A 115,343-nucleotide genomic window follows, 5' to 3' on the forward strand; every position below is an offset into this window, starting at 1 on the left:
CGGAGCCAGACGGGCATTACCGTGGGACATGAAGACCTCTTGGGTTCGGCTGTGTGTGGTAACCACCAAACCTAAGAGGTCTTCACCCTATTCACGTGTAACCAACGTGGTGTCTCAGTACAACTAGGTGCTGACCGGGCCATCCCCGACACAGAAAGGCCGCCGCCCCCGAAAGGGGCGGCGGCCTTTTACGATCTGCGCTGGGCTTACGCCAGCGTGACGAGCTCCAGGTAACCCTCGTTCCAGTGGTCTTCGTCGCCGTCGGGCAGCAGCACGACGCGCTCCGGATTCAGGGCCGCAACGGCACCTTCATCGTGGCTGACCATAACGACGGCGCCGGAGTAGTTGCTCAGGGCGCCCAGGATCTCCTCGCGCGAGGCCGGATCAAGGTTGTTGGTGGGCTCGTCCAGGAGCAGGACGTTGGCGGAGGACGCCACGATGGTGGCCAGCGCCAGGCGCGTCTTCTCGCCGCCGGAGAGCACGCCGGCAGGCTTGTCGACGTCGTCGCCGCTGAACATAAAGGAACCGAGCACGCTGCGGACCTCGGCGTCGTCCATGTCAGGTGCGGCGGAGCGCATGTTCTCCAGCACCGTGCGGTCGGTATCCAGGGTTTCGTGTTCCTGGGCGTAGTAACCGATCTTCAGTCCGTGCCCGGGAATGATGCGCCCGGTGTCCGGCTGGTCCACCCCGGCCAGCATCCGCAGCAGGGTGGTCTTGCCGGCACCGTTCAGGCCCAGGATGACCACCTTGGAACCGCGGTCGATGGCGAGGTCGACGTCCGTGAAGATCTCCAGCGAACCGTAGCTCTTGCTCAGCCCTTCGGCCATCATCGGGGTCTTGCCGCAGGGAGCGGGATCGGGGAAACGCAGTGCGGCCACCCGGTCCGTGGCGCGCACGGAGTCCAGGCCGCTCATCAGGCGGTCCACGCGCTTGAGCATGCTCTGTGCTGCGGAGGCGCCGGAGGCGCGGGCCTTCATCTTGTTGGCCTGCGCCAGCAGGGCTCCGGCCTTCTTTTCAGTGTTGGCGCGTTCGCGCTTGCGGGCCCGCTCATCCGTCTCTCGCTGGATCTTGTAGCGCTTCCAGTCCATGTTGTAGATGTCGATCGTGGCGCGGTTGGCGTCCAGGCTGAACACCTTGTTGACGGTCGCTTCGAGCAGCCCGGTGTCGTGGCTGATCACAATCAGGCCGCCGGTGTGGTTCTTCAGGAACTCACGCAGCCAGGCGATTGAGTCGGCGTCGAGGTGGTTGGTGGGCTCATCGAGCAGCATGGTCTCGGCATCCGAGTACAGGATCCGGGCCAGTTCCACGCGGCGGCGCTGGCCGCCGGAGAGAGTCTTCAGCGGCTGGTTCAGCAGCCGGTCCGGCAGGGCCAGGTTCGCGCAGATGGTCGCGGCCTCAGACTCGGCGGCGTATCCGCCGGCCGAGAGGAACTCAGCCTCCAGCCGGTCGTAGCGCTTCATTGCCTTCTCGGAGACCTTTGGATCACCGCTGGCCATTTCGTCCTGGCACTTCTTCAGCTCGGTGAGGACCTTGTCCAGGCCGCGGGCAGAGAGGATGCGGTCGCGTGCGAGCTGCTCCATGTCAGGGGTCCGGGGGTCCTGCGGCAGGTAGCCGATGTCACCGGTGCGCTTGATATGCCCGGCTGCCGGAAGGGTCTCTCCGGCGAGCACCTTGGTCAGCGTGGTCTTGCCGGCGCCGTTGCGGCCCACGAGCCCAATCTTGTCTCCCTTGTCCACACGGAATGAAACCGCTTCCATGAGCAGGCGTGCGCCGGCACGCAGCTCGAGTTCAGATACGGCAATCACTAAGGAGGGACCTTTCGAAGGAAATGGATTGGGTGTGCGTTGTACGCGTTTCGGTACGCGGATTCTGCGAAGGCAGCCTTTCAAGTCTACCGGCTTTGGGAGATTTGTAGGAACCCAACAAAGGAAAACGCCCCGAACCCGGTCTAGTCTCGGCAATACCGGGGTTCCTTCCCCGAATCACTTGCCCTCACCTTGTAGGACACCAACGAAATGAGCCTGAATGCCTGCCGCTCCCGACCCCGCTGCGCCTGCCCCTGCTTCCTCCCGCCCGGCCACCTCCCCCGGCGCGTCCTCCCCGCGAGATGGCAGAAACCGCACGAATAACGCCCCTGACGGGCAGTTTCTGTCATCCCGACGTGGATGGAGCGCCGCCGACCTTTCCTACATCGCGGTCTTCGCGGCACTTGTCGCTGCGTTTTCACTGCTGCCGGGTATTCCCTTGGCTGCCGGCGTTCCCATTACGCTGCAGACCCTTGCCGTCGCGCTGACCGGCATGGTCCTCGGCCCCGGCCGGGGGGCTGCGGCTGTGGGCCTCTATCTGGTGGCAGGATTGGCCGGTCTTCCCGTTTTCAGCGGATTCAGCTCGGGGCCGGGGGTCCTCGCGGGCCCCTCGGCGGGATACCTGCTCTCCTTCCCGCTGGCAGCCCTGGTGGCGGGGCTCCTGGTGCGCGCGCTTCTGCCGCGTATCCGCCGTGCCCGCTTTGCAGTCCTTTTTGCTGCAGGGCTGTGCACCAGTTTCCTGGTCATCCATCCGCTGGGCATCGCGGGCATGATGCTGAACGCCAAGCTGTCCTTTCCTGCCGCGCTTGCAGCCGACGCTGCCTTCTGGCCCGGAGACGTGCTGAAGAACCTGGCCGCGGCCGCCGTGGCAGTCAGCGTGTTCGCGGCCTTCCCCCGGATGGCGCCGGGATCCAGGCCGCGGCGGAAAGCCGCCCGCCGCTCATGACGGTGCACTTCAGCGGTGCCGAAGTCCGCGCGCCGGACGCGGAGCCGGAGGACCCGCCCATCCTGCATCCGGTTTCCCTGGAGCTGCGCGAGCCGCGCATCGCCGTCATTGGAGCCAACGGTTCGGGCAAGTCGACCCTGCTGCGGCTGATCAATGGACTCCTTCTGCCCTCCGCCGGCAGGGTCTGCGTGGACGGGGCGGACACCGCCCGGCAGGGGTCCCTGGTGCGCCGGCGCGTGGGTTTTGTCTTTACCGATCCGCTGTCTCAGCTGGTCATGCCCACGGGGCGCGACGACGTCGAGCTCTCCCTGCGCCGGAGCATACGCAGCGCAGCCGAACGCCGGGCGGCCGCTGAGCGGGTACTCGACCGTTTTGGCCTCCTGCATCTGGCTGACCGCAGCATTTACGACCTGTCCGGCGGTGAACGCCAGCTGATGGCGCTGGCAGCGGTGCTGGCAACGGGGCCGGACATCCTCGTGGCGGATGAACCCAGCACGCTGCTGGACCTGCGCAACACCGTCCGGCTGCGGAAGCTCCTGGCCGGGCTCCCCCAGCAGGTTATCTTCACGACCCATGACCTGGATTTCGCAGCTGACGCAGAGCGGGTGCTGGTGGTGGACGGCGGCCGCATTGTCAGTGACGGCCCGCCGGCGCAGAGTATTGCCGCGTACCGGATGCTCGCAGCCGCGGCAGACGGAGCGGGCCGGTGAAGAACGGCATGCACCTCGGCGCGTACCGTCCCGGCAGCACCCGGGTCCACCGGGCTCCGCTGTGGCTGAAGGCCGCCGTCGTCCTTCTGGGTTCCGCGGTGACGCTGGCTGCGGCCCATCCGGCAGCCACCGGGGCAGCGCTGCTGCTGACCGCGCTTGGCTATGCCGGAGCCGGGCTCCTGCATGAACTTCCCCGGCCGCTGAAACTGATGTGGCCGGTACTGCTGATCCTGGGTGCCTTCCAGCTCTGGCAGGCCGGTGTCTGGACGGCGGTGACGGTGACCGGCAACATCACGGTCTGTGCGCTGGCGGCGCGGCTGCTGGTGCTCACCGTTCCGGTACCCGTACTGCTCGACGGCGTTGTGGCATTGGTGCGCCCGCTTCGGGTCTTCGGTACAGATCCGGAGCGGTTTGGCCTGGCCCTGGCCCTGATGCTGCGCAGCGTGCCCTATCTGCTCGGGTCGGCCTCGGACGTCCGGGACTCCGCGAAGGCAAGGGGCCTGGAACGGAATCCGCGGGCGCTGGCCGTGCCTGTAGTGATCCGCGCGGTTGCCTACGCGCAGCAGACCGGCGATGCCCTTGCAGCGCGCGGGATCGGCGAGCCGGACCGGGGCGGACCTGCCGGCACACACCTGTAGGCACGCGAAAAGGGCGGGCACCCCGGTGGGTGCCCGCCCTTTACTAAATGCGGTGCCTAGATATTGAAGCCCAGGGCCCGCATCTGGTCACGGCCGTCGTCTGTGATCTTTTCCGGACCCCACGGCGGCATCCACACCCAGTTCAGCCGGAACTCGTCGACGATCCCTTCCAGGGCCTTGCCGGTCTGCTCCTCGATGACGTCAGTCAGCGGGCAGGCGGCAGTTGTCAGGGTCATGTCGATGAGCAGGGCTCCGTCCTCGGCGTACTTCAGCCCGTACAGCAGGCCCAGGTCAACGACGTTCACCCCCAGCTCCGGGTCGATGACGTCCTTGAGGGCCTCTTCGACGTCCTCCAGGGACGTCTGGGCCAGGTTGGCGTCGCTCATGTTCTGCTCCTCGTTTTCCGGCGTGCCTGGTGTGCTCAGGCGCTGACTGCGCCGGTCTTGGTGAACCGGTCGTAGCCTTCTTCTTCAAGGCGGTCGGCGAGCTCGGGGCCGCCCTGCTCGGCGATCCGGCCGTCAACGAACACGTGGACGAAGTCCGGCTTGATGTAGCGCAGGATCCGCGTGTAGTGCGTGATCAGCAGGGTACCCATGTTGCCGTTTGCGTGCTCACGGTTAACACCTTCGGAAACAACCTTCAGCGCGTCAACGTCCAGGCCGGAGTCGGTCTCGTCAAGGATGGCGAACTTCGGGTGGAAGAGCTCGAGCTGCAGGATCTCAACGCGCTTCTTCTCACCGCCGGAGAAGCCTTCGTTGACGTTGCGCTGGGCAAAGTCGGCGTCGATGCGCAGCTGGGACATGGCGTTCTTGACGTCCTTGGTCCAGTGGCGCAGGGACGGCGCTTCGCCGTCGATAGCCGTCTTGGCGGTGCGCAGGAAGTTGGTCATGGTGACACCCGGAACCTCGACCGGGTACTGCATGGCCAGGAAGAGGCCTGCGCGGGCGCGCTCGTCAACGCTCATCTCCAGGACGTCTTCGCCGTCAAGGGTGATGGAGCCGCTGTCAACGGTGTAGCGCGGGTGACCGGCGATGGTCGAAGCCAGGGTGGACTTGCCGGAGCCGTTGGGGCCCATGATGGCGTGCGTTTCGCCGGTGTTGATGGTCAGGCTGACGCCCTTCAGGATCTGCTTCTTGACACCCTGTTCGGTCTCAATGCTGACGTGAAGGTCCTTGATTTCAAGAGTGGACATGCGTAGTTTCGCTTTCTCTTTGCACGCGTGCGGTGCGGTCTGCAGGTTGGGAGGAAGTAAGGGCCTAGGCCGCGACGACGGCGAGCTCGCGCTCGACGGCGGCGGTCAGGCGCTCTTCCAGTTCCGGAACCTTGATCTGCTGGATGATTTCGTTCAGGAAGCCGCGCACCACAAGGCGGCGTGCAATGTCCTCGGGGATGCCCCGGGCCATCAGGTAGAACAGGTGCTCGTCGTCGAACCGGCCGGTGGCGCTGGCGTGGCCGGCACCTTCGATGAGACCGGTTTCGATTTCGAGGTTCGGGACGGAGTCAGCGCGGCCGCCGTCGGTCAGCAGCAGGTTCCGGTTCACCTCGTAGGTGTCGGTTCCTTCAGCTTCCTTGCGGATCAGCACGTCGCCCACCCAGACGGTGTGCGCGTCCTTGCCCTGCAGGGCACCCTTGTACATGACGCGGGACTTGCAGTTGGCCACGGCATGGTCAACGAACAGGCGCTGCTCCAGGTGCTGGCCGGCGTCAGCGTAGTACAGGCCGTACATCTCGACGTCACCGCCGGTGGCAGTGAACTTCGAGGAGGGCGTGATGCGTACCAGGTCGCCGCCGAGGCTCACGGCGACGTGCTTGAAGCGGGCGTCGCGGCCAATCCGGGCGTACTGGGCGGACGCGTGCACGGCGTCGTCGTCCCAGTCCTGGACGGTGATGACGGTGAGTTCAGCGCCGTCGCCGACGAGGATCTCAACGTTCTGGGACAGCGTGGCGGAACCCTTGTGGTCCAGCACGACGACGGCCTTGGAGAAGGCTCCGGCCTCAATGACAATGTGCTGGGCTGCAGGCTCCGTGCCGGCGCCTGTGATGGACAGCGTCACGGTGCCGTCGGCCTGGGTGTCCTTGGGGATGCTGACCAGGGTGGCCTCGGTGAAGGCTTCCCAGGCTGCGGCTGCAACCAGGTCCTCGGGGATGCCGGCAGTTCCGATCCGGGAGTCGTCGCGGCCGATTCCGGCCACGGTGACACCCTCGGGAGCCACGACGGCGACCTCGGGGGCCGTACCGGTCAGCTCCTGGGTGTGCAGGCCGCGCAGGCGCTTCAGCGGCGTGAACCGCCAGTCTTCTTCGCGCCCGGAGAGCTTGCCGAAATCCTCCCGCTTGTAGGAGGTGGGGCGGCCGGCACGGGAGCTGTCGGGAATGCCTGCCCCGGCGCCGTGGCTGTGCGACTTGCTGCTGTCACCGCCCAGAACAGGGGAAGCATCGTTCAGCGGGGAAAGGTTTTCGCCTTCTTCGGTGAACCCGTCAATGCGGACCCGGCGGTCCCCGGAGGGAGCCCCGATGCGCGCCTTGACGCCTTCCACTGCGTTGCTGACCTTCTCGGCCACGGTTTCAGCGACGTTCTCGGCTGCGTTTACTACGGTGTCGTTGAGCTTCGACATTAACCGACGGCTCCTTCCATCTGGAGTTCGATGAGGCGGTTGAGTTCAAGGGCGTATTCCATCGGCAGTTCACGGGCGATCGGCTCGATGAAGCCGCGCACGATCATGGCCATTGCCTCGTCCTCGGGAAGGCCGCGGGACATCAGGTAGAACAGCTGCTCCTCGCTGACCCGTGAGACCGTTGCTTCGTGGCCCATGGTCACGTCGTCCTCGCGGATGTCCACGTAGGGGTAGGTGTCCGACCGGGAGATTGTGTCCACCAGCAGCGCGTCACAGCGCACCGTGTTCGCGGAGTTCTTCGCGCCTTCACGGACCTGGACCAGGCCGCGGTAGGCAGCACGGCCGCCGCCGCGGGCCACGGACTTGGAAATGATCGAGCTCTTGGTGTTCGGCGCGATGTGGACCATCTTCGAGCCGGTGTCCTGGTGCTGGCCTTCGCCGGCGAAGGCGATGGACAGGGTCTCACCCTTGGCGTGCTCGCCAACCAGGTAGACAGCCGGGTACTTCATGGTGACCTTGGAACCGATGTTGCCGTCGATCCACTCCATGGTGGCGCCTTCGTGTGCGATGGCGCGCTTGGTCACCAGGTTGTACACGTTGTTGGACCAGTTCTGGATGGTCGTGTACCGCACGCGGGCGTTCTTCTTCACGATGATCTCGACGACGGCCGAGTGCAGCGAGTCCGACGTGTAGATCGGCGCGGTGCAGCCTTCGATGTAGTGGACGTAGGAGTCCTCGTCGGCGATGATCAGCGTGCGCTCGAACTGGCCCATGTTTTCCGTGTTGATACGGAAGTACGCCTGCAGCGGGATCTCGACGTGGACGCCCTTGGGCACGTAGACGAATGAGCCGCCGGACCAGACTGCGGTGTTCAGCGAACCGAACTTGTTGTCGCCCACGGGGATGACGGTGCCGAAGTACTCCTGGAAGATTTCCGGGTGTTCCTTCAGGGCGGTATCGGTGTCCAGGAAGATGACGCCCTGGGCTTCGAGGTCCTCGCGGATCTGGTGGTAGACAACCTCGGACTCGTACTGCGCGGCCACACCGGCAACCAGGCGGTTGCGCTCAGCTTCGGGGATGCCCAGCTTCTCGTAGGTCTCGCGGATGTCTTCGGGAAGCTCTTCCCAGGAACCGGCCTGCTTCTCGGTGGAGCGCACGAAGTACTTGATGTTGTCGAAGTCGATGCCGGAGAGGTCTGCGCCCCAGGTCGGCATCGGCTTGCGGTCGAAGTACTTGAGGCCCTTCAGACGCAGGTCCAGCATCCATTCCGGTTCGTTCTTCTTCGCCGAAATGTCACGGACAACCTCCTCGGAGAGGCCGCGGCGGGCGTTGGACCCGGCGACATCCGAGTCGGCCCAGCCGTACTCGTAGGTACCAATGCCCTCGAGTTCGGGGTTCTTTTCCAGAATGTCTGAAATCACGGAGTCGGGCACCTCAGGTGCCTCGGCCTTCCGGGTTACTTGATCCGTCATCACGGCCTTTCTTGCTGATGAGTGGATGTGGACTGGGTGGTTGCGGAGCCCACCGGCTGGTGAGGCGCAGACTTCGAACGGCCCACCGGGATGTGGGTCGTACAAACGTGCCCGCCGCGGGAGAGCGTGGACAGCCTGCGCACGTCCACCCCCAGCAGCCGGGAGAAAACTTCGGTCTCCTTGTCACAGAAGACGGGGTAGGCACTGGCAAGCGCCTGGATGGGGCAGTGCCCCTGGCACAGCTGGATGCTCAGCAGGGTGCTGGGTGTCCGGCTGGTGCCGATCATGGTTGTGGATGCCACGAAACCGTCCCTGGTCAGTTCCGCCGACAGCGCCTGGGCGCGGTCCTCCAGGGAGGGTCCAGCGGCGTCGAGCACCGGGCGGTACCGTTCTTCCATCTTCCTGAACCGTGCCGCCGCGAAAGCCTCGATGGCTTCGGGTCCCGCAGCTGCGCCGAGTGCCCGAAGGGCTTCGGTGGCGATGGTCAGGTAGTCGTTGCCCAGGTAGGACTGTCCCTGCTGGCTCACCACGTAGCGGCGTGCCGGCCGGCCGGCGCCGGCTCCGGGGCTGGAAACCCGCTTGACTTCGATCAGGCCCTGCCGCTCCAGCGCGTCAAGGTGCCTGCGCACGGCAGCCGGCGTGAAGCCGAGCCGTTCACCAAGTTCTGCGGCGCTGACCGGGCCGTGCTCCAGCACGGCACCGAGCACGCGGTCCCGGGTGCGCTCTTCCGATTCCCTTGCGGCGGCCTGAGGAGCGGTTTTCACCGCCCCGTTCTCCGCCGGAGGGGTCTCCGTCTCTGAACTCTTCACAGAATACACAACACAATCATGACCTAATCCATTCCTCAAGGCTACTAAGGCCATGCTTCCCACGGCCCAGGCATGGGGGCTGGCGGGGGCAGGAAGGGACTACTACCTAACGTAGAATATGGGGGTGCCTAAAGACGAACCCTGCCTGACTATCACCGGCCTGATCCGGGACCTTGGTCCCGTGCCGGGGCTGGACGGCAAAATGATCCGGGTGCTGGCCGGGGTTGACCTCACTGCGCGGCGGGGCCAGGTCACCGCCCTGCTCGGCGCGAACGGTGCCGGCAAGACCACGACGCTGGAGTGCGCGCAGGGCCTGCAGCCTATCGACGGCGGGGAAGTACGGCTGCTTGGCGAGGCGCCCTGGGGTGCCGGTGCCGGGCTGCGTGCGCGTGCCGGCGTGATGCTCCAGGACGGCGGGCTGCCCCCGGCGGCGCGGCCGGTTGCCCTTCTGCGGCACATTGCCAGCATGTACAAGGACCCGCGCGACGTCGATGAGCTGGTCCAGCGGCTGGGCATCAATTCGTTCGCCAAGACCGGTATCCGCCGCCTTTCCGGCGGACAGCGCCAGCGGGTGGCCCTCGCTGCCGCCCTGGTAGGCAATCCCGAAGTGCTCTTCCTCGATGAACCCAGCGCCGGCCTGGATCCGCAGTCCCGGCAGATTGTCTTCGAGCTGATCCAGGAACTCCGGGATGAAGGCCTGGGGATCATTCTCACCACCCATCTGCTCGACGACGCCCAGCGACTCGCGGACTACGTCTACATCATTGATGACGGGCGGACGGTGGCACAGGGAACAGTCCCCGAGCTGACCGCACGTACCGCAGCCCATGCATCCGGCCGGGAACTTGCCTTCGAGGCGGCCCCCGGGCTCAAGCCGGAGCCGGCGGGGCTGGAGCACCTGGCGTTTACCGAAGACTCCCCCGGGCGCTATGTGCTCCGAGGTGAATTCAGCCCGGCCGACCTGGCTGCGCTGGCAGGCTGGTGGAGCCGGGCAGGCATCCTGCCGGACAGTATCCATATGGCATCCCGCACGCTGGAGGACGTTTTCCTCGAACTCTCCGGAAAGGAGATCCGATGAGCGCCCCGGCTTCACTGTCGGTCCGGGTCTTTAACCAGGGCAGGTACGAGGCAGAGACCATGCTGCGCAACGGCGAACAGCTGATCCTCGCCGTCGTGCTTCCGCTCCTGGGTCTAATCGCACTAAGCGTGACCCCGGTACTGGACTCCTATGGCCCTTCCCGCATCGACACCGCTGCGCCCGGCATCCTGGCGCTGTGCGCGCTCTCCACGGCCTTCACCGGGCAGGGCATCGCAACCGGCTTCGACCGCCGCTACGGCGTACTGCGTTTCCTTTCCACCACTCCCCTGGGCCGCGCCGGCCTGATTGCGGGCAAAGTGATTGCGGTGCTGTCCGTCCTGGCTATCCAGGTGGTCCTTGTCAGCGCCGTCGCGCTCCTGATGGGCTGGCGTCCTTCCCTCCCTGGCCTCCCGCTGGCCCTTCTGCTGCTGGTGCTCGGGGCGGTTGCGTTCACTTCCCTGGGCCTGCTGGTGGCTGGAACTGTCCGGCCCGAGGCTACGCTGGCGATAACCAACCTGCTGTGGATCCTTCTGGCAGGCGTGGGCGGTATTATTCTTCCCGCGGCCAGCCTGCCGGCGGATGTGGAACCGTTCGTCCAGCTGCTCCCCTCGGCCGCGCTGGGTGACGTGATGAGATCAGCCCTTATTGATACGCAGTTCAACCTTTCCGCCACGCTCATCCTGCTGGCGTGGACAATCCTGGGCAGCCTCGCCGCTGTCCGCTGGTTCAAATGGAGTTAGTTCCCGTGTCCAACACCCCCGCCCCCGCCCCTGCGACCCGGACGGCTGCGCCTTCCGGAGCCCCTGCGACCAGCAGGCTCGTCCGATCCCTGGCGGTGGCCACGCTGGTGGCCAACATTGCCATTGTGGTCACCGGCGGCGCCGTGCGGCTGACGGCGTCGGGCCTCGGATGCCCTGAGTGGCCCCTCTGCACCCCGGATTCGCTGGTCACCACGCCGGAGATGGGCGTCCACGGCATCATCGAGTTCGGCAACCGGCTCCTCACGTTCGTCCTCGCAGCCATTGCTTTCGGAATGCTTGCCTCCGTGTGGAAGTCCCGCCGCTCCCGCCCCGACCTGCTGCGCCTTTCCATTGCGGCACTCGCCGGGATCCCGGCGCAGGCCTTCATTGGCGGCATCACCGTCTGGACCGGCCTGAACCCCTGGGTGGTTGGCCTGCACTTCATCGTCTCAATGGTGATCATCAGCGTGGCCGTGGTCCTGGTGAACCGGGCCTGGCTCAGCAGCGACGGCGTCGCAGGACGGCACGCTCAGCTGGCTGACCGCCCCCTGCGTCCGGTCATCTGGGCGATTGGAGCCCTTTCCGCAATCACCGTGGTTCTCGGTGTGATCGTCACCGGTTCGGGCCCCCACGCCGGAGACCACGGTGCCGCCCGCAACGGACTGAACCCGGATCTCGTGACCCGGCTGCACGTGGTGCCCGTTTACCTGCTGGTCTTCGCGACAGCCGTGGCGCTGTACCTCGTCTACCGCCGTACCGCAGACAAGCGCCTGCGTTCCTCGCTGGTGCTGTTCACCGCCGTCGTGCTGGCACAGGCCGTCATCGGGTACGTACAGCACTTCCTGCACCTGCCGATCGTCCTGGTTGCGATGCACATGCTCGGCGCTTCGCTGCTGACTGCGGCCGCTGCCCACGTTGTCTACACCGCACTGTCCCGGAAGGTTCCGGGGAAGGCGCCTGCCGAGGCGCAGGACTCCAGCCGGGTTCCGGCTGCCGGGTAGGCACAGCGGTCTACTGGCCCGGATACAGCAAGATCCCGTGGAACCCGGCGGTTCCACGGGATCTTGCCGTATCCGGGCTTGAGCTGTCCCTGGAGGGGGCGAGCCGCCTGAGGGCCCGGATGGTGCGCCCGGCGGTGGGCTCTGTTGGGGGATGCCTGGCAGCGACGGCGGTGGCGAAGTTCGACGGGGACGGGCACCGGAGGGAGCCAGGAATCCCACGTTCAGTTACGGGTGTTACCTGACGTGACCACAGCGGTCCCAGCCGTAACTTCGGCTGGGAAACCGTGCAGACACAGAGTCGGGAACCAGACACGGTGCCGGGAACTGCAGGCGCCCTAAGGCCCTGCGCCCATAGTGGCCGTGTCCGGCGGGAAGAAAATAGCGCTGCGTCTGGAGCTGAGACGTCCGGCGCAGGCACCAGGTGTCCGGGCGCCCTACAGCCCATGCAACCGCCGGGACGTGTCAAGCGCACAAGCTACGGACCCAGGGACCACTCGTCCGGTTCCCCGCAGGGCGGCAGGAACCTAGAAGACCGGACCGCCGACGAAGGGGTCGATCGCGAGGGCAACAAAGAGAATGGTGAGGTAGCTGATCGAACCATGGAAGACCTTCATGGCCGACTTGTCCGATACCTCTCCGCGCTGGGCCCGGGAGTGCAGGCGATGCGTCTCGGCGAGGAACCAGATACCGCTCAGCACGGCGCCGGCGGTGTAGACCCACCCGGCTCCGCCAACGGGGATCAGCAGAAGCGAGCACACCACGGTGGCGTAGGCGTACAGGACAACCTGCACCGAGACGAGCTTGGCACCGGCAACCGCACCCAGCATGGGTACGGAGGCGTTGCGGTAGTCCTCGCCGTACTTCATGGACAGCGGCCAGTAGTGCGGCGGCGTCCACAGGAAAATCACGGTGAAGAGGATGACCGCGGGCCACTCAACGGTGTTGGTGACGGCGGCCCAGGCGATCAGCACCGGCATGCAGCCGGCGATTCCGCCCCAGACAATGTTCTGGGTGGTGCGGCGCTTGAGGATCAGCGTGTAGAAAACGACGTACAGGAGGATTGCGCCCAGCCCGAGCAGGCCGGTGAGCGGGTTCGCACCGAACCAGAGCAGGGCAATGGAGACGATGCCGAGTACCCAGCCGAACACGAGGGCCTCCCGCGGGCTGACCTCGCCGGTTACCAGCGGGCGCTTTTCGGTCCGGCGCATCAGCCGGTCCATGTCCCGGTCGATGTAGCAGTTGAAGACGCCGGCGCTGGCAGCTGCCAGCGCCCCGCCAACCATGGTGGCGACCATCAGCCAGACGGAGGGCACGCCGCCGTGCGCAAAGAACATGGTGGGCAGTGTGGTGACCAGCAGGAGTTCAATGACGCGCGGCTTCGTGAGGGCCACGTAGGCCCGGAGCTTACGTCCCACGCTCATTTTCCCGGTGTATACCGGAACCTCGGCGGGGGCATGCTGCGTACTCACGAAACGATCACTCAGTCCTGTCTGGAATCCTGTCTGGGCCCTAAAAGTCCACGCTCATCATAACCTCTATCCCCTGTAGAAAACGAAGCACGGATCCGGGATCCGGGCATTTGGGGCCGGTACTTGGATGCCGCGTCCGTCCGGAGCGCAGAATGCGGCACCCGATACGCCCATTGACGTGGGCTTCGGGATAAGGTTGAAAGGACATTTCCTGCAGGGCCGGCAGGTCATCCGTACGGCTCTGGCAGGAAATTTGTGCATGTCGGGTATCGATTGCGCACAAAACCCGGTTGTAGTGGTGAGAACACCGCATCCGGCGCCGGAAAGCGCCGGTAATCCGTACAGAGAGGGGCCCGGTAAACGTGCCACATTTGGAAGAGCAGAACCTTACCTGGAGCGAAACGGACAGCAAGGCAGTGGACACGGTCCGCATCCTGGCAGCCGACGCCGTTGAGAAGGTTGGCAATGGACACCCCGGAACCGCCATGAGCCTGGCTCCGGCGGCCTATCTGCTGTTCCAGAAGGTGATGCGCCACGATCCCGCAGACCCGCACTGGCTCGGCCGCGACCGCTTCATCCTCTCCCCCGGCCACACATCGCTGACCCTTTACATCCAGCTGTTCCTCTCCGGCTACGGCCTGGAACTGGATGACCTGAAGGCGCTGCGCACCTGGGGCTCGAAGACCCCGGGCCACCCCGAGTACCGCCACACCGACGGCGTGGAAATCACCACCGGCCCGCTGGGCCAGGGCCTGGCCTCCGCTGTCGGCTTTGCTTACGCACAGCGCCGCCTGCGCGGAATGTTCGACGCCGATGCCCCCGCCGGCACCAGCCCGTTCGACCACACCATCTGGGTCATCGCCTCTGACGGCGACCTGCAGGAAGGCGTCACTTCCGAGGCGTCCTCGCTCGCCGGCCACCAGGAACTGGGCAATCTTGTGGTCATCTACGACGAGAACCACATCTCGATCGAAGACGACACCGACATCGCCTTCACTGAAGACGTGCTCAAGCGCTACGAGGCGTACGGCTGGCACACCCAGCGGGTGGACTGGACCGAAAGCGGCGAGTACCGCGAAGACGTCAACGGCCTCTACGGCGCCCTGGCAGCTGCGAAGGCCGAGACGAACCGCCCGTCCATCATCTCGCTGCGCACCATCATCGGCTGGCCCGCACCGAACAAGCAGAACACCGGCAAGATCCACGGCTCGGCCCTTGGCCGCGACGAGGTGGCTGCGCTGAAGGAAACCCTGGGCTTCGACCCGGAGAAGTCCTTCGACGTGGACCCCGACGTCCTTGCCTACACCCGTGAAGTCCGGTCCCGCGGCGCAAAGGAACACGCGCTGTGGAACGATTCCTTCTCCGCGTGGCAGGAAGCCAACCCGGAAGGCGCAGAGCTGCTCGAGCGCATCCAGGCGGGCAAGCTGCCCCAGGGCTGGGAAGAATCGCTGCCCGAATTCGAAGCAGGCAAGGACGTTTCCACGCGGGCTGCCTCCGGCAAGGTCCTCAGTGCCATCGGCCCGGTCCTCCCGGAGCTTTGGGGCGGTTCAGCCGACCTCGCCGAATCCAACAACACCACCATTGAAGGCGCACCGTCCTTCGTTCCTGCCGGACGCCAGACCTCGGCATGGTCCGGCGGACCGTACGGCCGCGTCCTGCACTTCGGCATCCGCGAACACGCAGCCGCTGCGATCGTCAACGGCATCACGATGTCCAGCAACACCCGCGCCTTCTCCGGCACGTTCCTGATCTTCAGCGACTACCAGCGCCCGGCCATCCGGCTCGGCGCGCTCATGGGCGTCCCCTCGATCTACGTCTGGACACACGATTCGATTGGACTCGGCGAAGACGGCCCGACGCACCAGCCGGTGGAGCAGCTGGCCTCCCTCCGTGCCATCCCGGGACTCGACGTCGTCCGTCCTGCGGACGCCAACGAGGTAGCCGTGGCCTGGCGCACCATTCTTGAAAACACCGAGAACCCGGCCGGCATCGTCCTCACCCGCCAGAACGTTCCCACCTGGGAGCGCGGCAGCGGTGCGGCAGGCGCCTCATCCTTCGCGGCCGCCGACGGCGCTGCACGCGGCGGCTACGTGCTGGCTGAGGCAGTGCGCGGCGGCGAAACCGTTACGCCGGACGTCATCCTGATCGGCACCGGTTCCGAAGTCCAGCTCGCTGTGCAGGCCCGTGAGGCACTCGCCGCTGAAGGCGTGGCAGCCCGCGTGGTTTCGATGCCCAGCGTGGAGTGGTTCAACCGCCAGGACGAGGACTACCGCGAGTCCGTCCTGCCCCGTTCGATCAAGGCCCGTGTGTCGGTGGAAGCCGGCATCGCCCAGGGCTGGCGGGAATTCGTCGGTGACGACGGCCGCATGGTCTCCCTGGAGCACTTCGGTGCCTCCGCCGACTACAAGACCCTGTTCAGCGAATTCGGCATTACCGCCGACGCCGTGGCCCAGGCTGCGCGGGATTCCCTCGCCGCAGTGAACGGCCGGGACGCAGCCCCCGCGGGCACCCCTGCAGCACCTTCCGGCGCTGACTCCACCGAGACCGGCGACCTGAAGTAAACGGATAAAGGAGCACTACCCATGACTTCAACACCCACCGCAGAGCTTTCCGAAGCCGGCGTATCCATCTGGCTTGACGACCTGTCCCGGGAACGGATCACCTCCGGTTCCCTGAAGGACCTGATCACCTCCCGCAACGTGGTCGGCGTGACCACCAACCCGAGTATCTTCGCTGCAGCGCTGGCCAACGGCGAGTCCTACGCCGCGCAGGTTTCGCAGCTGGCCGCCAGCGGTGCCGGCGTCGACAAGGCGGTCTTCGAGATCACCACCGACGACGTCATCCAGGCCTGCGACATCTTCGCCCCCGTTGCCGAGGCCACCAACGGCGTCGACGGCCGGGTCTCAATCGAAGTGGATCCCCGCCTCTCCCGTGACACCCAGGGCACCATCAACGAGGCGAAGGAACTCTTCGACAAGGTTGGCCGCAGCAACGTCCTGATCAAGATCCCCGCCACCGCCGAGGGCCTGCCGGCCATCACGGCCGTACTGGCAGAAGGCATCAGCGTCAACGTGACGCTGATCTTCTCGCTCCAGCGCTACCGCGAGGTCATCAACGCGTTCATGGCCGGAATCGAGCAGGCCCGGGAGAACGGCCACGACCTTTCCAAGATCCACTCCGTCGCCTCCTTCTTTGTCTCCCGCGTGGACGCTGAAATCGACAAGCGGCTGGACGCCGTTGGCTCCGACGAAGCCAAGGCGCTGAAGGGCAAGGCCGGCCTGGCCAACGCCCGCCTGGCCTACCAGGTCTACGAGGAGTCCTTCGCATCCGAGCGCTGGCAGGTCCTGGCAGCGGCCGGGGCCAACGCCCAGCGCCCGCTGTGGGCCTCCACCGGCGTGAAGGATCCGGCGCTGCCGGACACCCTCTACGTCACCGGCCTGGTTGCGCCGCATACCGTCAACACCATGCCGGAGAAGACCCTGGAAGCCACCGCGGACCATGGCGTGGTTACCGGCGACACGATCACCGGGACCTACGCTGAATCCGCAGCCCTGCTCGATGCGCTGGACGCAGCCGGCGTTGACTACAACGACGTCGTGGAGGTCCTGGAGACGGAAGGCCTGGACAAGTTCGTGGTCTCCTGGGGCGAACTGCTGGAAACCGTAACCGCCGCACTGGAAACCGCACGGAAGGCATAGCACCCATGACGACCCTGTCCTTTGAAGCTGCCGGAGCCGCGCGCGAAGCCGTGGAGGCACATGTCCCTGCGCTGGTCCGGGACGAGGTAGCCACGCGGCTGCTCGCCCAGGACCCGACGCTGTGGGGCCCGGATGCCGAAGCGGAGGCCTCCATCCGGCTCGGCTGGCTGAACCCCGCGCCAAGTTCCAGGCCGCTTTTGGGACAGATCGGGGCGCTGCGCGAAGAACTCGCTGCCGAGGGCGTGGACCGGGTGGTCCTCGCCGGCATGGGCGGTTCCTCGCTCGCCCCGGAAGTCATTACCCGCACTGCCGGCGTGAACCTGAAGGTGCTTGATTCCACCGACCCCGACTCGGTTGCCGCCGCGCTGGCGGAGGACCTGGCGTCCACCGTCCTGGTGGTCTCCTCCAAGTCCGGGTCCACGGTGGAAACGGATTCGCAGCGCCGTGCCTTCGAAGACGCCTTCAACAAGGCGGGAATCGATGCCGCCTCGCGGATCGTCGTCGTCACCGATCCCGGGTCGCCGCTTGACGCAGCGGCCCGGGAAGCGGGGTACCGCGCTGTGTTCAACGCCGACCCCAACGTGGGCGGACGCTACTCCGCTCTGACCGCCTTCGGCCTCGTCCCTTCCGGTCTGGCCGGGGCGGACATCGAAGGGCTGCTTGACGCTGCAGAGGACACGGCCGAGATCCTCAGCGACAACGCCGAAGACAACATCGGACTGGCGCTGGGAGCAGCGCTGGGCGGAACCAATCCGCTGCGGAACAAGATCGTCATTGTGGACGAAGAATCCGGCCTGGCCGGATTCCCGGACTGGGCCGAACAGCTCATCGCCGAGTCCACAGGCAAGCTCCAGACCGGCGTCCTGCCGGTCGTGGCGGAACCGGGGGCCCCTGAGGTGCTCAGCGGCGCCCCGGACGTCCTGGTGGTCCGGATTGCCGCCGCGGATTCAGATGCGGTGCCCGAAGGCGACCAGGTAGTCGTTTCCGGCAGCCTCGGCGCCCAGATGATGCTCTGGGAGTATGCCACGGCCGTCGCCGGTCGCCTGCTGGGCATCAACCCCTTCGACCAGCCGGACGTTGAGGCCGCCAAGAAGGCTGCCCGCGGCCTGCTGGACGCGCAGCCGGAGCCGGCCGCGCCGTCGTTCGTTGACGGATCAGTTGAGGTCCGCGGCGATGCCGCACTGCTGGGCGACGCATCGACCCTGGGCGAAGCGCTGAAGGCGCTGCTGGCCCAGCTCGGCGAAGACGGCTACCTGAGCGTCCAGGCCTACCTGGACCGCGCAGCCCAGTCCGAACTCGAGCAGCTGCGTCCGGAGCTGGCAAACGCAACCGGCCGGCCGGTCACTTTTGGCTGGGGGCCGCGGTTCCTGCATTCCACCGGACAGTTCCACAAGGGCGGACCGGCCCAGGGCGTGTACCTGCAGATCACCGGAAACGCCTCCCAGGACATTGCGATCCCCGGAAGGCCCTTCACCTTTGGCGAGCTGATTGCCGCGCAGGCAGCCGGCGATGCCCAGGTCCTCGCGGACCACGGCCGTCCCGTGCTGCGGCTGAACCTGCTGGACAGAAAGGCCGGGGCGGAACAGCTCGCTTCGGCCGTTGCGGACCTGGGTGGTAAATAACTGATGTTCCAAGAGCAAGACAACGCATCGGGGTCCCCGCTGCGCGACCCGCGCGACCGGCGCCTGAGCCGGATCGCAGGGCCGTCCTCGCTGGTGATCTTCGGAGTCACGGGTGACCTGGCCCGCAAGAAGCTCATCCCTGCCGTGTACGACCTGGCGAACCGGGGGCTCCTGCCCCCGAGCTTCTCACTGGTGGGATTCGGCCGGCGGGAATGGAGTGACGCCGACTTTGCCGGCTACGTGAAGGACGCGGTGCAGGCCGGTTCGCGGACCAAGTTCAGCGAAAGTGTCTGGGACCAGCTGGTGGAAGGCATCCGCTTCGTGCAGGGCGGCTTTGACGACCACGATGCGTTCGACACCCTGCACAACACACTCCGGGACCTCGACGAAAAACGGGGCACCCGCGGGAACGTGGCGTTCTACCTTTCGGTTCCGCCCAAGAGTTTCGAGCAGGTCTGCCAGCAGCTGTCCAGCCACGGCCTGGCCGGTTCGGGTGACGGCCGCTGGCGCCGGGTCGTGATTGAGAAGCCGTTCGGCCATGACCTGCAGTCTGCACGGGACCTGAACGCCGTCGTCGAATCCGTGTTCCCTGCTGACGCGGTCTTTCGCATTGACCACTACCTGGGCAAGGAAACAGTCCAGAACATCCTGGCCCTGCGCTTTGCGAACCAGCTCTTCGAACCGATCTGGAACGCCAACTACGTTGACCATGTGCAGATCACCATGGCCGAGGACATCGGCATCGGCGGACGGGCGGGCTATTACGACGGCGTCGGCGCAGCGCGCGACGTCATCCAGAACCACCTGCTCCAGCTGCTGGCGCTCACCGCGATGGAGGAGCCGATCTCCTTCGACGCTGCGCACCTGCGGGCGGAGAAGGAAAAGGTGCTGGCCGCTGTCCGGCTGCCCAAGGACCTCTCCCGGCATTCCGCCCGCGGACAGTACACGGGCGGCTGGCAGGGCGGCGAGAAGGTGACGGGTTTCCTGGAGGAAGAAGGGTTCAACCCGGAGTCCCGGACCGAAACCTTCGCTGCCGTCCGCCTGGACATCAATACCCGGCGCTGGGCAGGCGTGCCGTTCTACCTGCGCGCCGGAAAGCGGCTGGGTCGCCGGGTCACCGAAATCGCCGTCGTTTTCAAGCGCGCGCCCAACCTGCTCTTCCGCGACCATGCCGAGGACGATTTCGGCCAGAACGCCGTGGTCATCCGGGTGCAGCCGGACGAAGGAGCCACCATCCGCTTCGGCTCGAAGGTGCCGGGAACGCAGATGGAGGTGCGCGACGTGTCCATGGACTTTGGGTACGGCCATTCCTTCACCGAATCCAGCCCCGAGGCCTACGAGCGGCTGATCCTGGACGTGCTCCTCGGCGAACCGCCGCTGTTCCCGCGGCACCAGGAAGTTGAGCTCTCCTGGAAGATCGTGGATCCCTTCGAGGAGTACTGGGCCTCCCTGGACGAACAGCCCGAGCCCTACGCGCCCGGAAGCTGGGGACCCTCCTCCGCCGATGAACTGCTTGCCCGCGACGGAAGGACCTGGAGAAGGCCGTGATAGTTGACCTGCCGGACACCACCACCTCGAAGGTGTCCAAGAAGATCGTTGCCATGCGGGACAAGGGCGGAGTCATCGCCCTGGGCCGGGTCCTGACCCTGGTGATCGTCACAGAGCCGGACTACGTCGAAGAGGCCATCGAGGCCGCGAACGACGCCAGCCGGGAACACCCCTGCCGCGTAATCGTGCTGGCCGCCGGTTCCGCCGACGAACCGTCCCGCCTCGATGCGCAGATCCGCGTGGGCGGCGACGCCGGTGCCTCCGACGTCATCCTGCTCTATGGGTACGGCGAGCTGGCCGCTGAGAGTGAGTCACTGGTCTCGGCGCTGCTGCTGCCGGACGCTCCCATTGTGGTCTGGTGGCCGCACGGCCTGCCGCGCTCGGCAGCATCCACCCCGCTGGGACGGATAGCGCACCGCCGGATAACGGACGCGGCCAACGAGCCCAACCCCAAGCAGGCGCTGCTGGACCTGAGCACCAGCTACGTGGACGGGGACACTGACCTGAGCTGGACGCGGCTGACCCACTGGCGGATCCAGCTCGCAGCAGTCCTGGAACAGAACGGCGGGGACGGCATCAGGTCCGTCACGGTGGAAGGTGCGTCCGATTCGGCTAGCACCTTCCTGCTGGCCGCCTGGCTGAAGCACGCACTGCGGGTCCCCGTGGAGATCATCGAGGACCCGGCCGGGGCAGGAATCCGGCGGGTCCGCATTGAGCGGGACGGCGGAGCACTGGAGCTGCGCCGCCCGGAAGGCAGCACTGCCTACCTGACCCAGCCCGGACAGCCCGAACAGCGGATCGCCCTTCCGCTGCGGACACTGCATGAATGCCTCGCGGAAGAACTGCGGCGGCTTGACCCGGACGAAGTATTCGGAGAAGTACTGACCCAGGGGCTGGCCGCGTGCCTGGCCCCGGAAGGGAACGCCGCATGAGGCACTCCCCCAAAGGCGTGACCATCCACCCTGACTTTGATGCCCTGGTGAAGGCCACCGCAGCCCGGCTTGTGACCAAGCTGGTAGACGTCCAGAGCAGGCGCGGGGAAGCCACCGTGGTCCTTACCGGAGGCAGCGCCGGCACCGCCGTCCTGGCCGCGGTGGCCGCAGGACCGGCCCGGACCGCGGTGGACTGGTCCCGGGTGAACTTCTGGTGGGGTGATGAGCGTTTTGTGACACCCGATTCACCGGACCGCAACGCTCTTCCCGCCCAGGAAGCGCTGCTCAGGCCACTTGGCGCCGATCAGGCCCGGGTGCATGAGATGCCCTCCACCGCCGACTTCGACACGGTTGAAGAAGCTGCGGATGCTTACGCTGCCGAGCTGGCCGGAGCTGCTGAAGCCGAGGTACTGGCGGAGGAGTTTGCTGCTCCGGATTCCCGGCTGCCGCGTTTCGACGTGCTGCTGCTGGGCGTCGGACCGGACGCCCACGTAGCTTCGCTGTTCCCGGAGATGGCGGGAATCCGTACAACGGGCCAGACAACCATTGCCGTGCGGAACTCCCCCAAGCCGCCGCCGGAACGGGTCTCGCTGACCCTGGAGGCCATCAATACGGCCGAGGAAGTCTGGCTGACAGTAGCCGGCGAAGACAAGGCAGGTGCGGTGGGGCTGGCCCTTGCCGGTGCCGGTCCGGTCCAGGTGCCGGCCGCAGGCCCGCGCGGACAGCTCAAGACCCGGTGGCTGATTGACCAGGCTGCTGCTTCACAGTTGCCCGAGCAGCTGTTTGAAGGCGAGGATCAGGAAGCCGAAGAACTGGAAGCCGGCAGCTAGCGCCTCCGGCTCAGGAAACATGCACAAAAGGAAGGCCCCGGTCCAAGTGACCGGGGCCTTCCTTTTACAGTCTTGGTTTATGCGGCTGCTGATCCTACGATTCGCCGGAGAACCGCTGGATCAGGCCCAGGGCGATGATGATCAGGCCCCAGGAGATACCGAGGATCACGGTAAAGCGGTTGAGGTTCTTCTCTGCAACACCTGAGGAACCCATGCTGGTGCTCATGCCGCCGCCGAACATATCCGACATGCCGCCGCCACGTCCCTTGTGCAGGAGAATCAGGAGGGTCAGCAGCAGGCTGCTCAGCCCCAGCAGGACAAGCAGGATGATCTTCAGAATTTCCACTTACGGCCTTTCACGGGTGACGCATGAGATTGGAGACCTTGCTGCTGTGCAGGTCAGTCGGTCACCAGATGTTCTTCAAACCTGACAATATTAGCAAATTCGGATACATCCAAACTCGCCCCGCCCACCAGCACGCCGTCTACATCGCGCTCCTTGAGGATGCTGGCGGCATTGGCCGCCTTGACCGAACCGCCGTAGAGCAGGCGCACCTTGGCAGCGACGGCGTCGTCGTAGAGGTCAGCCAGTTCCATGCGGATGGTGGAGCACATTTCCTGGGCATCCTCCGGCCCGGCCACTTCGCCCGTGCCAATGGCCCAGACCGGCTCATAGGCGATCACGAGCTTGGAGACCTCCTCGGCGGAAAGTCCTGCAAGGTCGTTTCGGACCTGCTCGAGCGTGTGCAGCAGGTGCTCCCCTGCCTGGCGTTCGGCCAGGCCTTCGCCCACGCACAGGACCGGCGTGAGGTTGTTGCGGAAGGCTGCCTTGAGCTTGGCATTGAGCAGTTCGTCCGACTCGCCGTGCACGCTGCGGCGTTCGCTGTGGCCGACGAGCACGTAGCTGCAGCCCAGTTTGGAAAGGAACTGCCCGGAGATGTCGCCGGTGAAGGCGCCGGAGTCCTCAGGGGAAAGGTCCTGGCCCCCGTAGCCGATCTTCAGCTTGTCACCCTGCACCAGGGTCTGGGTGCTGCGCAGGTCGGTGAACGGAGGAAAGACAACTACCTCAACGCGGGAATAGTCGTGCCGGGCGTCGCTCAGGGTCCAGGCCAGCTTCTGCAGCAGCGTGATGCCCTGGACGTGGTCCATGTTCATTTTCCAGTTGCCCGCGATCAGCGGTGTGCGGTCGTACGTGCCGTTGGTGGAGGTGGTCATCTCTGCTCCGGTTTCGTTGTGGATGGAAATAAGTACCGTGGACACGCAGAACGGGCCCTCCGGAGGCAGCTCCGGGGGCCCGTCCGCGGCCTACTTGTCGAGGACAGCGATCCCCGGGAGTTCCTTGCCTTCAAGGTACTCCAGGCTCGCTCCGCCGCCCGTTGAGATATGTGAGAAGTCGCTGTCGGAGAAACCGAGCTTGCGCACGGCCGCGGCTGAATCGCCGCCGCCGACCACGGTCAGGCCGGAGCAGTCCCTGAGTCCTTCGGCGACCGCCCGTGTTCCGCCGGAGAACGCGTCGAACTCGAAGACGCCCATCGGGCCGTTCCAGAACACGGTCTCCGCCGAGCGGATCCGGTCGGCGAAGGCCGCACCGGACGCGGGGCCGATGTCCAGCCCGATGCCCGAGGAGCCAAACCGGCTGTCTTCCATTGAATCTGCCGGGACCACCTCGTGTTCGGCGTCGGCGGCGAACTTGTCCGCCACTACGATGTCCGTCGGCAGGACGAACTCGCAGCCGGCCTCCCTGGCACGGGAGAGGTAGTTCCTGACCGTGTCGATCTGGTCTTCCTCAAGGAGTGAAGCACCCACCTTGTGGCCCTGAGCCGCGAGGAACGTGAAGACCATGCCACCGCCCACGAGGAGGTAGTCCGCCCTGGTCATCAGGTTTTCGATCACTGCCAGCTTGTCTGAAACCTTCGACCCTCCCAGGACCACCACATAGGGCTTGGCAGGTTCCTGGGTGAGGCGGGACAGGACTTCGAGCTCGCTGCGGACAAGGTTGCCCTCGTAGGCCGGCAGCACCTCGGCGATGTCGTAGACGCTGGCGTGCCTGCGGTGCACCGCGCCGAAAGCGTCGTCGACAAACGCACCGTTGCCGCCGGTCAGGGAGGCCAGGTCACGTGCCAGCTCCTGGCGCTCTGCGTCGTCCTTGGACGTCTCGCGCGGATCGAAGCGGATGTTCTGCAGCACCAGCACGCTGCCGGATGCGAGGGAACCTGCCAGCTCCCTGGCGCTGGAACCGACTACGTCCTCGGCGAACTCAACCGAAAAGGGCGCGAGCTCATCCAGCCGGTCAGCAGCGGGACGGAGGTTGTACTTCTCGTCCGGCTTGCCCTTGGGCCTGCCCAGGTGTGCCATGACGATAACCTTGGCGCCGTGCTCAACCAGCAGCTGCAGCGTGGGGATTGAGGCGCGGATCCGGCCATCGTCGGTAACGCGCCCGTCATCCAGCGGTACGTTGAGGTCGGAGCGGACCAGAACGTACCTGTTGTCAACGCCGTCGCTGATCAGTTCGTCAAGTGTCTTGATTGTCATGTCAACCTTTGTTTCTTAGCCGTTCGGGCGGGGACCTAGAGCTTTGAGGCTACGAGCGCGGTGAGGTCCACCATCCGGCACGAGTAGCCCCATTCGTTGTCGTACCAGCCGACCACCTTGATCTCATTGCCCATCACCCGGGTCAGCGGGGCATCGAAGATGCAGGACGAAGGATCGGTCACGATGTCGGAGGAGACGATTGGTTCATCGGAGTAGCGCAGGTAGCCGTTGAGGTTCCCTTCGCTTGCGGCCTTGTAGGCGTCGTTGATTTCCTCGACGCTGGCCTCGCGCGCCAGGTTCACGGTCAGGTCCGTGACGGAACCGGTCGGAACCGGAACTCGGAGGGCAAAGCCGTCCAGCTTTCCGTCCAGCTCGGGAATGACCAGGCCGATTGCCTTGGCTGCGCCGGTGGTGGTGGGAACGATGTTCAGTGCGGCTGCGCGGGCCCGGCGAAGGTCGCGGTGCGGGCCGTCCTGCAGGTTCTGGTCCGCGGTGTAGGCGTGCACGGTGGTCATCAGGCCCCGCTCAATGCCGAACGCATCGTTGATGACCTTTGCAAGCGGTGCCAGGCAGTTGGTGGTGCAGGATGCGTTGGAGACGATGCTGTCGGTCGCCGGATCGTACTCGGAGTCGTTCACGCCCATCACGATGGTGCGGTCTGCGCCCTTGCCGGGTGCGGAGATCAGGACCTTCTTGGCGCCGGCATCAAGGTGCTTGCGTGCGTCGTCGGCCTTGGTGAAGAAGCCGGTGGATTCGATGACGATGTCCACGCCCATGTCTTTCCACGGCAGGTTGGACGGGTCCCGCTCGGCGAGGACCCGGATGGTCTTGCCACCGACTACCAGGTTGCCGTCCTGGACCTCGACGCTTTCGCCGATGCGCCCGGTGATGGAGTCGTACTTGAGCAGATGGGCCAGGGCCTCGGGGCTGGTCAGGTCATTGACGGCGACAATATCCAGATCCGCGTTCTGCTCGAGCGCTGCCCGAAAGTAGTTGCGTCCGATACGCCCGAATCCGTTGATTCCAACACGAGTAGTCACTTTTGTTCTCTCCTTGATAGCGGTCGTTCGAGAATCAGTGACCTCAGTGGGAAAAGGCCACTTCAGTTGACTTCACAGGAGCGGCGCATTCCGGACCTGCATCAGCGCACGGATTGCCGGTCAGGCACTGCATGAGCCGTTGCTTCATCTTACGCGCAGGTGCCGCCGGTGTGTGACCGGCGGCACCTGATAATCGGCGCTGCAGACGCAATTAAGGCGTGTTAGGCGGGCAGGACCAGCTGGCTGGCGCCGGAGCGTGCAGCCTCGAAGCGCGCAGCGACGTCGGCCCAGTTGACGATGTTCCAGAAGGCCTTGACGTAGTCAGCCTTCACGTTGACGTAGTCCAGGTAGAAGGCGTGCTCCCACATGTCCAGCATCAGCAGCGGAATGGTGCCAACGGGGATGTTGCCCTGCTGGTCGTAAAGCTGCTCGATGACCAGGTTTCCGCCGAGGGGCTCGTAGGCCAAGATGGCCCAGCCGGATCCCTGCAGGGAGTTGGCTGCAGCGGTGAACTGGCCGCGGAAGGCATCGAAGGATCCGAAGAAGTCGTCGATGGCTGCTGCGAGCTCGCCTACGGGCTTGTCGCCGCCTTCCGGAGACAGGTTGTTCCAAAAGATGGAGTGGTTGGTGTGTCCGCCGAGGTGGAAGGCGAGGTCCTTAGAGAGCTTCGGGATGTTGCCGAACTCGCCCTTTTCCCGGGCTTCAGCCATCTGGGCCAGTGCGGTGTTGGCGCCGGCTACGTAGGTGGCGTGGTGCTTGTCATGGTGGAGCTCCATGATGCGTGCCGAGATGTGGGGCTCAAGGGCTGCGTAGTCGTACGGCAGTTCCGGCAGTGTGTATTCGTTCACGAAAATCCTCCGTTGATTGTCGGATCCATAACTCCGGATGGCGTGTCCATCCGGACGTTTGATAGTGCTGCATAAATCAGCACGCTTAGTCCATCCTATGCAAGACGTTACTGGTCTAGCATTTCAGGGGTCACATTGGCTTCAGTGCCGGGGATGCCAAGTTCAGCTGCACGCTTATCCGCCATCGCCAGCAGGCGTCGGATCCGGCCCGCGATGGCGTCCTTGGTCATGGGCGGGTCGGCCAGCCGGCCCAGTTCGTCAAGGCTGGCCTGCTTGTGCGCGACACGCAGCTCACCCGCGTAGCGCAGGTGCTCCGGGACGTCTTCGCCCAGGATTTCAAGGGCCCGCTCCACGCGTGCTCCGGCAGCTACGGCTGCCTGCGCGCTGCGCCGCAGGTTGGCGTCGTCGAAGTTGGCGAGGCGGTTGGCGGTGGCCCGGACTTCCTTGCGCATCCGGCGCTCTTCCCAGACCATCAGCGCGTCATGGGCCCCCATGCGGGTCAGGAGGGCGGCAATGGTGTCCCCGTCGCGGATGACCACGCGGTCGACGCCGCGCACCTCCCGCGCTTTGGCCTGGATTCCGATGCGCCGGGCAGCGCCGACCAGCGCGAGGGCAGCCTCCGGACCGGGGCAGGTGACTTCAAGCGAGGATGAACGCCCGGGTTCGGTCAGGGACCCGTGGACCAGGAAGGCACCGCGCCAGACCGCCTCGGCGTCCGCGGCGGAACCGTTGACGACGACGGAAGGCAGCCCGCGGACCGGACGGCCGCGGGCGTCCAGCAGGCCGGTCTGCCGCGCCAGCGATTCGCCGTCCTTGACCACGCGCACTATGTAGCGGTTACCGCGGCGGAGCCCGGATCCTGAGACCACCACGATGTCGCTGGCGTGGCCGTAGACTTCCGCAATGGCCGCCCGCAGCCGGCGTGCGGTGGAAGCCAGGTCAACTTCCGCTTCAATCACGATGCGGCCCGAGATGATGTGCAGGCCTCCTGCAAAACGCAGCATTGCCGAGACTTCGGCTTTACGAACCGAGGACTTCTTTACGCTCAGGCGCGAAAGTTCCTCTTTGACTGCAGCAGTCAGCGCCACAAACACACTCCTAGTTCTCCCCAAAAATATCGTGATAAGCAGCGGCCAGCCGCAGCGGATCATGGATCGGCCGCCCGGCCGCTGCCCCTACCTTACCGAAGACGGCCCGTGCGCCCATTTCCGCGGCGGCTGCTGCGAAGGAGTCCCGGTCCTCGACGACGGCCGGGTCCGCGAGGACAGCGTCCACCTTGAAGCCGGGGGCATAGCGCCGGATTGCGTGCAGGTGGTCCACCGCGCTCATGCCCGCGGTTTCCTTGGTTTCGTTGCGCAGGTTCATCGTCAGGCAGCGGCGGGCACTTGTGGCACACAGGGCGTCACGCATCTGGGGCAGCAGCAGGTGCGGCAGCACCGAGGTGTACCAGGATCCGGGGCCAAGGATGACCCAGTCCGCTTTCTCAATGGCGGTGAGGGCATCGGGGCACGCAGGTGCGTCCGAAGGCAGCAGGCGGACGTTGACCACGTTGGACCGGGTGCCGGCCACGGCCAGTTCAGCCTGGCCGGTCACCGTCTCATGGCGCAGCCCGGAGTCAGTCTGCCGCAGCACGTCCCCCTGGATCGTCAGCGGATGGGTGGACATCGGCAGGACCTGCCCCCGGGCGCCGAGCAGGGCGCCTGCCCACTGCAGCCCCGCCACAGGATCCCCCAGCAGCTCCCAGAGCGTCACAATGAGCAGGTTGCCCAGTGCATGGTTGTCCAGTGAACCGTCCACCCCAGGCCGGGACTTGAAGCGGTGCTGCATGACGTCCCGCCACGTGCGTCCCCAGTCAGTGTCGTCGCACAGGGCAGCCAGTGCCATTCGCAGGTCCCCTGGGGGAAGCACATCGAGTTCTTCGCGCAGGCGGCCGGAAGAGCCGCCGTTATCTGCCACGGTGACAACGGCCGTGAGGTCGGTGGTCAGCAGGCGAAGCGCGGAAAGCGTAGCCGACAGTCCGTGCCCTCCCCCAAGCGCGACGACGGCGGACGGCCTGGATCCGCTGGTGGCCGGCAGGGTGGAACCCTCCGGAAGCACCGGGATGGGGCCGGTCAGGAAGCCCACCTACTCCCGCCCCAGATCGCGGTGGTGGGCGCTGACCGTGACATGGGGAAGCTTGGCAAGGCGCTTGGCCAGTTCCTCCGTGACCGCGACGGACCGGTGCTTTCCGCCGGTGCAGCCCACGGCGATGGTCGCATAGTGCTTGTTCTCGCGGCGGTAGCCGTCAATTACCGGTACCAGGGCATCCACGTAACGGTCCAGGAATTCCTCGGTGCCCAGCGCAGCCAGGACGTAGTCCCGCACATCGGCATCCTGGCCGGTGTGCGGACGAAGCTGGGGAACCCAGTGCGGGTTGGGGATGAAGCGCACGTCCGCAACGAAGTTCGCGTCCACCGGCAGCCCGTACTTGAAGCCGAAGCTCATGACGTTCAGGCGCAGGACGATGGGACCCTGTTCGGTGAAGAGTTCGGTCACGGCCGTCGCGAGGGCGTGCACGTTCAGCTTGGACGTGTCAATGATGATGTCGGAAGCGTCCCGCAGTTCCTTCACCACGTCGCGCTCCGCGGCAATGCCGTCCAGGATGCGGCCGTCCTCCTGCAGCGGGTGCGGCCGCCGTCCGGATTCGAAGCGCTGCACCAGGGTCTGGTCCGAGGCATCAAGGAACAGGACCCGGTAGGTGACGCCGGCGGCGCGCAGGTTGTTCAGCGCTTCGCGGATGTCCTGGAAGAGCTCCTTGCTGCGCACGTCGATCACGACGGCGAGCTTGGGGATCGAATGCGGCATCCGGGAGACGAGCTCGGTGAGGGTGCCCAGCATGAGCGGTGGAAGGTTTTCCACCACGTACCAGCCGTGGTCCTCCAGCGCGTTGGCAGCCGTGCTGCGGCCGGCACCGGACATACCGGTGACAACGAGCAGTTCGGACTCAGCGGGTTTGACGCTCTGCAGCCCGTCCACTTCACTCATGTCTATTTTCCCGTCACTCACCGGGCTCCCAATGCCGGGCAGCCGCTGCTTTGCCGCTGCCTGTCCCCGTGGAGGGAACCGGGCAGTCCGGCCATCCCAGCCTAGCTAAGATTCAACTATTTCGCCGGTGGCCATGTTTACGGCCGGTGCCGCGTCCGCGCCCGACGCGGCGAGGGCTGCCTGCAGGGCCGCGGCCATGGACGGTCCAATACCGGGAACCTCCTGCAGCTGCGCGGCGTCGGCCTGCTTGAGGCGCCGTACAGAACCGAAGTGCTTCAGCAGGGCCTTCTGCTTGGCGGGTCCCAGTCCGGGCACTGAATCCAGTACTGAGGCGGTCATTGACTTGCCGCGCTTCTGCCGGTGGAACGTGATGGCGAACCGGTGGGCTTCATCGCGGATCCGCTGCAGCAGGAACAGGGCCTGGGAGGAACGCGGGAGGATCACCGGGAAGTCGCTCTCCGGAACCCAGACTTCTTCGAGGCGCTTGGCCAGCCCCACGACGTACACGTCGGTGATGCCGAGGTCTTCCAGGGCCCGGGACGCGGCAGTGACCTGGGGCTTGCCGCCGTCGACCACCACCAGGTTGGGCGGGTAGGCGAACTTGGCCTTCGGCGCCGCCGTCAGCGTGTCAGCTACCGGACCGCTGGGCTCCTCTGCCGCCGGAACTGACCCGGGCTCGGCGTCGGGCACCGGCGCGGCGGGATCGAAGTTTTCTGCAAGATAGTGCTTGAAGCGCCGGGAAATCACGTCGTACATGGAGGCGGTGTCGTCGCGGGCCGCGTCACCGGTGATCGAGAAGCGGCGGTAGTCCGACTTCTTCATCAGCCCGTCTTCGGCCACCACCATGGAGGCGACAACGTTCGTTCCCTGGACGTGGGAGATGTCGTAGCACTCGATGCGCAGCAGCGGAACCGGAAGATCCAGTGCCTCCTGCAGTTCGGACAGTGCAGCCGAGCGCGTCGTCAGGTCGCCGGCGCGGCGGCTCTTGTGCAGCCGCATGGCGTCCTCGGCGTTGCGGGTGACGGTTTCCATGAGGGACTTCTTGTCGCCGCGCCGGGGAACTGAAATTTTCACCTTGGATCCGCGCAGCCCGGCGAGCCAGACCTGCAGCTCTTCGGCGTTGTCCGGCAGCACCGGGACCAGGACCCGGCGCGGAATGCTGTCCGCCATGGACGCTTCGCCGTAGACCTGCTGCAGCAGGTGCTCCACGATCTCGCCGGTATCCATGTCTTCGACCTTCTCCACCACCCAGCCGCGCTGGCCGCGGATCCGTCCGCCGCGGACGTGGAATACCTGGACCGAGGCTTCGAGCTCGTCCTGGACCATTCCAAAGATGTCGGCATCAGTGTCTTCGGACAGGACGACGGTGTTCCGCTCGAAGACCTTCTTCAGGGCTGCGATGTCGTCGCGGATCCGGGCAGCTGACTCGTAGTCGAGATCCGCCACCGCTGCCTGCATCCGCTTCTCCAGGTCCTGGATGAAGCGCTTGCCCTCACCTGACATAAAGGAGCACAGTTCCGCTGCCAGCGCCCGGTGGTCTTCCGGGCTGATCCGCCCGACGCAGGGTGCCGAGCACTTGTCGATGTACCCCAAGAGGCAGGGCCGTCCGGTGCGTTCGGCCCGCTTGAAGACCCCGGCACTGCAGGTGCGGACCGGGAAGACACGCAGCAGGGTGTCCAGGGTTTCGCGGATGGCTTTTGCCGGATAGAACGGGCCAAAGTAGCGCGTGTCCTTCCGGCGCTCCCCGCGCATGACCTGCGCACGGGGATACTTCTCCCCCATGGTCACGGCGAGGTAGGGGTAGGACTTGTCATCCCGGAACATGATGTTGAACCGGGGATTGAATTCCTTGATCCAGGTGTACTCGAGCTGCAGTGCTTCAAGCTCGGTGCCCACCACCGTCCATTCAACGCTGGTGGCCGTAAAGACCATGGCCCGGGTCTTTGGCATCAGCTGCCGCGGACTGGCGAAGTACGAATTAAGCCGTGACCGGAGGTTCTTTGCCTTGCCTACGTAGATAACCCGCCGGTGTTCGTCGCGGAAACGGTACACCCCGGGTTCGGTCGGGATCTCCCCCGTCCGGGGCCGGTAAGTTGCTGGATCTGCCACTTTTCCATCCTACGGCCCGCGCCCGGCCGGCAGAGCCGGGTTCGCCGCCCGCGCAAAGCGCACCCGGCAGTGCTGCCTAGGCGCCGTCGGGCTTGTTCTGGTTGTAGCTGCCGGCGCGTTCCTGGCCGGAGAGCTCGGCAATCGCGTCCATGACCTGGTCTGTGACGCGCCGCCGTTCGGGCAGTGCATGCTGCGGGCCGGTCTTCGAGAAGTAAAGCGGCCGTCCCACGCTCATGGTGAAGGAGTGCGGCTTGACCCATTTCTTGCCGGCCGGCTGCAGCCGTTCCGTGCCGATCAGGCCTACCGGTACCACCGGAGCGCCGGAGGTCAGGGCAAGCCAGCCGACCCCGGTGCGGCCGCGGTAGAGCAGCCCGTCCCGAGAACGCGTGCCTTCGGGATAGATGCCGATGCCGCCGCCGGTTTCAAGTACGTCCAGCAGGGACTTCAGTGCCGCTACGCTGGCGGCCTGCTGGCCGCGTTCAACCGGAATGGAACCCACGCTCTCGAAGAAGTTCCGCATGGCGGCGCCCTTGAGGCCGGGCGTGGTGAAGTATTCAGCCTTGGCGAAGAAGCCGACGCGGCGGGGCATCAGCGCCTGGATGAGCACACTGTCCAGGAAGGACAGGTGGTTGGCGGCAACGATGAACGGGCCGGTGGTGGGAACGTTCTCCAGCCCGGTGATGCTGGGCCGGCACATTGAAATCAGTCCCCGCGTGCTGGACCGCGTGAGGTTATACAGTCCCATTGGCACCTGCCGGTTGCGTGCAGGCGCGGACAGCGGGAGCCAGGTCCGCTGCGGAGCGCACGACGGCGGCGGCTCCGGCCGCCTCGAGCTCGCCGTCCGGGGCAAATCCCCAGGCCACGCCGATGCAGGGAATGCCGTTGGCGGAAGCGCCGTGGACGTCGTGGGAACGGTCGCCGATCATCACGGCGGAGGAATACCTGCCGTGATGCTCTGCCAGGGCAGCGCGGATGATGGAGACTTTTCCGTCGGCTGCGGCGAGCCGCTCGTCTGCCGGGGAGCCGTGGATCGAGTCGAAGAGGGTGTCGAGTCCCTGGACGGCCAGGAGCTCACGCGCGATGGGTTCCGGCTTCTGCGTCGCGACGGCGACGAGCGCGCCGTCCGCGCGCAGGTTCCGGACGGCGTCGGCAATGCCCGGGTACGGCCTGCTCGCAGCCATGCCGGTTTCCCGGTAGCCCCTGCGGTAGCGTGCGATCACGCTCTCCAGCTGCTCTGCCGGCACGGAAGCGATGGTTGTGAGGGACTCCTTCAGTGCCGGTCCCACCATGCGGTCGAGCTCGGCTGCGGGCGGCACCGGCAGACCGGCTTCGGCGAGTGCTGCTGAGATGCCCCCGGTGATGCTGCCGGCAGGGTCCACGAGGGTGCCGTCCAGGTCGAACAGCACCAAAAGCCTTGAATTCGTCACCGGGCAAGTTTCGCACAGACAGGGGCGCCGGCGTAAAAACGTATAACCTGGCGGGAATATGTCAGCAGGATTTGCCGGACCGGCAGGCGGCCCTAGCTGAGGATCTCGGCCAGGAACCTTCCGGTGTGGCTGTCCGGAGACTTCGCCACCTTCTCAGGTGTGCCGGAGGCAACAACCATGCCGCCGCCGGTACCGCCGTCGGGCCCCAGGTCAATGATCCAGTCCGCGCTCTTGATGACGTCCAGGTTGTGCTCAATGGTAATGACCGTGTTGCCCTTCTCCACCAGGCCCTGCAGCACGAGGAGCAGCTTGCGGACGTCTTCGAAGTGCAGACCCGTGGTCGGCTCATCCAGGACGTACACGCTGCGGCCGTTGGACCGCTTCTGCAGCTCGGCTGCGAGCTTTACGCGCTGCGCCTCGCCGCCGGAGAGTGTGGTGGCCGGCTGGCCCAGGCGCACGTAGCCGAGACCAACGTCCACCAGGGTGTTCAGGTGCCGGGCAATCGGCGCGAAGGCAGCGAAGAATTCCGCTGCTTCTGCGATTGGCATGTCCAGGATTTCGGCAATGTTCTTGCCCTTGTAATGGACCTCGAGGGTTTCCCGGTTAAAGCGGGCACCGTGGCAGACCTCGCAGGGTACATACACGTCCGGCAGGAAGTTCATCTCGATTTTCAGGGTGCCGTCACCGTGGCAGGCTTCGCAGCGGCCGCCCTTGACGTTGAACGAGAACCTGCCGGGCAGGTAGCCGCGCACCTTTGCCTCGGTGGTCTCGGCAAAGAGCTTGCGGATGTGGTCGAACACGCCGGTGTAGGTGGCCGCGTTGGACCGCGGAGTGCGTCCGATGGGGCTCTGGTCCACGTGGATGACCTTGTCCAGGTGTTCCAGGCCGTCCACCCGGGTGTGCCGGCCGGCAACGTGCTTTGCTCCGTTGAGCTTGCTGGCCAGGACCCGGTAGAGGATGTCGTTGATGAGGGTTGACTTGCCGGAACCGGAGACGCCGGTCACCGCGGTGAAGACGCCCAGGGGCACGCTGACGTCGATGTTGCGCAGGTTGTTTTCCCGCGCCCCAACGATCTTGAGCTGACGGGACTTGTCCACCTTGCGCCGCTTGGCGGGGATTTCGATTTTCCGCCGGCCGGAAAGGTAGTCGCCGGTGATCGAACGCGTGTTGGTGAGCAGTTCGGACAACGGACCGGAGTGGACGATCTCGCCGCCCTTCTCCCCCGCACCAGGTCCTACGTCGACGACCCAGTCAGCTTCGTGGATGGTGTCTTCGTCATGCTCCACCACAATCAGCGTGTTGCCGAGGTTCCGCAGCCGCGCAAGGGTTTCGATCAGGCGGCGGTTGTCCCGCTGGTGCAGGCCGATCGAGGGTTCGTCCAGGACGTACAGCACGCCCACGAGGCCGGAGCCGATCTGGGTGGCCAGGCGGATGCGCTGGGCTTCACCGCCGGAGAGTGTTGCTGCCGGGCGGTCCAGGGAAAGGTACTCAAGTCCGACGTCGAGCAGGAAGGTCAGGCGGGCCTTGATCTCCTTGAGGACCTGCTCGCCGATCTTGGCTTCGCGGTCGGTCAGCTCGAGGTTTTCGAAGAACTCTGCCGCTTCGCGCAGCGGCATGGCGCTGGCTTCGGCAATGTTGCGCTTGTTGATCAGCACTGACAGGGACGCGGGGTTCAGGCGCGCGCCGCCGCACTCGGGGCATGCGATCTCCCGCATGTACTCCTCGTACCGGTCGCGGGAGCTCTCGGACTCGGTTTCCTGGTGCTTGCGCTTGATGTAGCCAATCACGCCTTCGAAGCCGGTCGTGTACTTGCGTTCCCGGCCGAACCGGTTCTTGTACTGCACCACAACCTTGTGGTCCTTGCCGTGCAGCACTGCCTCACGGGCCTTGGCCGGCAGCTTCTTCCACGGAACGTCCATGGAGAAGCCCATGTCCTTGGCGAGTCCGGACAGCAGCCGGTTCCAGTACTCAGTGGTGGCGGTTCCCATGGACCATGGCGCAATGGCGCCGGCGGCGAGGCTGAGGTTCGGGTTGGGAACCACCAGTTCCTCGTCCACCTCCAGCCGGGAGCCGATGCCGGTGCAGACGGGGCAGGCACCGAACGGATTGTTGAAGGAGAAGGACCGCGGCTCGATCTCATCGATTGCCAGGGGATGTTCGTTGGGGCAGGCCAGGTGCTCGGAGAAGCTCCTGGTCCGTTCCGGGCTGTCTTCGGGCAGGTCAACGAAGTCTGCCAGGACGCGGCCGTCGGCAAGCCCCAGGGCGGTTTCAACCGAGTCGGTCAGGCGCTGGCGGATGCCGTCCTTGGCTACCAGGCGGTCGATGACCACCTCAATGGTGTGCTTGTACTGCTTGCCCAGCTTGGGCGGATCGGAGAGCTGGACGGTCTTTCCGTCAACCTTGGCGCGGGAGTAGCCCTTGGCTGCGAGGTCCTTGAACAGGTCGACGAACTCACCCTTGCGTCCGCGGACCACCGGAGCCAGGATCTGGTAGCGCGTGCCCTCTTCGAGCTCGAGGAGCTGGTCGGTGATCTGCTGCGGCGTCTGGCGGCTGACCGGCTCACCGCAGACGGGGCAGAAGGGCGTACCCACGCGCGCCCAGAGCAGGCGCATGTAGTCGTGGATCTCGGTAATGGTGCCCACCGTGGAGCGCGGATTGCGGCTGGTGGACTTCTGGTCGATGGAGACCGCGGGCGAGAGACCCTCGATGAAGTCGACGTCCGGCTTGTCCACCTGTCCCAGGAACATGCGGGCGTAGGAGGAAAGGGACTCGACGTAGCGCCGCTGTCCTTCGGCGAAGATGGTGTCGAACGCCAGGGAGGACTTGCCCGAACCGGAAAGACCGGTAAAGACGATCATGGCGTCGCGGGGAAGATCAAGGTCCACGTTCTGCAGGTTGTGTTCCCTTGCCCCCTTCACGACCAGGCGCGAAAGATCGCCGGAGGGGTGGGGATTGTGGCCAGAAGTCAGTGAAGTCGCGGTAGACACGCTTTCCACTCTAGATCAAAGGCGATTCGAAAACGTATTCGAGGGCGGGCGTGTTCACCGCTGGCGTAGGGCAGCCTGGATGTAGGAGAGGGCGTCCTTGTGATCCACGCCGTTGGCGCTGACGGTCTCGGCGAAAATCCGCGCCGCCTCGGCCACGCGGCGGCGTCCGTTATCCCCCGCAGCGGCAACGACCGTTCCGGCACGGGACCGTGTGGTGACTACCTCGGCGTGCTCGAGTTCCCGGTAGGCCCGCGCCACGGTGTTGACTGCGAGGCCCAGCTGGGCTGCGAGGGTGCGTACGGGAGGCAGCCGGGTACCAACGGGGAGGCTGCCGTCGTTGGCGGCGTCGAGAATCTGCAGCCGGAGCTGTTCGAACGGGGGCACTGAACTTGCCGCATCGATTCGTACCCAGGAGAGCACGCCGTCGTTCATGCCACCGCTTTCTTCATTGCCTGCCCCGGCCGCGGGCGCGGTCCGGTTCCTGGTCCATCTTGCCACGGCGCGCCCGAAGCGGAGCGGAGGCAGGGACTAATCCGGTGCGTCAGCGCTGGCAGCCGGTTCGCTGAACTGGGACTGGTAGAGCTGCGCGTAGAACCCCCCTGCTTCCAGCAGGGCTTCATGGGTGCCCTGCTCCACGATCTGCCCGTCCCGAACCGCCAGGATGACGTCAGCGTCGCGGATGGTGGACAGGCGGTGGGCGATGACAAAACTGGTGCGGGCTTCGCGCAGTGCTCCCATAGCCAGCCGGATCGCGACTTCGGTGCGCGTGTCCACCGAGCTGGTCGCTTCGTCCAGCACCAGGATAGCCGGGTTGGCCAGCCATGCCCGGGCTATGGTGATGAGCTGGCGCTGCCCCTGGCTCAGCGATCCGCCGTCCGCGCTTAGGACCGTGTCATAGCCCTCCGGGAGGGAGCGGACAAAGTGGTCCACGTGCGTAGCCTTCGCGGCCTCAACGATTTGCTCATCGGTGGCGTCCGGCGCACCGTAGGCGAGGTTCTCCCGGACGGTGCCCTCGAAAAGCCAGGCGTCCTGGAGCACCATCCCGATGCTGCGCCGGACGTCGTCCCTCGTCATGGACATGGTGTTGACGCCGTCCAGCAGGATTTCTCCGGAGTCCACGTCATAGAAGCGCATCAGCAGGTTCACCAGGGTGGTCTTGCCGGCCCCGGTCGGTCCGACGATCGCCACAGTCTGTCCGGGCCTGGCCTCGAAGGAGAGGTCATGGATCAGCGGAGCCTCGGGCGAGTAGGAGAAGCTGACGTGCCGGAAGGCAACGTCCCCGCGCACCCGCCCCAGCCGAACAGGGTCTTTGGGGTCCGGCTCGATTTCCTTTGCGTCGAGCAGGGCAAACACACGTTCCGCGGAGGCCAGGCCGGACTGCAGCATGTTGATCAGTCCGCCCAGCTGGCCCAGCGGCTGGCTGAACTGGCGGCTGTACTGCACGAACGCCTGGACGCCTCCGATGGACAGTGCCCCGCCGGCCACCTGGATGCCGCCGACGACGGCAACGGCAACGTAGTTCAGGTTCGATATGAAGGTCATGGTCGGCATGATGATGCCGGAGACGAACTGCGCCCGGAACGACGATTCGTAGAGCCGTTCGTTGCCGGGGAGGAATCCTTCCACCACGCGCTCCTGCTGCCCGAAGGCCTTCACCACGTCCTGGCCGGTGAACATTTCCTCGATGTAGCCGTTGACTTCCCCGGTGGTCTTCCACTGGGCCTTGAACTGCACCTGCGAGCGCCGGGCGATCAGGACGGTCACCAAAGCCGAGACCGGCACCGTGAGCACAGCGATCAGGGCAAGTAGCGGGGAAATCCAGAGCATCATCCCCAGCACCCCCACGATCGTGAGCACGGAGGTGATGACCTGGGTAATGCTCTGCGACAGGGTCTGCGCCAGGTTGTCGATGTCGTTGGTCACCCGGCTCAGGACGTCTCCGCGGGACTGCTGCTGGAAATGGGACATGGGCAGGCGGAAGAGCTTGGCATCCACGTCCCGGCGCAGCCGGTACATGGCGTTCTGCACTATCCGCGCCGTTACGCGTGCCTGCGCCCAGCCGAAAAAGAAAGACGCCAGGTAAATGGCGAGCACAGCCATCAGCAGCATGCCCAGGGAAGTGAAGTTGATGCCCTCCCCCGGAACGGCGTCCATGGCGGCGAGCATGTCCGCCAGCTGCGTCTCCCCTGCAGCCCGCAGCGCCTCCACCTGGTCAGCCTTGGACACACCCGGCGGCAGCGAAGCGCCAATCACGCCGTCGAAAATCACGTTGGTGGCATCACCGAGGACCTTGGGGGCGGTGACCGCGAGCGCCACGGAGACGACGCCGAAGAACAGCACCGCTGCTGCCCGCCAGGTATCCGGGGACAGCAGGCGAAGCAGCCGTGCCGTGGAAGCCTTGAAGCTGGCCGGCCTGGCTGCCGGGCCGCCGCGGCCGTGCATGCTCACAGCGCCTCCTCGGGTGTGTACTGCGAGGAGACGATCTCACGGTACGCCGGGTTCGCTTCCAGCAGTTCCGCATGGGTGCCCATGCCGGCGATCCGCCCTTCCTCCAGGACGATGATCCGTGCGGCGTCGGTAATGGTGTTCACCCGCTGGGCAACCACAACCACCGTGGCGTGGGCAGTCCGCTGTTTCAGGGCTGCGCGCAGCCGGGCGTCCGTGGTGAAGTCCAGTGCGGAGAAGCTGTCATCGAACAGGTAGATGGCCGGCTGGACCACCAGTGCCCTCGCGATGGCGAGCCGCTGGCGCTGTCCGCCGGAGAAGTTGCCGCCGCCCTGCTCCACTTCGTGGTCGAGCCCGCCTTCGGCCGCCCGGACAAAATCGGCGGCCTGGGCAATCTCCAGCGCTTCCCACAGTTCCTCGTCCGTGGCGCCGGGCTTCCCGAAGCGCAGATTGGAGGCGATGGTGCCGGAGAAAAGATGTGCACGCTGCGGCACCAGGCCAATCCCCTGGCGCAGTGAATGCAGGGTCACGGCTGCCGTGTCCTGTCCGTCGATGCTGATGCTCCCTTCCGTGGGATCCAGCAGCCGCGGCACCAGGTTCAGCAGCGTGGACTTTCCCGCTCCGGTTGAACCGATGATGGCGGTCGTCTGTCCCGGCTCGGCCTCAAAGGTGATGTCCTGCAGGACGGGGTCCTCTGCGCCGGGGTAGGTGAACCCCACGCCGGAGAAGGCCAGCCGGCCGCCGTCGTACACCAGCGCGCCGGCATCCTCGGCGTCCCGGACGCTGGTCCTGGTATCCAGCACCTCATAGATCCGCTCGGCACAGACCGCCGCCCGGGGCAGCATCATGATCATGAACATGGACATCATCACTGCCATCAGGATCTGCATGATGTAGGCGATGAACGCCGTGAGCGCACCGATCTGCATCTGCCCGGCGTCGATCCGGAAAGCACCTAGCCACACCACGGCGACCGTGGCGAGGTTTGCGACCAGCATGGTGGCAGGAAACAGCAGGGCCAGGTGCTGGCTCACCCGCAGCTGGGTACCGGTGAGGTCCTGGTTGGCGCCGTCGAACCGCTGCTTCTCCGTACGCTCGCGCACGAAGGCGCGGATGACCGCGATTCCCATAATCTGTTCGCGGAGCACTCCGTTGACCCGGTCGATCTGTTTCTGCGCCCGCCGGAACAGCGGCACCAGCCGGCGCAGCACGAGCCCGATGATGATCACCAGGACCGGGAGGATCAGCAGCAGGATCCCGGAGAGCGGGATGTCCTGGTCAAGGGCAAGCAGTACCCCGCCCACGCCCATGATCGGGGCGGAAACCATCATGGTCATGGTCATCAGCAGGGACATCTGCACCTGCTGCACGTCATTGGTGGTCCGGGTGATGAGCGACGGAGCCCCGAACAGTCCCACTTCACGCGCAGAGAAGGTCTCCACGTTGGTGAAAAGGGAACGGCGGACGTTCCGTCCCACGCGCATGGCGGTGCGGGCCGCGTAGAAGGTGGCCGCGACGGAGCAGACCACCTGGCCGGCCGTGACCGCGAGCATCCAGCCGCCGATGTTCATGATCGTGGCGGTGTCGCCCTTCACCACGCCCTGGTCGATAATGTCCGCGTTGAGCGTGGGCAGGAACAAAGTGGCGGCGGTCTGCAGGAACTGCAGGATAACGACGGCGGCTACCGCACCTTTGTACGGGGCCAGGTTTTCGCGAACGAGCCTAAGAAGCACGTATCCTCCCGGAACTGCCGGGGCGTTCCGGCACCATCTGAACGTACGCCCGGCGCGGCCCGGCGGCAAGGTATCACCGGACACGCAGCCCGCCTGTCCTGCGGCGGGCCGCCGGAGACGTTTAGACTGGCGCCATGCTGGATACCAGGAACGTTTCGATTCGCCGCGCCTCGGTTGGCTCCATGGACAACAACGTCTATGTGCTCACCGCCAAGAACTCGGGCGCCCAGGTGCTCATTGATGCCGCAGATGATTTCCCGCGCATTCAGGAACTGCTCGACGCCGGAGCAGCCGACAGCGCTGCGGGCCGGGCCGCGGTGCAGATGATCATCACGACGCACAGCCACTGGGACCATGTGCGGGCCCTCGCGGAAGCCAAAGCCGTTACCGGCGCCCGTACCGCTGCCGGCGGAGCGGACACGGCAGACATTGAGGTGCCAACGGACGTACCGCTTTCCCACGGAGACGTGCTGGACTTTGACGGGTTCGATTTGGAAGTCATCGCCCTGCGCGGCCACACCCCCGGCTCGGTAGCCCTGGTCTACCGGGACCCGGAGGGCCCGGCGCACCTGTTCACCGGCGACTCCCTGTTCCCCGGCGGAGTGGGAAACACCCAGAAGGATCCCGAACGCTTCACGGCGCTCTACAACGACGTAGTCGAACGTATATTCGAACAGTTCCCGGATGACACCCTGGTGCACCCGGGCCACGGGGCCGGAACCACCCTTGGCGAGGAACGTCCGCACCTGGCCGAATGGAAGGAACGCGGCTGGTAGGCCCGCCGGCCCCCCCTGGCCGTTGGCCGGGCCGGAATTCTGCTCAGCTTTTCCGGCCCACCATGAAGATCCGGCGGAACGGCAGAACGGTTCCCCACGGCTTTGCTGGATATGCCTGCCGCAGCAGCGCACCGTATTCCGCTTCGAAGGCCTGGTAGTCCTGCGGATCCAGGGCAGCGATGACGGGGCGGAGAGCCGTGCCGCGGACCCAGTCCAGCACGGGATCCGGTCCGGTGAGGACCTGGACGTACGTGGTCTCCCAGACATCCGCGTCGAAACCCGCGTCCAGGAACAGCTCCAGGTATTCCCCGGGCTCGGCCACTGAATCGGTGCCGCGCAGCACCCCTGCGAGCGCGGGCGCAAAACGCGGGCTGGCCGCCAGTTCCCGCATCAGGGCGTGGGACGGCGCTCCGAAGTTCCCCGGAACCTGGACGGCGATCCAGGATCCCGGATCCATGGCCTTGGCCCAGCGCGTGAGCAGCTCCTGATGTCCCGGTACCCATTGCAGCGCAGCATTGGAGAGCAGGACACCGGCTCCCGGTCCCGGCTCCCAGTCCTGGATTTGCCCCTGGGCAAAGCTGAGGTTGTTTTTCGAGCGGGCCTTCGCATTCCGGATCATGTCCGCAGAGGAATCGATGCCGGTTACCGGGCTTCCCGGCCACCGTTCGGCCAGCACCGCGGTGAGCGCCCCGGTCCCGCAGCCCAGGTCCGCGGCCCAGGCCGGCTCCGTGTCCGGCTCCCCGGCACCGATCCGGGCCGCGAGGTCGAAAAACGGCCGGTCGCGGTGGTCTGCGAACTGTGTGTAGCGTTCCGGGTCCCATTTCATGCCTGCGAGCCTAACAGCGCCGTCGTACGCCCTCCGGGAACGGCGGCGGGTGATTTTTGCCGCCGGGCTAGGCTGGTAGGTGAGATGAAACTACTTGATTCGCTTCCCGCGGCAGCCAGCGGAACCACGACCATCGATCCGGACGAGGTTTACACGTCCTTCCTCGAGTGGGTGGAAGGACGCGGCATGTCCCTCTACCCGGCACAGGACGAAGCCGTGATGGAGCTGGTTACCGGGAACAACGTCATCCTTGCTACCCCAACAGGTTCGGGCAAGTCGATGGTGGCCATCGCGGCGCACTACTACGCGATGGCACTGGATGAGCGCAGCTACTACACCGCTCCGATCAAGGCACTCGTCTCGGAGAAGTTCTTCGCGCTCTGCGACATTTTCGGAGCAGAGAACGTCGGCATGGTGACCGGCGACTCATCCGTCAACAAGGACGCCCCCATCATCTGCTGCACCGCGGAGATCCTGGCCAACATTGCCCTGCGCGAAGGCGCCGACGCGGACATCGGCACCGTCATCATGGACGAGTTCCACTTCTACTCCGATCCGCAGCGCGGCTGGGCCTGGCAGGTGCCGCTGCTGGAACTGCCGCAGGCTCAGTTCCTGCTGATGTCCGCCACCCTCGGCGACATGACCCGGATCAGCACGGACCTCTCCAAGTCCACTAACCGCGACACTGTCACGGTGTCCTCCGTTCAGCGGCCCATTCCCCTGCACTACTACTACGTTGAGACCCCCGTGCAGGAATCGCTTGAGGAACTGCTCGCGACCAAACAGGTTCCGGTTTACGTAGTGCACTTCTCCCAGATCGAAGCGATCGACCGTGCCCAGGCACTGATGAGCATCAACGTCTGCACACGCGAGGAGAAGGACCGGATTGCCGAGCTGATTGCCGGTTTCAGGTTCGCCCCCGGGTTCGGCAAGACCCTGAACCGGCTGGTGCGCCACGGCATTGGCGTGCACCATGCAGGCATGCTGCCCAAGTACCGCCGGCTGGTTGAGCAGCTGGCCCAGGCCGGGCTGCTGAAGGTCATCTGCGGCACTGACACGCTGGGCGTCGGCATCAACGTGCCGATCCGCACCGTGCTGATCACGGCACTGTCCAAGTACGACGGCGTGCGCACCCGTCCGCTGAACGTGCGGGAGTTCCACCAGATCGCCGGGCGCGCCGGCCGCGCCGGATACGACACGGCCGGCACCGTTGTGGTCCAGGCACCGGAGCACGTGATCGAGAACGCCAAGGCGATGGCCAAGGCCAAAGCCAAGTTCGGCGATGACCAGAAGAAGCTCCGCCAGGTGGTGAAGAAGAAGCCTCAGGCCGGGTTCGTGTCCTGGGGAGAGCCGACGTACAAGAAACTGGTCGAAGGTACCCCTGAGCCCCTGACCTCCAGCTTCAACGTCACCCATGCCATGCTGCTGAACATCCTGGAGCGTCCCGGGGATCCCTTCGCTGCAGCCAAGCGGCTGCTGACGCACAACCACGAGACCCGGGCCTCCCAGCTGCGCCTGATGCGCAAGGCACTTGGCATCTACCGTGAACTGAAGACCGCCGGGATTGTTGAAAAGCTGCCTGAGCCGGATCCGGACGGCCGCACCGTGCGGCTGAAGGTGCACCTGCAGCCGAACTTCGCACTGAACCAGCCGCTCTCCCCGTTCGCCATGGCAGCCCTGGAGATCCTGGACCCGGAGAGCCCGTCCTACGCGCTCGACGTCGTCTCGGTCATCGAAGCGACACTCGAGAAGCCTCGCCAGATCCTCTCCGCCCAAGAGAAAAAGGCACGCGGCGAAGCCGTGGCAGCCATGAAGTCCGAAGGCATCGAGTACGAGCAGCGGATGGCCCTGCTGGAAGAGATCACCTATCCGCAGCCGCTGGCAGACCTCCTGTTCCAGTCCTTCGAGGTCTACCGTTCCGGCGCCCCGTGGCTGGGCGACTTCGAACTGACACCCAAGTCGGTGGTAAGGGACATGTATGAACGTGCCATGAGTTTCAGCGAGTACGTGGCGTTCTACTCCCTGGCCCGTTCCGAGGGCGTCGTGCTGCGCTACCTCGCGGACTGCTACAAGGCCCTGCTGCAGACCGTTCCGCCGGAAGCGCTCCGCGAAGACCTCTCGGACATCATCGAATGGCTGGGTGAACTGGTCCGGCAGACCGACTCCTCGCTGCTTGACGAGTGGGAGGAACTCGCCGCCGGCATTGACTCCTCCGCCGGCAGCGAACCGGTCCTGCCGCCGGCGCCGGAAAAGCTCACCGGCAACACCCGGGCCTTCCGGGTTATGGTGCGCAACGAGATGTTCCAGCGCGTGAAGCTCTTTGCGGACGAGGACGACGCCGCGCTCGGTGCCCTGGACGGCGGTTCCGGCTGGGACGCCGGCCGGTGGGCCGACGTGCTGGACGCGTACTTCGATGAACACGACGACATTGACGACGGCCCCGACGCGCGCGGGCCGTCCCTGCTGATCATCAAGGAACAGCCCGGAAAGTGGGAGGTACGGCAGATCTTCAAGGATCCGGCCGGCCACCTGGACTGGGGCATCAACGCGGAGGTGGACCTCGCCGCCTCCGATGAAGCCGGCACACCCGTCATCCGCGTGATTCACGCCGGCCGGCTGGACTAGGCTGGAAACCATGCAAATTCGAGCTGCGCGCAGAGACGATGTTCCGGTAATCCTTGAGCTCATTCATGAGCTGGCCGTCTATGAAAAGGAACCGGACGCGGTCAAGAACACTCCGCAGGCACTGGAACAGCACCTCTTCGGCGACCACCCCGCTGTCTTCGCCCACGTGCTGGAGGACGAAGGCACCGTTCAGGGTTTCGCCCTCTGGTTCCTGAACTACTCCACCTGGGAAGGCGTCCACGGCATCTGGCTGGAAGACCTCTACGTCAGGCCCGAGACGCGCGGCCGCGGCTACGGGAAGGCCTTGCTGCGTGCCCTGGCACAGACCGCCGTCGAGCGCGGCTACGCCCGGGTTGAATGGACCGTCCTGAACTGGAACGAACCCTCCATCCTGTTCTACAAGTCCCTGGGCGCCCAGCCGATGGATGAGTGGACCACCTACCGCCTGACCGGTGAAGCGCTGGAGGACTTCGGCACCCGCGGGGAAGCATGAGCGTTCCGCACACTGCTTCGGAACCGGTTTCCGTCCGCGGCATGCGGGTAGTGGAGCACCGGTTCACAGTGCCGCTGGACCACTCCGCCCCTGACGGCGAGCAGATCACCGTCTTTGCCCGCGAGTACTCAGACCCCGCGGTGGCGGCCGCCGGCGAGCTGCCCTGGCTGCTGTACCTGCAGGGCGGTCCCGGCGGAAAGGGCAACCGGCTGCTGCAGCTTGGCGGCTGGACGAAAGCCGCATCCCGCCGCTTCCGCATCCTGATGCTTGACCAGCGCGGCACCGGGCTCTCCACTCCCGCCAATCGGCAGACCCTCGCTCAGCGCGGGAGCGCGGAAGCGCAGGCGGAGTACCTGGCCCATTTCCGGGCCGACTCCATCGTCGCCGACGCCGAGCTCATCCGGTCTGCCCTCGGCTCCGGACCGTGGAGCATTTATGGCCAGTCCTACGGGGGATTCTGCGCGCTGACATACCTTTCCTTTGCTCCTGAAGGCCTGAAGGAAGCGCTGATAACCGGTGGTCTGGCACCCCTGTGGGGACCCGCAGACCGGGTGTATCAGGCGACGTTCAACCGGGTGGCTGCCCGTAATGCGGAGTACTTTGCGAAGTATCCCGGGGACCGGGCACTCACCACGCGGATCGCCCGGCATCTGGAGTCGGTTTCCGAATATCTCCCCGACGGCACCCGGCTCACGCCCCGTCGCTTCCAGATGGCCGGCTCCTACCTTGGCGGCAACACCCGCATGGACGGGCTGCACCATCTGCTGGAAGAAGCCTTTCTGCAGACCGCTGACGGCCTGCGCCTTTCCGACACGTTCCTCGCCGGCCTCCGGCAGCTCGCTGAACGTTCCACCAACCCCCTGTATGCGCTGATGCATGAGTCGATCTACGGCCAGGGCCAGGCCACGAACTGGGCCGCCTGGCGGGTGCTGCAGTCCCGTCCCGACTTCCAGCCCGATGCCGCAGAGCCGCTGTACACCGGCGAAATGGTCTACCCCTGGTACTTCGAGGAGGATCCGGCCCTGCGTCCCCTGCAACAGACCGCGGACCTCCTGGCAGCCAAGTCCGACTGGCCGGACCTGTACGACCGCCGGCAGCTCGCTGCCAACACCGTGCCCGTTGCCGCTGCCGTATACACGGATGACATCTACGTGGACCGTGATCTGTCCATGGAGACCGCGGCAGCAGTGCAGGGCCTGCAGGTGTGGGAAACGGATGAGTTCCACCACGACGGGATCGCCGACGACGGCGAGGGCATCTTCAACCGGCTGCTGGGCATGGTGCGCGGGGACAAGGGCTGAACGCCACACTCCGGGCGGATTTGGGCGTGCCGTAGCTGGCGCCCTGAAGAGGGAATATCCTGACGGGAAGAAGCTAACAGCGGCGGAAGGCCTTCCCATGGCACCGAGTACGCGTTACGGCACTGCCCCCAAACCCGGCGTTCCCAGGCCGGATGCACCACCCTGGCGGCGGGTCACCTCCACTGTCCTTGGCATCCTTGCCGCGCTGCTGCTCGTCGCTTCGGTGGCCGCCGGCTACGCCGGAAGCCTCGTGGCGAACACTGACCGCTATGTAGCCGTCGTAGGCCCGGTGATCCAGGACCCGGCGGTACAGGCGGATCTCTCAGAACAAATAGGCGACCAGGTCACCAGCCGGCTCGATGTGAACACCGCTGTCAGTGATGCCTTGTCCAACCTGGATGACTCGCGGGCGTCGCAGGCCCTCTCCGCAGCACTGGCACCGGTTATCGCCGACCGTACGAATTCGCTCATCGACAGTACTGTTTCCCGGGCCGTCTCCAGCCAGGCTTTTGCAACCCTCTGGGTGGACGCGAACCGCAGGGCACATGAACTGCTGGTCCGCGCAGTCGAGGATGATCCGGGCGGCATGGCATCGATCGCCTCCAACGGGGATATCACTGTTTCCACCACCGCCATGATCGGGGAGGTCAAGTCCCGGCTCCTGGCGCAGGGTGTGTCAGCGGCTTCGGTAATTCCGGACGACACCGGCGGGAACTACACGGTGTTCAACGCCCCCGGTTTGGCTTCGGCACTGTCCGCCCTGGATACGCTCGGAAGGATTGCTGCGGTTCTCCCCTGGCTTACTGCTGCCGCGGCCGCGGCAGCAGTACTGATTGCCCCGCGGGGCCGGCGGCTTCGGTCCGGCCTGGTGATCAGCATTTCCAGCGCCGCAGCAGCCCTGGCAACCGTGCTTCTCCTGCGGTTCGTCCAGCAGGCCGGCGTGGACTCGCTCGGCACTAGTGCCGCAGTCTCACCCGATGCTGCGCTTGTCCTCAGCAACGCGTTCCTTGACCCCCTCGCCGCAGCGCTGCGAACGGTCTTCGTTCTTGCCCTGCTGGCCGTCCTGGTGCTCTCTGCTGCTGCCAGCCCGTCGCGGTGGCAGCCCTGGGCCATGCGGCACCAGCGGGTGTACCAGGCGGTTGCCGCCGGGATCACCGTGCTCGTGCTCTTCCTGCCGGGCCTCAGCGCCGGGATAACGGCGGGCATCGCCCTGGTGCTGGTGGGATTCATCGTGGTCCTGGAGGTGCTGGGCAGAAGAACGCGGACACCGCTTGATGCGGTGCCCGCGTAATGCCGGCTTGCGGAACGTGTCCGCATTCGGATGCGCCGTCCGTCAGGCCAGGGCTTTCTCCTTGAGCCGGCCGAACTCGTCGTTGGTGATGAGCCCTTCATCGAGAAGGGATTTAGCCGAGCTGATTTGCTCAGCAGCGTTCTGGGTTCCCGCTGTGCGCCGAATGTATGCCGCGGCCTGTTCCTCCGATTCACTGGCGCGGCGTGCGCTCCGGGCGGCCATGCCGCTGCCACGGGCAATGACGTACACCAGGGCGGTCAGGTAGGGAACGAAGAGCAGGAAGAAGATCCAGACTGCCTTCGCCCAGCCGTTGAGGCTGTCATCGCGGAACAGGTCCACGAAGATCTGGAAAAGCAGGATCAAATACGCGAAAACAAAGAAGACCGCAACGATCGACCATAGTACTTCGAAGAAGTTCATGGCTGCTCCTTTAGAGCGTCAACGAAAACGAAATAACCCGCTGGGGCCGTGGATTTCCCCTCCGGGGAGGGACAGTGATTCCACTGGCAGGCTAGCACCGGGTCGAGAACGTGGAGCCGGTGCACACAAACTGTGTGCGGAAACAACGGCGGCGGTTCCCCTGCCTGAATGGCCGGGGAACCGCCGCTGGATGCGTGCCGGGAACCTATTCCTTGTCGGTGCCGGGCCTGCGCGGATCGGAGGCGAGGAACCTCGCGCGGGCCTCATCACTGATCTCGGGCAGGTCGACGTCGGACCGGGTCTCCGCAGCCTTCTCGGCGGCACGGTAGGTCTTGGTGACGTCGTCGTAGGCCTGGGCGCGCTCGGCATGCGGAGCGTCCTCACCCAGGCTTCGGTAAACCTTCAGCGCGGATTCAAGGGAAGCTACGGCCTGCACTGCCTTGGCCTTGGGGCTCAGCAGGCTGGCGACAGTGGCAATCACGATCGTACCCAGGATCACGGCCAGGGAAACGAAGGTCGGGATCTCCGGTGCCCAGGCAACGGACTCACCGCCGTTGATGAACGGCAGTTCGTTCACGTGCAGCGCGTGCAGGATCAGCTTCACGCCAATGAAAGCGAGGATGACCGAGAGGCCGTGCTTGAGGTATATGAGCCGGTCCATCAGCCCGCCAAGCAGGAAGTACAACTGGCGCAGCCCCATCAGGGCGAAGATGTTGGCAGTGAAGACAATAAACGCACTCTGCGTCAGGCCGAAGATCGCGGGAATGGAGTCCACGGCGAACATCAGGTCGGTGACGCCGATGGTGATGAACACGATGATCATCGGGGTGAACACCTTCTTGCCGTCCACCACGGTACGGATCTTGCCGCCGTCGAAGTTCTCAGTCATCGGCAGGAAGCCGGTGAGTTTGCGAACCAGCTTGTTGTCGCTGCCGCCTTCCTCGTCTTCGCCGTTGTCCGTCGCCTGCTTCCAGGCGGTCCAGAGCAGGAACGCACCGAAGAGGAAGAAGACCCAGGAGAAGTTCTCGATCACTGCAGCGCCCACAATAATGAAGATGCCGCGCAGAATCAGGGCGATGATGATGCCGAACATCAGCACTTCCTGCTGGTACTTACGGGGTACCGAGAAGCGGGCCATGATGATGATAAAGACGAACAGGTTGTCGATGCTGAGGCTGTATTCAGTTACCCAGCCGGCCACGAACTGGCTGCCGTATTCCGGACCGGTGAAGATGAACATCATCACGGCGAACAGCAGCGCCAGCCCAACGTAGAAACCAACCCACAGGCCGGCCTCCTTCATGGACGGCTCGTGCGGCCTTTTGACGACCAGGAGCAGGTCGAAGAGCAGTACAAGCCCCAGGACAATGAACGTACCGACCTCGAAAGCGAGGGGTAATGCGGGCATGGGGAACAGACCTTTCAGAGCACGGAAAAAGGCGGGGAGTTCCCGTATCCGCTACGGAACTGCCCCACCGCCGCCAAGCAGTCTACCCCAGGGTCCGCTTAAGCGTGCCCCGCGTTCTGCATTTGGCGCAGTTCCTTTTTCAGGTCGCCGACCTCGTCGCGCAGCCGGGCAGCCAGTTCGAACTGGAGCTCGGCTGCCGCAGCATGCATCTGTTCCGTCATCGACTCGATCAGCCCGGTCAGGTCCTCTGCGGGAGCAGCGGCAAGTCCGTCCTTCCGGATGGTCTTGGCGCCCTTCCCCTTGCCCTTCGTCTTCTTCTTCGCCGCTTCCTCAAGCAGGGCCTTGGTATCGGCGTCTTCCCGGGCCAGTGAATCGGTGATGTCCGCGATCCGCTTGCGCAGCGGCTGCGGGTCGACCCCGCGTTCCTTGTTGTAGGCCACCTGGATTGCGCGGCGGCGGTTGGTCTCGTCAATGGCATGGGCCATCGAATCCGTGATCCGGTCCGCGTACATGTGAACCTGCCCGGACACGTTACGTGCGGCACGTCCGATGGTCTGGATCAGCGAGGTGGAGCTGCGCAGGAAGCCTTCCTTGTCGGCGTCGAGAATCGAAACGAGGGAGACCTCCGGCAGGTCAAGGCCCTCACGCAGCAGGTTGATGCCCACCAGCACGTCGAAGGTGCCCAGCCGCAGTTCGCGGAGCAGTTCCACACGGCGGAGGGTGTCGACGTCGGAGTGCAGGTACTCGACCTTCACTCCGTTCTCCAGCAGGTAGCCCGTGAGGTCTTCGGCCATCCGCTTGGTCAGCGTGGTGACCAGCACCCGCTCATCCTTTTCGGTGCGGGTGCGGATCTCCGCCAGCAGGTCGTCAATCTGGCCCTTGCTGGGCTTGACCACCACTTCAGGATCCACCAGGCCGGTGGGCCGGATGATCTGCTCCACCACGCCGTCTGCCTTGCCGAGTTCGTACTTGCCCGGGGTAGCGGAGAGGTAGACCGTCTGCCCGATCCGCTCGAGGAACTCATCCCATTTCAGCGGACGGTTGTCCATGGCCGACGGGAGCCGGAAACCGTGCTCAACGAGGGTCCGCTTGCGGGACATGTCACCTTCGTACATGGCGCCGATCTGCGGGATCGTCACGTGGGACTCATCCACCACCAGCAGGAAGTCGTCCGGGAAGTAGTCCAGGAGGCAGTGCGGTGCAGTGCCCGGTCCGCGGCCGTCGATCCAGCGCGAGTAGTTCTCGATGCCGTTGCAGAAGCCCATCTGCTGCATCATTTCCAGGTCATAGGTGGTGCGCATGCGCAGCCGCTGCGCTTCCAGCAGCTTGTTCTGGCCCTCCAGCTCGGCCAGCCGCTCGCGCAGTTCGTCCTCGATGCCCTTGATGGCACGGTTCATCCGCTCCGGACCGGCGACATAGTGCGATGCCGGGAAGACGTACATTTCCTGTTCGTCGCGGATCAGGTCGCCCGTGAGCGGGTGCAGGGTCTGGATACTCTCGATCTCATCGCCGAAGAACTCGATCCGGATGGCCTGTTCCTCGTACATCGGGATAATTTCCACGGTGTCCCCGCGTACCCGGAAGGTGCCGCGGTGGAAGTCCATGTCATTGCGGACGTACTGCATGGAAACGAACTTGCGCAGGAGGTCGTCCCGGTTCATCTCCATGCCGCGGCGCAGTGTGACCATGCCCTGGATGTACTCCTCAGGGGTGCCCAGGCCGTAGATGCAGGACACGGTGGCGACGACGATGACGTCCCGGCGGGTCAGCAGGGCGTTCGTGGCCGAGTGCCGCAGCCGCTCCACCTCCTCGTTGATGGAGGAGTCCTTCTCGATGAAGGTGTCCGTCTGCGGAACGTAGGCTTCGGGCTGGTAGTAGTCGTAATACGAAACGAAGTACTCCACCGCGTTGTTCGGCAGCAGTTCACGGAACTCGTTGGCGAGCTGGGCAGCCAGCGTCTTGTTCTGCACCATCACCAGCGTTGGGCGCTGCACCTGCTCCACCAGCCAGGCCGTGGTGGCGCTCTTACCGGTACCGGTGGCGCCCATCAGGACAACGTCCTTCTCACCGGCCTGGATACGCTCGGCAAGCTCCTTGATGGCAGTGGGCTGGTCGCCCGCCGGGGAGTACTCGCTGACTACTTCAAAGGGGGCTACGACTCGTTTGATGTCCTGCGCAAGACTCATGGTTCAACGCTACTCCGCGACGCGGTCAGGTGCTGTCCGTATTGCTGACGGCATAACGGCTGTCCCTATCCGCCGGCGGCCCGCCGCCGCTCGTGGTTCAGCGGTACGAGCCGGGAACGCCACAACTCCTGCACCGCTTCGACCAGCTCTTCGGGCGTACCCGTGTTTTCGAGCACAGCGTGGGCCACAGCGGCGCGGTCCTCTGCCGTCGCCTGCGCGTCGATCCGTGCCCGGGCATCTTCGGGCTTCATCCCCCGGTCCCGGACCATACGTGCCAGCCGCTCCTCGACCGGTGCCTCCACTACCAGCACAAAATCAAAGTTGCCGGCCTGCCCTGTCTCCACAAGCAGCGGTATGTCCTGCACCAGGATGCCGTCTTCAGGGACCTGCGCCGCCAGTTCCGCAGCCCGGGCGCGGACCAGTGGATGGACGATCGAATTGAGCGCCGCGCGCTTCTCCTCATTCCCGAACACAATCGCAGCGAGTGCGGGGCGGTCCAGGGTTCCGTCAGCGGCAAGCACCTGCGGGCCGAAAGCATCGACGACGGCGGCGAGTCCTGCAGTGCCCGGTTCCACCACCTCCCGGGCCAGGGCATCAGCATCGATTAGCACGGCTCCGCAGTCCACCAGGGTCCGTGCCACAAGTGATTTGCCGGCAGCGATTCCGCCGGTGAGACCTACCTTCAGCATGGCCACCACCCTACCCCCGGGCTCGGGCTGCGCGTTGTTTTACGCGCGCTTGCCGTTGGTCCGCCGTCGGGCGCGGCATACCGGGCCAACTAGACTGGCAGGGTGAGTGAAATCCAGGCAGCGGCAGGACGCTACACGACCATTGCCCGGGACCACCGCACCGAACTCGACATCAAGCGCTCGCGGTTCATTACCGTGCTGCGGCGGACCGAAACCGAGGATGAGGCCCGCGAGCTCATCGCCGAACTGCGCCGTGAGTTCCATGACGCACGGCACCATTGCAGTGCCTTTGTCCTTGGTCCGGGCCGGGAGGTCCAGCGTTCAAGCGACGACGGCGAGCCCTCCGGCACCGCCGGGATTCCGATGCTCGAAGCACTGACCAAGCGGGAGACGTTCGACGGCGCTGCTGACCTCAGCGACATCACCGCCGTCACGGTCCGCTACTTCGGCGGGATACTGCTCGGCGCCGGCGGTCTGGTGCGGGCATATTCCGAATCCGTCTCCTCAGCACTGTCCACCGCTCCCCTGGTGCGTCGGCGCCGGATGCAGCTCTACACGGTTCCGGCCAGCCACGCCGGTGCCGGACGGCTTGAAAATGACCTGCGCAGCGCAGGCTACACCGTGCGCGGCACCGAGTACGGTGCCGGCGGTGCCGTAATTACCGTCGCTCTGCCGGACGTCCCCGGCAGCACCCTGAACTTCCAGGAGCATCTCGCCTCCCTCACCGCCGGAGACACCTCGGCGGAACTCCTTGCCACTGAATGGATTGACCTGTGAGCACCGACTCCGCCTCCTTCGACTTTGACCTGCTCAGCCGCGCCCCTGATGTGGAAGCGGAGAACCTTCAGGCATTCGACGCTGCGGACAGACTCCTGCTCGATACAGCGGCCGGGGACCTTGCGGACGCCGCCCGGCAAGGGGACGGCGCCGTCGTCGTCGTCGGTGATTCCTACGGCGCCCTCACGCTGGGAGCCGCCGCACTGCATTCCCTCCCCGGAATTCGAGTGCAGCAGGATCCGCTCTCCGGTGAGCTGGCGCTTAAGCGCAACGCGGAGCGCCTGGGCTTGACCGGAACCTACTCCCACAGCAGCCTGGAGCCGGCGCTGGCCAGCGGTGCCCGGCTCGTCCTGCTGCGTCTGCCGCGTTCGCTGGATGCCCTTGAAGAGATTGCGCGGCTCCTTGCCGTCCACGCCGCCCCGGATGTCCGGATCTATGCCGGCGGCCGGATCAAGCACATGACCACGGCCATGAACGATGTCCTCGGGCGTTACTTCGGCTCGGTCACGGCGAGCCTTGCCCGGCAGAAGTCCCGTGTGCTGACGGTCAGCGGTCCGCTTCCGGAGGACAAGCTGCCGCCGGATCGTTTTCCGCTGGAGGCGGCGTATGACGTCGGCCTGCCCGCCCCGCTTCAGCTGCGGGCCCGCGGGGCAGCCTTTGGCGGTGCATCGCTGGACCCCGGCACCCGTTTCCTGCTGCCGTTCCTGGCCCGGGCGCGCGCTGCCGGGGAAGCTGTCGACCTGGGCTGCGGCAACGGGGCGATAGCGGCCTACCTCGCCCTGGCCCGGCCGGGCATCAGGGTGCTGGCGTCTGACCAGTCCGAGGCGGCGGCAGCCTCGACAAAGCTGACGCTGGCAGCCAACGGTATTGCAGGCCGTGCCGTCGTGGAACGCGCGGATGCCCTGAGCTGGCTTCCGGACCGGTCCCAGGACCTGGTGGTGCTGAACCCGCCTTTCCATATCGGTGCGAGCGTGCACACCGGAATCGCCTTCAAGCTATTCTCCGACGCGGCCCGGGTGCTGCGTCCCGGAGGCGAACTCTGGACGGTCTGGAATTCGCATCTGGCCTACAAGCCGGCTTTGAACCGCCTTGTGGGGCCCACGGAACAGGTGGCCCGCAACCCGCGGTTCACGGTCACGGTGACCTCCCGGCGCTAGTTACGACGTTTTCGTCAGAGGAAACACGAGAGAGCGCTCTCTTGACAGTGAACCGCGTCACATCTAGGCTCTCTGCAAGATCAGAGAGCGCTCTCTGGAGCGGTTCGGAATTTTATCGGGCCGCAACGGGCTCTTTGGAACAGATCCACAGATAGCGTCCCGTTCCAGGACAAGCCCAGTTTCCATTCGGCACGGTCCTCCCCCGGGATATCAACCGGCAAAACACACACAAAGGAGTGACCGTGAAAAAGTTCCGACATTCAGCAGCTGTCGTGGCAGGAGCCGCGGCAGTTGCCCTGCTGGCCGCAGGCTGCGGCGGAGGCGGCAGCAACAACAGCGGGCCCGCTTCGGAGGACAATCCGATTGAACTCTCCGTGACCACGTTCGGCACTTTCGGTTACGACGATCTCTACGCTGAGTACGAAGAGGCCAACCCCGGCATCACCATCAAGGCCAACAACATTGACACCGGCGGCAATGCACGGACCGATCTCTTCACGAAACTTGCCGCAGGCTCAGGCGTCAGCGACGTAGTTGCAATCGAAGAGGGCTGGCTCGGCGCCATCATGGAGGTCTCGGACAAGTTCGTCGACCTGAACGAATACGGTGCCGAGGATATCAAGGACAACTGGGTCGACTGGAAGTACAAGCAGGGCACAGACCCCAGCGGCCGCGTCATTGGCTACGGCACCGATATTGGACCGCAGGGAATCTGCTACAACGGGGATCTCTTCGAGGCAGCAGGCCTGCCGAGCGACCGCGAGGCCGTGGCAGATCTGCTGGGTGGAGAGAACGCCACCTGGGAGAAGTACTTCGAGGTCGGAAACCAGTACAAGGACGCGAGTGGAAAAGCCTGGTTCGACCAGGCCGGCTTCGTGTGGAACTCCATGGTGAACCAGATGCCAGAGGGCTACTACACGAAGGACGGCGAGCTGAACATCGAGGGCAACGATGCGATGATCGCCAACTTCAAGATGCTTTCCGGTTCGATTGACGACGGGCTGTCCGCGAACCAGGAAGAGTGGAAGTGGAACAACGGTCAGTCGTTCCTCGACGGCACTTTCGCCACCATGGTTTGCCCCGGATGGATGCTGGGGAACATCCAAGGCGGCATCGAAACCGCAGGCGGTTCCACGGATAGCGGCTGGGACTTCGCAGACGTGTTCCCCGGGGGTGCGTCCAACTGGGGCGGCGCTTTCCTCTCGGTTCCGGAAACTTCGGACCACAAGGAAGAAGCTGCCAAGCTCGCTGCCTGGCTGACGGACCCCGAACAGCAGATCAAGCAGTCCGCAGCGGCCGGCAACTTCCCGAGCACTCTTGAGGCCCAGGAACAGCTTGCCGAGGAAGCCACCCCCAACGAGTGGTTCAACAACGCTCCTACCGGAGCAATTCTGGCCTCGCGCGCCGAAGGCGTAGAGGCACAGTTCAAGGGACCGGACGATTCAGTTATCCAGGAGAAGGTCTTCGGACCGGCCATCGATGACATGGAGACAGGTACCGCGAATGCGGACCAGGCCTGGGAAAAGGCCCTGAAGCTCCTCAACGACCTGGTCATCAACAACTAACAGCACCGCACGCGGGGCCTCCTTCGGGGGGCCCCGCCCGGAGCACGGGAGTCTGCCATGACCGCCACACTGAACCGGCCCGTCCAGAAGCAACCGGTTAAGCCTCGGACCACGTTCCGCCAGCGCCTCTCCAAATGGGATATGAAGGCGTCCCCATACCTGTACATCTCTCCGTTCTTTATTCTCTTTGGCATTACCGGTCTGTTCCCCCTGGTTTATACCTTCTGGGTCTCACTGCACGACTGGCACCTGCTCAAGGGCCAGGGCGACTTTATCGGTCTGCAGAATTTCGGCAGTGTGCTGGGCGATGACCGGTTCTGGGGGTCGCTCTTCAACACCTTCTCGATTTTCCTGCTTTCTGCGATTCCCCAGCTCATAGTGGCCGTGTTCCTGGCGGCCATCCTGGACCAGCATCTGCGGGCCAAGACGTTCTGGCGCATGTCGGTCCTGCTGCCCTACGTCGTAACCCCTGTGGCAGTGGCACTGATCTTCTCCAAGATGTTTTCCGAGGAAAACGGGCTGCTGAACAACCTGCTGGGCAACTTCGGTGTTGATCCGATCATGTGGCAGAACGGCACACTGCCCAGCCACATCGCGATCGCCACCATGGTCAACTGGCGGTGGACGGGCTACAACGCCCTGATCCTGCTGGCCGCCATGCAGGCTGTCCCCCGCGACCTTTACGAATCGGCAGCGATCGACGGCGCCGGTGCCTTCCGGCGGTTCTTCAGCATCACGCTGCCGAGCATCCGCCCCACCATGATCTTTGTGGTCATCACGGCCACCATCGGCGGTCTGCAGATCTTTGCCGAACCCAAGCTGTTCGACCCGGTAAATGCCGGCGGCATCCAGGGCCAGTTCCAAACCACCGTGCTGTTCCTCTGGGACATGGGCTTCCAGCGACAGAACTTCGGCAAAGCTTCAGCCGTCGCCTGGCTGCTGTTCCTGATTATCGTCCTGGTGGGCCTGGTCAACTTCCTTATTTCCAAGCGGATCGCCACCGGGGATTCCCAGCGGCCGCGTGTTTCAAGGAGCAAGTCATGAGCGTCCTGCAGCGAGCCCGGGCTGTCCCGGGTACGGGCACCGAGTCAGGGGCCGGCAAACCCCTGCGCAAGCGGCGCGCTGGACGGTCCTTCGGCGCCGGCCGGCGTCCCGGCTTCCTGACCTACGGCATCCTTCTGGTTTTCCTGTTCTGCTCCGCCTATCCGCTTTGGTGGTCCGTCCTGATCGGCAGCAACGGAAATCCGGCGCTGGGCCAGGAATGGCCTCCTCTGCTTCCCGGCGGGCGGTTCTGGAGCAACGTCTCGGAGGTCGTGAACACGGTGCCGTTCTGGCAGGCACTTGCGAACAGCGTGATTATCTCCGGCACCATCACCATCTCCGTGGTGATCTTCTCGACGCTGGCCGGCTACGCATTTGCCAAGCTCAGGTTCAAGGGCCGCGGGGTCCTCATGGTGGCGGTCATCGCCACCATGGCCATTCCCACGCAGCTTGGCATCATCCCGCTGTTCATGGTGATGCAGAAACTCGGGTGGACCGGTGAGCTCGGTGCGGTGATCGTGCCCGGACTGGTAACCGCCTTCGGCGTCTTCTTTATGCGCCAGTACCTGGTGGACGTCATCCCCGATGAACTGATCGAATCCGCCAGGATGGACGGTGCCAGCATGCTCGGAACCTTCCGGCATGTGGCACTACCGGCAGCCCGTCCGGCCATGGCCATCCTGGGGCTGTTCACCTTCATGACCGCCTGGACCGACTTTATGTGGCCAATGCTCGTGCTGGCAGACAACCCCACCCTGCAGGTGGCACTCAGCCAGCTGCAGTCGGCCCGTTATGTCGATTACTCAATCGTGCTCACAGGCGCCGTGCTGGCAACCGTTCCGCTGCTGGTTCTCTTCGTCGCAGCGGGCAAACAACTTATTTCCGGAATTATGCAGGGAGCAGTGAAGGGCTAATGACGAACAACACCTCTACGTGGAACCACAGCGAGTTTCCGCCCAACTTCATCTGGGGATCGGCAACCGCTGCCGCACAGGTTGAGGGCGCAGCCAGGGAAGACGGCAAGGAGGACTCCATATGGGATGCCTTCTCCGCTGTTCCCGGGAACGTCCTGAATGGCGACACCCCCGCCACCGCCGTGGACCACTACCACCGCATGCCGCAGGACGTGGTGCTGATGAAGGAACTGGGGCTGGATTCCTACCGGTTCTCCACCAGCTGGGCACGGGTCCGGCCGGGCGGCGGGTCCGTGAATCCGAAGGGCCTCGACTTCTACTCCCGGCTGGTGGATGAGCTCCTGGAAGCAGGGATTCTTCCCTGGCTGACGCTCTACCACTGGGACCTCCCGCAGGGCCTTGAGGAGAAGGGCGGGTGGACCAACCGGGATACCGCCTGCAGGTACGTGGAGTATGCACAGGATGTCTACGCCGCGCTGGGCGACCGTGTCCGGCACTGGACCACCTTCAACGAGCCCTTCTGCTCCTCGCTGCTCGGCTACGGGTCCGGGGTCCATGCCCCGGGCAGGCAGGAACCCCGGGCCGCCATCGCCGCTGTGCACCATCAGCACCTGGCACACGGCATGGCCGTCACCGAACTGCGGAACCTGGGCGCCGAACACATTGGGATCACGCTCAACCTCAGCAACTCGATCCCCAAGGACCCGTCCGATCCCGTAGACCTCGAGGCCGCACGGTTGTTCGACTCACTGCAGAACCGGATCTTCCTGGACCCGATCCTCCGCGGCGCCTATCCGGAGGACTCGCTGCGGGACCTGGAGCCGTACGGACTGCACGACGTAATCCTGCCCGGCGACATGGAGCTGATCGCGGCGCCCATCGATTTCCTCGGCGTGAACCACTACCACGATGACCAGATCAGCGGCCACCCTGACACTTCGGGCGAAGACGGGCACGGAGGCGGAACCTCGACGCCCAAGGCTTCGCCCTGGATCGGGGCTGAACACATCACCTTCCCCACCCGTGGACTGCCGCGCACGGCGATGAACTGGGAAGTCAACCCGGACGGTCTCCGCAGGCTTCTGGTGCGCCTCGGTCAGGAATACCTGAACCTGCCGCCGCTCTACATCACTGAAAATGGGGCGGCATACGACGACGCCGTCACCAGTGAAGGAACCGTACCGGACGTCGAGCGCACCAAGTACATCCTTGACCACGTCCAGGCCGTCGGCGAGGCCATCGCTGAAGGCGCCGACGTACGGGGATACTTTGTCTGGTCACTGCTGGACAACTTCGAATGGTCCTGGGGATACGACAAGCGGTTCGGCATCATCCACGTGGACTACCAGACCCAGGAACGGATCATCAAGGACAGCGGGCTGGCCTACAGCAGGTTCGCTGCCGAAGCCCGGCAGGCTGCAGGTGCAGGGGCTGTTGGCGGCCCCGCAGCAACGGCCGGCGTGGGGTAAAGGTAACTAGGATTGAAAGCTGGACTCGGCAATCGGCAAAGGACACCAGGAAATGGAGACCCCATTGGGTACTGAGACGGGTCAGGTGCGGCCGGCTCCCACCTTGGAAATGGTGGCCGCCCTGGCCGGAGTCTCCCGCGCCACTGTGTCGCGGGTCGTGAACGGATCCACGTCGGTGGCACCGGACCTAGTCCACAGTGTGGAGCAGGCCGTCCGGACACTGAACTATGTTCCGAACCGGGCGGCCCGGACCCTTGCCAGCCGGCGTACCTACACAATTACCCTGCTGGTCCCCGAGTCGACCTCCAAGGTCTTCGCGGACCCCTTCTTCGCCACGGTGGTTGAGGGGGTCGCGAAGTACCTGAACTCCACCGACTACATGCTGAACATGGTCACCTCGTCAGAAGCCAATCCGGGAAAGACCCAGCGCTATCTGATGGGCGGGAACGTGGACGGCGTACTGGTCGTCTCGCACCACAGCGGCGACCATTCCTGGGAGCATCTCAGTGACGCGCTGCCGATTGTTTTCGCTGGCCGCCCGCTGCTCAACGCCGCGGACAGCTATTACGTCGAGGTGGACAACGAAGAAGGAGCGCTGGCCGCTGTACAGCGGCTCATCGAGACCGGACGAAAGAACATTGCCACGATCGCCGGCCCGCAGGACATGCCGCCCGGCGTGGACCGCCTCGCGGGCTGGCGGGGCGGCCTGCACCGAGCCGGTCTCAGCGACGCCCTCGTAGAGTACGGGGACTTCACTGTTGCCTCAGGAGCTGCCGCAATGCAGCGGCTGCTGGCCCGGGGCAAGCCCATGGACGGAGTCTTCGCCGCCAACGACCAGATGGCCGCGGGCGCCCATGCCGTGATCCGCGAGCACGGGCTGCGAATTCCGGAAGACATCGCGGTTGTCGGTTTTGACGATGACCAGTTCGCCACCAGGGTCTCCCCCGCGCTCACCACTATCCACCATCCCATCGCCGAGCTGGGCGAGAAGATGGCCCGGATGCTGGTGGAGCTGATCGAGGGACGCGCCGCTGAACGGGTCTGCCGGCTGCCCACTTCCCTTGTGGTGCGGGAATCCGCCTAACTCTTACCGCCCGCGCCTTACCCGGTTAGACGGTGGTGTACCGGATGCCGCTGTAGTCCTCCTCCGCCCAGAGCGTACTGCGGCGGTTCCGCCGGTCCCAGCGCGACTCAAGAATCTGCAGGGCGTCTTCCCACTGTGCTGCTTCGGGCTCCCGGGACCGGATCAGCGCGGCTGCGCCCGCATTGGACGCACAGTGCCAGACGGAAGCCGCCGCGAACTTGGGATCAGTGAAAACACCCTTCCACAATGGGCTGCGGCGTTTCTTGAGCAGTTGGGTGCCGAGCACGATGGCGGCAACGGCCATTACTGCCGCCACGTAGAAGACCTCGGCCGAGATGAGTCCGAAAGGCTTCGACAGGACTGCCGCGGCCAGCAGAATTCCACCAGCGGCCCTGATGCGGCCCGCATTGGCTGCCGCAAAACCGTCCGCCTCGCGGGCCAGCCGCCGCTGCTCCCCGCGCCATACGCGGAACCGTTCCCGATCGGCTTCTGCCTCCGCGCCTGCCACAGCTGCTGCTGCCGCAAAGTAGTCCGGGAAGGTTTCGCGAAGGCCCTCTTCCAGTGCATCGGCTGCCTTGAGCTCTTCCCAGGATTCAGCTTCCTGCTCTTCCTCCGCAGCCCCGTTGATGAGGTTGGCCGCCTGGCTGGGAGGCAGGTGCCGGGCGGACGCCTGCGCCCGCTGGCGGATCTGGCTTTCAAGTTCATCGCGGCTGGCGTAAGGCGGCTTGTTGCCCTGCATCTTTGTTTCCCCCGGAGCTGTTTTGTTTGATTGACGGCGGACCCAGCCTACCAAGCAGTGAAACCTGCTCCTGACAAGGCAAAAGGCGGGCCCCCACCGAAGTGGGAACCCGCCTTTTAGGCAGTTAGTGCCTTAGCAACGGAACTTAGTTGCCGGTCAGCTTCTCGCGCAGTGCAGCAAGGGCCTCGTCGGATGCCAGGGTACCGGCAGCAGACTCGGATGCAGCCGGCTCGGAGGAGTAGCTGGTGGAAGCGGACTCAGCGGAGTCCGATGCAGCGGCAACATCCTCGGAGTTGTGCTGGGCAACCTGCTTCTTGTGAGCTTCCCAGCGAGCCTGGGCGTCAGCGTACTGCTGCTCCCAAGCGGCGCGCTGGGTCTCGTAGCCCTCGAGCCATTCGTTCGACTCGGGGTCGAAGCCTTCGGGGTACTTGTAGTTGCCGGCTTCGTCGTACTCTGCGGCCATGCCGTACAGGGCAGGATCGAATTCGGTGCCCTCGGGGTCGACGCCCTCGTTCGCCTGCTTCAGCGACAGGGAGATGCGGCGGCGCTCGAGGTCGATGTCGATGACCTTGACGAACAGTTCGTCACCAACGGAGACAACCTGCTCTGCCAGCTCTACGTGGCGGACAGCCAGCTCGGAGATGTGGACCAGGCCTTCGATGCCGTCTTCGACGCGAACGAACGCACCGAACGGAACCAGCTTGGTGACCTTGCCCGGCACAACCTGGCCCAGGGCGTGGGTGCGGGCGAAGGTCTGCCACGGATCTTCCTGCGTAGCCTTCAGCGACAGGGAGACACGCTCGCGGTCGAGGTCAACTTCCAGAACCTCAACGGTGACTTCCTGGCCAACTTCAACGACCTCGGAGGGGTGGTCGATGTGCTTCCAGGACAGCTCGGAAACGTGGACGAGGCCGTCTACGCCGCCAAGGTCCACGAATGCACCGAAGTTGACGATGGAGGAAACGACGCCCGGACGAACCTGGCCCTTTTCCAGCTTGTTGAGGAAGGTGGAACGGACCTCGGACTGGGTCTGCTCGAGCCATGCACGGCGGGACAGGACCACGTTGTTGCGGTTCTTGTCCAGCTCGATGATCTTGGCTTCGATCTGCTGGCCGATGTACGGAGCCAGGTCGCGGACGCGACGCATCTCCACGAGGGAAGCCGGCAGGAAGCCGCGCAGCCCGATGTCGAGGATAAGACCACCCTTGACAACCTCGATGACGGTACCGGTAACGACGCCGTCTTCTTCCTTGACCTTCTCGATGTCGCCCCAGGCACGCTCGTACTGTGCGCGCTTCTTGGAGAGGATCAGACGGCCTTCTTTGTCTTCCTTGGTGAGGACCAGAGCTTCGACCTGGTCGCCCACGGAGACAACGTCCCCGGGATCGACGTCGTGCTTGATGGAAAGCTCACGGGAAGGAATGACACCCTCGGTCTTGTAACCGATGTCGAGCAGAACCTCGTCGCGGTCAACCTTGACGACGGTACCTTCGACGAGATCGCCGTCGTTGAAGTACTTGATCGTTGCGTCAATGGCGGCGAGGAAGTCCTCGGCAGATCCGATGTCGTTGATGGCGACCTGCGGGGTACCGGACTTCTCGGTGGTGGTGATGGTCATGTAGTTGGGACTCCGATGTGGAAGTTGTTGTAATTCCGGATGCACTCCCACCGGCTCGCGTGCAACCTAAAAACTCAGGCTCAAGACGGTGCTTGGTTGTCCGGAGATGGACAGAATGTTAATAATGTTGGTGCCCGTCCTGCGCTTGGTATCCAACTCCCGGTATTGGGAACCGAACCAGCACGCGTGACGCGCCTGTTCAGTCTAGCCGGAGGCTCCAAGTCAGGTCAAAGCAGTTCGGGGAATCCAGTAGTCTTTCTTCCCCTCCTCCTACAACCCGCGAAGGGGACCGGCAATTCCCGGGGGCGGCACCGCTCTAGAAGTGGGTGCTGCAGTACGGAGCGCGGGCAACGTCAAAGAGCCCTCCAAGGGCGCGGACCGCCTCTGCGCTCCCCCGGATCCCACCGGCAGAGGCCAGCACGGTGGCCGGCACCCCGCCCAGATAGAGGGATGCAAAGGCGGCAGCATCCACCTCCACTGCCGGCACACCAGAGGGAAGCTCGTTCGCAAGTTCGGTCACCACCGGCGCAGAACCGCTGACCTGGAGCAGCCACCGACCCTGCGCGAGGCCCAGCGGGTCGACGATGTCCAGGACCAGCTCTCCGTCAGCCTCGAATCCGCGCGCACGGAGCATCGCAGCCGGATCCAGTGCCCGGAGCCAGAGCGAGTCTTCGACCATGGTGATGCGGTAGCGCCTTCTGTCGACCAGCGCCCACGGCAGCGGATCATCAATCAGCGCGGCCGCGGTGATCTTCTCCACCAGGTCGATCGATCCCAGATAGCGCCAAAGCTCCAGCCGGGCCGTGTCGTCCACGGCTACCAGGTCAAGCACCTTGAGTGTGTGGGGTTCGGTTTCCCACGGCAGGAACCGGTAGGTGACATACCCGTCCGCGTTGCCGGCGGCGTCGTAATGGACCGCGGCGCGCACTTCCTTCTGCTTCTCCGGGACTTCTCCCCACAGCCCGGCTGCGCGCTTGGCGTACCCGGCCTGCCTGCCGAGCGCTCCGCGGGTCACCCGCAGGTGACGCGCGAAAACCTCCGGCGCCAGGGTCTCCATCTTGGCCAGGTCAGCCTGGACAGTGGTTCCCGACGGCGGCGTCCGCAGTTCAAGGCGGCCCCGGACGTCAACTTCCACCATGGGCTCATCCGTGGCGGCACCGAAGCCGAACCGTCCGTAGATGACTGCTTCGGAGGCATAGAGGGATGCCACGGCAAAGCCGGCGTCCTTGGCGCGCCGGAGGTCCCCGGTGATCATGTCCGTGAGGATGCCGCGGCGCCGGTGGGTGGGACGCACGGTAACCGAAGTGATCTGGTGCGCCGGCAACAGCTCCGAGCCCGCGTTCAGGTCGTGGGACATCGTCGCGTAGGTCGCAACCGGGGCCTTCGGATTCCAGGCATGTTCGGGTGCAGCGTCGTCGTAGACACCGGTGAGCGTCCGCTCGTCCGCGACGTAGGCCTGGACAATGGCCGCCAGATGCGCCGGATCCCAGCTCGGATCGTGGAACCCCAGGTTGACGGCTTCGAGCCAGGCCGTGGTCTGCTCATCGGGCTGCTTGGGATCGTCCGCAGCGAATCCGGCAGAAAAATGCTCCGTGCGCAGAGCGGTGTGAGTGGTCTCCGCCGTCATGGCTCCCCCTGGTTAGTGGTGTTCCCTAGTGCCCGGCCTCGTGCCAGCTGGCCCCCCAGCCCACTGAGACATCCAGCGGAACGGAAAGGTCCGCAGCGCCTGCCATTTGCTCGCGGACCAGCTTCTCCGCTGCTTCGCGTTCGCCGGGTGCGACTTCCAGGACGAGTTCGTCATGGACCTGCAGAAGCATACGCGTTTTCAGGCCCTGCTTCTTCAGTTCAGCATCCACGCCGAGCATGGCCTTCTTGATGATGTCTGCCGCCGAGCCCTGGATCGGGGCGTTCAGTGCGGCGCGTTCGGACATTTCGCGCAGCTGGCGGTTGGTGCTGGCGAGGTCCGGCAGGTAGCGGCGGCGGCCCTCGATGGTAGAGGTGTAGCCGTCCTTGCGGGCCTGTTCGACGACGCCGCGCAGGTAGTCCCGGACAGCCCCGAAGCGGGTGAAATAGTCGCGCATCAGCGTCCGTGCTTCGTCCACCGGGATGGAGAGCTGCTTGGACAGGCCGAAGGAGCTCAGCCCGTACACCAGGCCGTAGGACATTGCCTTGACCTTTGAACGCATGGCGCTGGTGACTTCCTCGGGCGGAACGCCGAAGATGTGCGAACCGACAAACCGGTGCAGGTCTTCGCCGTCCCGGAAGGCCTGGATGAGGCTTTCATCCCCCGACAGGTGCGCCATGATGCGCATTTCAACCTGGGAGTAATCAGCGGTCAGCAGGGTTTCGTAGCCCTCGCCCACCACGAAAACCTCACGGATCCGGCGGCCTTCCTCGGAGCGGATCGGGATGTTCTGCAGGTTCGGGTTGATGGAGGACAGCCGGCCGGTGGCTGCCACGGTCTGCGCATAGGTGGTGTGGATCCGGCCGTCCTCGGAAACCGACTTCCGCAGCCCTTCCACCGTCTGGCGCAGTTTGGAGGCATCCCGGTAGGCCAGCAGATGCGCCAGGAACGGGTGGCCGTTCGTCTTGACGATCAGGTCCGAGAGCGCATCGGCGTCGGTTGAGTAACCGGTCTTGATCTTTTTGGTCTTGGGCAGGCCCAGTTCGTCGAAGAGCACCACCTGGAGCTGCTTCGGGGAGCCAAGGTTGATTTCCTTGCCGATGACCTCGAACGCTTCGGTTTTGGCCTGTTCGATGGTGCGGCCGAACTCGTCCAGCAGCCGGTCCAGCTTGTCGGTGGAGACGGCAATGCCGGCCAGCTCCATCTCGGCCAGTACCTCTGCCAGCGGCAGTTCCAGCCCGCCGAGGAGCTGGTTGGCTCCGCGTTCGACCAGCAGTCCGGAGAAATGCTCACTCAGGCGCAGCGCGGCAAAAGCTTCCATCACGGCCGGAGCCGCGGTGTCTTCGCCGTCGAGTGAAAGCTCCAGCTGGTTGCCTGAGGCGGCAGTGGATTCCAGTGAGAGTTTCAGGTGCTGCAGGCTCAGGTCCGGCAGGTCATAGCTGCGCCGGTCGGGCTGGATCAGGTACCCGGAGATCGCGGGGTCGTCGACCTCGCCGTCGAGGTGGAGCCCGCGCCGGGAGAGCAGCTTGTAGGAGTCCTTAAAGTCGTGGACCACCTTCGGCGCGTTGGTGTCCGCCAGCCAGTCCGCCAGGACCTTCTCTGCCTCGGCATCGAGTTCGGTCAGCGGTACGAAGACCGCGGAATCATCCGTAACAACGGCAAGGCCAGTCGCCTCGCGCGATTCACCGGCTCCTTCGGTAACCAGCCGGAGGCCTGCCGGTTTCTGGTTGGTCTCCTTGAACCACGCACCGAGCGCATCTGCGGCAGTAATGGTGGTGTGGGCAGGCGGGAGCATCTCCGGGTGGTCCCCGGGTGCTTCCTCTTCCCCGTACACGTCGAACAGGCGCTTGCGCAGGGCGTTGAACTGCAGGGCGTCGAAAAGTTCCTCAATGGCCTCACGGTTCGGACGGCGGGCAGCCATGGCATCCAGGTCCACCGGCAGCTCAAGGTCACGCAGCAGCCGGTTCAGCCGCCGGTTGCGCTTGACGTCCTCGATGTTCGCGCGGAGGGAATCGCCCACCTTGCCCTTGATCTCATCCAGGTGTTCCAGGATGCCTTCGAGGCCGCCGTAGGCCTTGATCCACTTCGCAGCAGTCTTGGGGCCCACCCCCGGCACGCCGGGGAGGTTGTCTGCGGACTCCCCTACCAGGGCAGCGAGGTCGGAGTACTTGTCCGGCGGCACCAGATACTTCTCCTCCACCGCGGCAGCGTCCATGCGCGGCAGGTCGGAGACACCCTTCTTGGGGTAGAAGACGGTAACGCGGTCGTTGACCAGCTGGAAGGCGTCCCGGTCGCCGGAGACCACCATGACGTCCCAGTTTCGGCCCGCAGCCTGCTCCGCGAGCGTGGCCAGGATGTCGTCGGCCTCGTAGCCGTCCAGCGTGATGGTCGGGATGTTCATGGCTTCCATGACCTTGATGATCAGGTCTACCTGGCCATGGAACTCTTCGGGCGTCTTGTTGCGGCCGCCCTTGTATTCGGAGTACTCCTCCGTGCGGAAGGTGGGCGTGTCCAGGTCGAAGGCCACGGCGATGTGAGTGGGCTCTTCGTTCTTGATCAGGTTGATCAGCATGGACGTGAAGCCGTACACAGCGTTGGTGTGCTGGCCGGTGTCCGTGGAGAAGTTCTCTGCCGGGAGGGCGTAGAAGGCCCGGAAAGCCATTGAATGGCCGTCAATCACCAGCAGCCTGCTGTGGCCGGAGGCATTCGGTGTCCCGAGGGCTGCTTCAGCCGGTGCCGCCTCAATCAGGCCGGCGGGCGCGGGTGCGGCGTGGCTGCCTGTCGGGGCGGCTTCCGCCGGCTCGGTGTCCGCCTCCGTTTCCGCGGTTTCCAGCACGGAATCCGCGGGCTCGGGAAGGGGGTCAGAGACAGGTACAGAGGCCAGTTTGGCAGTTTCACTCACAGATGTAAGCCTAGTGGGCATGAGCGACATTTTCACGCCGGGCCAGGCCGGCCCCGCGCAGGGCGAACTCCCCCGGCTGCAGGAACTGATCGACGCCGGCGTGCCGGCAGAACTCCACCCCTGGCTGGGTGAATCCGGAGTCGGCCCCCTGGTCGTGAAACTCGGCATCCGGTTCCTGGAAATGTCCCCCTCCCGGATCGTGGCCACCATGCCCGTAGAAGGCAACCAGCAGGTAGCGGGCATCCTGCACGGCGGCGCGCATGTTGTGCTGGCCGAGACCCTGGGTTCCTTTGCTGCATCGCTGCACGCCGGGCCGGGCCGCTACGCCGTCGGCATTGAAGTGGGTGCCACGCACCACCGCTCTGTTTCCAAAGGCCTGGTCACCGGCACCGCCACGGCAGTGCACCTCGGAGGAACCGTCACCACGCATGAAGTGGTTATGACCGACGAAGAGGGGCGCCGGCTCTCCACAGCCCGCATCACCAACCTCATCCGCGAGGTCCGCTAGCCCAGCCGCCGGGAAAGGCACGGCCAGCCGCACGGGAATAGGCGCGGAATCGCCGGAGTTGTCCGCAGGTAACCCCAATGTGCTGGTGCCTTTGCCGCGCCTGCCGAAAGGAAGTACGTGCAGACAGACCTGTTTTCACCCCTGACCGTTGGCTCCCTCGAGTTGCCGAACCGCCTGGTCATGGCGCCCCTGACCCGTGTCCGCAGCGGCGCTGACGGCGTCCCAGGCGCGCTCGTGGCTGAGCATTACCGGCAGCGCGCGTCCCTGGGCCTGATCGTTTCCGAGGGAACCTATCCCTGCCGGGAAGGCCAGGGTTTCTCCGGGCAGCCGGGACTCGTCACCGCCGAGCAGCTGGCCGGGTGGCGCCGGGTAACCACCGCCGTCCATGAGGCCGGCGGCCGGATCTTCGCCCAGGTGATGCACGCCGGACGCGTCTCCCACCCGGAAATCAACGGCGGTTTCCAGACCGTCGCCCCGAGTGCGGCAGCCATCGACGGCGTCATCCGCACCCCGGCGGGCAAACTCCCCCACGCTGAGCCCCGGGAACTGAGCGAACCTGAACTCGACGAGGTACGGGACATTTTTGTCCGCGGCGCGCTCAACGCCGTAGAGGCAGGTTTCGACGGCGTTGAGCTCCACGGCGCCAACGGGTACCTGCTGCACGAATTCCTCAGCCCGGCCTCCAACCGCCGCACGGACGGCTACGGCGGCTCCCCGCGGGCCCGCGCGCGCTTCGTCGTCGAAGTCGTAACGGCCGTGGCTGCTGCCATCGGAGCGGACCGGGTTGGACTGCGCATTTCACCCGAGCACAACATCCAGGACGCCTGGGAGCGGGACGCTGAGGAAACCCTCGCGACCTATGGTGCCCTGGTGGACGAGATCGCACCGCTGGGCCTGGCGTACCTGAGCATCCTGCACGACGACCCGGCAGGCGCCCTGGTGCAGGAGCTGCGCCGCCGGTTCGGTTCCCCGCTCATGCTGAACACCGGCTTCGCCGTCGTCACCACGCGTGAGGAAGCCGCCGGACTCCTGGAGCAGGACCTGTGCGACGCGGTCGCCGTCGGACGCCCCGCCATCGCCAACCCGGACCTGCCACTGCGCTGGCAGAAGGACCTGCCGCTCAATGAACCGGACCCGTCCACCTTCTACTCCGACGGCGCCGAAGGCTACACGGACTATCCGGAATACGCGGGCGCTCCGGCCTAGGCGCTAGACCCTAAGTACCGTTGACGGCGGGTCCCCGCCCAGTTCGACGTCGACCACGGTGTCCGGGGTGGGCAGCAGCACCAGCCGGGTATGGGCGGCACCGGAGCGCTCGGCCACACTGAGCACGTAACGGCCTGGAGACGGCAGCGGCAGTTCAAAGCTGCCGTCTCCAGCTGAAACTGTGGAGACGGCCTGGGCCTCACCGGTTTGCGGGACCAGGAGGATCAGCGCCCCACCCACCGGCCGCCCGTGGTGGCGCACCCTGCCGGTGAGCATCAGCCGGTGGGCGAAGTGGATCTCATGCGGAACCTCCGTGCCTGGGAATTCAACGACATCCGACACCGGGAGCCACCGCTGGTGGGAAGCCACGAACAGGAAACGTCCGGGCCCCGGCAGCACTACCGTGTATTCGCCGTTGCCGTCCGCACGGTCCCAGTCGACCGGAGCACCGGAAAGGTCGGCCACGCTGAGGGTCCCGCGCTCCACCGTTCCGCGGTCCCCGGGGGCACGCAGCACACCGGTGACCTGGAAGGCCTGGTCCGGGCGCGGTTCAGGCCGTGGCGGAGCGCCGTCAGGTGCGGTTGTCCGGGCCGCGTGCAGGTCCGGGTGCGTCGCTTCGTGCCTTACGGCCCTGGGCAGCAGGAAGCACAGGACAGTGGCGGCAGCCGCCGCCAGCCCTGCCAGGATGAAGATCAGCCGGAAGGCTTCCAGCGCCGGGAAAATCCGGCCTCCGACGCCGATGGTGAGCGAAGCCAGGATGGTCGCCACGGCGGCACTGCAGGTGGAGGTGCCAACGGAGCGCAGCAGCGTGTTCAGCCCGTTGGCGGCTGCGGTGTCTGTGCGCGGCGAATTGCTCATGACGATAGTCGGCATTGCCGCCATAGCCATTGCGGTTCCTACGGAAATCACCACGGCGCCGAAGATGATCCCCGGGATGGTGCTGACCAGGAACGTGCGGCTCAGGTATCCCGCGGCCATCACTGCACAACCGCTGATCATGGTGGTCTTGGCCCCGAAGCTGTTGGTGATGCGGGCAGACACCGGAGCGATGGCCACCATGGCTATGCCGGACGGGATCATGGTGAGACCGGCAACCAGGACGCTGAGGCCGAAGCCAAATCCGGTGACCCGCGAAAGCTGCAGCTGCTGCGTGGTGACCAGCATGTTGGCGTACATCGAGAACCCCACCAGCACGGCCGCGATGTTCACCACCAGGATTGGCCGGCGTGCGGACGTCCGGAGGTCGACGAGCGGCTGCCCGCTGCGCAGTTCCACCGGGAACCACAGCGCGATCAGGATGGCAAAGCCCGCGAAGAGGCCCAGGATGATGTCGCTCGTCCAGCCCCAGATCCCGCCCTTGGTGATGGCCAGCAGGAGCGTGGTCATGGCACCGGAGAGCAGCAGCGCTCCGGCGTAGTCGAAGCGTCCCCTGGTCCGCAGTGAAGATTCCGGGACGAAGAAGAACACTGCTGCAAGGATCAGCAGGGCTATCAGCGCCACAACCCAGAAGGTGGCTTCCCAGCCGAGCTGCTGGTAGATAAATCCGGCCATCGGCAGCCCGAGCGCGCTTCCGATGCCAAAGCTCGCGCTCATCAGGGAGACCGCGCCTGCGATGCGGCGCTGCGGCAGGACGTCCCGCAGGATGCTGATGCCCACGGGAATCACGGCTCCGGCGAAACCCTGCAGGGCCCTGCCGGTCACGGCCGCAGCGAAGGTGCCGCCCAGGGCTGCAATGAACCCGCCGGCCACCATCACGGCCAGTGAGATCATCAGCATTCGCTTTTTGCCGAACATGTCCGCCAGCCGGGAGACGATCGGCGTTGCCACTGCCGCGCTGAGCAGCGTTACCGTGACCAGCCAGGACACGTCGTCGGAACTCACGGCGAAGATCCGGGGATATTCCGGCAGCAGCGGCACTACCGCGGTCTTTTCCAGCGAGACGGTGATCCCGCCCAGCCCCATGACGGTGGTGACGAGCCAGGGCGGCGACCTGCGTGCCCCGGACACCGGTTCCCTGGTCTGGCTTTGCTGGGACACGGAACCTCCTCCAGTACCCGGTGCAATGAACCTGCGGGCGGAACCACACATCCGGTCCGCCCGGGGCGGGAACGGATGCTGCGGGCTGTCAGCTCCGGCTGATCGGCACCTTCCGTCCGGTGCCCGCGTCCTGGAGCGGTACCCGAACCTCCAGCACTCCATCCCGGTAGGACGCAGTCACCTCATCGGTGCTGCTGCCTGCGGGCAGCGGAATATCGCGGCTGAAGGACCCGTACTTGAACTCGGAACGGTAGCCGTTCTTTGAACGGTTGGAGGTTTCTTCCCGCCGCTCGCCGCGGATCCGCAGGGTGCCGTCCGTCACGGTGACATCAAGGTCCTTCTCCGGATCAATGCTGGGAAGCTCGGCCCGGACCACCATCGCGTTGGCGTCCCGAAATTCCTCCACCCGGAAGGCCGGTACCTCCCAGTCTCCTTCGAACAGGCGGCGCATCGGTTCGGGCAGTTCAAAACGGTCTCGTCGGCTCAGTCCAGCCATGGTTTCTCCTTCGGTACACCGCTCCCCCGGTTCAGCGGCGGCTCCCGGCTCAACCTCAGGCACCGGCCCTGCTGCGGGAAACGAATAGGTCATCAGAGCGTACGCGCGGCAGTACCGCCGCTCAACGGAGGCCGGCTGGGAACGCCGGCGGCGCCCCGTTATCCGAGTACCCGCAAGGGGAACCGGAACTACGTAGCCGAATGCCCGGTGATACCTAGAATGGCCGATCAGCCGCGCGTATAGTCGAACGCACGCACCTGTGGGGCTTTTAGTGCCGCCGCCCACTGCGGCCGGCATTCACGTTGGACACTCCTTACGAGAGGTCGAAGCCATGCCGCAGAACGATCCCCAGGATTTCCTCAGCGTCAATCCGATATTCTCCCGCGAGGGCGAAGCCACGCAGATCCCGAAGTACGAGTTCCCCGAGGGCGGGATGCTGCCGAGGACGGCGTACCAGATCGTCCACGACGAAACCATGCTGGACGGCAACGCGCGGCTGAATCTCGCAACGTTCGTGAGCACCTATATGGACGACAACGCGAACCGGCTGTACGCGGAGACGTACGACAAGAACATGATCGACAAGGATGAGTACCCGCAGACGGCCGCGATCGAGCAGTACTGCTGGAGGATGCTGGCCGGGCTCTGGCATTCGCCGGATCCGCAGGGAACCCTGGGCACCTCCACCATCGGTTCGTCCGAGGCCTGCATGCTCGGCGGCCTGGCGTTCAAGCGGCTGTGGCAGCACAAACGGCGTTCCGAGGGAAAGTCCACGGAGAAACCCAACCTGGTCATGAGTTCCGCGGTGCAGGTCTGCTGGGAGAAGTTCTGCAACTACTTCGACATTGAGCCGCGCCTGGTGCCCATCAGCGAGGAACACAAATGCCTTGACGGCTATGAGCTGGAGAAGTACGTCGACGAGAACACCATCGGCGTTGTCGCGATCATGGGAGTCACGTATACCGGCATGTATGAGCCGGTGAAGCAGATCGCCGCGAAACTCGATGAGATCCAGGCCTCGACGGGGCTGGACATCCCCATCCATGTGGACGGGGCTTCCGGTGCCATGATTGCACCGTTCATCCAGCCGGACCTGGAGTGGGATTTCCAGCTCGAGCGGGTCCATTCCATCAGCACGTCGGGCCACAAGTACGGACTGGTCTACCCGGGCCTGGGCTGGGTCGTCTGGCGGGACCGGCAGTGGCTGCCGGAAGACCTCATCTTCTATGTCAGCTACCTCGGCGGCGACATGCCCACCTTTGCCCTGAACTTCTCCCGCCCCGGAGCCCAGGTGGTGCTGCAGTTCTACATGTTCCTCCGCCTCGGATTCGAGGGATACAAGAAGGTGCAGCAGGCATGCCAGGACGTGGCCCTGTACCTTTCGCACGGAATCAGCGAGATCGGCCCCTTCGAACTGTGGAATGACGGTTCCGACATCCCGGTCTTCGCGTGGCGGCTGAAGGAGGGGCATACGGACCGGTGGACGCTGTACAACCTGGCGGACCGCCTCCGCACGAAGGGCTGGCTGGTACCCGCCTATCCGATGCCGGACAACCTGGGCAACCTCACGGTCGAGCGGATTGTTGTCCGCAACGGTCTGAGCATGGACCTGGCCGGGCGGCTGCTCAAGGACATCCAGGATGAGACGACCTACTTGGAAAACCTGAGCGCTCCCATGCCCGTCGAGCAGGAACACCCGGGATTCCACCACTAAACCGAGGAGGTGAGTGCAGTGAGCGATTCAACTGCATCGACTGCATCGGCGGGATCCGCATCGACTGGATCCGCGCCGGGCCGCATGAGCCGGGCGAAGCAAAACGCAACCATCACCGTCGGCGCGCTCGCCGTCATGAACATCGTTGCCGTGGTCAGTCTCCGCGGCTTGCCGGCCGAAGCTGAGTACGGACTGAGCTCGATCTTCTATTACGTGTTCGCCGCGGTCGTATTCCTGATCCCGGTGTCCATCGTCGCAGCAGAACTGGCCACGGGCTGGCCGGAAACCGGCGGCGTGTTCCGCTGGGTGGGTGAGGCCTTCGGCCCGCGCTGGGCGTTCCTGGCGATGTTCATGCTGTTCATCGAAGTCACCATCTGGTTCCCAACGGTCCTGACCTTCGGAGCGGTGTCCCTTGCCTACACGGGAACCGACCAGAATATCGATGCGCAGCTGTCAGGAAACAAGGCGTTTGTCCTGGCCGTGGTGCTGGTCGTCTACTGGCTGGCAACCTTCATTGCCTTCCGCGGCGCGGCCGCGTTCTCGAAAGTTGCCCAGTGGGGCGGGATTGTCGGCACCCTGATCCCTGCCGGAATCCTGATTGTCCTGGGGTTCTCCTACTACTTTGCGGGGAACACCCCGCAGATCCAGATGGGCTGGGGCGAGGTCATACCGGACTTCTCCAACTTCTCCAACGTTGTGCTGGCGGCGAGCATCTTCCTCTTCTACGCCGGCATGGAAATGAACGCCATTCACGTCAAGGACGTCAAGAACCCGACCCGGAACTACCCGCTCGCAGTGCTCATCGCAGCAGCGGGAACGGTCGTGATCTTCGTCCTCGGCACACTGGCCATCGCCTTTGTGGTCCCGCAGGCGGACATCAACCTGACGCAGAGCCTGCTGACCTCCTACAACGACATGTTCGACTGGGCCGGCATCAGCTGGGCTTCGCCGATCGTTGCAGCCATGCTGCTGATCGGTGTCCTGGCAGGGGTGGTTACCTGGGTGGCAGGCCCGTCCAGCGGTCTGCTTGCCGTAGGCAAGGCCGGGTACCTGCCCCGTTTCTGGCAGCACACGAACAAGCACGGCATGGGAACCCACATCCTGCTCTTCCAGGCGTTCATGGTCACGGCCCTGGGCGTTGTGTACGTGGTCCTGCCGTCGGTTCAGGCGGCCTACCAGATCCTGAGCCAGCTGACCGTGATCCTCTACCTGGTGATGTACCTGCTGATGTTCGCGGCCGCCATCTACCTGCGCTACAGCCAGCCGAACCGGCCACGGCCGTACCGGGTACCGGGCGGTGACCTTGGCATGTGGATCTTCGGCGGCGTCGGATTCCTGGGTTCGCTGATGGCGTTCGTGTTCAGCTTCATCCCGCCGGACCAGATTTCCGTAGGGTCCCCGGAAACCTACGTGGGGATCCTGGTGGGCGGCGCCGTGCTGCTGATCATCCTGCCGATGGTCATCTACGCGTTCCGCAAGCCGCACTGGAAGGATCCCCGGACTGAATTCGTGCCCTTCACCTGGCAGCTCGAACACAAGCACCCGGGAACGGTCAACGAATCCTCTGCCGCAACGGCCGACCTTTCGCAGAAATGGGAGGAGTCCTTCGACGAAACCGCTGCGGCCGGAACCACGGCCGGAACCTCGTCCGGGACAGCGGCCGGGACAGCGGCCGGAACCACCAATACCACGGCCGGCAAGCACTCCGGAAAGCCGTCGCCCACGGGCGCGGGGTCAAGGGGGTCGGGGCAGGGCGGACGCACACGGGTGCATCGGCCGCGGACCGGCCCGGCAGCAGGCGGGAGCACAGCGGTATGAAAATCGATAAATCAGCTATCCAGGCTGCCGTGAATACAGCCCACAGTGACTTCAAGTCCGACCAGGGCGGTAACAACGCCAGCTACATTCCGTTTCTCGCCTCGGTGGACCCGGCGCTGTTTGGCATCAGCGTGGTGACGGCCGACGGCGAGGTGATCGAAACCGGCGACTCGAACTTCGAGTTTGCGCTTGAATCGATCTCCAAGGTGTTCTCCATGGCGCGGGCCATGGACGAGGTCGGGCTGCCCCAGTTCCACGACAAGGTGGGAGCGGACCCTACCGGCGAGCCGTTCAACTCGGTCATAGCCGTGGCGCTGCACGATGACAAACCGCTTTCGCCGCTGGTCAACGCCGGTGCCATGTCCACTGTCTCGCTTATCCCGGCCGGCAGCGCGGAAGAGCGCTGGCAGAAAATCCTTGCCACCCAGTCTGCGTTCGCCGGACGGGAGATCAGGATGAGCGACGCCGTCAACGACTCGGAGCAGTCTACGAACTTCCATAACCGTGCCATCGCCTGGCTGCTGTACTCGGGCGGGACGATGTACTCGGATCCGATGGAGGCCTGCGACGTGTACACGCGGCAGTGTTCCACCCTGGTGACCGCCGTTGACCTGGCCACGATGGGAGCGACCATCGCAGCCCGGGGTACGAACCCGGTCACGAAGCAGGCCGCAATTACCCACACGGACATTGTGCCGCCCATGCTGGCCGAAATGACCATGGAAGGTCTCTACACCGCCTCCGGTGACTGGGCCTACCGGGTGGGCCTGCCGGGCAAGTCGGGAGTGGGCGGCGGTGTCCTGGCCGTCATGCCCGGGGTTTTGGCCATCGCTGCCTTCTCCCCGCCCCTGGACGCCGCAGGAAACAGCGTGCGCGCACGGAAGGCGGTGGCACAGATTGCTTCCGCGCTGAACCTGAACCTCTATAACGCCTCGGACTACGCCACCTGAGGGGCGGGCGGAAAGACGGACTGCGGCGGGGATATGCGAACGGGTCTCCGCCGCAGTTCCATGCCCGGGCAGGCAGCACGGCCGTTCCAGGGCGCTCGTGCTAGCCGGTCAGCCGGATGCCATAGTCAGCCGAGATCGCCTCTGCCGCCGTCCTCAGGCGCGGCAGCAGCACCTCCTCCAGTCCGGCGGCACGGCCGAAGGGCTGGTGCAGGGATACGTTCGCCGCAGCGACGACCCGCCCGGCGCGGTGGACCGGGACGGCGACGCCGCTGAGTCCCTCCTCGTATTCCTCCCGTACAACGGACCAGCCGCGCTCCCGCACACCGCGGATCTCGGCCAGCAGGGCATCGCGGTCAGGGACGGTATTAGCCGTGAAGCGGCGGATGTCGGAGCGCTTGACGCGGTCCTTCAGGTCTGGCTCGTCCAGCGAAGCCAGCAGGACCCGGCCCATCGAGGTGGCCCATGCCGGGAAGCGCGTCCCCACGTGGACGGCAACACTCACGAGGCGCGGAGAGGTGATCCGGGCAACGTACACAACGTGCACATCATCCAGGATGCACAGGGATGCCGTCTCCTGCAGGTCTGCGGAGAGGGACTTCAGGTGCGGTTCCGCGATAGCGGGCAGCGTCAGGTTGGAAAGGAAGGCCGAACCGATGTTCAGCACGCGGGGAGCCAGCTGGAACCGGGTTCCGTCCGTAGAGAGGTATCCCAGCTCGGTGAGCGTGAGCAGGAAACGGCGCGCCGCAGCCCGGCTCAGGTCTGCCGCAGCTGCCACTTCACTCACGCTCTGCAGGGGGCGCTCCTCCGTGAACGCGCCAAGGACGGTGAAGGCCTTCTCCACGGACTTTACGTACCAGTCTGCGTGTGCCGCTTCCATGCCGTCCCCTGCTCCGCCCTGCACTGTGCCCTCGACCTGACTGCGTGTCCACCCGGGGCTCCGGGCCCGGCCCGAAACGCCTTGGAAGTGATCCTAGCCCACACAGGCGTCCTGCCGGCCGGGACCCGCTGGCGGCAAATGCTCAGGTCAAACAGGGTTTCAGGCTGTGGCCAGGTACTGCGCGGCCAGGCGGACGGGTGCATTGGGCGCGCCGTATCCCTCGTAGGCCGGCCGGCGTTCAACCACTTCAAAGAAGACGTTGCCCACGGTGGAGGTGTAGAAGTGCAGGAACTCTCCGTCCGCGTCCCGGTCGTAGAGCAGGTTCAGCTCCCTGAGGGTGGCGAGGAACTCCGGCTCCAGCCCAAACCGGGCGTCGAGGTCCTCATAGTAGTTCCCCGGCACCGGCAGGAACTGCAGTCCGCGCCCGACGGCGGTGCGCGCCAGGGCTACCAGGTCGCTGCACGCGAAGGCGACGTGCTGCGGGTAACCCGAGCCATCGCCGTCGAACACCATCGGCGCTATGTTGAGTGCCATGCGCACGGCACCGTCGCTGCTGCGCATCACCTGGCTGCGGACCAGGCCCATGGGGCTGGGCACCTCGACGCTGGGACGCGGGGTGAGTCCGAGGGTGGATTCGTAGAAGAGTACCGCTTCATCGAAGTACTGCCACGGCTGGGACAGGTTGACGTGGTCCACGGCGGTGATGGGACCCTCAGCCGGAACGGGGGTGCCGCTGCCGAATTCCCTGATCCAGCGGGGACCGCCGGTGACAGCCTCACACAGGAAGATCTCCGTCCCGTCGGGAGCGGCTACAGCCTGCAGGACTTCCTCGTTTGCCTGGCTGCGCCGGGGCACGGCAGTAGCTTTGAGCTGCAGCGCGCGTGAGGCAGCGGCGAGGGCGTCCGGCACGTCCAGCCCGATCGCCGAAATACCGGGTTCCAGTCCGCCCGCGTTCTGGCTGTTGATGATGACCCGGGCCCCGTTTTGGGTCCACAGCTCAACGGCCTTGCTGCGGTGGGTTCCCTGGCAGGTGAAGCCAAGCTGGTAGAGCAGGGTCCGGACGGCCCCGGGGTCGCCCGCTTTGACCTCGGCGAAGTTGAAGCCGAGCGGTTCCCCGACTCCGGGCAGCGTGGAGAGTTCCATGGCGGTTTCACCGGCGCCGGTTTCGTGCAGGTGAATGGAGGTCTGTTCAGCCAGGCGGATCAGTGAGCGCATGGCGTCGACAGCGGTACGCTCCTCGGCAGCCTGGCGGAAGACGTCGTTGAAGATTTCCAGCGAGACCGGGCCGTTGTAGCCGCTGCGGACCAGATGCCCCATGAACGTGACCAGGTCGAAGGCACCTTCGCCCGGGAAAACCCGGTAGTGCCGGCTCCAGGACAGCACATCCATGGACAGTTCCGGCGCGTCGGCCAGCTGGACGAAGAAAATCTTCTCCGCAGGTATCTTCTCGATCGCTGCCGGGTCCCAGCGCCGCGAGAGGATGTGGAAACTGTCCAGGCACGTTCCCACGCTGGGATGGTCTGCCAGCTCGACGATGCGCCAGGCATGCTCGAAATCGCTGACGTATTTGCCCCAGGCCAGCGCCTCATAGGCGAGCCGGACACCATAGCGCGCCGCAGTCTCGCCCATGAGCCTTAGCTGGGAAGCGGCTACCTCGTCGTCATCGACGGTTGCCGTCGCCACGTTGCTGCATACGAGCATGGTGTCGATGCCAAGGCGGTTCATCAGGCGGAACTTCGCTTCGGCCCGGCGCAGGTTGTCCGCCAGGACCTCCTCGGAAACGCCCTCGAAATCACGGAACGGCTGGTAGAGGTCCAGCGTCAGGCCAAGCGACTGCGCCAGCTCCCGGATCTGCTCCGGCGTGGAAGGAGAGACCACAAGGTCCTGCTCAAAGATTTCGACGCCGTCGAAACCGGCTGCCGCACAGGCACGGAGCTTGTCCTCCAGTGTTCCTGACAGGCAGACCGTAGCAATCGACGTACGCATGGAGAACCCTTTCCGGCTCAGAGGCCGTTGCTGACCATTTCAAGGAAGTGTGCCCGCATGCGGGCCGGGTCCGGGCGGATGCCGGTGATGAGCTCAAAGGCATCTACTGCCTGGCCCACTGCCATGTGGCCGCCGTCCAGGACACGGCAGCCAAGTGCTTCGGCCGTTTCGATGAGCTGGGTACGGACCGGACGGTAGATGACGTCCGCGACCCACAGCTCCGGGCGGAGCAGGGCGGCATCCACCGGCATGCCCGGGTGGGAGTGCATGCCTACGGGGGTGGCCTGGACAAAGCCGTCGGCCGCGGCCATGGCGGCCGGAAGGTCTGCTCCGGTTCCGGCCGACACCCGTGCGGCCGGGAAAAGCGCGGACAGTGCCTGGACGCGTTCCTGGACCCGCTCCGGGTCAAGGTCAACCAGTACCAGTTCGCTGGCCCCGGCTTTCAGCAGGGCATAGGCCACGGCGGCACCCGCTCCGCCGGCGCCGAGCTGCACGACCCTCTCGAGGGACGCACCGGGCAGCCCGGCGGAAAGAGCCCGCCCAAACCCCGAATGGTCCGTGTTGTGGCCGGTGAAGCCCGAGTCCGTAACCAGGACGGTGTTGACGGCGCCGAGCCGCGCGGCGTCGTCGGACACCTCATCCAGGTGGGCCATAACCAGCTGCTTGCAGGGATGGGTGATGTTGAAGGCGTTGAAGCCCAGGTCGCGGCCGTAGCGCAGCAGGTCGCCGACTTCGTTGCCGCTGCGGCCGTTCACCGAAAGATCCACCGGACGGTACAGGTACTGGAGACCGTTTTCCCGCGCTTCCCGCTCGTGCATGGGCGGAGTCAGGGACGCAGTAATCCCTTCGCCAATCAGCCCGACAAGCCAGGATTCGGTGGTGGTGCTCAAGTGGATCTCCCTTCGGTGCCCGCGACGGGCTAGGCCCACGGTACCGGCCTGTTCATAAAATGCACAACTGTGCGCAATACGCACAGATGTATTGCATCTGACTATGGCGCGGGTTACATTGTGGTGTTCGCATGAAGCACTGCTGTGCGTTTTCCGCACACCATCCCTTGGAGGCCCCTTATGAGCGCTGCACCGACGCAGTCCGCCCAAGCCACCGCCAAGACCCCGAAGAAGGCCGCCGCGGCGAGCTTCATGGGCAGCGCGGTCGAGTACTACGACTTCTTCATATTCGGCACGGCCGCATCGCTGATCTTTCCCTACGTCTTCTTCCCGGACGCAGACGCCCAGGCGAGCATCATGTCCCTGGCAACATTCGGCTTCGCCTACATTGCCCGTCCCGTAGGGGCCGTCATCCTTGGCCACTTCGGTGACCGCGTGGGCCGCCAGAAGATCCTTATGTTCACCCTGATCCTGATGGGCGCTTCAACCTTCCTGATCGGCTGCCTGCCCGACTTCAACACGATTGGCTGGTGGGCTCCCACCCTCCTCGTGCTGTGCCGCCTGGCGCAGGGCCTCTCCGCCGCCGGCGAGCAGGCCGGCGCCAGCTCCATGACACTGGAGCACGCCCCGGACGGACGCCGCGCCTTCTTCACTTCCTGGACCCTGACAGGCACCCAGGGCGGCCAGATCCTGGCCGCAATGGTGTTCATCCCCGTCATGGCCCTGCCGGATGACATCAAGTACAGCTTCGGCTGGCGCATCCCGTTCTGGCTCAGCGCCGTCGTTGTTGTTGTCACCTTCTTCATCCGCCGCACCCTGCACGAGACCCCCACCTTCCAGGAAGCCAAGGCGAACAACCAGATTGCCAAGCTCCCCGTGGGTGACCTGCTCCGGCACCACTGGCGCGACGTGCTGCGTGTTATCTGCTGTGCGTTCATCGCCGCCGTCTCCACCGTGTACGGGACCCTGGCCATCAAGTACGGCACCGAAGTCGGCAACGTCGACGCCGCCATCACGCTCTGGCTGGTGGTTGCCGGCAACATCGCCGCGCTCTTCACGCAGCCGCTGTTCGGCATGGCCGCAGACCGCTTCGGCCGCAAGCCCGTATTCATTTACGGAGCCCTCTCCAGCGCCGTCGTGATGCCCTTCTACCTGCTGTGCATGGAATCCGGGAATCCGCTGCTGCAGTTTGCGCTCTCCGTAGTGGTTTTCGGCTGTGGCTACGCTGCCGCGAACGCAGTATGGCCGTCCTTCTACGCTGAGATGTTCAGTGCCCGGGTACGCTTCTCCGGCCTGGCTATCGGCACCCAGCTGGGCTTCCTGATGGCGGGCTTCGCGCCGTCCATCGTTGCCGCCCTCGGCGGACTGGAGCCCGGCGGCTGGGTAGTCATCAGCTGGTTTACCGCGGCCATTGCAGGCATCGCATCGATCTCCGCCCTCACCGCCAGGGAATCGTTCCGCACACCGACGGCCGAACTTGGCCTGAAGAAGTAACAGCTTCTGCACCGATACGGCCGGTACCGCGCATCAGCGGTGCCGGCCGTTGGCGTTTCGGGCCGCTATCCGGCGTCCAGCCTGCGCTGTCTGCGGGCCGACCAGGCCAGGTAACCGCCCAGCACACCGGTAGACGCCAGCCCGGCTCCCATCAGCGGCGCCTGCCAGCCGCGCCACCGGTCGGCGTCGCCCAGCGTCAGCTCCCCGACGCCGCGGATGAAGGCTGCGGCGAAGATCGCCGCGACCATCCGGTTGCCTACCCGCTCCAGCCGCTCCACCAGGGGAACCAGGTCCCCGGCCCGCAGATGGACCTCCATTCCTTCGAAATCCAGGGTGTTGATAAGCCGCTGCAGCTGTCCGGGCAGTTCGGTGCCGAGTTCCAGCAGCTCTCCCCCGGCTTTGCCCAGCCGCTTGGCGTAGGCGGCCGGGTTCAGGTGCTGCACGGTCATCCGCCGGGCGTAGGGTGCCAGGGTCTTGCCCATGCTGAAGTCCGGGTCCAGGACCTCCCCCATGCCTTCGGTCATGATCAGCATCCGCAGCAGCAGGGCAATCTCCCCGGGCAGCTGCAGATGGTGGTTCCGGATGATTCCCAGGCCGTACGTGATGATCCGCCCCACCGGGGCATCCCCAAGCGTGCGGTTTGAGTAGAGCTTGATCAGGCCGGCAAGGTCCATTCGGAGCTTGATGCGGTCCGGACGGGTCCGGGAGACCGTCATCCGCATCAGTGCAGTGGCCATCCGCTCCGGGTCCTTGCGGATGACGGCGACGAACAGGGCCGAAAGCTGGCCGCGCAGCTTGTCGTCGAGTTCTCCAACCATGCCAAAGTCAATGAGCCCGATCTGGGAGTTGGGCTGCACGAAGATGTTCCCGGGATGGGGGTCCGCGTGGAAGAAACCGTCCTCGAATACCATCTTCATTTCAGCATCCGCAGCCGTGACGGCCAGCGCCTTGCGGTCCAGTCCCGCGGCCTCCAGCGCCTTGGTGTCGGTAACCTTCATGCCGTAGAGCCGCTCCATGGTCAGCACCTTCGAGGTGGTGTGCTCCCAGTAGACGTGCGGGATCACCACGGCGGAGTCGTCTTCGAAGTTCAGGGCGAAACGGTCTGCATTATGACCCTCCTGCACGTAGTCCATTTCCTTGCGGAGGGTGTCCGCGAACTCATCCATAAAGCCCTTGACGTCGTAGTCCCTGGCCGCCTCCCAATGCCTGCTGGCGTAACCGGCCAGGGACTGCAGGATGGACAGGTCCGCCTCCACCTCCGGGACAATGCCGGGACGCCGGACCTTGACCACCACGTTCGTCCCGTCCGCGAGCGTGGCAGCGTACGCCTGGCCAATGGAAGCGCTGGCAATTGGGGTGCTGTTGAAGTCACGAAACACGTCCAGGGGATCCGCCCCGAGTTCCCGGCGGAGTGAGACACGCACATCGTCCCAGGCGGCAGGGGTCGCCGAGTCCTGCAGCTTTGCCAGCTCATCCATGTAGGCCGGAGGCAAAAGGTCAGGACGGGTGGAGAGCAGCTGGCCCAGTTTTACGTAGGTGGGACCGAGTTCCTCCAGCGCACGGCGCAGGTACTCCGGGCTCGCCATCCGAGCGGCGCCGGCACTGTTGGCCTCCCCGCGGCGGAACGGCAGCCAGGACTCAAGTCCGGCAACTGACACCAGGTATCCCAGTCCGTTGCGGTACAGGATTTCGGCCATTTGGCGATAGCGGTCAAAACGGGTCTTCATAGCCTTCTTTCCGTTGGCCCTGTGCAGGCCCGGCTGATCCCGGCAGGGCCAATCCCCGGCCCGGGAACCCGGGGCGTGGCCGCTACCGGGCGGATCTCTGTTAGGGGAACGATAGTCCCAAACACACAGCACCGAACAGGGACCGCGGCAGGGGCACAGGCCCCGGAGCTGCTTCCGTGCCGCGGTCTTCCGTGCAGCCGCTGCTGCGGCCTAGACTCAAGCACCCCGCCCGGAACGGCACAGACCCAGGAGCAGCCATGCCAGCATCCGAACCCGCCCTGGACCCGGCTGCGAAGGCCGCACTGCTGACCGGCGCCGGCATGTGGGAAACCCCGGGATCTGACGAGGCGGGTATCCGTGCCCTGACCCTGACGGACGGACCGCACGGCGTCCGGCTCGCGGCCGGAGACGACACAGGGCCCGCGCTGGGCCAGTCGCGGCCGGCCACCTGTTTTCCAGCTGAATGTGCCACGGCCAGTTCGTGGGATCCGGCACTCCTGGAAGAGCTGGGACGCGCGGCCGGGCGTGAAGCCGCCGCCTACGGCGTCGACGTGCTCCTGGGACCGGGCCTGAACATTAAGCGCTCCCCGCTGGGCGGCCGAAACTTTGAGTACTTCTCCGAGGATCCGCTGCTGACCGGTGCCTTGGGTGCAGCGTGGACGGCCGGCGTTCAGTCCTGCCGCGCGGCGGCCTCCCCCAAGCACTTTGCCGCCAACAACCAGGAAACCGGCCGCATGACGATCGACGTGGTCGTGGACGAACGGACCCTTCGGGAAATATATCTCCGTGCCTTCGAAACGGTGGTGAAGCAGGCCGCCCCCTGGACCGTCATGGCCGCCTACAACCGCATCAACGGCTTCCATGCCGCCCAGGACCCGTGGCTGCTCAACCGGGTCCTCCGCGGCGAATGGGGATTCGACGGCGTCGTGGTTTCGGACTGGGGCGCAGTCACCGACCGCGCGGCCGCACTGGCAGCGGGCCTGGACCTGGAAATGCCGTCCTCCTCCGGCGTGGGCCCCGGCGAGCTGGTCGCTGGACTGCAGGCGGGACTGGTCTCCCCGGATGACGTGGATGCTTCCTTGGAAAGGATGCGCGAACTGGGACGGCGCACGGCCGGCAGGGATGTTCCTGCCCTGGATTTCCCGGCCCACGATGCCCTGGCCCGCCGCGCTGCCGCGGCTTCGATGGTGCTGCTGAAGAACGACGGCGGGGTGCTCCCCTTTTCCTCCGGGTCGCCCCTGGCGGTGATCGGAGAACTGGCACGCACGCCGCGCTATCAGGGCAGCGGCTCTTCGCAGGTCAATCCCGCCAGGCTCAGCACGCCGTGGACGGCGCTTGCGGCCCGGGTGCCGGAGGCATCGTTTGCCGCGGGGTACGGTCTGGAGGACGCAGAACCGGATGGGGACCTGATCCGTGAAGCGGTCCGGGCAGCAACCGCGGCAGCCCAGGCAGTGGTTTTCCTGGGGCTTCCCGCTGCGGCTGAAACGGAGGGAATGGACCGCACGTCCCTGGAGCTTCCGCCGGCCCAGCTGCGGCTGCTCGACGCCGTCGCCCGGGCGCGGCCGGACGTGGCCGTTGTGCTCTCGAACGGGTCCGTGGTGGATACATCCTGGGCACCGAAAACCGGAGCTGTGCTTGAATCGTGGCTGGCGGGCCAGGCCTGCGGGGACGCTGTCACAGACGTCCTGCTGGGAGACGTGAATCCGTCGGGCAAACTTGCCGAGACCTTTCCGGCAAAGCTCGAGGACACACCTGCCTACGGAAACTTCCCCGGAGAAGCGGATGAGGTGCGTTACGGCGAGGGCCTCCTGGTCGGGTACCGCTGGTATGACACCCGGATGGTCGAACCGGCTTTTCCCTTTGGCCACGGCCTCAGCTACACGCAGTTCGGCTACTCGGATCTTTCCGCCACCGTGGACACCGGCGGTCCGGCACCTGCTATCCGGGTCTCGCTGCGGCTGGCCAACACCGGGACGGCTGAAGGTGCGGAAGTCGTGCAGCTCTACGTTGCGGCCCCGGAAGGAGATGTTCCGCGGGCGGAGCAGGAGCTCCGCGCCTTCCAGCGGGTGAACCTTTCCCCGGGCGAAACCCGGACGGTGTCCCTGGATCTGCCGGAGGGAAGCCTGGACAGGTTCGACCCGGCAACCCGGAGCTGGGTAACCGATCCGGGGACCTACGAACTGCGGGTGGGATCTTCCTCCCGGGATATCCGCCTCACTGCCGGCGTGGAGCTCCGCGTCCCGGCGGTGCTGCCGCTGCCCACGGCTTCATCATCCCTGGCCGAATGGATGCGGCATCCCCTGGGTGCCGCCGTCCTGGGTGAAGCGCTTGGTCCTGCAGCCTCGGGGTCTGCGGGGTCAATGCTCACCTTGATGGGGAGCCTGCCCCTGGACCGGCTGGGCCGGTTCCCGGGCTCACCGCTCAGCGCGGACCAGGCAGCCGGACTGGCCAGGCTGGTCGCCGAGCGGGCCGTCGAAGGTTAGTCGAAGGTTAACAGTGACCGGTCATTCAGCGGTTTGGTCCTGAACCCGCGGCGCGCGTTCCGCTCCGGTCATACTGCTCCGTTCCGCTGCCGCCGCCGCGATGGACCCGGCAACCAGCAGCGCCGCAACGCTGGCACCGACAGCCAGCAGCGCAGGTGTCCAGCTGCCCGAAAAATCATGCAGGGAGCCAAGGGCCACCGGTCCGGCCGCGCCAATCAGGTAACCGCCGCCCTGCACCATTGCGGAGAGCTGACCTGCCTGCCGGCCCGAGCCCCCGAGCCGCACCAGGATCAGCAGGATTACAGTGATGCCGGCGCCCTGGGCCACCCCGCCCAGCGTCACCCAGACAACCCAGCCTGACGGGGCCAGCAGGAGCCCTGCAGGCAGCGCCGCCCAGGCTCCGGAAGTCAGCCACAGCAGGGTACGGACGCGCATTCGCCGGGCCAGCAGGGGAACCGCCAGCGCCCCGGCGATGGCCGGGCCCTGGAACAGCGAAGCGCCCGCGCCCGCCGCGGCCGCATCCAGGTCCAGCAGGTCCGAGAGCAGGGTGGGAAGCCAGGTGGAGACACCATAGAAAGCGAACGCCTGTCCGCTGAAGGTAATGAGCAGCAGCCAGGCCACCGGGCGCCGCCATGCCGCAGACCCGGCGGGCGCCGTGACACCCTGCTTCGGCGTGGGGCTCGGGCCCGTGGCTGCAGCGTCTGCCGGACGGCCGGCGCCGGCCGCAGGACTCCCTGCTTCCTTCGGCCTGGCCCTGCCCAGCAGGAAATCACGCCAGCCGACCAGTCCCAGCCAGGCCAGGGCGGCGGCGATGGCCAGTGTGCTCCAGACCGCCAGGGCGATGCGCCAGCCGAAGGCAGCTGCCAGGGGTGCCGTGAGGATCAGCGTGGTCATGGAGCCGATGTTCATGGCTGCCGTGTAGGTGCCGGTGACCAGCGGAACCCGTGCGGGTGCGAAGTCCCGGCGGATAATCACCGGCACCAGGACGTTCCCGACGGCGATCGACGCGCCAATCACGATCGTTCCCGCCAGTGCCAGGCTGGTTCCCCCGGCGGAACGGAGCAGCGTCCCTGCCAGGATGCCGGCCAGGCATAACGCTATTGCCTGGTCCGGTCCGCCGCGGCGGAGCAATGGAAGTGCCAGGAAGGAGATGATGCCAAAGCAGGCGATGGGCAGGGTGGTGAGGAGGCCCGACGTCTGCACGGACATTCCCAGTTCCGACTGCAGCACAGCCAGGATGGGAGACGGAGCGACGATCGGGCCGCGGAAGTTCAGGGCGATGAGGACGATGCCGGCCAGGGCACCCCAGAACACTCGGCGGGCCGACCTGCTTCGGCCACCGCTGCCGGTGCCTGCGGGACTTTCAGAGTGCATGCTGCGGCAGTTCCTTCGGCTCGGGACAGGCAGCTAACAAGCGTCTGCCTGTCGCGATTCTCTCACCGTCACGGCAGCAGAGAGCGGTAGGCACGCAGCACGCCCCGGGATTGCTGCCCGGGGCGTGCTGTGAGTACCGGACAGGCCGCCTCCGCCGGCCGCCGGCGGAGGCCCGTCCGGCATCAGCCGGTATTGACTAGAACTGCGCCTGTGCCTGCGGCGGGAAAGCCGGCAGGTGGTGCGTGGGCAGCCGGTCACGGTCGAACGTGACGGTGCTGTAACCATGCGGCGCAGGCCGCCCGTTTTCGTCAAGGTTGACGAAGACTATGCGCTCAATCGTCAGGATGCTGGAGCGGGTAATCATGTTCCGCACCTCAGCTCGCATCGTGAGGGATGTCTTGCCGAACTTGGTGGCGCAAAGCCCCATCTCGATGAGGTCCCCCTGCTGGGCGGAGCTTACGAAGTTGATTTCGGACATCAGCTTGGTGACGACCCGCCCGTTGCCCATCTGAAGGATTGCGTAGATGGTTGCTTCTTCATCGATCCACCGCAGCAGCGAACCGCCGAACAGTGTTCCGTTTGCGTTCAGGTCCTCGGGCCTGACCCATTTGCGGGTGTGAAAATTGATGTCGCCAGATTCCATGATTCTCAGGTTAACCCCGCGGAATGGCTGTTTGCGGACGGCTGTGAGGGTGCCCACCGGAGCCTGCCAGACGCGGCACAGCCGCAGGCAAACCTGGAAGCCGGTGTGCTATCCCACACTCCATCCTTCGTCAGCCGGGAGCAGCGCTCCGGTCACGGCGACGGCATCGTCACTGAGCAGGTAGGTGAGGGGTGCAGCAACGGAGGCCGCTTCCAGGTCCGACGGAACGAGGGCCGCAGCAGGCAAAGGCCCCAGTCCGCCGGGGAATCCGTAGTTCGAGTCAAGAGAATTCCGGGTCGGCATTGGAACCACGGCGTTGATCCGTACGCCGCGGGCAGAATAGGTGAAGGCCTCGCTTCGGGTCATGCCGATGGCTGCGTGCTTCGCAGCGGTGTGGCAGCCCCTCCGATCGACCCGCGGAGTCCCGCCTGTGAGGCCAAATTCACCATGGAACCTGCGCCGCGGGAGAGCATGGCCGGGATCACCTGGCGGGAGAGACGGAATGGTCCGGTGACGTTGATACCGAAGATCCGGTCCCAGAGGTCATCGTCCACCTCGTGCAGCGGTTCAACGTCGTCCGAGACTCCCGCGATGAGCGCCAGTCCGTCGATTTCCCTGCCGGCAGCAGCAAGGATCCGCTGGATGTCCGCTTCCCTGCTGAGGTCCGCGACTATGCCGGTGGTTCCGTGGGAAGCCGGGTTTTCGAGGAGCGCTTCCATGCGGAGCGTGTTGAGGTCCACGGCTATGACCCGGGCCCCCTCCTTGGCGAGCCGGAGCGCGGTGGCACGTCCGATTCCGGATCCCGCACCGGTCACTATCACCGTTTTGCCCCGGAAACGCCCCGGGATGATTCCCTCTTTCCAATTCATCGGCGAAGGCGGCGGTGCAGACGGGAACAGGTGCGCCAGCTCAGGGTTGGTCGGGGTTTCGGAGATGCTCTGGTTCGCGGCTTCCACCAGCAGGTCAAGCTGCTCGGCAGTGACGTTCCCCCGGGAAAGGGTCACGATCGATGAGAGCGGCAGGGTCTGGATGGCGTAAAGCGCCCGCACATCGGGGCCGCGCCGTGCCAGGACGTCGGAAAGTATTGCGCGCCCGCTTGGATGTTCGAGCCACTGCGAGATGGGCGATTCAGCGGTGAGCTCATTGGGACTCATGTGAGGACTCATGCGGCATCCATTCGGCGAACGGTCCGCCATGTGCCGCCGGGTCGCGGCTCCGGGCGCAGCAGCGCCTGTTCTTGGCGGTGCAATCCCTTCCTTCACTGTCCCATGCAGGCTCATGCTGCGGACAGGGACGAGGCCTTTTCGAAGGCGGCATGCCCGCGGTTAGTTCGCATAGGACCCTGGCTGCAGCGGCCGGAACTCGAGGGTGCTCATGCCGGCGGGTCGGCATCCGACGGCGGCGGGCTCGCAGGCGGCGGGGACGACGGCGGCGGGCTCGCAGGCGGCGGGGACTGGACCGGATACTGCCCCGGCCCGGATGGGCCCCGCGGATACTGCCCCGGCTGGTACGGTCCGCCCGGCTGGCCGTACGGCGGCCACGCGTTGTCTGGGCCGCCGTAATCGGACCCGGTGTAGGCGCCCGGATACTGGGCACCGTACCCCTGCCCGTAGCCGGGTGCCGGCCGGGGCGGGGTGCGGCGCAGCAGCACGATTCCGCCCACCAGCAGGGCCGCGCCTGCGCAGACCAGGAAGACCGCACCGATCCAGAGTCCGGTGGCAAGAGGGCCCAGCCAGCCGGCCCGGAAACCTGCCTGCAGGTCCGCTGCCACCGGAGCAGCGCCGTCGGCGTTCATGACCACCACGGTCCAGTCCCCGGTCTGCAGGTTCCAGCTCAGCTCCTGTACGCCCGTCCCGCTCGCCTGGGCTGCCCAGAAGTCCTGGTCCCCCGGCGGCAGAGGTTCCGACGCGCCCTGGTACTCACGGTAGGAAACATCGAAGGGTGAGAAGCGGACGTCCCGCAGCTCGCTGTAGGAAACGTCCTGGAGGTAGCGTTCAACGTCCCGGCTCGGCCCGACTCCCATGAACAGGTCGCCGCTGCTGCCTGCTGATTCACCGCGGACAACAGCCGTTCCAACACTGTCTTCGGCGCGCACGCCCATGCCCACCTCGAGGTCAGGCAGCGTGAGGGCGTGGGAGTCCACCTGGTAGATCTCCCGCGGCAGGGTGAAGAAGCCCTCCCTGTCCTGGTGGCTGCTTGCCGCCGAGGCAGCCGCTGCACCCATGCCCATGCCCAGGCCGAAGAGGATCAGCAGCCCGCCGGCAACGATCATGATGATTTTTCCGGCCCGCATGGCACCTCCAGCGTTCAGCCCGTCACGGGATCCCTGGTTTCAGGGTTCGCCGCACCGGCTGCCCTGTCAAGGATTTTCCGCTGCCCCCGGTGCCTGCAGCACGCCGGCGAGGTCATACCGCACCGGCTCGTCCAGCTGTCCGTAGCCGCAGCTTTCCGGGTCCCGGTCGGGCCGCCAGCGCACGAAACTCGGCGGATGCCGGAACCGGGGTCCCTCCATGTGGTCGTAGGCCACTTCCACGACCCTCTCCGGACGCAGCGGAGTAAAGGAGAGGTCCTTGCTGCCGGTCCACCGGCTTCCTTCGGAGCTGCGCGGCGTCCGGGAACCCGGTTCCGGCTCTCCGGCGCTCCAAGGATGGGTCGGCTCCCAGGTCACCAGCGGCTGCAGTTCCTCAAAGAGCTCCTTGCGCCGGGCCATCGGAAACGCACCGATCACTCCTGCGCTGGCGAGGTTGCCGGCGTCGTCATAGAGGCCAAGCAGCAGGGAACCGACGCGGTCCGGCCCGCTCTTGTGCACCCGGTAGCCTGCCACCACGCAGTCCGCCGTGCGCCGGTGCTTGACCTTGGTCATGGCCCGTTTGCCGGGCTCATATGTCCCGTCCAGGGGTTTGGCAACAACACCGTCCAGACCGGCTCCCTCGAACTGCTCGAACCATTCCTGCGCAGTCTCGGAATCCCCGGTCTGCCGGGTCAGATGCAGCCGCCCGCCCGCCGCACCCAGGACCCTTTCCAGTTCACTCCGGCGGACCTGGAAAGGCTCCCCGGTCAGGTCCCGGTTGTCCAGTGCCAGCAGGTCGAATGCCACGAACGACGCCGGCGTCTGCTCCGACAGGAGCGCCACGCGGCTGGCGGCAGGATGGATCCGCTGCTGCAGCTGGTCGAAGTCCAGCCGCTGTCCGTCGGCGCTGATGAGGATGATCTCTCCGTCCACTACGCACTTGCGGGGCAGCCCCTGCCGGAACGCCTCAATGAGTTCGGGGAAGTAGCGGTTCAGGCTGCGGCCGTTGCGGCTGATGACCTCCACCTCATCGCCGTCCCGCAGCACGACCGCGCGGAATCCGTCCCACTTCGGCTCATAGGCATAGCTGCCCTTCGGTATGCCGGCCGCCGGCTTGGCGAGCATGGGCTGGACGGGCAGGGACAGAGGCAGTTCCATGGGCGGGACCTTTCCTGGGCCGGCGGCACACGCCGGGCATGACTGTGCACCACCGTAGGATGCAATTATGAGTCTGAACAGCGCTGCCGGCCGGCGCACCGCATCCGGTGCCGGCCATTTCGATCCTCCGCTTCTCCACCCGGTACACCGGTTGGGGGCGCGCGCGCTGGATTTCCGCCGGCAGGTTGCCCTGATGGCAATCATCAACCGCACCCCCGATTCGTTCTACGATGCCGGGCGGACCTTTGGACAGGAAGCGGCAGTCGCCGCCGCGCTGAACGCAGTGCACGACGGCGCTGACTGGGTGGATATCGGCGGTGTACCGTTCGCGCCCGGTCCGGCGCTGGACGCGGCTGAGGAGGCGGCCCGGATCGTGCCCGTCATCCGGGCGGTGCGTGATCAATCCGACGTCATTATCTCCGCCGACACGTTCCATCCGGCGGTTGCGGAGAAAGCCATCGAGGCGGGCGCAAACGTCATTAACGACACCACCGGCCTGCATGATCCCCAGCTGGCCAGGGTCGCGGCCGGGGCCGGTGTGCACCTGGTGGTTACCCATAGCCTGGCGGCTCCCCGGACTGTCTATCCCCGCCCCCAGTACACGGACGTGGTCACCGAAGTGGCCGGGTTCCTGCGCAGCCGCGCAGAATATGCCCAGGAGCTCGGTGTTGCGCCGGAGAAGATCATCATCGATCCGGGCCACGACCTGAACAAGAACACGCTGCATTCCCTGGAACTGACCCGGAGACTGGCGGAGATTGCCGAGGTTGGATACCCGGTCCTGGCAGCGGTTTCCAATAAGGACTTCATTGGGGAAACCCTTGACGAGCCGAAGCTGGAACGCGTTGAGGGGTCACTGGCGGCAGCCGTGGCGGCGGTCTTCAACGGCGCCCGGATCCTGCGCATGCACAATGTCCGCGCCGCATCCCGTGCCATCCGGATGACCGAGGCGATCCTCGGCTGGCGCGAACCGGTGCGGCTGCGGCACAACATGGGCGACGTGAACGAGCCCGCCCAGTGAGGACGGCGGCCATCTGCCTGGCCGGATCGGACTCGGAGCTCGATGACAGTCAGCTCCTGGACGCCTATGCCTGGCCGGCTGCTTCCCCGGCGGCCAGTCCCTGCTTCCGGTTCAATTTCGTGGCGTCCGTGGACGGGGCCGTCAGCTGGAACGGGCGTTCAGGGGATCTGGGGGACGACGCCGACCGGCGTGTCTTTGGACTGCTCCGTTCCACGGCGGACGCGATCCTGGTTGGCGCAGGAACGGTGCGCGCCGAGGGATATGCCGGTGAGCTGGTTCCGGCGGAAGTCCGGACGCAGCGGACACGGCTCGGGCTGGCAGCCCACCCGGGCATCGCCGTCGTCTCCGGTTCACTGGACCTTGACCCTGGTTCGGACTTCTTCACCGAGGCTCCGGTGCGTCCCCTGATCCTGACCGCAGCCTCCGCGCCGGCCGCGGCGCGCGCGGCGCTGGAACGGGTTGCGGACGTTGTCACGGCCGGCAACGAGACCGTCGAACCCCGGCAGGCGGCCGGCGTCCTGCACCGCCGCGGCTACTCCCGTGTGCTGTGTGAGGGAGGGCCTCAGCTGTCCGGGTCGTTCCAGGCCGCAGGACTGGTTGATGAACTTTGCCTCACGCTCTCACCGGTGTTCGCCGGAGGAAGTGCCGGACGGATCAGTTCAGCAGCCCCTCCGGAACTCACCAGGCTGCGGCTGCGCCACGTCCTGCGCTCAGCGGACACCCTGCTGCTGCGCTACGCCCGCTGAGGACGTGCGCGGGCGGTGGAGATCAGAAGTTGATCATGTGTCCGGTCAGCCCATGGAACGCTTCCTGGAGTGCCTCGCTCAGGGTCGGATGGGTATGCACGTTGCGGGCCAGTTCCGAGGCCGTGAGGTCCCACTTCTGCGCCAGCGTCAGTTCGGGGAGCAGTTCCGAAACGTCCGGACCGATCAGGTGCCCGCCGAGCAGCTCGCCGTAGGCAGAATCCGCGATGAGCTTCACGAAGCCCACCGGCTCCCCCAGGCCGTGCGCCTTGCCGTTTGCGGTGAACGGGAAGGTACTGACCACGACGTCGTGCCCCTCGTCCCGCGCCTGGGCCTCGGTGAGTCCGAAGCTGGCTACCTGCGGCTGGCAGAAGGTGGCCCGGGGCATCATCCGGTAGTCCCCCAGCGGCATGGTTTCCGCACCGGCAATCGTTTCCGCTGCCACTACGCCCTGGGCCTCGGCGACATGGGCCAGCTGCAGTTTCGCGGTCACGTCGCCGATGGCATAAAGGTTGGGGACGCTGGTGCGCATGTAGTCATCAATGGCGATCGCGCCGCGGTCCGTCACCTCCACACCGGTGGTTTCCAGGCCGTAGCCGTCCAGCCGCGGGGCGAATCCCACCGACATCATGACCCGGTCCGCATCGATTGACTGCTGGCTGCCGTTTTTGTCCGTGTACGTGACGGTCACTGAGCTGCCGTTGTCCGCAACCGTCTCGACCTTGGCCGAGGTGTGGATCGGAATCCCCAGTTTCTTGTACTGCTTGGTGAGCTCCTTGGACACGTCCGGGTCCTCATTGGGCAGGGCGCGGTCCATGAACTCGATGATCGTCACGTCCACGCCGTAGCTGCGCAGCACATACCCGAACTCCATGCCGATGGCTCCGGCACCGACGATCACCATCTTCCCGGGCAGGTCGCGGCTGAGGATCTGCGTCTCGTAGGTGACCACGTTCTTGCTCAGTTCAACCCCGGGCAGCAGCTTTACGGAAGCTCCGGTGGCAATGACTGCGTTCTCGAATGTGACCTCCTCGGACTTGCCGTCCGAAAGCGCCACTTCGATGGTGTGGGCGTCCTTGAAGACTCCATGCCCGTCGTACTCGGTGATCTTGTTCTTCTTCATCAGGAAATGGACGCCCTTGACCCGGCCGTCGGCCACCTGCCGGCTGCGGTCGAAGGCGGCTCCGTAGTCGAAGCTCACGTCGCCGTGCATGCCGAACGTGTCCGCCTGGCGCGTGAAGATCTGTGCCAGCTCTGCGTTGCGCAGCAGCGCCTTGGACGGGATGCAGCCCACGTTCAGGCAGACCCCTCCCCAATACTTCTCCTCGATGACTGCAACGCTGAGACCCAGCTGTGCGGCGCGGATAGCGGCAACGTAGCCGCCGGGCCCGGCTCCCAGGAGAACGACGTCGTAATGTGCACTCATGCTGGCTCCTCGATCGTGGACATAGGGCTTGTGGAACAGTACCGGCTCAGATGTAGCCGCGGTAGCCCTCCCAGGCCCGGCGCCGCTCGGGAAAAGGATCGGATTCAATGCGGTCCTCCCGGTCGAAGACCCTTGTATGCCGGTTCTGTTCCTCGTACCGCGGCCAGTCCGCGCCCGGCAGATGCCGGTGGGCCAGGCTGAGCAGGGAACCCTGGAACCGTGCGGACAGTTCGCGCAGTTCATCCATGCCTCCCAGCAGGGAAAGCGCACGCATGGTCCGTTCATTGGTTTCGCCGAACATCACCGGAACGTCGAAGGCATGGGTCGCACCAAAGCCTAGAAGGTTCATGAGCCTGGTGGCGTAGTCGTAACGGTAGATCCAGGTGGGGGCAACCCTGGAATGGCCCTCAGCCACCATCTGGCTGGGGTACCAGAACACGAGGTCTCCGCTGATCTCCACGGACTGGTCCCGGGAAGGGTAGCCGGGGTAGGCAGCCACCACGCGGTCGCGGGCGGCCGGGTCCGTTCCGGCAAACATCCGTTCGATCCGTGCCGGCGTCGAAGGCAGGATGTTGTCCAGCTTGGCAAAGAGTGCACCTTCCTGGGCCATGGTCCCCAGCACCAGGGGTTTGGGCGCCGATTCACCGTCAAGGAAGGTGTCGATTGGGTGGCGGGGCAGGAATTCCCCGTCGATCACAGGTGAGACGCTCAGTGTTCCCGGCTGCTGGACCGGGCCGATCTTCATGGTCATTTTCTGGATGGCGTTCACCAGCTTGCCTGCAGGTATGCGGGACAGCGCCTCGGCCGCATGGGCCTCATCCACGCGGAGGATCTCCAGCAGGTCCAGCGCCCAGCGTTCGTGCATGTCCGGGTAATACGCCCCGGCGGGCGCGGGACTTTGTGCAAAGGCCTTGTGGAACAGCGGCTCCGCGGAGGGAATGCACATCAGTGCGGTGACGGAGATTCCGCCGGCCGACTCCCCGAAGATGGTGACGTTGTCCGGATCACCGCCGAACGCCGCGATGTTCTCCTGGACCCATTGGAGGGCAGCAACCTGGTCCCTGAGTCCGAGGTTTGAATCGAACGGCCGTTCCGGCGTGGAGAAGGAGGTGAAGTCCATGAACCCCAGCGCACCGATCCGGTAGTTCAGGCACACGTACACAACCCCGCCGGTGCGTACCAGGTTGGCTCCGCGGTACGTCCGTACAGCTGAGGATCCGGAGCTGAAGGCACCGCCGTACAAGTACACCAGGACAGGAAGTCCGGTCTGGTCCTGGTCCAGCGGCGCGCTGACGTTAATGCTCAGGCAGTCTTCGCTCATGAGCGGCCTTCGCCGCGAACCTGTCAGGGCAAGGCCGCGGGACTGCGGAGGAATGGCACCGAACTGTGAGGCATCGCGGATCCCGGTCCACGGATCAGGCCGCGCAGGGGCACGCAGCCTCAGCTCCCCCAGGGGCGGCGCAGCGTAGGGAATGCCCCGCCAGGTACGTACACCGTCTTCGACAACACCGCGCACCCAGCCGTCTGCTGTTTCGACTTCGAGTGCTGACATGTCCACGGACATCCCTCACCTGCTTCCGCCGGGCGGCGGGGCCCCGTGAACCTGACCAAGCCGGGCAAAAGGGCTCCCGTTCCGCGCTTATCCACGATAGACCCCTCGCCGCGGCGGAACCAGAGCCGGGGCATGGAAGGTGTCCCCGGGCTGGATTGCGAGGGGAAGGAGTAGCCGGGCGGGTTGCTAGCCCAGCCGCGGGCGGCGGCGCAGCAGGTAGCGGTGGACTGCCACTTCCTTGAGGCAGAGAAGGCCGACGGCGGCGATGTTCAGCTCGATCTTGGCACTGGTATCCCAATCAGTCAGGACGCAGGCCATCCAGACCACCAGGAGTACCGTCACGTCCAGCTTGCGCAGTACGCCAGGGGTCCTGGCTGCCCGCCTCTCCTGAGACCGTGGCTGGACACGCAGTGGTGCGCTCGTCAAAGCCATAGCAACTTCTTTCCCCCGCAATGCGGCGGTACTGCCCGTGAGATAGGCAGTGCCGCCCTTAGAAGACTTTTATCACATCTGCAACAAAAGTCACACACATGTCTACCCCCGGCCGGTGTGCCGGCCCAGCCTACTGCTCTGTGACGGCTCCGTTTTCCACGTGCCACCTGCGGTCCAGCCGGACGTTCTGCAGCATCCTGCGGTCGTGGGTGACCAGCAGGAGCGTGCCGGTGTAGGACTCCAGGGCTTCCTCCAGCTGCTCGATCGCGGGCAGGTCCAGGTGGTTGCTGGGTTCATCCAGGATCAGGAGGTTCACGCCGCGGGCCTGGAGCAGCGCCAGTGCAGCCCGGGTCCGTTCGCCCGGGGACAAGGCACTGGTCCTGGTACCGGTTTGGTCCGCCTTCAGCCCAAACTTTGCGAGCAGGGTGCGCACTTCCCCGGCGTTCATCTCCGGGACACAGGCCTCGAAGGCAGCGGCGAGGGGCTCGTCCGCGGCGAGCTGGGTGCGCAGCTGGTCGATTTCCCCCAGGGCCACTCCCGATCCCAGCGATGCCGATCCGTGATCCGGGTCCAGGGTTCCGCGCAGCAGTGCCAGAAGGGTCGACTTGCCCGCGCCGTTGGGGCCGGTAATGCCTATGCGTTCTCCCGCGTTCACTTGGAGCGAGACTGGCCCAAAGGTGAAACCGCCCCTGGTTACAACGGCCTCATTCAGGACCGCTGCCACCGAACCGGACCGGGGTGCGGCAGCGATCGAGAACTGCAGCTGCCATTCCTTCCGGGGTTCCTCCACTTCCTCCAGCCGGGAAATCCTGGATTCCATCTGGCGCACTTTCTGCGCCTGCTTCTCCGAAGACTCCATACTGGCCCTGCGGCGGATCTTGTCATTGTCCGGAGACTTGCGCATCGCATTCCGCACGCCCTGGGAACTCCATTCACGGGTGGTCCTGGCCTTGGCCACCAGATCCGCCTTCCGCCCGGCGAATTCGTCGTACGCCTCGCGGGCATGACGCCGGGCAACGGCCCGCTCCTCGAGGAAGGAGTCATAGCCGCCGTCGTATACGGCTACCTGGTTCTGCGCGAGGTCCAGTTCCACGATCCGGGTGACGCACCGGGCCAGGAACTCACGGTCGTGGGAAACAAGCACGACGCCGCCGCGGAGGCTGCGGACAAACTCCTCCAGCTTCGCGAGGCCCTCCAGGTCCAGGTCATTCGTTGGCTCGTCGAGCAGGACGATGTCGAACCTGCTCAGTAGCAGGGCGGCAAGGGCTGCACGTGCTGCCTGGCCGCCGGAGAGGCCCGTCATGAGTGCATCCGGGCCCACCTCCAGCCCAAGCTCGGCCAGCACCGCAGGCATGCGCTCTTCGAGGTCTGCGGCACCGGACGCCAGCCAGGTGTCGAGTGCGGCGGCGTACTCGTCCTGAGCCTGCACTGATTCAGACCCGAGTGCTTCCGCGGCGGCTTCCATTGCCGCTGTGGCAGCAACGGCGCCGGTCCGGCGGGAAATGTAGGCGGCGACGGTTTCCCCCGGAACGCGGTCATGCTCCTGCGGCATCCAGCCCACAAAAGCATCCGTCGGGTGGCGTTCCACGGTGCCGTCAAAAGGTGCAGCGGCCCCTGCAAGAAGTGCGAGCAGCGTGGACTTCCCGGCGCCATTGGCACCGACAATCCCAACGACATCCCCGGGCGCAACGGTGAGCGAGAGTCCGGAGAAGAGGACGCGGTGGGCGTAACCGCCGGAAAGACTGCGGGCAACGAGGGTGGCGGTCATGCCTTCAATCTTATGCGGCTCCCGGCTGGTTGCCGGACCGGCAGGGGCCGCCTAGCGGTAGCCCCGGTAACCGGTCCAGGCCTGCCGCCGAACCGCCCGGGGATCGAGCTCGATCCTGTCGTACCGGTCAAAGATCTTGGTGCGCCTGGAGGTTTCGTCATAGCGGGGCCACATGGGACCCGGCGCGCCGGTCCGGGCAAACCGGAGCAGCGCCGACTGGAAGCGGTGCCCTACGTTCCTCGCCGTGCGGCGGTTGCCCATGCTGAGCAGCATCCGTCCCGTGCCGGCGTCGTAGTTCCCGAAAACCGCCGTGAGATCCAGTCCGTGGGTGGCGCCCAGACCGGCCGCGCGCGCTGCCCTCGGTGCGTAGTCGAACCGGTAGAACCAGGTTGGGGCGTGCTCAGCGTGGGCCTGTGCGGCCTGCACGCTGGGATACCAGAAGACTGCGTCTCCGCCCAGCTCCACTGCCTGTTTCTTGTGCGGATAGCCACGGTAGGCCGCTGTGACCCGTCCGCGGCTCGCAGGGTCCGTCAGGTCGAACATCCGCTCGATCCGTTCCTGCGAGGTGGGCAGGATGTCGTGGAGCTTGTCGAAGAGCGTGCCTTCGTTGTCCATGGTGCCAATCACCATGGGGACGCGGGAGGCACACCCCGCAGCCAAAGCCTCCAGCGGGTGCAGCGGCAGGAAGGATCCATCCACAACCGGCGCCAGGCTGAGTGCGCCGGGCATGGTCTCCGGCGTGATCCTGTTGCTGAGCTCATCCGCTGCTTTCACGAGTTTGGACGCCTCCAGGCCCGAGAGCGCCTCGGCGGCACCTCCGGGTTCGGTGCCCAACAGGGCGAGGAACTCTCCCGCCCACCGGGACGCGAGGTCGGGGCCGTACGCCGCCGCCGGGGCAGGACTCTGCAGGAATGTGCGGTGGAAGAGGCCGTCCGCGGCCGGGACGCACATCAGCGTCAGCGCTGACATGGCGCCGGCAGATTCACCGAACAGTGTGACGTTTTCCGGGTCTCCCCCGAAGGCTGCAATGTTCCGGCGCACCCATTCCAGGGCGGCCACCTGGTCTGCCAGGCCCACGTTGACGTCGAAGCTCCGCTGGGACGTCGAATAGGCGCGGAAGTCCATGAATCCAAGCGCGCCCAGCCGGTAGTTCATCGAGACGAACAGGACGTTGCCGTCGGCGGCCAGCCGTGTGCCGTCTACCAGGTCCATGGCCGCCGAACCGGTGCTGAACGCCCCTCCATGGATGAAGACCAGCACCGGAAGCGGCGCAGCGGACGGCTGGGCCGGGGCGGTTACGTTGATTCTCAGGCAGTCTTCGCTCATCGGTGTCCTGGGGCCGGCTCCGGGGAGGAACCGCCGGACCTGCTGCGGTGCCCACGGCCCAAATCCGCCGGCTTCCAGGACGTCCTGCCAGGGTTCAGGCCTGCGCGGCAGGCGCAGCCGCAGCTCCCCGACCGGCGGCTGCGCATACGGTATGCCGTGCCAGGTCCTGGTGGTGCCGGTACTCCGGCCGCGAACCGGACCTTCGGTGGTCTGGACAGTGAGATCAGCTTCCGCGGTGGCAGTAGACATGGAGGTCCTTTCACCTGTGCGTGCCCTCAGGAAATGGCATGGGGTGCCCGGGCACTTTCGAATACTAGTGCCCACCCTGCGGCGCAGGCCATCCCCACAGCCCGAACGGCGCTGCCTTTGGTCTGCATCGGCACCCGCCCTGCCGCCGGCGGGGTTTCAGCCAGCGGCAGAACGACCCCCCGGCGGAACCATCAGTATGCTTATGCTTCCTGTACGTACCCCCGATGAGAGGAGCAACATGGCACGCGTGGCAATTATTGGCGGACACGGCAAAGTGGCACTGCAGCTGGCAAAGGACCTCGCTGCGAACGGGCACCAGGTGTCCTCGCTTTTCCGGAATCCGGACCACGTCTCCGAGGTAGCCGCTACGGGCGCCGAACCGGTGGCAGCCGACGTCGAGAAGCTCGACGCACAGGAAATCGCTGGCCTGCTGAAGGGACATGACGCCGTCGTCTGGTCGGCCGGCGCGGGCGGCGGATCGGCCGAACGCACCTATGCAGTGGACCGCGACGCGGCCATCCGCTCCATGGAAGCCGCCGAACAGGCCGGCGTGAAGCGGTACGTCATGGTGTCCTACATGGGAGCAGGCAAGGACCACGGCGTCGATCCTGACAATGGTTTCTATGCCTACGCCGAGGCGAAGGCGGCAGCCGATGAGCATCTGCGCCGCAGCAGCCTTGACTGGACCATCCTCGGTCCCAGTGCACTGACTGACGACCCCGGCACCGGCCGCATCAGCATCGGCCCGGGCCAGGACGGAAGCGTGTCCCGGGCCGATGTCGCCGCGGTGGCAGCCGAGGTACTGGAGCAGCCGGGAACGGTGGGCAAGTTCATCGAGTTCATCAACGGACAAACCCCGATCCGCGAAGCAGTGAGCTCCCAGGCCTGACCGAAGGACGAAAAGGGCGGGTACGGCAGCAGCGCTGCCGTACCCGCCCTTCTGCATGTCCCTGCCCCGCCGGTCAGTCTCCGCTGCGGGCGCCGGCCCCGGGTTCGACGGCGAAGACCTCGGGGTCCGCGTACCCGGCACGTTCGAACGAGCGTTTCACGGCAGCGCTTATCTGCCCGGCCTCGGCCGCATTCACGAGGGCCAGCGCCGATCCGCCGAAGCCCCCGCCGGTCATCCGGGCACCTGCGGCCCCGGCCGCCACGGTTGTCTCAACTGCCAGGTCGAGTTCAGGTGACGAAACTTCGAAGTCGTCGCGCAGCGATTCATGGCTCGAGGAAAGTACTTGTCCCAGCCCCCGGATGGGGCGTCCGGCTTCAAGATGCGCGACGACGGTGAGCACCCGGGCGTTCTCGCTGACCACGTGCCGCGCCCGCTGGTAGGCCTTCCGCTCCAGCCGGGGTGCCGCCAGGACCAGGTCCGGCAGGGTCAGCTCCCGCAGGGATGCCACCCCCAGGGTTTCGGCCGCGCGCTCACAGTCACGCCGGCGTTCCGCATAGCCGCCGGAATCATGCGCATGGCCCACCTTTGTATCAATAACCAGGAGCGACATTCCTTCACCGGCCAGGTCCAGCGGCACCAGCCGGCTTTCCCGTGACCGGCAGTCCAGGAACAGCGCGTGCCCGGCCTGGGACAGCAGCGACGCTGACTGGTCCAGGATGCCGGTGGGAGCACCGGCGAAGTCGTTTTCAGCCTGCTGGCAGAGCAGCACCAGGTCTTCGGCGGGCAGGCCGGCCCCGGCGAGGTCGTTCACCGCAAGGGCCGCCGCGCACTCTACGGCAGCCGAGGAGGAGAGTCCGGCGCCCACCGGAACGTCCGAGTCGAGGAGGATGTCCATGCCGGGTACGTCTATGCCGCGAACCCCAAAGGCCCAGTGCACTCCGGCCACGTAGCGGCTCCAGCCGGCAAGCCTTCCGGGGACAAGTTCCGCAACCTTGATTTCCGCCGCTGCACTGCCTGGTGCCGTGGTGGCCAGCCGAAGCACTCCGTCCTGCCGCGGGGCTGCAGCGACACCGGCGCGGCGGTCGATCGCCAGCGGGAAGACGTATCCCTCGTTGTAGTCAGTGTGCTCACCGATGAGGTTTACCCGTCCCGGAGCCGACCAGATGCCTGCCGGTTCATACCCGTACAGCTCCCGGAATGCTCCGCGGGCGTTCATGCGGCTCCTCCCCCGGCACCGGCACCGAAGGCCGGCAGGGCTCCGCGAAGCCGCGCGGCTGTCTCTTCCGGACTCACATCCGCAATGAAGGCACCCATTGCCGCTTCCGATCCGGCAAGGTATTTCAGCTTGTTCTCCGCCCGGCGCGGGGAGGTCACCTGCAGGTGCATCCGGTAGGAATCCCTGCCCGGGTGCTCAACGGGGGCCTGGTACCAGGCGGCAATGTACGGCGTAGGAGTCGGATAGAGGGCATCTATCCGGCGCAGGACGTCCAGGTACAGGCCGGAGAGTTCCTCCCGTTCCGCGTCAGTGAGCGAGGCGAGGTCCGGCACGCTCCGGTGCGGCACAACGTGGACTTCCAGCGGCATCCTGGCCGCATACGGGACGTAGGCCGTCCACCAGCGTCCCCGGGCCACCAGCCTGGTTCCCTCCCGCAGTTCCCGGCCAAGGACGTCCGCGAAAAGGTTGCCTCCCGTTTCGGAGTGGTATGCCTGAGCGGATTCAAGCTGGCGCAGGGTCCGCGGCGTCGCATACGGATAGGCATAGATCTGCCCGTGCGGATGGTGCAGTGTGACCCCAATTTCGGCACCGCGGTTCTCGAAAATGAAAACCTGCCCGACGCCGGGAATGCGGGAAAGCTCGGCCGTCCGGTGAGTCCACGCCCGGATAACCGTTCGCACCCGTTCCAGGCTCAGCCCGGCGAAGGACGCATTATGCTCCGGCGCGAACGCAACCACCTCACAGCGTCCGGCCGCGGGAGCATCCGGGCCGGCGCCGGGTCCGGCGGAGGCCGTCCCTGGTCCAAAGGCGGGAAAACGGTTTTCGAAGACCGCGACGTCGTACCCATGTGCCGGGATCTCCGTGGCCCGCTCGGAGCCGGAAGGACAGAGCGGGCACTCCGACGCCGGCGGCAGGTGTGTGCGGGTCTGGCGGTGCTCGGCGTAGGAGACCCATTCGCCGAGCAGGGGGTCGTACCGCATCCGGGGTGTGTCCGGACGCGGAGGCAGATGACGCGTGTCCGGGGACGCAGCCGCCGCGGACACTCCCGTTTGGGAGCCGGCGTCGAAGAAGTACAGCAGCTCGCGTCCGTCTGCCAGCTGCGTCCTGAGGGGTTCAGCCTGCGGTTCTGACCGGAGGGCAGGGGCGCTCATTCACCCTCCGTCCGGCGGACGTGCAGCAGGAAGGCACGCTCCGGGTTCAGGACCGGCATGGGCACGCCCGCGGCGCCCAGCCAGGCTCCGCCTGCTTCCAGGCCCGTTGAAAACCATGCCGGCGGCGTGCGGTGCAGGAAAGTGTGTGGTTCATCGAGTATCACTGGGTCCAGCCTATAGCGCGCGGCCGGGTCCAGGCCCGGAAGCGCGATGTTACCCGGGGTCTCGTCCGGGGAACTGTCCAGGGCAGCGAAGACGTACAGTGCTTCGCTGCGGTCGCGGGCAACAGTGCCGTACAGCTGGAGCCCCGGATCAGCCAGGTCCGCACGGACGGCGGTTCCCGTGTGGATCAGGGAGCGGTGCTGCTTGTAGAGCGCGATCAGGGCTGCCAGGAGTTCCCGGTCACTGCCCTGTGCCTCCCGGATGTCCCATTCCATCCCGAAGTGGCCGAACAATGCTGTCAGTCCCCGGAAGGCCAGGCCGTGGGTCCTGCCGGAGGTATGCGCCTGCGGCGGGCCGATGTGCTGGCCCACCAGTTCCGGGGGCAGCAGCCGCTGGGTCCATTCCTGGATCCGCTGGCGCTCCAGGGCGTCGTTTGAATCCGAGGCCCAGACCCGGTCCGCGAATTCAAGGACGCCCAGGTCAACGCGCGCGCCTCCGGAAGAACAGGCTTCGATCTCTACGAGCGGATGGCGGGCTTTGAGCTCGGCCATCAGCCGGTAGGCCGCCAGGGTCTGGCCGCGGGCAGAGGGCCGGCCCTGCGCCGCCATATCGGTCAGGTCCCGGTTCTGGTCCCACTTGAGGAAGGAAATGGCGTGGTTCTCCAGCAGGTCGTCCAGCTGCTGCAGCACGTGCTTGAAGGCATCCCCGTTGGTCAGGTCCAGCACCTGCTGGTACCGCCATTCCGGAGGCAGTTCGTCTGTGCGCGCCCGGCAGATCCATTCCGGATGGGATCGGGCTGTTTCTGAATCCAGGCTGATCATTTCAGGTTCCACCCACAGCCCAAACTCCATGCCCAGGCCGCGGACATGGCTGATCAGCGGTTCAAGTCCTTCCGGCCAGGCCTGCGCTGACACCGTCCAGTCTCCCAGGCCCCGCTGGTCGTCACGGCGGCCGCCGAACCATCCGTCGTCGAGGACAAAACGTTCGGTGCCCAGTGCGGCCGCTGTATCCGCGAGTTCCCTGAGCACCTCCAGGTCGTGGTCGAAGTAGACCGCTTCCCAGGTGTTCAGCACTACCGGCCGGGGCCGGCGCGGGTGGCTGGGCCGGGAACGCAGCCAGGTGTGGAAAGCGGCCGTGATCCCGTCCAGCCCGGCAGCCGAATGGGCACCGTAGAGCCAGGGCGTGGTGTAGGACTCCCCCGGTGCCAGTTCAGCTTCGCCCGGGCCAAACAGTTCCTCGGCTGCCAGCAGCCGGGACGGATCGGGGGTACGTTCGGCTCGTACCCGCCAGTTGCCGCTCCACGCGAAGTGCACCGCGTGTATCTCTCCGTGCCGGTTCCCGAAACCGGGAGTCCCGGCCGCGAGCAGCACGGGTGCGTCGTGGCCGGTGCGGCCGTGCCGCCCCTCGCGGGTCCAGGTCCCCTGTCCGAAGGGGAGCCGCTGGGGCGCCCGTTCCCGGGTCCAGCGGCCGGTGGTGTCCAGCAGCTCCCCGGCTCCGGACGCCGCAGGCAGGCAGACCGAAAGGTGCAGCAGCTGATAGGGCGCACTCCCTGTGTTGGTCAGTGTGTTCCGCTGCCGCAGCAGTCCGCCGGGCAGGATTTCCAGTTCTGTCTTCAGCACCAGGCCGCAGCTCCGGTCCGCGGCAGTGAGGGTCACTGCGGATTCCGATGCCTGCACCTCCGGGTTACGGAACCGGGGGGACGCATCGGCACGGTTCCGTGACCCGGAGACCAGCGGAGTGCCGCGCCAGCCTTCTGCGGCAGCAGGCCAGAGCGGATTGGCAGGGACGGGAAAGTCGTACCGCGAATTCACCACGGGCCCCGCGAGCAGCGCGGTCTGTGGAACCGGGCCGGGCAGTGCAGCTCCCCAGTGCAGGACCTGCGGTGCCCCGGCTGCGTCCAGGATGAGGGAAGTTCCGTCCCTTTCAAGTTTCACGGTGCTCATGGTTCGCGGTTCCCTTCCATGGTGTTGCCCAGGACCGCAAGGCGGATCCGCAGGCGGGCAGATACATCGGAGTACGTGTCTTCCGGCAGGACGTCGATACCGCAGGACCGGCTACCCAGCCCGTGCGCACCGGCGTCGAGCACCAGGTGCCAGTGGCTGGAAGGCGGGAGTTCGGCGTCGTGCGCTGCTGCGGCCAGCTCGGCGGCCGAATACGGCAGCAGCGTAAAGCCGGCCTCCGGCGGCGCCTGCAGCAGTTCCACGCGCAGGCGCCGGCCGTCGGAGAGCCCGGCTTCGAGCCAGCGGACGTTGCCCCGCCGCCCGTTTTCCTGCGGGCGGGGGTAGCGGGTTCCCAGGGCTGCGGCCGGGAGCTCGTGAACTGCCCAGTGCTGGGCGGAGCGGGAATCCGGGTAGGCCTCCCCCGGGCCGAGGCCAAGCCAGCGCACGGCTGCCGCATCAGCTATCAGCTCCGCCGGGAGCGTGAATTCAAGGCCGAGCCGAGCCAGCGGAAAGCCCCAGTCCGTCAGGGACGCCACGCGGGCGTCCAGTATCAGGCCGTCGCTGTGCGCTGTCCATTCCAGGCTGACGCTGAAGCCGCCCTTGCCGGAGGGTGGTGCGTACCGGTGCGTGACGGCAGCTGTACTGCCGTCCGGGCGCTGCAGGTCGTCGGTCCGCCTGCTGAGGCGGTCCAGGCGCGCGGCTTCCCAGTGGTCTGCGAGGGCAGTCACGGGTCCCGGGGCCGTTCCGGCATAGCCGTCCCAGTCGAAACCCTCAGGCTGCTCGGTGCGCAGTTCCCGGTTGGGTTCAATCGTCCCGCGGTCGTTGTCCGTAGGTGCCCGCCACGGCAGCAGGACCGGCCCCGCCAGGGGAATTCCGGACAGGGTTTCCAGGAGTCCGTTCGGGCCCAGGTGCAGCGTACCGCCGGCGTTATGTCCCGGTTTTGATTCCCCGCTCCCGGCTTCGACGCCCGGTGCATCGGCAAGTACCCGCTGGCCCCAGGCGACGCAGTGTCCGGGCGCGGCCCAGGCGAGGGGCCCGCTTGCATGCACCGAAACCCTCAGCGCGGCACCCGATGCAGGGGGCAGTGCCATGGCATCCACGGCCTCCGGCGGCAGCGGCACTTCCAGGTGATCCCGTGCACCGACGCCAGGCAGCGCCAGCGAACCGCCGGCAAGGACTTTGCCTTCTCCGTCCCGCACCTCCCAGGCAAAGTCATAGCCGTCGGAACCCGCGAAGTCCTGCCGGTTGGTTACCCCCACTGTGTGCTCCCCTACGGCCACCCGGAAGGGCTCGAACACCTTGGCCAGTTCCACCAGGCCCGGACTCGGCGTTCCGTCTGCAAAGGCCAGCCCGTCCAGGACAAAGTTCCCGTCATGGACCGGCTCGCGGAAGTCTCCGCCGTAGGCCACGGCGTCCCTGCCGTCGGAGGTGTACGCGGCAAGGCCGTGGTCTTTCCATTCCCAGACGAACCCGCCGGCGAACCTCGGGTAGGTCTCCATCAGCTCGTCATACGCCGCCAGACCGCCGGGACCGTTGCCCATGGCGTGCGCATACTCGCAGAGCAGGAAAGGTTTCGACGCCACCCGCGCTGCGGCCGCCGGTTCCATGCCGGGAATCGGGTTGCCCGCGGCGATCGACCGGCATTCCTGGACAGTGGGGTACATGCGTGAATACACGTCGGTGTATTCACAGGTCCGGTCCCCCTCGTAATGGATGGGGCGGCCGGGGTCGGCTGTGCGAAGCCAGTTGGCCATGGCCGCCAGGTTCCGGCCCGTACCGGATTCATTCCCCAGCGAGAACATGATGATGCTCGGGTGGTTGGCGTCCCGGGTCCAGGTGCGCTGGATCCGGTCCATCAGGGCCCCTGCCCAAAGCGGTGAGTCAGCAGGGTTGTCCTGCCACTCGGTGAACACAAAACCATGGGTTTCAAGATCGCATTCGTCGATCACCCAGAAACCAAGTTCGTCGGCCAGGTCCAGCAGGTGGCTGGCAGGCGGATAGTGGCTGGTGCGAATGGCATTGATGTTGTGCCGTTTCATGGACTCCAGCTCCGCGCGGGAGAATTCCTCCGTCACTGCACGGCCGGTCCGGGGATTGAATTCATGGCGGTTGACCCCCTTGAGGCGTACGGGCACACCATTCACCAGCAGGCGCCCCCCGGTTGCCTCGACGGTCCGGAAACCCACCCGGACCCGAGCCCGTTCGCCCGGGCTCTGCACGGACAGTTCGTACAGGCGCGGTGTCTCTGCGGTCCAGGGGTCGGCACCCTCCACCGCGACCGTGTGCGGTTCCGGCGAGCTGAGCTGCACCCGCAGCCCCAGTTCAACGATTTCCGCGGTCAGCGGATAGGCCTCAGGCGCAGCCTCTGCGCGTAGGGTAAGAGTCCCTGTGCCGGCGTCGTACCCGGTTTCGGCGAGCAGGTTGCGGATGCCGCGGCGCGGCTGGCCTACCAGTGTGACCGGGCGGATAATTCCGGGCAGCCACCACTGGTCCTGGTCCTCCAGGTAGCTGGCAGCTGAAAACTGGTGGACCCGGACCACCAGCCTGTTGCCCGTGGGCTGCAGATACCCGGTGGCGTCGAATTCATGGGTCAGCCGGCTGCCGGATGCATCACCGAGTTCGACGCCGTTCAGCCACACCTTGAAGGTGGACTCAACGCCCTCGAAGCGAAGCAGCACTGCCTCCATCGCTCCGGCCTCTGCCAGGGCTGTGCCCTGGAGGTCGAACTTACGAAGGTAATCACCCGTCCCGTTGGCGTCCGGGACAAACGGCGGATCCAGGGGGAAGGGATACTGCACATTGGTGTACCAGGGGCTGCCAAAGCGGTTCTGCTCCCCCAGCACCAGCGGTCCGTTGGCGGCGTCGAGCATCCAGTGCCCGGGTACGGCAACGGTGTCTGGAAACAGTTCGTTGACGGGATCCGCGGCAGATTGGGCAATGGACGGGCTCCAGCGGAAACCCCAGCTGCCGTCCAGGCGGACTTCGGGGCGGTCGGATTCGAAGGATGCGCGGGGAGGAAGGGACCCTGTGCCCGGCCCGGGATGGGCATAGTACGGAAGGACAGCCACGTGGACCTGCTTTCTGGAGAAGGCGTACAGCCGGCTATTTCGTGGAACCCATTGTGAGCCCGGCTACGAAGTGCTTTTGGAGAAGGACAAAGATGATGACCGTCGGAAGGGCCACCAGGATCGCTGCGGCGGCCACGAGGTTGTTGTCCGTGAAGAAAGCGCCCTTGAGGTTGTTCAGTGCGCTCGTGACCGGCATCTTGTCGCCGTCCCGCAGCAGGACAAGCGCCCAGAAGAAGTCGTTGTAGATCCACGCAAACTGGAGTGTGCCAAGGGCCGCCAGCGCCGGTCTGGTGAGCGGCATGACAATCTGCGAGTACTGGCGCCACACTCCCGCGCCGTCCACCTGGGCAGCTTCGGTGAGTTCGTGGGGCAGCGCCCTCATGTAGTTGCTGAGCACAAAGACGCAGAATCCCATCTGGAAGGCCACATTGATCAGGATGATTCCGAGCTGGCTGTTGTAGAGCCCGAGGGAGAGGAACAGCCGGTAAAGCGGTGTGATGATCACCTGCTGCGGCAGGAGGTTCGCAGCCGTGAAGAACATCAGCAGGGCGATGTTGAACCGGAAGCTGAAGCGGGCCAGCACAAACGCAGCACAGGACGCGGCGAACAGCACCAGGACCACCGCCGGAACGGCGATCAGCAGCGAGTTCAGGAAGTACTTGGGCAGCTCGGCCTGCGACCACGCTGTGGCGTAATTGTCGAAGGTCAGGGTGTCCGGCAGGGATACGTAGCCCTTTTCCGCGGTTTCCGAGTACGGCCGCAGGGACGTGTACAGCGCCCACAGCAGGGGCAGCAGCCAAATGACTGCCCAGAGCGCGAGGCAGACATGCAGCACCACCCGGGCCGCCTTCACGCGCTGCGTGCGCTGGGCGGGAACCCTGTCCTGTCCGGTCTTCCCGGCGGCCCGGGGTGTCTCGGGCCGCCCGGCACCGCGGGCCGGTTCGGCTGCCCCTCCTGCCTGCAGTGTGTGGCTCATGCCGTTTCCTTCCTGAAGGTCTGCACCAGGTAGGTGATGATGAAGGCAAGGGAAATAAGCAGGAGCACGACGGCGATCGCCGAGCCGAAGCCGATGCGGCTGGCCTCCCCGACGATGTTGTTGGTGATCAGCACCGAAAGCAGTTCCAGGCCGTTGGTTCCCTTGTTGATGATGTAGACGATGTCGAAGGCACGCAGCCCCTCAATGACGGTCACCACCAGGACCACGATGTTGATGGGTTTCATGGCCGGGAAGACCACGCGGCTGAACGTCTGCCACTGGTTTGCCCCGTCGAGGGCCGCCGCTTCCTTCATGGACGCGTCCACCCCCTTCAGCCCGGCCAGGTAGAGCACCATGATGTAGCCCACGTGCCTCCAGCCAGCCGCCACCAGCACGGCCGGCAGGTTGATGGATGAGTCCCCAAGCCAGTTGACCTGCAGGCCGGACAACTGGTTGATCAGCCCCTGGTCCTGGGAGTAGATCAGGGTCCAGATAAAGCCGACCAGCGCCAGCGAGAGCACAACGGGCAGGTAGAAGATGCTCTGGTAGAAGCGGCTGCCGCGGATCGACTTATCCAGGATGACCGCCAGCAGCAGGCCCAGCGGAGTGGCGATCAGCGCCAGGGCCAGCAGCCAGACGATGTTGTTCCGCAGCGCCGGCCAGAACGGCGGGTAAATGGTGAATGCCTGCGTGTAGTTCTCCCCGCCGACCCATACCGGGGCCGTCACGCCGTTCCAGCGGGTCAGGGAAAGGAACACCGAGGCCAGTGCCGGCCCCCAGATGAGGCAGGCAACCAGCAGTGCCGGTACGCCCAGCATCAGGACCATCACCAGGCGGTCGCGTGCGGAGTATTTGCGCACGCGGCCACGGGGGCGGCGGATTCGGGCGGCGGAAGGTAGGGCGCTCATGTTTCTCGGCTCTCGGTTCTCAGTCCACGAAGATGGATTTCTTCTGCGTCTCGATGTCCGAGAGCACACTGTCCACGTTGTCCGGGTCGTTGATGAAGGCCTGCAGGGACGGAATCATCACTGTGGAGGCAAAGTCCGGCCGGGTGTCCCGGTCCATGAACTGGGCGATGTGCTTCGCGGATGAAACCAGTTCCATGCCCTTCTGCTGCAGGGCCGTGTACCCGGATGTGTCTGCACCGTTGACGGGGGCGATGAGTCCCTTGTCCGAATCAGTGTTGATCTTCTGCGCCTCCGGAGATCCCAGGAACTCCAGCAGGTCCATGGCGGTCCCGCCGTTCTGCGTGGTGGCGCTCATCATGAATCCGTCGATGGGCGCGTCGATGCTGTCCGTGCCGAAGTCCGGGTTGATTTCAGGGAACGCAAAGAAGTCGAGGTCCTCGAGGGCTTCTCCGCCTTCGGCATCCTGGAACTGCTGGGAGACGAACATGCCCAGCAGGTACGTTCCGCTGGTCTTCTGCAGCAGACCCTGTGCGGCTTCCTGCCACTCCCGGCCCAGTGCGCCTTCCTGGTGGTAGGGCATCAGCGTCTTCCAGGTCTGGAAGACTTCCTTCACCTCGCCTGATTCCCAGGATTCCTCCCCTGCGAGCAGCCGTGTGTGGTAGTCGTATCCGTTGATGCGCATGTTCAGGATGTCGAAGGTGCCCATGGCTTCCCAGCCGCCCTGGTCGGCGAACCCGATGGGCACCAGCCCGTCCTGCTGCATGGCCTTGGACAGCTCGATGTACTCATCAAGGGTTTTCGGGATGGTGTAGCCGTTGTCAGCGAAAACGGACTTCCGGTAGAAGACTGCCCAGGGGTAGTAGGACAGCGGCACGAAGTACTGCTTTCCGTCGCTTGCGGTTGCGGCGTCCTTGAATGACTGGCTGAAGCTGTCGCCGAAGTTGTCCCACACGCTGGAAATGTCTCCGGCAAGCCCCTGGTCCGCGAAGAACTTCATCCGGTAGCCGCTAAACCATGTGAAGACGTCGTCGGGGTCGCCCTGGAGGTAACTGTTGATCTGTTCCTGGAAGGTGTTGTGGTCAACGGTGTTGATCTTCACGTCCGCACCGGAGGACTCCATGAACGCATCCATGATGTTGGCGTAGGCGGCCTTCGGGACGGCGTCGGACTGGTTGGAACCAACGGTGATGGCTCCGGTTCCGTCAGAGGTTGAACCACCGCCGCCGCAGGCGCTGAGCGCGGCCATGGCACCCAGTCCAAGTGCGCCGCCCAGCAGGGAGCGCCGGCTGACATCCAGCCGTGCTGCGGCGGAGAGCGAAGAGGGGGCCGGGGAAAGCGGACGGGAAACTGCGCGCGGGTTGAAACGGGGTGCCATAGCGTCTCCTTTGATTCGATGGCAGTGCCTGAAGGTGTGGAGGTGCGGATCTGAACTCAGAAAGCTCACAGATATCAACAGGGTCGATCAGATTCCAACGCGTTCTCGGAATGCCCACACTATGGCACAGGTCACAGTGGCACGCAAGAACCACATCTGACCGGCTGCAACACACCGCAGCGGCGATGTTCGATTGTGTTGATTCGGCGTTAACTCTCTGGCACGCTGGTGCCCTAAGAGAGGAAACCGCATGGCAGAAATGCTCCCCGCCCAGCGTCAGCAGCGGATCATCGACCGGCTGAATACTGATGGCCAGGTGCGCGTCAACGAACTTGCTGCTGCCCTGGGTGTATCCGACATGACGATTCGCCGTGACCTGACGGAGCTGGAGGGGCGGGGTGCGCTTGTCAAAGTCCACGGCGGAGCCACGCTTGAAGCGGCCGCAACCAGCCTTGAGCCGGGTTTCGCAGCAAAGCTGCAGCGCGAATCGGCGGAGAAGGCTGCTATCGCGGAACTCGCGGTAACGATGATCAGGCCGGGCATGTCAGTGGCACTGAATTCCGGGACCACTACCTTTGCCCTGGCGAAACGGCTGGCCGGAATCCAGGACCTCACCGTGGTCACCAACTCCCCGCGGATTGCGGACGTGCTTTGGCAGGCCGATGATGCCGGCCAAACGGTGATTCTGACCGGCGGTGTACGCACCCCGTCCGATGCGCTTGTGGGCCCCCTGGCGCTTTCAGCCCTCAGCCGGCTCCACGTCGACCTGTGTTTCATGGGGGTTCACGGCGTGACACTGGAGGACGGGTTCACCACGCCCAACATGCTGGAGGCGCAGACAAACCAGGCGTTCATCGCCTGCGCGGCCCAGGTTGCAGTGCTTGCCGACCACACGAAGTGGGGCACCACGGGCCTTTCCCAGATTGCACCGGTGACGGGCGCCGACTACCTGTTCAGCGACGGGGGACTGCCGGAGAAAGCCCGGACAGGCCTCCGCCGGGTGATCGACGTCGTGCAGACGGCGCCTGCCGCGTAGGTACGGTGCTGCGGTAGCGCAGCGTTAGCCGGTGATCTTGTACTTGGCCCGGTCTGCCTCGTCCAGGACCATCTGCTCTTCGGGCGTCATCGCTGATCCGCCGCGGCTCACCGGCATCCACCAGGCGCCGTCGGGCGCCTTCTCGGGATAGGTGTCGATGCATTCGTCGATTCCTGCCTGGAGGATCTCCTGAAGGCGGGCAGTCTCTTCGGGGACCGAGGCGGCGGGGTCGATCTTCAGCGGCTCGCCAATGTGGATGCGCACCGGGGTCTTCCACACTGCCTTCAGGCTCAGCCCGTGTCCGCGGGTGAGCATCCTGTGCCCGCCCCAGACGGAAACCGGAATGACCGGCACACCGGCTTCCGCCGCCATGCGGACTGCTCCGGTCTTGAGCTGCCGGACCGTGAAGCTGCGGCTCACGCCGGCTTCCGGCAGGACGGCAAGGTAGTCGCCCCCGTGCAGCTTCTCCACGGATTCGGTATACGCAGCGGCACCGTTCGAGCGGTCCACGACCACGTGCTCACACCAGTCACAGACCGCCGCAACGAACTTCTTGCGAGCCGCCTTCTTGGTGACGAGGAAACGCATGTGCACCTTCAGCTGCTTCCAGAGCAGGTACTCGGCGAATACAAAGTCCAGGTAGCCGAAGTGCGTGATCGCTACGACGGCGCCCTTGCCCGGCTCCACTTTGCGGTCCAGGCCGCGGATGATTCCATCCGCCGGCAGGTGCTCAAGCCCGGATGGAATGACCTTGACCCGGAACAGCTTCACTGCTGCGACTCCGGCAAAGACAATGGAGCGGTAGACGTACTTGTTGGGCCGGCGTTTCGGGGGCACAGTCGACTCCTAGGCTGGGAACGGGACAGCACTGGCAGTTTATCGCCTGCGCTGCACTGCCGGGAAACGGCATCCCGCGGTCACCGTACTGCCATGGCACGGCGGACAGAGTGCGCCTGGCTAGCCGGCTGCCGTTCCTCGCAGCAGGAGATACTCCCAGTCCATTTCAATACCGCCGTCTGTGCTCCGGGCATGGCGTTCAGCCAGGGACGACAATTCCCGGTCCAGTGCAGCGCTGCGTTCTGGGTCTTCCCTGATGCCGCGGTAAACCCCCACTACAGGGCCGAAATTGGCCTTGAAGAAGTCCCGGAAGTGGTCCGGGTCCTCGAACCTGTCCACGGTGACCATCTGTTTACGGCTCTGCCAGTCCTGAAACGCACCCGGTTCGAACAAGCCGGCCACGTAGTCCTCCCTCCCCCACAATGGCGGGCCGGGTACCGCTGCCTGAGGCGGCTGGTAGTCACGCATGATGGCGATCAGCTCACCGACGAAGCCGTCCGGCGTCCAGTTCAGCAGGGCTATGGTTCCGCCCGGGCGGCAGACGCGGAGCAGTTCTGCCGCCGCCTGCCGGTGGTCGGGAGCGAACATCACGCCAACGCAGGAGATAACGGCGTCGAAGGTGCTGTCCGGAAAAGGCAGGTCCTCTGCGTCACCCTGGAGCCAGTCCAGTTCCACGCCCCGGGCACCGGCAATGGCCTGTCCGGCTGCGAGGAGTTCGGGGGTCAGGTCCAGCGCCACCACGCGGGCACCGGCCTGCGCGGCCGGAATGGACGCGTTTCCGGTACCGGCGGCCACATCCAGGACATAGTCCCCCGGCCCAATTCCGGCTTCGGCAGCCAGCACCGCACCAAGTTCGGGCACGACCTCGCCGGCAACGCTTTTGTAGTCGCCCAGGGCCCACATTCGGCGGTGCCGGTCCTTCAGTTCCCGGGACGGATCGGGACGGGACTGGGGTGTTTCCATGGCTCATTCTCCTGTTCCGGCAATTCTGATCTTGCAGCTGCGGGCTGTAAAGGAGTGCGGAAACCTTCGCCAGGGCACCCGCGCTGGCTATCGTGAGGTATGGCCCTTCCGGATGGCGAGGCACCCAAGGCGCCCGACGGCGCTGCATACGGCACTGCCGCACCACCTGCAGCCGAACTCGATTCCCAGCTTGGTTCAATCGACTGGTCCGTACTGCCTCCGGGCGCGGTCAGGCTGGCACTGGATGCCCCCAGCGGACAGCTGGCCGCATCCGCTATGGGTCAGCCGGGTAGGACTCCGGTGGTGCTGGTCCCCGGTGTCATGGGGTCCAAGGAGGACTTTTCCCTGCTGATGCCTCTGCTGGCTGCGCAGGGATACTACGTATTGGCCTACGACCTTCCCGGACAGTATGAGTCGGCCGCTGCCGGCCCTGAGAACCTTTCGCCGCCCCGCAGGCATTACGACTATGACCTGTTCGTGGAGGACCTGCTTTCAGTCCTGGACAGGTTGGTCGAACCCGCACACGTCCTGGGTTACTCGTTCGCCGGGGTGGTTGCCGAGCTCGCGCTGCTGCGCAGGCCGGAGCTGTTCCGGACCCTTACGCTGATGAGCGCCCCGCCGGAGCCGGGGCTGGCCTTCCGCTCCGTCAGCATCCTGGGGCCGTTCTCGCCTCTGGTCTCCGGCCCGGTCAGTGCTGACCTAATTGTCTGGGGTGTGAAGCGGAACTTCGCCAGGGTGCCGCCGTCGCGCATGGATTTTGTGCGCCTCCGCTTCCGGTACACCCGCAGGCAGTCCATCCGCGACATCATTACGCTCATGCGCAGCGTCCCGGATGTCCGGTCTCGGCTGGCGGCCCAGCCGCTGCCGAAACTGGTGGCGGTCGGCGAACACGACGTGTGGCCCAACCGGGTCCATGCCGGGTTTGCCCGGGCTATCAAGGGCCGGCTGGCGGTGTACCGCGGCGGTCACAGTCCCTGCGAGACCGCTCCCAACCAGCTGGCCCGTGATCTGCTGGCCCTCTACGCGGACGCGGCCCCGCCCGCCGCTCCGTAGGCACCGCCGGGCCGGTGCGCGGCCTGCCACTGCCGGCGCTGCCTGCGCCGTGTCAGCGGGCCCTGCTGGCGGAAGTCTGCAGCGAAAGTTGTCCAGGCCATGGAGAGCCGCCGCCCGAGCCCGGACCAGCTCTCAAGCGGACGGGCGGATACTCCCACCCGGAGTGAATCCACCCAGAGAACATTCATGTCCGGTGCCACCTGCCAGCTCAGGTCCAGATCGTCGTGAATCCTGGAACTGGAGCGGTGCACCCCCTCGCGCATGCGCTTCCACATGGATGCGGGGAGGGCGAAGTTGGATCCGAAGATGGGCGGGTGGCCCATCAGCAGGTTCATTGACCACCGGTAGCCGGCAATGTAGAGGTGTTCTGCGATCCAGCGGGTCAACCGGTTTCCGCCGTAGAAGTTCCCGGGCCCGGTGACTACGGTGAGCGGGCCGGACGCTTCCACCAGGGCTTCGATCCGCTCCAGCCAGTCGGACGGGGGAACCGAATCAGCGTCCAGCCTGGCCAGCATCTCGCAGCCGGCAGCGTCGAAGCCGCAGGCGGTGGCCGCGGCGACTCCCGGAAGCGATTCCGCTACCCGGCGGACCCCGGCTGCCTCGCAGACTGCGGCCGTGTTGTCTGTTGAATCATTGTCCAC

91 protein-coding genes and 2 pseudogenes (1 of these 93 running past the window's edge) are annotated in these 115,343 nt (G+C 65.5%); 36 read left to right on the plus strand and 57 right to left on the minus strand.

Going from position 1 to position 115,343, the window contains the following annotated elements; translation table 11 throughout:
* Positions 1 to 206 precede the first annotated feature (206 nt).
* Entirely contained in the window at positions 207 to 1,805 is a 1,599-nt protein-coding gene (locus tag NGB94_RS10150) for an ABC-F family ATP-binding cassette domain-containing protein (RefSeq protein ID WP_325790511.1), read from the minus strand.
* A gap of 439 nt (positions 1,806 to 2,244) precedes the next feature.
* Here NGB94_RS10150 and NGB94_RS10155 point away from each other — a divergent pair, with 439 nt between their 5' ends.
* Genes NGB94_RS10155 through NGB94_RS10165 form a run of 3 tightly spaced genes read left to right on the plus strand, consistent with a single transcriptional unit; the run spans position 2,245 to position 4,099 of the window.
* Complete coding sequence (locus NGB94_RS10155) at positions 2,245 to 2,751, plus strand: biotin transporter BioY (protein ID WP_325790512.1); 507 nt, start codon at positions 2,245 to 2,247, stop codon at positions 2,749 to 2,751.
* Positions 2,748 to 3,461 (plus strand): ABC transporter ATP-binding protein, encoded by a 714-nt coding sequence (locus NGB94_RS10160; protein ID WP_325790513.1) that lies wholly within the window; start codon positions 2,748 to 2,750, stop codon positions 3,459 to 3,461. Before NGB94_RS10155 ends, NGB94_RS10160 begins: the two co-directional genes overlap by 4 nt.
* A complete protein-coding gene (locus NGB94_RS10165) occupies positions 3,458 to 4,099 on the plus strand; it encodes an energy-coupling factor transporter transmembrane protein EcfT (RefSeq protein ID WP_325790514.1) in 642 nt (213 codons plus the stop codon). Before NGB94_RS10160 ends, NGB94_RS10165 begins: the two co-directional genes overlap by 4 nt.
* 56 nt (positions 4,100 to 4,155) lie before the next feature.
* Here the strand turns inward: NGB94_RS10165 and NGB94_RS10170 are convergent, their stop codons facing one another.
* From NGB94_RS10170 to NGB94_RS10190, 5 genes are all read right to left on the minus strand, one after another.
* Entirely contained in the window at positions 4,156 to 4,485 is a 330-nt protein-coding gene (locus tag NGB94_RS10170; RefSeq protein ID WP_152228009.1) for a metal-sulfur cluster assembly factor, read from the minus strand.
* Positions 4,486 to 4,520: 35 nt separating this feature from the next.
* Entirely contained in the window at positions 4,521 to 5,291 is a 771-nt protein-coding gene (sufC, locus tag NGB94_RS10175) for a Fe-S cluster assembly ATPase SufC (RefSeq protein ID WP_325790515.1), read from the minus strand.
* A gap of 64 nt (positions 5,292 to 5,355) precedes the next feature.
* Complete coding sequence (gene sufD, locus NGB94_RS10180) at positions 5,356 to 6,711, minus strand: Fe-S cluster assembly protein SufD (RefSeq protein ID WP_325790516.1); 1,356 nt, start codon at positions 6,709 to 6,711, stop codon at positions 5,356 to 5,358.
* A complete protein-coding gene (sufB, locus tag NGB94_RS10185) occupies positions 6,711 to 8,183 on the minus strand; it encodes a Fe-S cluster assembly protein SufB (protein WP_325790517.1) in 1,473 nt (490 codons plus the stop codon). Before sufB ends, sufD begins: the two co-directional genes overlap by 1 nt.
* Positions 8,183 to 8,947 (minus strand): helix-turn-helix transcriptional regulator, encoded by a 765-nt coding sequence (locus NGB94_RS10190; protein WP_325790518.1) that lies wholly within the window; start codon positions 8,945 to 8,947, stop codon positions 8,183 to 8,185. The genes sufB and NGB94_RS10190 overlap by 1 nt, the downstream gene beginning before the upstream one ends.
* Before the next feature lie 163 nt (positions 8,948 to 9,110).
* Between NGB94_RS10190 and NGB94_RS10195 the strand changes: the two genes are divergently transcribed.
* Genes NGB94_RS10195 through NGB94_RS10205 form a run of 3 tightly spaced genes read left to right on the plus strand, consistent with a single transcriptional unit; the run spans position 9,111 to position 11,811 of the window.
* On the plus strand, positions 9,111 to 10,070 hold the full coding sequence (locus NGB94_RS10195) for an ABC transporter ATP-binding protein (protein ID WP_325790519.1): 960 nt from the start codon (positions 9,111 to 9,113) through the stop codon (positions 10,068 to 10,070).
* On the plus strand, positions 10,067 to 10,810 hold the full coding sequence (locus NGB94_RS10200) for an ABC transporter permease (RefSeq protein WP_325790520.1): 744 nt from the start codon (positions 10,067 to 10,069) through the stop codon (positions 10,808 to 10,810). Before NGB94_RS10195 ends, NGB94_RS10200 begins: the two co-directional genes overlap by 4 nt.
* Before the next feature lie 5 nt (positions 10,811 to 10,815).
* Complete coding sequence (locus tag NGB94_RS10205; protein WP_325790521.1) at positions 10,816 to 11,811, plus strand: COX15/CtaA family protein; 996 nt, start codon at positions 10,816 to 10,818, stop codon at positions 11,809 to 11,811.
* A 524-nt stretch (positions 11,812 to 12,335) separates the two neighbouring features.
* Here NGB94_RS10205 and NGB94_RS10210 read toward each other — a convergent pair.
* Positions 12,336 to 13,232 carry a heme o synthase gene (locus NGB94_RS10210; RefSeq protein WP_325790644.1) on the minus strand — a complete coding sequence of 299 codons (897 nt, stop codon included), beginning with the start codon at positions 13,230 to 13,232 and terminating at the stop codon, positions 12,336 to 12,338.
* A 419-nt stretch (positions 13,233 to 13,651) separates the two neighbouring features.
* On the opposite strand from NGB94_RS10210, the gene tkt reads away from it, so the two are divergent.
* From tkt to pgl, 6 genes are read left to right on the plus strand one after another with little or no spacing between them, the layout of a single operon-like run.
* Positions 13,652 to 15,841 (plus strand): transketolase, encoded by a 2,190-nt coding sequence (gene tkt, locus NGB94_RS10215; RefSeq protein ID WP_325790522.1) that lies wholly within the window; start codon positions 13,652 to 13,654, stop codon positions 15,839 to 15,841.
* Positions 15,842 to 15,862: 21 nt separating this feature from the next.
* Positions 15,863 to 16,978 (plus strand): transaldolase, encoded by a 1,116-nt coding sequence (tal, locus tag NGB94_RS10220; protein ID WP_325790523.1) that lies wholly within the window; start codon positions 15,863 to 15,865, stop codon positions 16,976 to 16,978.
* A gap of 5 nt (positions 16,979 to 16,983) precedes the next feature.
* Positions 16,984 to 18,600 carry a glucose-6-phosphate isomerase gene (locus NGB94_RS10225; RefSeq protein ID WP_325790524.1) on the plus strand — a complete coding sequence of 539 codons (1,617 nt, stop codon included), beginning with the start codon at positions 16,984 to 16,986 and terminating at the stop codon, positions 18,598 to 18,600.
* 3 nt (positions 18,601 to 18,603) lie between these two features.
* A complete protein-coding gene (zwf, locus tag NGB94_RS10230; protein WP_325790525.1) occupies positions 18,604 to 20,148 on the plus strand; it encodes a glucose-6-phosphate dehydrogenase in 1,545 nt (514 codons plus the stop codon).
* Positions 20,145 to 21,080 carry a glucose-6-phosphate dehydrogenase assembly protein OpcA gene (locus NGB94_RS10235; RefSeq protein WP_325790526.1) on the plus strand — a complete coding sequence of 312 codons (936 nt, stop codon included), beginning with the start codon at positions 20,145 to 20,147 and terminating at the stop codon, positions 21,078 to 21,080. The genes zwf and NGB94_RS10235 overlap by 4 nt, the downstream gene beginning before the upstream one ends.
* The gene (gene pgl / locus NGB94_RS10240) at positions 21,077 to 21,910 is read left to right on the plus strand and encodes a 6-phosphogluconolactonase (protein WP_325790527.1); all 834 of its coding nucleotides are present in this window, start codon (positions 21,077 to 21,079) and stop codon (positions 21,908 to 21,910) included. Before NGB94_RS10235 ends, pgl begins: the two co-directional genes overlap by 4 nt.
* Before the next feature lie 94 nt (positions 21,911 to 22,004).
* Here the strand turns inward: pgl and secG are convergent, their stop codons facing one another.
* The 15 genes from secG to NGB94_RS10315 form a co-directional block, all read right to left on the minus strand.
* Positions 22,005 to 22,256 carry a preprotein translocase subunit SecG gene (gene secG, locus NGB94_RS10245; RefSeq protein ID WP_325790528.1) on the minus strand — a complete coding sequence of 84 codons (252 nt, stop codon included), beginning with the start codon at positions 22,254 to 22,256 and terminating at the stop codon, positions 22,005 to 22,007.
* Between the two features lie 53 nt (positions 22,257 to 22,309).
* Positions 22,310 to 23,125: a triose-phosphate isomerase gene (gene tpiA, locus NGB94_RS10250; RefSeq protein ID WP_325790645.1), complete on the minus strand. Its 816-nt coding sequence runs from the start codon at positions 23,123 to 23,125 to the stop codon at positions 22,310 to 22,312.
* A gap of 90 nt (positions 23,126 to 23,215) precedes the next feature.
* Entirely contained in the window at positions 23,216 to 24,442 is a 1,227-nt protein-coding gene (locus tag NGB94_RS10255) for a phosphoglycerate kinase (RefSeq protein ID WP_325790529.1), read from the minus strand.
* 35 nt (positions 24,443 to 24,477) lie between these two features.
* On the minus strand, positions 24,478 to 25,482 hold the full coding sequence (gene gap / locus NGB94_RS10260; RefSeq protein WP_325790530.1) for a type I glyceraldehyde-3-phosphate dehydrogenase: 1,005 nt from the start codon (positions 25,480 to 25,482) through the stop codon (positions 24,478 to 24,480).
* Between the two features lie 221 nt (positions 25,483 to 25,703).
* Entirely contained in the window at positions 25,704 to 26,330 is a 627-nt protein-coding gene (locus tag NGB94_RS10265; RefSeq protein WP_325790531.1) for a superoxide dismutase, read from the minus strand.
* A gap of 107 nt (positions 26,331 to 26,437) precedes the next feature.
* Positions 26,438 to 27,418, minus strand: coding sequence for a DNA-binding protein WhiA (gene whiA, locus NGB94_RS10270; RefSeq protein ID WP_194783924.1), 981 nt, complete (start codon positions 27,416 to 27,418; stop codon positions 26,438 to 26,440).
* Positions 27,419 to 27,428: 10 nt separating this feature from the next.
* On the minus strand, positions 27,429 to 28,454 hold the full coding sequence (locus NGB94_RS10275; RefSeq protein WP_325790532.1) for a uridine diphosphate-N-acetylglucosamine-binding protein YvcK: 1,026 nt from the start codon (positions 28,452 to 28,454) through the stop codon (positions 27,429 to 27,431).
* Positions 28,455 to 29,354 (minus strand): RNase adapter RapZ, encoded by a 900-nt coding sequence (gene rapZ / locus NGB94_RS10280; RefSeq protein WP_325790533.1) that lies wholly within the window; start codon positions 29,352 to 29,354, stop codon positions 28,455 to 28,457. It abuts the gene before it with no gap.
* Between the two features lie 105 nt (positions 29,355 to 29,459).
* A complete protein-coding gene (gene uvrC / locus NGB94_RS10285; protein WP_325790534.1) occupies positions 29,460 to 31,463 on the minus strand; it encodes an excinuclease ABC subunit UvrC in 2,004 nt (667 codons plus the stop codon).
* Between the two features lie 76 nt (positions 31,464 to 31,539).
* Positions 31,540 to 32,208 (minus strand): lysophospholipid acyltransferase family protein, encoded by a 669-nt coding sequence (locus tag NGB94_RS10290; protein WP_325790535.1) that lies wholly within the window; start codon positions 32,206 to 32,208, stop codon positions 31,540 to 31,542.
* Positions 32,195 to 32,890 (minus strand): HAD hydrolase-like protein, encoded by a 696-nt coding sequence (locus NGB94_RS10295; RefSeq protein WP_325790536.1) that lies wholly within the window; start codon positions 32,888 to 32,890, stop codon positions 32,195 to 32,197. Before NGB94_RS10295 ends, NGB94_RS10290 begins: the two co-directional genes overlap by 14 nt.
* A 92-nt stretch (positions 32,891 to 32,982) precedes the next feature.
* Entirely contained in the window at positions 32,983 to 35,877 is a 2,895-nt protein-coding gene (uvrA, locus tag NGB94_RS10300) for an excinuclease ABC subunit UvrA (RefSeq protein ID WP_325790537.1), read from the minus strand.
* A 54-nt stretch (positions 35,878 to 35,931) separates the two neighbouring features.
* Entirely contained in the window at positions 35,932 to 36,309 is a 378-nt protein-coding gene (locus NGB94_RS10305) for a GntR family transcriptional regulator (RefSeq protein WP_325790538.1), read from the minus strand.
* A gap of 96 nt (positions 36,310 to 36,405) precedes the next feature.
* Positions 36,406 to 38,319, minus strand: a complete 1,914-nt coding sequence (locus tag NGB94_RS10310; protein ID WP_325790646.1) for an ABC transporter ATP-binding protein — start codon at positions 38,317 to 38,319, stop codon at positions 36,406 to 36,408.
* Positions 38,320 to 38,321: 2 nt separating this feature from the next.
* The gene (locus tag NGB94_RS10315; RefSeq protein WP_325790539.1) at positions 38,322 to 40,055 is read right to left on the minus strand and encodes an ABC transporter ATP-binding protein; all 1,734 of its coding nucleotides are present in this window, start codon (positions 40,053 to 40,055) and stop codon (positions 38,322 to 38,324) included.
* Positions 40,056 to 40,189: 134 nt separating this feature from the next.
* On the opposite strand from NGB94_RS10315, the gene NGB94_RS10320 reads away from it, so the two are divergent.
* Positions 40,190 to 40,831 carry an MBL fold metallo-hydrolase gene (locus NGB94_RS10320; protein WP_325790541.1) on the plus strand — a complete coding sequence of 214 codons (642 nt, stop codon included), beginning with the start codon at positions 40,190 to 40,192 and terminating at the stop codon, positions 40,829 to 40,831.
* A gap of 43 nt (positions 40,832 to 40,874) precedes the next feature.
* On the opposite strand, the gene NGB94_RS10325 is transcribed toward NGB94_RS10320, so the two are convergent.
* Entirely contained in the window at positions 40,875 to 41,657 is a 783-nt protein-coding gene (locus NGB94_RS10325; RefSeq protein ID WP_325790542.1) for a trans-aconitate 2-methyltransferase, read from the minus strand.
* A gap of 84 nt (positions 41,658 to 41,741) precedes the next feature.
* Between NGB94_RS10325 and NGB94_RS10330 the strand changes: the two genes are divergently transcribed.
* The 4 genes from NGB94_RS10330 to NGB94_RS10345 all read left to right on the plus strand — a co-directional run bounded on the left by NGB94_RS10330 (position 41,742) and on the right by NGB94_RS10345 (position 47,367).
* Entirely contained in the window at positions 41,742 to 44,282 is a 2,541-nt protein-coding gene (locus NGB94_RS10330) for a DEAD/DEAH box helicase (RefSeq protein ID WP_325790543.1), read from the plus strand.
* 10 nt (positions 44,283 to 44,292) lie between these two features.
* Positions 44,293 to 44,775, plus strand: a complete 483-nt coding sequence (locus NGB94_RS10335; protein ID WP_325790544.1) for a GNAT family N-acetyltransferase — start codon at positions 44,293 to 44,295, stop codon at positions 44,773 to 44,775.
* Complete coding sequence (locus NGB94_RS10340; protein WP_325790545.1) at positions 44,772 to 46,076, plus strand: alpha/beta fold hydrolase; 1,305 nt, start codon at positions 44,772 to 44,774, stop codon at positions 46,074 to 46,076. Before NGB94_RS10335 ends, NGB94_RS10340 begins: the two co-directional genes overlap by 4 nt.
* A gap of 97 nt (positions 46,077 to 46,173) precedes the next feature.
* Positions 46,174 to 47,367, plus strand: coding sequence for a hypothetical protein (locus NGB94_RS10345; RefSeq protein WP_325790546.1), 1,194 nt, complete (start codon positions 46,174 to 46,176; stop codon positions 47,365 to 47,367).
* 42 nt (positions 47,368 to 47,409) lie between these two features.
* On the opposite strand, the gene NGB94_RS10350 is transcribed toward NGB94_RS10345, so the two are convergent.
* The 4 genes and pseudogenes from NGB94_RS10350 to coaE form a co-directional block, all read right to left on the minus strand.
* On the minus strand, positions 47,410 to 47,787 hold the full coding sequence (locus NGB94_RS10350) for a hypothetical protein (protein WP_325790547.1): 378 nt from the start codon (positions 47,785 to 47,787) through the stop codon (positions 47,410 to 47,412).
* 412 nt (positions 47,788 to 48,199) lie between these two features.
* Positions 48,200 to 49,195: pseudogene (locus tag NGB94_RS10355) on the minus strand (TerC family protein); the annotation flags it as partial.
* Between the two features lie 98 nt (positions 49,196 to 49,293).
* Positions 49,294 to 51,381, minus strand: a complete 2,088-nt coding sequence (gene uvrB / locus NGB94_RS10360; RefSeq protein WP_325790548.1) for an excinuclease ABC subunit UvrB — start codon at positions 51,379 to 51,381, stop codon at positions 49,294 to 49,296.
* Positions 51,382 to 51,446: 65 nt separating this feature from the next.
* A complete protein-coding gene (gene coaE / locus NGB94_RS10365; RefSeq protein ID WP_325790549.1) occupies positions 51,447 to 52,070 on the minus strand; it encodes a dephospho-CoA kinase in 624 nt (207 codons plus the stop codon).
* A gap of 102 nt (positions 52,071 to 52,172) precedes the next feature.
* Here coaE and NGB94_RS10370 point away from each other — a divergent pair, with 102 nt between their 5' ends.
* The 7 genes from NGB94_RS10370 (at position 52,173) to NGB94_RS10400 (ending at position 60,077) form a co-directional block, all read left to right on the plus strand.
* Positions 52,173 to 52,847, plus strand: coding sequence for a YigZ family protein (locus NGB94_RS10370; RefSeq protein ID WP_325790550.1), 675 nt, complete (start codon positions 52,173 to 52,175; stop codon positions 52,845 to 52,847).
* Entirely contained in the window at positions 52,844 to 54,004 is a 1,161-nt protein-coding gene (locus tag NGB94_RS10375) for a class I SAM-dependent methyltransferase (protein WP_325790551.1), read from the plus strand. The genes NGB94_RS10370 and NGB94_RS10375 overlap by 4 nt, the downstream gene beginning before the upstream one ends.
* Positions 54,005 to 54,246: 242 nt before the next feature.
* Positions 54,247 to 55,569, plus strand: coding sequence for an ABC transporter substrate-binding protein (locus tag NGB94_RS10380; RefSeq protein WP_325790552.1), 1,323 nt, complete (start codon positions 54,247 to 54,249; stop codon positions 55,567 to 55,569).
* A 57-nt stretch (positions 55,570 to 55,626) separates the two neighbouring features.
* A complete protein-coding gene (locus NGB94_RS10385) occupies positions 55,627 to 56,613 on the plus strand; it encodes a sugar ABC transporter permease (protein ID WP_325790553.1) in 987 nt (328 codons plus the stop codon).
* Positions 56,610 to 57,524 (plus strand): carbohydrate ABC transporter permease, encoded by a 915-nt coding sequence (locus tag NGB94_RS10390; RefSeq protein ID WP_325790554.1) that lies wholly within the window; start codon positions 56,610 to 56,612, stop codon positions 57,522 to 57,524. The genes NGB94_RS10385 and NGB94_RS10390 overlap by 4 nt, the downstream gene beginning before the upstream one ends.
* Entirely contained in the window at positions 57,524 to 58,993 is a 1,470-nt protein-coding gene (locus tag NGB94_RS10395; protein ID WP_325790555.1) for a GH1 family beta-glucosidase, read from the plus strand. The genes NGB94_RS10390 and NGB94_RS10395 overlap by 1 nt, the downstream gene beginning before the upstream one ends.
* Positions 58,994 to 59,057: 64 nt before the next feature.
* Positions 59,058 to 60,077, plus strand: a complete 1,020-nt coding sequence (locus NGB94_RS10400; protein WP_418910641.1) for a LacI family DNA-binding transcriptional regulator — start codon at positions 59,058 to 59,060, stop codon at positions 60,075 to 60,077.
* Positions 60,078 to 60,102: 25 nt separating this feature from the next.
* Here NGB94_RS10400 and NGB94_RS10405 read toward each other — a convergent pair whose 3' ends face one another.
* The 4 genes from NGB94_RS10405 to polA all read right to left on the minus strand — a co-directional run bounded on the left by NGB94_RS10405 (position 60,103) and on the right by polA (position 66,720).
* Positions 60,103 to 60,816, minus strand: coding sequence for a hypothetical protein (locus tag NGB94_RS10405; protein WP_325790556.1), 714 nt, complete (start codon positions 60,814 to 60,816; stop codon positions 60,103 to 60,105).
* Between the two features lie 145 nt (positions 60,817 to 60,961).
* Complete coding sequence (rpsA, locus tag NGB94_RS10410) at positions 60,962 to 62,434, minus strand: 30S ribosomal protein S1 (protein WP_325790557.1); 1,473 nt, start codon at positions 62,432 to 62,434, stop codon at positions 60,962 to 60,964.
* A gap of 316 nt (positions 62,435 to 62,750) precedes the next feature.
* Entirely contained in the window at positions 62,751 to 64,061 is a 1,311-nt protein-coding gene (locus tag NGB94_RS10415) for a GNAT family N-acetyltransferase (protein WP_325790558.1), read from the minus strand.
* Between the two features lie 25 nt (positions 64,062 to 64,086).
* Positions 64,087 to 66,720 carry a DNA polymerase I gene (gene polA / locus NGB94_RS10420; protein ID WP_418910643.1) on the minus strand — a complete coding sequence of 878 codons (2,634 nt, stop codon included), beginning with the start codon at positions 66,718 to 66,720 and terminating at the stop codon, positions 64,087 to 64,089.
* 259 nt (positions 66,721 to 66,979) lie between these two features.
* Here polA and NGB94_RS10425 point away from each other — a divergent pair, with 259 nt between their 5' ends.
* Both NGB94_RS10425 and NGB94_RS10430 read left to right on the plus strand, forming a co-directional pair.
* Positions 66,980 to 67,468: a hotdog fold thioesterase gene (locus NGB94_RS10425; protein ID WP_325790560.1), complete on the plus strand. Its 489-nt coding sequence runs from the start codon at positions 66,980 to 66,982 to the stop codon at positions 67,466 to 67,468.
* Between the two features lie 180 nt (positions 67,469 to 67,648).
* Complete coding sequence (locus NGB94_RS10430; protein ID WP_418910644.1) at positions 67,649 to 68,674, plus strand: alkene reductase; 1,026 nt, start codon at positions 67,649 to 67,651, stop codon at positions 68,672 to 68,674.
* 3 nt (positions 68,675 to 68,677) lie between these two features.
* Here NGB94_RS10430 and NGB94_RS10435 read toward each other — a convergent pair whose 3' ends face one another.
* Both NGB94_RS10435 and NGB94_RS10440 read right to left on the minus strand, forming a co-directional pair.
* Positions 68,678 to 70,711, minus strand: a complete 2,034-nt coding sequence (locus NGB94_RS10435) for an MFS transporter (protein WP_325790562.1) — start codon at positions 70,709 to 70,711, stop codon at positions 68,678 to 68,680.
* An 88-nt stretch (positions 70,712 to 70,799) separates the two neighbouring features.
* Entirely contained in the window at positions 70,800 to 71,207 is a 408-nt protein-coding gene (locus tag NGB94_RS10440) for an Hsp20/alpha crystallin family protein (RefSeq protein WP_325790563.1), read from the minus strand.
* A 331-nt stretch (positions 71,208 to 71,538) separates the two neighbouring features.
* Here NGB94_RS10440 and NGB94_RS10445 point away from each other — a divergent pair, with 331 nt between their 5' ends.
* Genes NGB94_RS10445 through glsA form a run of 3 tightly spaced genes read left to right on the plus strand, consistent with a single transcriptional unit; the run spans position 71,539 to position 75,689 of the window.
* Entirely contained in the window at positions 71,539 to 72,921 is a 1,383-nt protein-coding gene (locus tag NGB94_RS10445) for a glutamate decarboxylase (protein ID WP_325790564.1), read from the plus strand.
* Positions 72,922 to 72,939: 18 nt separating this feature from the next.
* Positions 72,940 to 74,739 carry a putative glutamine/gamma-aminobutyrate antiporter GadC gene (gene gadC, locus NGB94_RS10450; protein WP_325790565.1) on the plus strand — a complete coding sequence of 600 codons (1,800 nt, stop codon included), beginning with the start codon at positions 72,940 to 72,942 and terminating at the stop codon, positions 74,737 to 74,739.
* A complete protein-coding gene (gene glsA / locus NGB94_RS10455; protein WP_325790566.1) occupies positions 74,736 to 75,689 on the plus strand; it encodes a glutaminase A in 954 nt (317 codons plus the stop codon). The genes gadC and glsA overlap by 4 nt, the downstream gene beginning before the upstream one ends.
* A 100-nt stretch (positions 75,690 to 75,789) precedes the next feature.
* Here glsA and NGB94_RS10460 read toward each other — a convergent pair whose 3' ends face one another.
* From NGB94_RS10460 to NGB94_RS10470, 3 genes are all read right to left on the minus strand, one after another.
* The gene (locus tag NGB94_RS10460) at positions 75,790 to 76,566 is read right to left on the minus strand and encodes an IclR family transcriptional regulator domain-containing protein (RefSeq protein WP_325790567.1); all 777 of its coding nucleotides are present in this window, start codon (positions 76,564 to 76,566) and stop codon (positions 75,790 to 75,792) included.
* A 159-nt stretch (positions 76,567 to 76,725) separates the two neighbouring features.
* Positions 76,726 to 78,552 (minus strand): bifunctional sugar phosphate isomerase/epimerase/4-hydroxyphenylpyruvate dioxygenase family protein, encoded by a 1,827-nt coding sequence (locus NGB94_RS10465; protein ID WP_325790568.1) that lies wholly within the window; start codon positions 78,550 to 78,552, stop codon positions 76,726 to 76,728.
* Positions 78,553 to 78,569: 17 nt separating this feature from the next.
* Positions 78,570 to 79,442 (minus strand): shikimate dehydrogenase, encoded by an 873-nt coding sequence (locus tag NGB94_RS10470; RefSeq protein ID WP_325790569.1) that lies wholly within the window; start codon positions 79,440 to 79,442, stop codon positions 78,570 to 78,572.
* Positions 79,443 to 79,622: 180 nt separating this feature from the next.
* Here NGB94_RS10470 and NGB94_RS10475 point away from each other — a divergent pair, with 180 nt between their 5' ends.
* Positions 79,623 to 80,936, plus strand: coding sequence for an MFS transporter (locus NGB94_RS10475; RefSeq protein ID WP_325790570.1), 1,314 nt, complete (start codon positions 79,623 to 79,625; stop codon positions 80,934 to 80,936).
* A gap of 65 nt (positions 80,937 to 81,001) precedes the next feature.
* On the opposite strand, the gene NGB94_RS10480 is transcribed toward NGB94_RS10475, so the two are convergent.
* Positions 81,002 to 82,633: an AarF/ABC1/UbiB kinase family protein gene (locus tag NGB94_RS10480; protein ID WP_325790571.1), complete on the minus strand. Its 1,632-nt coding sequence runs from the start codon at positions 82,631 to 82,633 to the stop codon at positions 81,002 to 81,004.
* A gap of 287 nt (positions 82,634 to 82,920) precedes the next feature.
* Between NGB94_RS10480 and NGB94_RS10485 the strand changes: the two genes are divergently transcribed.
* A complete protein-coding gene (locus NGB94_RS10485) occupies positions 82,921 to 85,146 on the plus strand; it encodes a glycoside hydrolase family 3 C-terminal domain-containing protein (RefSeq protein WP_325790572.1) in 2,226 nt (741 codons plus the stop codon).
* A gap of 21 nt (positions 85,147 to 85,167) precedes the next feature.
* On the opposite strand, the gene NGB94_RS10490 is transcribed toward NGB94_RS10485, so the two are convergent.
* The 5 genes and pseudogenes from NGB94_RS10490 to NGB94_RS10510 form a co-directional block, all read right to left on the minus strand.
* Positions 85,168 to 86,520, minus strand: a complete 1,353-nt coding sequence (locus NGB94_RS10490; protein ID WP_325790573.1) for an MFS transporter — start codon at positions 86,518 to 86,520, stop codon at positions 85,168 to 85,170.
* 196 nt (positions 86,521 to 86,716) lie between these two features.
* Positions 86,717 to 87,163 (minus strand): acyl-CoA thioesterase, encoded by a 447-nt coding sequence (locus NGB94_RS10495; RefSeq protein WP_325790574.1) that lies wholly within the window; start codon positions 87,161 to 87,163, stop codon positions 86,717 to 86,719.
* Positions 87,164 to 87,271: 108 nt separating this feature from the next.
* Positions 87,272 to 88,443 (minus strand): annotated as a pseudogene (locus NGB94_RS10500) (SDR family NAD(P)-dependent oxidoreductase).
* Between the two features lie 92 nt (positions 88,444 to 88,535).
* A complete protein-coding gene (locus NGB94_RS10505) occupies positions 88,536 to 89,456 on the minus strand; it encodes a hypothetical protein (protein ID WP_325790575.1) in 921 nt (306 codons plus the stop codon).
* A gap of 66 nt (positions 89,457 to 89,522) precedes the next feature.
* Entirely contained in the window at positions 89,523 to 90,611 is a 1,089-nt protein-coding gene (locus NGB94_RS10510) for an ATP-dependent DNA ligase (protein ID WP_325790577.1), read from the minus strand.
* Positions 90,612 to 90,678: 67 nt separating this feature from the next.
* On the opposite strand from NGB94_RS10510, the gene folP reads away from it, so the two are divergent.
* On the plus strand, positions 90,679 to 91,632 hold the full coding sequence (folP, locus tag NGB94_RS10515) for a dihydropteroate synthase (protein WP_325790578.1): 954 nt from the start codon (positions 90,679 to 90,681) through the stop codon (positions 91,630 to 91,632).
* Entirely contained in the window at positions 91,629 to 92,378 is a 750-nt protein-coding gene (locus NGB94_RS10520; RefSeq protein WP_325790579.1) for a pyrimidine reductase family protein, read from the plus strand. Before folP ends, NGB94_RS10520 begins: the two co-directional genes overlap by 4 nt.
* Before the next feature lie 22 nt (positions 92,379 to 92,400).
* Here the strand turns inward: NGB94_RS10520 and lpdA are convergent, their stop codons facing one another.
* The 5 genes from lpdA to NGB94_RS10545 all read right to left on the minus strand — a co-directional run bounded on the left by lpdA (position 92,401) and on the right by NGB94_RS10545 (position 99,128).
* Positions 92,401 to 93,801, minus strand: a complete 1,401-nt coding sequence (gene lpdA, locus NGB94_RS10525) for a dihydrolipoyl dehydrogenase (protein WP_325790581.1) — start codon at positions 93,799 to 93,801, stop codon at positions 92,401 to 92,403.
* A 46-nt stretch (positions 93,802 to 93,847) separates the two neighbouring features.
* Positions 93,848 to 95,353, minus strand: coding sequence for a carboxylesterase/lipase family protein (locus NGB94_RS10530; RefSeq protein ID WP_325790582.1), 1,506 nt, complete (start codon positions 95,351 to 95,353; stop codon positions 93,848 to 93,850).
* 186 nt (positions 95,354 to 95,539) lie between these two features.
* Positions 95,540 to 95,785, minus strand: coding sequence for a hypothetical protein (locus NGB94_RS10535; RefSeq protein ID WP_325790583.1), 246 nt, complete (start codon positions 95,783 to 95,785; stop codon positions 95,540 to 95,542).
* Between the two features lie 130 nt (positions 95,786 to 95,915).
* On the minus strand, positions 95,916 to 97,553 hold the full coding sequence (locus tag NGB94_RS10540) for an ABC-F family ATP-binding cassette domain-containing protein (protein ID WP_325790584.1): 1,638 nt from the start codon (positions 97,551 to 97,553) through the stop codon (positions 95,916 to 95,918).
* Between the two features lie 51 nt (positions 97,554 to 97,604).
* Complete coding sequence (locus NGB94_RS10545; RefSeq protein WP_325790585.1) at positions 97,605 to 99,128, minus strand: carboxylesterase/lipase family protein; 1,524 nt, start codon at positions 99,126 to 99,128, stop codon at positions 97,605 to 97,607.
* A gap of 238 nt (positions 99,129 to 99,366) precedes the next feature.
* Between NGB94_RS10545 and NGB94_RS10550 the strand changes: the two genes are divergently transcribed.
* Positions 99,367 to 100,017 (plus strand): SDR family oxidoreductase, encoded by a 651-nt coding sequence (locus tag NGB94_RS10550; protein WP_325790586.1) that lies wholly within the window; start codon positions 99,367 to 99,369, stop codon positions 100,015 to 100,017.
* A gap of 73 nt (positions 100,018 to 100,090) precedes the next feature.
* Here the strand turns inward: NGB94_RS10550 and galK are convergent, their stop codons facing one another.
* Genes galK through NGB94_RS10585 form a run of 7 tightly spaced genes read right to left on the minus strand, consistent with a single transcriptional unit; the run spans position 100,091 to position 110,813 of the window.
* Positions 100,091 to 101,233 carry a galactokinase gene (galK, locus tag NGB94_RS10555; RefSeq protein WP_325790587.1) on the minus strand — a complete coding sequence of 381 codons (1,143 nt, stop codon included), beginning with the start codon at positions 101,231 to 101,233 and terminating at the stop codon, positions 100,091 to 100,093.
* Complete coding sequence (galT, locus tag NGB94_RS10560; RefSeq protein ID WP_325790588.1) at positions 101,230 to 102,384, minus strand: galactose-1-phosphate uridylyltransferase; 1,155 nt, start codon at positions 102,382 to 102,384, stop codon at positions 101,230 to 101,232. The genes galK and galT overlap by 4 nt, the downstream gene beginning before the upstream one ends.
* Positions 102,381 to 104,489, minus strand: coding sequence for an alpha-galactosidase (locus NGB94_RS10565; protein WP_325790589.1), 2,109 nt, complete (start codon positions 104,487 to 104,489; stop codon positions 102,381 to 102,383). The genes galT and NGB94_RS10565 overlap by 4 nt, the downstream gene beginning before the upstream one ends.
* Positions 104,486 to 107,554, minus strand: a complete 3,069-nt coding sequence (locus NGB94_RS10570; RefSeq protein ID WP_325790591.1) for a glycoside hydrolase family 2 TIM barrel-domain containing protein — start codon at positions 107,552 to 107,554, stop codon at positions 104,486 to 104,488. Before NGB94_RS10570 ends, NGB94_RS10565 begins: the two co-directional genes overlap by 4 nt.
* 34 nt (positions 107,555 to 107,588) lie before the next feature.
* Entirely contained in the window at positions 107,589 to 108,530 is a 942-nt protein-coding gene (locus tag NGB94_RS10575; RefSeq protein ID WP_325790592.1) for a carbohydrate ABC transporter permease, read from the minus strand.
* Positions 108,527 to 109,438, minus strand: coding sequence for a sugar ABC transporter permease (locus tag NGB94_RS10580; RefSeq protein WP_325790593.1), 912 nt, complete (start codon positions 109,436 to 109,438; stop codon positions 108,527 to 108,529). The genes NGB94_RS10575 and NGB94_RS10580 overlap by 4 nt, the downstream gene beginning before the upstream one ends.
* Positions 109,439 to 109,457: 19 nt before the next feature.
* Positions 109,458 to 110,813: an ABC transporter substrate-binding protein gene (locus NGB94_RS10585; RefSeq protein ID WP_325790594.1), complete on the minus strand. Its 1,356-nt coding sequence runs from the start codon at positions 110,811 to 110,813 to the stop codon at positions 109,458 to 109,460.
* A 250-nt stretch (positions 110,814 to 111,063) separates the two neighbouring features.
* Here NGB94_RS10585 and NGB94_RS10590 point away from each other — a divergent pair, with 250 nt between their 5' ends.
* A complete protein-coding gene (locus NGB94_RS10590; protein WP_325790595.1) occupies positions 111,064 to 111,849 on the plus strand; it encodes a DeoR/GlpR family DNA-binding transcription regulator in 786 nt (261 codons plus the stop codon).
* 24 nt (positions 111,850 to 111,873) lie between these two features.
* On the opposite strand, the gene NGB94_RS10595 is transcribed toward NGB94_RS10590, so the two are convergent.
* Together NGB94_RS10595 and NGB94_RS10600 are read right to left on the minus strand one after the other, a co-directional pair.
* The gene (locus NGB94_RS10595; RefSeq protein ID WP_325790596.1) at positions 111,874 to 112,686 is read right to left on the minus strand and encodes a lysophospholipid acyltransferase family protein; all 813 of its coding nucleotides are present in this window, start codon (positions 112,684 to 112,686) and stop codon (positions 111,874 to 111,876) included.
* A gap of 120 nt (positions 112,687 to 112,806) precedes the next feature.
* Positions 112,807 to 113,649, minus strand: a complete 843-nt coding sequence (locus tag NGB94_RS10600) for a class I SAM-dependent methyltransferase (RefSeq protein WP_325790597.1) — start codon at positions 113,647 to 113,649, stop codon at positions 112,807 to 112,809.
* A gap of 99 nt (positions 113,650 to 113,748) precedes the next feature.
* Between NGB94_RS10600 and NGB94_RS10605 the strand changes: the two genes are divergently transcribed.
* Entirely contained in the window at positions 113,749 to 114,702 is a 954-nt protein-coding gene (locus tag NGB94_RS10605; RefSeq protein ID WP_325790598.1) for an alpha/beta hydrolase, read from the plus strand.
* Here NGB94_RS10605 and NGB94_RS10610 read toward each other — a convergent pair.
* Positions 114,669 to 115,343: the 3' portion of a glycosyltransferase family A protein gene (locus NGB94_RS10610; protein ID WP_325790599.1), read on the minus strand. Its footprint extends 108 nt past the window's final position; only the last 675 of its 783 coding nucleotides appear in the window; its start codon lies off the right edge, out of view; the stop codon is at positions 114,669 to 114,671. The two genes, NGB94_RS10605 and NGB94_RS10610, sit on opposite strands and share 34 nt — an antisense overlap.

The sequence above is a fragment of the Arthrobacter koreensis genome (assembly GCF_035792275.1).
Taxonomy (GTDB): Bacteria; Actinomycetota; Actinomycetes; order Actinomycetales; family Micrococcaceae; genus Arthrobacter_B; species Arthrobacter_B koreensis_A.

Excerpts from the sequence above, each read along its gene's own strand:
- NGB94_RS10160 (WP_325790513.1), top strand. The coding sequence starts at position 2,748 with ATGACGGTGCACTTCAGCGGTGCCGAAGTCCGCGCGCCGGACGCGGAG.
- NGB94_RS10170 (WP_152228009.1), bottom strand. The coding sequence starts at position 4,485 with ATGAGCGACGCCAACCTGGCCCAGACGTCCCTGGAGGACGTCGAAGAG.
- sufC (WP_325790515.1), bottom strand. The coding sequence starts at position 5,291 with ATGTCCACTCTTGAAATCAAGGACCTTCACGTCAGCATTGAGACCGAA.
- sufD (WP_325790516.1), bottom strand. The coding sequence starts at position 6,711 with ATGTCGAAGCTCAACGACACCGTAGTAAACGCAGCCGAGAACGTCGCT.
- sufB (WP_325790517.1), bottom strand. The coding sequence starts at position 8,183 with ATGACGGATCAAGTAACCCGGAAGGCCGAGGCACCTGAGGTGCCCGAC.
- NGB94_RS10195 (WP_325790519.1), top strand. The coding sequence starts at position 9,111 with ATGGGGGTGCCTAAAGACGAACCCTGCCTGACTATCACCGGCCTGATC.
- NGB94_RS10200 (WP_325790520.1), top strand. The coding sequence starts at position 10,067 with ATGAGCGCCCCGGCTTCACTGTCGGTCCGGGTCTTTAACCAGGGCAGG.
- NGB94_RS10210 (WP_325790644.1), bottom strand. The coding sequence starts at position 13,232 with ATGAGCGTGGGACGTAAGCTCCGGGCCTACGTGGCCCTCACGAAGCCG.
- tal (WP_325790523.1), top strand. The coding sequence starts at position 15,863 with ATGACTTCAACACCCACCGCAGAGCTTTCCGAAGCCGGCGTATCCATC.
- NGB94_RS10225 (WP_325790524.1), top strand. The coding sequence starts at position 16,984 with ATGACGACCCTGTCCTTTGAAGCTGCCGGAGCCGCGCGCGAAGCCGTG.
- zwf (WP_325790525.1), top strand. The coding sequence starts at position 18,604 with ATGTTCCAAGAGCAAGACAACGCATCGGGGTCCCCGCTGCGCGACCCG.
- pgl (WP_325790527.1), top strand. The coding sequence starts at position 21,077 with ATGAGGCACTCCCCCAAAGGCGTGACCATCCACCCTGACTTTGATGCC.
- tpiA (WP_325790645.1), bottom strand. The coding sequence starts at position 23,125 with ATGACCACCTCCACCAACGGCACGTACGACCGCACACCGCTGATCGCG.
- NGB94_RS10255 (WP_325790529.1), bottom strand. The coding sequence starts at position 24,442 with ATGACAATCAAGACACTTGACGAACTGATCAGCGACGGCGTTGACAAC.
- rapZ (WP_325790533.1), bottom strand. The coding sequence starts at position 29,354 with ATGAGTGAAGTGGACGGGCTGCAGAGCGTCAAACCCGCTGAGTCCGAA.
- NGB94_RS10290 (WP_325790535.1), bottom strand. The coding sequence starts at position 32,208 with ATGGGACTGTATAACCTCACGCGGTCCAGCACGCGGGGACTGATTTCA.
- NGB94_RS10305 (WP_325790538.1), bottom strand. The coding sequence starts at position 36,309 with ATGAACGACGGCGTGCTCTCCTGGGTACGAATCGATGCGGCAAGTTCA.
- NGB94_RS10310 (WP_325790646.1), bottom strand. The coding sequence starts at position 38,319 with ATGCACGGCCGCGGCGGCCCGGCAGCCAGGCCGGCCAGCTTCAAGGCT.
- NGB94_RS10320 (WP_325790541.1), top strand. The coding sequence starts at position 40,190 with ATGCTGGATACCAGGAACGTTTCGATTCGCCGCGCCTCGGTTGGCTCC.
- NGB94_RS10325 (WP_325790542.1), bottom strand. The coding sequence starts at position 41,657 with ATGAAATGGGACCCGGAACGCTACACACAGTTCGCAGACCACCGCGAC.
- NGB94_RS10330 (WP_325790543.1), top strand. The coding sequence starts at position 41,742 with ATGAAACTACTTGATTCGCTTCCCGCGGCAGCCAGCGGAACCACGACC.
- NGB94_RS10335 (WP_325790544.1), top strand. The coding sequence starts at position 44,293 with ATGCAAATTCGAGCTGCGCGCAGAGACGATGTTCCGGTAATCCTTGAG.
- NGB94_RS10340 (WP_325790545.1), top strand. The coding sequence starts at position 44,772 with ATGAGCGTTCCGCACACTGCTTCGGAACCGGTTTCCGTCCGCGGCATG.
- NGB94_RS10345 (WP_325790546.1), top strand. The coding sequence starts at position 46,174 with ATGGCACCGAGTACGCGTTACGGCACTGCCCCCAAACCCGGCGTTCCC.
- NGB94_RS10350 (WP_325790547.1), bottom strand. The coding sequence starts at position 47,787 with ATGAACTTCTTCGAAGTACTATGGTCGATCGTTGCGGTCTTCTTTGTT.
- uvrB (WP_325790548.1), bottom strand. The coding sequence starts at position 51,381 with ATGAGTCTTGCGCAGGACATCAAACGAGTCGTAGCCCCCTTTGAAGTA.
- coaE (WP_325790549.1), bottom strand. The coding sequence starts at position 52,070 with ATGCTGAAGGTAGGTCTCACCGGCGGAATCGCTGCCGGCAAATCACTT.
- NGB94_RS10385 (WP_325790553.1), top strand. The coding sequence starts at position 55,627 with ATGACCGCCACACTGAACCGGCCCGTCCAGAAGCAACCGGTTAAGCCT.
- NGB94_RS10390 (WP_325790554.1), top strand. The coding sequence starts at position 56,610 with ATGAGCGTCCTGCAGCGAGCCCGGGCTGTCCCGGGTACGGGCACCGAG.
- NGB94_RS10395 (WP_325790555.1), top strand. The coding sequence starts at position 57,524 with ATGACGAACAACACCTCTACGTGGAACCACAGCGAGTTTCCGCCCAAC.
- NGB94_RS10405 (WP_325790556.1), bottom strand. The coding sequence starts at position 60,816 with ATGCAGGGCAACAAGCCGCCTTACGCCAGCCGCGATGAACTTGAAAGC.
- rpsA (WP_325790557.1), bottom strand. The coding sequence starts at position 62,434 with ATGACCATCACCACCACCGAGAAGTCCGGTACCCCGCAGGTCGCCATC.
- NGB94_RS10415 (WP_325790558.1), bottom strand. The coding sequence starts at position 64,061 with ATGACGGCGGAGACCACTCACACCGCTCTGCGCACGGAGCATTTTTCT.
- polA (WP_418910643.1), bottom strand. The coding sequence starts at position 66,720 with ATGGCTTTCCGGGCCTTCTACGCCCTCCCGGCAGAGAACTTCTCCACG.
- NGB94_RS10425 (WP_325790560.1), top strand. The coding sequence starts at position 66,980 with ATGAGCGACATTTTCACGCCGGGCCAGGCCGGCCCCGCGCAGGGCGAA.
- NGB94_RS10430 (WP_418910644.1), top strand. The coding sequence starts at position 67,649 with ATGGCGCCCCTGACCCGTGTCCGCAGCGGCGCTGACGGCGTCCCAGGC.
- NGB94_RS10440 (WP_325790563.1), bottom strand. The coding sequence starts at position 71,207 with ATGGCTGGACTGAGCCGACGAGACCGTTTTGAACTGCCCGAACCGATG.
- NGB94_RS10445 (WP_325790564.1), top strand. The coding sequence starts at position 71,539 with ATGCCGCAGAACGATCCCCAGGATTTCCTCAGCGTCAATCCGATATTC.
- glsA (WP_325790566.1), top strand. The coding sequence starts at position 74,736 with ATGAAAATCGATAAATCAGCTATCCAGGCTGCCGTGAATACAGCCCAC.
- NGB94_RS10460 (WP_325790567.1), bottom strand. The coding sequence starts at position 76,566 with ATGGAAGCGGCACACGCAGACTGGTACGTAAAGTCCGTGGAGAAGGCC.
- NGB94_RS10465 (WP_325790568.1), bottom strand. The coding sequence starts at position 78,552 with ATGCGTACGTCGATTGCTACGGTCTGCCTGTCAGGAACACTGGAGGAC.
- NGB94_RS10475 (WP_325790570.1), top strand. The coding sequence starts at position 79,623 with ATGAGCGCTGCACCGACGCAGTCCGCCCAAGCCACCGCCAAGACCCCG.
- NGB94_RS10480 (WP_325790571.1), bottom strand. The coding sequence starts at position 82,633 with ATGGCCGAAATCCTGTACCGCAACGGACTGGGATACCTGGTGTCAGTT.
- NGB94_RS10485 (WP_325790572.1), top strand. The coding sequence starts at position 82,921 with ATGCCAGCATCCGAACCCGCCCTGGACCCGGCTGCGAAGGCCGCACTG.
- NGB94_RS10490 (WP_325790573.1), bottom strand. The coding sequence starts at position 86,520 with ATGCACTCTGAAAGTCCCGCAGGCACCGGCAGCGGTGGCCGAAGCAGG.
- NGB94_RS10495 (WP_325790574.1), bottom strand. The coding sequence starts at position 87,163 with ATGGAATCTGGCGACATCAATTTTCACACCCGCAAATGGGTCAGGCCC.
- NGB94_RS10505 (WP_325790575.1), bottom strand. The coding sequence starts at position 89,456 with ATGCGGGCCGGAAAAATCATCATGATCGTTGCCGGCGGGCTGCTGATC.
- NGB94_RS10510 (WP_325790577.1), bottom strand. The coding sequence starts at position 90,611 with ATGGAACTGCCTCTGTCCCTGCCCGTCCAGCCCATGCTCGCCAAGCCG.
- folP (WP_325790578.1), top strand. The coding sequence starts at position 90,679 with ATGAGTCTGAACAGCGCTGCCGGCCGGCGCACCGCATCCGGTGCCGGC.
- lpdA (WP_325790581.1), bottom strand. The coding sequence starts at position 93,801 with ATGAGTGCACATTACGACGTCGTTCTCCTGGGAGCCGGGCCCGGCGGC.
- NGB94_RS10530 (WP_325790582.1), bottom strand. The coding sequence starts at position 95,353 with ATGTCAGCACTCGAAGTCGAAACAGCAGACGGCTGGGTGCGCGGTGTT.
- NGB94_RS10535 (WP_325790583.1), bottom strand. The coding sequence starts at position 95,785 with ATGGCTTTGACGAGCGCACCACTGCGTGTCCAGCCACGGTCTCAGGAG.
- NGB94_RS10540 (WP_325790584.1), bottom strand. The coding sequence starts at position 97,553 with ATGACCGCCACCCTCGTTGCCCGCAGTCTTTCCGGCGGTTACGCCCAC.
- NGB94_RS10545 (WP_325790585.1), bottom strand. The coding sequence starts at position 99,128 with ATGTCTACTGCCACCGCGGAAGCTGATCTCACTGTCCAGACCACCGAA.
- NGB94_RS10550 (WP_325790586.1), top strand. The coding sequence starts at position 99,367 with ATGGCACGCGTGGCAATTATTGGCGGACACGGCAAAGTGGCACTGCAG.
- galK (WP_325790587.1), bottom strand. The coding sequence starts at position 101,233 with ATGAACGCCCGCGGAGCATTCCGGGAGCTGTACGGGTATGAACCGGCA.
- galT (WP_325790588.1), bottom strand. The coding sequence starts at position 102,384 with ATGAGCGCCCCTGCCCTCCGGTCAGAACCGCAGGCTGAACCCCTCAGG.
- NGB94_RS10565 (WP_325790589.1), bottom strand. The coding sequence starts at position 104,489 with ATGAGCACCGTGAAACTTGAAAGGGACGGAACTTCCCTCATCCTGGAC.
- NGB94_RS10575 (WP_325790592.1), bottom strand. The coding sequence starts at position 108,530 with ATGAGCCACACACTGCAGGCAGGAGGGGCAGCCGAACCGGCCCGCGGT.
- NGB94_RS10580 (WP_325790593.1), bottom strand. The coding sequence starts at position 109,438 with ATGAGCGCCCTACCTTCCGCCGCCCGAATCCGCCGCCCCCGTGGCCGC.
- NGB94_RS10585 (WP_325790594.1), bottom strand. The coding sequence starts at position 110,813 with ATGGCACCCCGTTTCAACCCGCGCGCAGTTTCCCGTCCGCTTTCCCCG.
- NGB94_RS10590 (WP_325790595.1), top strand. The coding sequence starts at position 111,064 with ATGGCAGAAATGCTCCCCGCCCAGCGTCAGCAGCGGATCATCGACCGG.
- NGB94_RS10600 (WP_325790597.1), bottom strand. The coding sequence starts at position 113,649 with ATGGAAACACCCCAGTCCCGTCCCGATCCGTCCCGGGAACTGAAGGAC.
- NGB94_RS10605 (WP_325790598.1), top strand. The coding sequence starts at position 113,749 with ATGGCCCTTCCGGATGGCGAGGCACCCAAGGCGCCCGACGGCGCTGCA.